We start from the raw sequence: 115,343 nt of genomic DNA, 5'->3' as shown, positions 1-115,343 counted from the left end.
TAATTAGGGAGGGATTAAAATGGGATATAATTGTGTTGGGGGCGTTCAAGAACAAAAAAAGGCTCCAGTTTGTATTAATCCTTGGACATCAACGGGTACGATTCTTGTACTTTACATTCTTCTCGTCATTATCCTTAAAACTTGTTGGATCTAGAATTATGTAAATCGACGCCCCGAAGTTTTTTTCTTCGGGGCGTTTCTGTGTTTTCTTTAGTTAGATAATTGACAACGTTAAGGATTCTGGATTATTTTTACGGTGGTTAATGTTGTCATGAATATTCATATAGAAGACTTAACGGGAATAATCGGGTTGTGTCATAGAAATGGGCTGAGGATTGGCAAGTACCCATTGCACCGCCAGCTCGCATAATCTGGCTGGTTGCTCATTGCCAGCAATGTTGCGGAACCGCTTGGCGAGTGCAGCTGCCTCTTGAAGAAGGGCGGGCGTTAAAGGCGTGCCCGTGCTAAAATGCCGTATCAGTGCATCCAGCATTTTACGGTAATCGGCATCCCAGTTTCCTCCGCCATTATTAAGTATTTCATGAGACACCCGCCCTGTGATGCGGATAACCTCACCCTGCACCGTTGTCGCATGTCCTGAAGCAGGGACAAGAAAATCCCACAGCTCTTGGTGCTGTGCGGGCCATGCGGCTGCCGTTACCTTGATGGGAGAAATTCCGTCATGTCTCTCCAGTTTCGTTATAGGCTCGACATCAAATTGCCGGTACAGCTCCAGGAGAGCATTTGCAGTTTCATCCAGTCGATCTTTATTGTAATTTGTTCTGACGAATTCAAAATCCTTGCCGATACGCCGCACGGATTCCTTCATCTCCGGCGTAATTGCTGCACCTGCATCCAGCATAATTCGCGAGATTTCTGCCATGTGAACTATATCGATATTCCGGCATTGTAATAATCCTTTGGCGAGAGGTGTGTTTTTTCGCTTATTTTCTGCATGGACATTTGCACCGCGTTCCACCAGATCCCGCACTACTTTTGTTTTGTAAGAAGCTGCTGCTGAGTGCAGCGGTGTCTCATTCTGGTAATCCAGAGCTTCCATATCTGCACCTAGCTCAAGGAGTAAGGGGACATTTCCGGACCAGGTTGCAGCCTGAGCATGAAGAGGGGTACGCTTATAGTTGTCGGCAGCGTTGATGTCAGCACCCTGCTCCACAAGCCAGGAAACCATTTCATCCGGTATTTGCCGGAAGCTGAGGGCGGTACCTTTGCTGTAACCCCCGCGGGCATCCCATTCGCATAGCTCAAATACCTCTTTTAAGGCAGATATATCATTCGTTTTAACCAGCTCGGCAAAATTGGCGGGTAATGTTTTTTTCTTTTTGCCCATATTATTTTTCCGCTCCTTTATTAATAGATAAATAGCAGATAACTTCTTGCAAGTTTATCATATAGGAGAATTGAACACTAATTCATGCAGAATGAAAAGGTTGAAGATATAGACGTAACATTATTGGAAAAAAGAATGGAATATCGTTTATATGGCGATCCCGAAATCATAGACTATTAGAAAATGAAAACATTAAGCTTGTGTCTTGGAAATAAATTCGAGATTTACGAAGGACATCGAAATTACGCTAACGGAGAACGATAGCTCAATAAACACGATTTGGCAGTCAGCCAAAGCGATCGACTCGATTGGAGCAACTACTGTCTCGGTTGGGATTATTGGTGAGCCTGTTCTTGCCATTGTCCTTGCATACCTATTATTAGGGGAAACTATGTCATTATTCCAGCTTTTAGGCGGCATAATAACCTTACTCGGTATGGGAATGTATTTTTGGTCGAAATCTTTAAAGTACAACATTCAAAATAAGTAAATGAGTAGTCGGAAATATGTATAGGGGGATGGACAATGGTAACTATTGATGATTTTTTGAAACTTGATGTTCGTGTTGGAACGATTATTAAAGCGGAGTTTTTTGCAAAAGCAAAAATACCTGCGATTAAACTCCAAATTGATTTTGGACCAGATATCGGAAGCAAAACATCAAGTGCACAGATTACTAAACGATATAGGCCTGAAGAGATTGTAGGGCAACAAATCATTGGGGTAGTTAACTTCCCTGCTCGAAATATAGCGGGTTTCCTATCAGAAGTATTAGTTCTTGGAGGAATACCGGATAAAGGGGATGTGGTTCTCTTGAAGCCAGATATTAAATTACCTAATGGGACACCTATTGGGTAATATAGGGTAATTGTTGTATTAAACTAACTAACAGTGGGTCTATTTTAAGATGTACACAAAATTGATAGTAATCGGAGAGAAGACCATGGAAGAATTAACAAGCTTAGTATCTGAAAGTATTGAGGCAAGTAAAACGGCGCTAGTCGTGATCGACCTGCAACAAGGAATTGTCCTCAGTCCAAAGCAGGGGCCGCATACAAGTGCTCAGGTGGTTGAGAATGCCTGCAAATTAGCTCAATCCTTTACGGAGAAAGGAGGATTTGTTGTTCTAGTGAGGGTGTCATGGCTAGATGGGCAAGATATGCTTAAACCTAAAACTGATTTACAAATGAATTCTGTCACCTATCCAGAAGGTTGGGACAACATCGTGCCAGAATTAGCGAATATCAAAAATGCACATCTGATTACCAAACGGCAGTGGGGGGCATTTTTCGGTACAGATCTTGATTTGCAGTTACGGCGCCGCGGAATAGATACGATCGTATTATGTGGTATTTCTACCTCGATTGGTGTGGATACTACTGCAAGAGAAGCTTATCAGCTTGGTTATCATCAAGTTTTTGTAGAAGACGCTATGACCGCGATGGTAAAAGAAGAGCATGATTATGTATGCAAAACTATCTTCCCTCGTATAGGTAAGATCCGGTCGAGCGATGAAGTAATATCCATGTTGAAATAGTATAAAAAAACCTCAGGCTCTCTCTGTAATTTCAGAGATTGTCATGAGGTTTTTTAATTGAAGTTATGTCTTACATAAAGATGAGGAGAAGTATCCCAGCTAAGAAGCAGTAATAAGAGAAATACTTCAAATTACCTTTAGCCATAATCCCCATAAACCAGCGCATGGAGAAATAAGTAACGATAAGTGTAGTAATAAATGCAATCAAGTATGGAATTGCTAGCTGCGAGCGGTTAGGATCGTGGGCAATATCAGATGCACCCATAACAAGTCCGCCCAAACTGACAGGAATATAAAGCATAAAAGAAAAGCGTAAAGCAGTTTCTTGCTTCATTCCCACAGCGATGGAAGAGATGACAGTTGCACCAGAGCGGCTTATCCCAGGAATAAGGGCGACTGCTTGGGCAAGTCCGACTATAACTGCATCCTTCGCTTTTAAGTCACCATCTTGTTTACGGCCGCGAAGGTTACGGATCAACCATAAAGCTACCCCTGTAACCAGCAAGGCGATGGATACGGTATGAACTGACGAGAAGATATCCTCAATCTGATCCTTGAAGAGTAAAGCAACGATTACAGCAGGCAAGGTACCGATGATGATGTACAAAGAGAACAGGAAATCTGACTTATATTCCTCTTTGCGGGTCAGAATAAATTGAACGAATCCAGTGATCAATCTTCCGATATCTTTACGGAAAATAAAACAAATCGCGATTAGTGAAGCCGTATTTGTTAAGATTTCAAATGATAGCCCATTTTGTTTTAAGCCTAGCAATTTCTGTGCGATGATCAAATGGCCGCTCGAAGAGACGGGGATTGGCTCAGTTGCCCCTTGAACAAACCCTAGAAACAAGTATTTAAGCCACAGTATAATATCTTCCATTTTACCTCCCAGTATTTTTGTAATCTTTTCAATCATATCGTATTCAATAAAGAAATGACAATAGAACCATCGTGCCATATTCAATTGGACGAGTTATACTAATTCGTAAGACTATTAAATGAGGTGGAACTATTTGTAGTACATTACTAAAAATTCAGCAGCATGATATTCCGAGAGCAGCCAGTGTTCTGGCCGAAGCATTTGCTAAAAATGATCCGTTATATCAGCATATCTTGCCTGATGAATCAACCCGATTACGCGTGTTGAATATTTTTTTCCATCGTTACATTGAGATGTTGTATCCATATTCGGATTTACTAACGACTTCTACTAACTTTGAAGCAGTGGCTTTAGTGTTCCATTCCGAGCGTCAGACAGGGACATTGATTTCGAACGTCAGGTATATGAAACAGATAGTCCTTGCGATCATCAAGTCATTACCGATCTGCCGAATCATTGGGGTGCGAGGATTTATACGTGGTTTATCTATTTTGCGTAGTATGAGTTCTTTATGGTTATCAATGTTTGGGGATCAGAAGTATAAACATTTGGATATGCTTGCAGTGCAAGAACAATATCGAGGCCAAGGATATGTATCAAAAATCATGACACCGCTGCTCGCGGAATGTCGTGTGAACAATACATTATGCACGTTAGAGACACAGACGCCGAGCAACTTGCCCATTTATGAGCATTATCATTTCCGTACGGTTAAAGTCATTCCTCTACCTAATAGCCCACTTGAGCAGTATTGTATGGCGTTTACGCAAGGAGTTGCTGAGTAGTTAATAAAAAAGGGCCGTCTCATTCAGCCAATTCATGGTTTATGGGGCAGCCTTTTTTTGCTTAGTCCAAAAAGGGTTAATGAAGCTTCAAGAGAACAATCAGGGGATTTCTCCCTGTAATTCCGCGATCTTTTGTCATCCGGCTAGAATCTATTATTTTAACAAAAATAGCATAAGCTTCGAAGGGTTGTTATAATAGAAACATATATTCCCGTGTTTCAGAACCCTATACAGGATGTATAGGGGTTTTATTTCTTTTATTGAGGGTGATCGAGAATAAGTATGGCGTTGTCCGTACAGGGAGAAGAGGACCGGAGAGTTCCGCAGGAAATTCTAAATTATGAAGTGATGGCGAGGTTAGCAGAAAGATGAATTGGTCGGATTTTGGCGAACGAAACAAACGATTGAATCCCCTGTGGAATTTGGGGGCTGGCATGAACCTTGGCGAAATCCAACCTTACAAAGAAATGGTATCTTTAAGCGTTCTGCTGCAAGTCTATTATCTGGAGCTAGAATCGAATGAGAGAAGATCCAAAGAGGATATTATTGAGCTTACTTGGACTGCGCTGGAACGTTTTAATATCGCCAATCTTGGGACTACCGAATCCGTAGAGCGTCTCGTGGACGGTTTATTATGGAGCGGGAATGGTGGGGATTTCGAATCCTTTTTCTATGATGATGTGACCCGGCAAATGTCCGTGCAGAAATATAAGTATTTCACGGTGGACGAGGATGCGACCCGCAGCAGTTGGGAAGAGAATGGCAGAACCATCTATCGTCTCTCCGAATATGCAATGGAGCTCATTTTTATGAGCCATGAGATTATTGATGAATTTCAGATCAGCATCAAACTGCTCGAGATTCAAATGCATATTAAACATGGGCGCGTAACTCGGGCTCTTCAGGATGTTAATGAACTGATCTCCCGTGTCCGTAAGATGACCCAGCAACAGCAAGAATACCGCAATGCGTTACGCCGCAATCCGAAGCATATTTTTAGTGAATTCGGAGTGGCTCGGCATCAGCGACTCGAAGAGATTCATCATCAGTTCGAGGAGGAACGCAAACATTTTGACAGTATTCACCGTTCTCTGGCCCGGCTGGCCAATGATGAGAAAGACGTAATCGACTTCAATGAGATCCGTATTCTCTCTGAACGAGTCGAGCTTTCTAGGCGTGTGCACGATGAGCTGGCTGAGGTAGTATTGAATATTTTTGAGATGGAGACCAATTTAAGATTGAACTTTCCTGAATTATTCTGGGGAGCAGCCGGGTTTAACTTCCGTACTCACGTATGGGAGGAATGGGTGAAAGAAGAGGGTCTGCCAAGCGGTGACAGTCTTGAACTGCTGCTCAGCGGATTATTCGCTCCGAATCAGGACTTCGTTTATCCGCTTCCTTGGGCTTGGGAGGAACAAGAGGTAGGCTTTATCCCCGACTTAGTGATGGATGATTTCGAAGATGAGGTGGACGCAGAGCCTGTTCAATATATTCCTAAAGGTATCCCATGGGCAAAAGTAGTGGATCTGTGGAAGCCGGTTTTTACTGCCTTGGCTGAGCAGGGAAGCTTTACCTTTACTGCAGAGGCTTTTTCCGCCGAAGAACTAACAGGGTGGGCAAATACACCGGATGCTGTTGATCTGTGGGTGCAGTTTTTTCATACAGAGATTTTAGTGCAGGAACAGGCACCAGAAGGTGGTGGCGGCGTTTCTGATGAATGCCAACAGCTAATCCAATATGTACTTGCAGAAGATCTTCTGTTTGAGAGTTTACGCGGCAAAATGCTGCGGACGAGCATTGCTCCAGAGCCAGCCTCAAGGGTACGGTGTCCTGGTCTGGATATGAGTCCATATATGATTACGATCGTGGAGAGGTGAGAAGTTACTAACATGAGTTATACATTAGAACAGGTACAGCAAGCTTCGCGGCTATTTTTTGAATTGCTCCGTAAAAAAGTAATTCCTCTCGATGACCCTGCAACGGCAGAATGCCTTCAGGATGCAGGAACTTATGATGCGCTTCAGTATGTTGCTAAAGAAGGGGGCTGTCGGGTGATGAATTCGGGGCACCGTCTCCATCTGCTGGTTAATCCACTGGGGTCAGTGTTTGCAACCAATTTCACCCAGTTAAAGAACAAATATTCACGTGTTGAGCGTAAAACTCACTTACATATTATCAATATTATTATTCTGGTTTTTCTGGCCGAAATGGATCAGGATGAGACTCATTTTAAGTCGGGGCAGGACAGTATGTCCTATATTCAAATTGCTGATCAGGTGTCCTCGCTCTTTCAGACGTGGATTCAGATGGATGAGGATGGGCGATTTAGCCAGCAGTGGCAGCTTGATATCCAAGCGATGTCTAAGGTATGGACCAGTCTGTACATGCAGACTAAGAGTCAGGAAGAAAGCGATCTTCTGACCAGAGGCGCAGGCTCACGAATTGGACTGATCCATGAAGGCATGAAACTTCTGGAAGAGGAGAAGCTCGTATTCATCTCTGAGACAGAGAAGCGTATCTTTCCTCGGGAAGAGCTGTATGAGAGAATGCGTTATTTATATCATGATGTCGATCGATACCAGGAATTAAAGAGCCTCATTGGAAGAACTTTAGCTGAGAAAGACGGTGCTACCTATGCCGCGGATTGAACGCATACGAATTACAGGACTTAAATACGAGAAGATGCTCAAGAAATACGACGATATGATTCTGGACCTCTGCAACGAAGAGGGACCCGCTAATACGCTTATTACGCTCATGAATGGCGGTGGAAAGGGAGTACTGCTGCAATCCATTTTTCAGCTGTTAATGCCCAAAACACCATGGGGCAAAGACAGTGAGAACCAGGTTGAGGCTTTTTTTCATAATCATAAAAAACAACTTAAACCGTACACTTTTCACGTAGCTATCGAATGGCATCTCGACAACAATGAGCGCAATGAGTATATGACTACGGGAATTGCTATGACGGCACATAATTCGCTTGATCAGCAGGATATCAAAGTGGATTACTTGCTGTACGCACTTACAGATTACGGTGAAGCGGCTGAACTTACGCTATCAACGTTGCCGTTATTTGACGAAGTGACTGCTGAACCTACGAGTTTTGAAACGATCCAGCAATTTGTACGCGATCGGCGGGGAGAGATTGTACCTTTTGGCAGCCATAGCTCGGATTTGAAAAGATATTATGACTTCCTGGCTATCCGGGATATCCATATCGCCGAGTGGCGTAATATGCGGCGGATCAATGGTGAAGAGGGCGGTATCAAAGGTTATTTTAAAAAGAATGATGCCTTCACCAATCATAACTTGTTCGAAAAGCTGATTATTCCTGAAATCGGATCTAGTCTGAATGAAGGATTAAAGGAAGACGACAATACGCTGCAGCGGATGTTTATCGATACAGCAACAGTGGCTCAGCGCTTGCCGATGCTTGAACAGCGGGAGCAGGTCTATTCAGAGTTTCTTGGTATGGCTGCACCGCTTTATGAGCTGGTGAAACTTGGCGTGGAGGCGGAAAACGTAGTACAAGAAACTGAACTACGTGGACGCCAAATCTATACGGTTATCTATGAAGAGCAGAGAAATGCAGAAGTTGAGCGAAGTAAGATTGCTGATGAACTGGCTGGACGTTATCAGGATGCGAAGCAACTGCGCTTTGAGACAGACAATCTTAAATACTTACGCAGCAAGGAAGAAACGGAACTGAAGCAAGAAGAGTTTAAGAAGCTCAGTGATGATCAGAGCCGTGCGCGTGGTCGGTTGGAGGATTCCAAAGCGCAAGAGAAGAAGCTTGAAGTAGCTTATTTTCTGGCTAAACGTTTGCTCCATACCCGGCAAATTGAGCAGTGGCAAAAAGAAATTCAAGCTATCGAAGGTTCTCTGGAGATGAAAGAACGGCAAGAGGTCATTCAGGCAGCCAAGGAACAGCTGCGGAAACAGTGGGATGTGGTGTTTAATCTCTGGCAGCAAACGATTAGAGAGTTTGAGACAGCGCGGCAAGACCTGACGGCGGAAGAAAGGGAATTGCGCAAGGAAAGGGAAAGTTTCTTGGTAGAGCTGGCGGGGCTGGATAATCAGATCAATGAATTGACCTTATCTATTCGGCAATATACGGAAGAACTCGGAGCATTCGCAGCCCAATATGGGCAGGATGCCGCCCATTCTCCGGCAGCAGCGCTGCAGCGTACGTTCTCAGCGGTCAAAACGATTCTTCAAGACATTGGAGAATTGGAAGAACAGCATAAGCAGGAAGAGATTCGGAAGCTGGCACTGCATAAGAGTCATGCTGAGCTGAGTGAGAAACGGCGTTCTTATGAGCGTGAAGCGGACGAGCTTGGGGTTCTGCTTGAGTCACAGACTCAGAAAGAATCCCAATTATGGTCACAGCTCGTTGTACTGCTGGAAATGTATGAAGAGCATAATCGTTTAGGAGCTACTGGCCTTTTTGAAGAACAAGATGTTATCCCGGCACGTTTTATCCGAAAAATAGATGAAGTAGAGCAACAGACTAAACGTTCCAGAAGGGATTACTATAATCAGCTCATGGATGTGGAACTTCAGAACCAATCCTACTGGCTACCCAATTCAGATATTCTGACGGTCAAAGATACACTCGATTCGTTAAAGATTCAATCAACGCTAGGTAGTTCCTACTTAAATGACCGTCCGTATCTTGAACGTGAGGAAGAACTGGAGCAATATCCGTTACTTCCATATAGTTTGATTTTGACCCGGCGCGAAGCTGATAAAATTCAGCCGGAACTGATGAAGGACACCTTGCTGAAATCAGCGGTGCCGATCTTTATTCGTGAAGAGATGGCAGCTTCGCATCAAGCATCCTTCATGCTTTTTGCGAATCAAGGGCCGCAAATGGTCTTGCAGCCGGATCGTTTCCAGGATTGGAAGAGCAGTATTCAGGGGAAGCTCAAGGAACAGGAGCAGATCCTTCAGGACTCTGAAGCCTATTTATCTAAGTTGAAATCGGTGCGTCAGGAGTATGAACGTTTATTCCAAAACGAGAATACCATGACGCTTACAACCAAGCATGAGGCCCTTATTAAACTGCAGGCTGAACTTCAGCAGAGCATTATCAATCTGAGCAATGAGATGGATGAGAATGAGGGGACGCTTACCCGGATCGGACGAGAGCTCGCTGAGAACAAAGTTCTAAGTGTGGAACATGAGCAGAGAGCGGGGGTTCTGCAAGCTTGGATTGAACGGACGAAGAAACAGGAACAAGATTATAAGGAAAAACAAAAAATAATCGAACGAAAGAATCTGGTGAGCAAAGAGTTAGCAGGTAAAGATCAGCAGCTTGAACACCTAAAGGTGCAAATGGAAAGCTTGAGCGGACAACGCAATAAATGGACGAGAGAAACCGAATACGCGATGTTCCCTAGACTGCAACGATGGTTTCCTGAGATTGTTTTCCCCACAGATCGCCAGCTTTCTGATGAAGGAGAAGTCCTACCTGTAGATCCTGTAGAGCAGAATCTTCTATTGCAGCAGCTCAGTACCGTTGAAAGCCTGCAGCAATCACTTACCGAAAATGAGCTGGAAGTTCGGACAAGAGCTGCACAGATTAAGGCAGCAAGCGAGAATCTGGCTGAGCTTGAATCCAGCCTGAATCAAGTGGATGTGAATTGGCGGAAGGCGACTGAACCTACGGAAACGGCCGAGTCTATAATGGCTGCAAGAAATCGCCAAAAGACGGATACTACTTCATTGGAGGAAGACTATCAGATTGTTCACGACGGTTACATCCGCTGCCAGACTGAATTGGAGAACTTGCAGAAAGAGTTGCGCAAAGTAGAGAAGGGTATCAAGGAGAAACATGAACGTGCCGTGGAGCTTTGGAATGAGGCGCTAGAGGATAAGGAGACAGAAATTCAGGAGCGCTGCCAAGCGAATGAGCTTATGCTTAACCAGTGTAAAAGATCCTTGGATCGAATGGATGTCCTCATCCAGACTTTATCCAATCAAATCAAAATAATGAATGCGCATATTGAGGATCGCGTCAACCTACGGAGTGTACCAGAAGAAATAACGCTGAGGGTTAGAGAAAGCTGCGAGCCTCTAGTAGCCGACTGGCTTCTCCGCATCAAGGATAGCCGGATTAGACAGGATGAAATCTCCAAAAAGGTGAAGGAAGAGAAAAATTCATTAACCGAAAAACTTGCGAAAAATGAACGGAACTCCGAACTGGAGACCAAGATTCTAGATCGATTGAATACGGTCCATTGGGATAATTTCGCTATTGCACTGCAAGTCCTAGATTCCATGCTACGCAGTTCGCGTGATCAGATCGAGAGCATTCAAAGCGATAAGGAAGGCATGGATCTCTCCCGCAAGATGTGGGTAGGCCGGGCTTCTCTACGAGTGGTACAAATCATTGATATTATGAAGCGAATGGAACGCCGGATGATTATTCATAACGAGAATAATTATGCCTTCCCGCTGGTACGTCTGAATTACAAGAATATCAATGTGCCAAGAACAAGCGATGAGGTAGAGCCGATGGTGAGTGACTACTTCAATCAATGTATCAATGAATTGCTCAAAAAGTATCCAAAGATAGAACAAGTGCCGGCACTGGTAATCAAAGAGGTTATTAATGACGGACGAATTGTCTATGCGGCGCTGCAGAACCGCTTTCCAGTTCTTCAGGTGTATAAACCGGTAACGGAGAATTATTTCCTCTACGCCGCACCGGAAGATTATCATTATTCGGACTGGGAGATTATTAATCGCGGCGCACTGGATGAAGCTGTCGGCAGTGGGGGGCAACGTCAATCTGTACAGCTGCTGGTCGCAATGATGATCATGACGCATAAACGGGTGAATCGTGAGAATAAAGGGTGGACGGTCTTTTTATATGACAATCCTTTCGGAGAAATGGTCTCCAATAACGTGCTTGACCCCGTCTTCGAAATTTCCAAGGCACTCAAATTCCAATGGCTGATTGTTACGCCGCCGGAGCTTGTCAAGAATGATGTCAGCGTGCGTTTTGGCGTGTATTGGCAGCTTTATTTTGGAGGCGTCAAAGGGGACATGCTGGAATCAACCCTGATCAAGGGAGGAAGAAAGCTTATTCCTGTCTCGTTGTTCTGAGTATGGAATGAAACTTAAAGAAGCTCCAGTATGCATCACGCTGCTGGGGCTTCTTTTTATTAAATGTTAAAGATATTTTGTTTATTTAGGTTTGCGTTCGGAAATATAAGAACCGATAAGCGTTAAAAAAGTTCCCGTTAGGATTGCCCAGGTGATCTTTTCATTCAGAACAAGGGCGGAAGCTGCCACTGTAATTACAGGAACAATATAGATATATACACTTGTTTTTACAGCCCCTAGAATCCCTACAGCTTTATTCCAAGTCAAAAAACACAGTGCCGAGGCACCCAGACCTAAGAAAAGCAGGTGAGCTACATTTGAAATTTCTTTAAATCTACTCGGACCTAGCTGAAAATCAAACAGAAACAGAGTAGGCAGCATAAACAGCAGACCATAGAAAAATACTCTGCGGGTAGCCCCTATAGTATGAACCTTAAGTAGGCTTATTTTTCGCATCAACACTGAATATATTGCCCAAACCACAGGTGCCAGCAATGCCAGCAAGTCACCGATGGGGTTCAGCTGCAGAAGAAAACTCCCGTTCAGCCCAATTAATATAATTCCTGCCAAGGCTATCAAAAATCCTATAATAAACTGCCTATGAAATTTCTCTTCTTCTAAAAAGAAATGAGCGATCACCGCCGTGAAAAATGGAGCGATGGAGACAATCACACCTACATTGGATGCAAGGGTATAGATTAGGGCAATATTTTCTATAAGAAAATATAACGTGACCCCACAAAGACCTGCTGAGATAAAGAGTAATTCCTCTTTAAAAGATGTAGTTCGGATTGGACGTGAATAGATCAGTAACAGTACAAAGTACCCAATAAGAAAACGGAAGAACAGAATTTCCACAGGCGTAAAGTCTTTTAACAGTATTTTAGTGGAGATAAAGGTGGTTCCCCAGATTAAAATCGTAAGTAATGCCAGCAGATGTCCTGTGTTAATCTTGCGTTGATTTATCATTTCGTAAGTTCCATTGATGACTTTACTCCCGTTTGCTGAACAAATATACGCATATATTGCTTAGGGGTTAAGCCTATGAGTCTTTTGAAAAAATTTGTGAAATGGCTCTGATCACTGAATCCGGTTAAAGAGGCCACTTCTATTGGCAATATTCCTTGTTCTAAAAGCTTTTTGGCGTGGTTGATGCGAATAGTTTCCAAGTAACGGTAAGGTGATATTCCTTTCTGTCTGGTAAATAAACGCAGCAAGTGATATTTACTTAAGCCGCTCAATTCACTTAGCTGGTTCAGCGTAATGTTCTGCGCATAATGTAACTCTATGTATTCGCAAATGATTTTAATTTCAGAAGTAGGCTCTTGAGCGGGACAGAGGGTTTCTGTCTCCGTGTATTCTCTCAAAAGCTGCTCAAGGAGAAATAGAAACAACTCTTCTTTTTGAAAATCGGATTGATCCTCTAATATCATTTGGTGCAGGTCGTGTAAAGGGCTCGACAGTTCACTTTGGTAGAGAACATTGCGTGTGAACCGCGGTAAGTAGCCTATGCCGGTAATTTCTAGCACATACTCACGCATGACTTCCGGCTGAATATTGATGCAGCGATAGTCAAGCGTTCTCCCGTCTATCTGTTCACAGGCATGGGGATCCGCCGGATTAAAGATGACCACATCTCCGCTGTTAAGAATATGCTCTTCTTGGTTACAGAGCAGATGTCTCTTTCCTTGTTCAATAAAACCTATGACATAATGGTCATGAAAATGGTTGGGAAACTTCTGCATAATACCTTCGAATCGATACGCCTCAAATTTTAAGTCATGATCGAAAACTACAGTTCGAACTTCACGAGTCATTGCTGCACCTTCTTTTCCAATAATGTATAACCATTATAATGTGAAAATTAGGGGCATTCTTGCATGATGTTGCGATACCACATCTTCTACATGATAGGTTCCTCAGGTGTAATGATCGTTGGAATACTCACAGTAAAAGTTGTTCCTTGCTCCAGAGTACTTTCTACAGAGATCGCTCCGCCATGATTATGTATAATATTTTGTGTGATCATATAACCTAAGCCTGTTCCTGTTTCTTTGGTCGTATAAAATGGTTTGCCGAGGGCATTGATCTGTTCCTCTGTCATCCCACAGCCTTCATCCTGCACACTGATTCGGGCTTCTCTGTCATAGGTTTGCACATGAATATAGATGTTTCCCCCATGATTCATTGCTTCCATCGCATTTTTAAGTAAGTTAATAAATACCTGCTTCATCTGATAAGCCTCACCATTAATCCAAATGGATTGATCAGTACAGACAGGGAGGATCTTGAGATTTTTTAGGGCAGCTTGTCCATTCATTAGTGTGGTGACTTGTTCCAGCAAAGACAATAAATCCACTGGTTTACTAATATGAGTGGTTTGGGGTTTAGATAAGACAAGCAGTTCGTTGACGATGAACTCGATGCGTTTCAATTCTGACTCAATAATGGAAATATATTTATCATTCATCCGCTCGGAAGAGCGCAGTAGCTTCATAAAGCCATTAATGGCTGTAAGAGGATTCCGTATTTCATGAGCGATTCCAGCGGCTAACTGTCCTGCTGTAGATAATTTCTCGGACTGTATCAGTCGTTCATCTTCCAATACTTGCTCGGATATATCTTTGAATATGCCAATGTACGCTTCGTTTCCCTCATAAATGATTGGCAATGTAATCCCATCCACATATTTCTGCTGGTTATTTAAACAATTAATCAGGTAGCAGACAGAACCTGTTGTTCTATCAGTGTTGAATTTCTTTCTTCGTTCTGAGAGAATTTCATAATTAGAGTAGTCTACAATATCCATAGTCGATAGACCAAGTACTTGATCTAGGCTTTCTGCATGGATTAATTGTAAACCTGCCGAATTTGCATATAGAACAATCCCTCCCCTAGTGATAAGCACGGGCTGAGGCAGTTCCTCCAGCAGCTGTAGAAAAGAGCTCTCTTTTTCAAGTAGATGGGTCTTCACAACCTGAAGCTGAGTCTCCATTTCCCTGATCAGGGTCTTATTCTCGAATTGAGTAAAATAAAATATAGGTTTACCAATGTCATCCGAAAGGATAGATAAGGAGACGTTTAAAGATAACCGGTGTCCGGTTGGATGGAAATAATCTAATTCGAGTCTCTGCGGATCAGTACTCGTAGATGGAAGAGAGCTTCCTAATGAAATGAATTTATGAATCTGATCTAGAAGGGTACGGACGGTTGGAGAGGGTGTCGTTAACTCGTTTTCATCATACCCCAAGAGGTCGCATAATGCTGAATTCAGTTTTAGGAACGTTCCATCAAGCGAAATAAGGGCCATACCCATCACGGCTTGGGTAAAAACAAAGTCAAAACCTTGAAAATCATTTGTCCGCACAGCAGGTTACCTCTCTTCTTTATAGGGGAGTGAGTGTTATCTCAAAATGCAATATATCCAACAGTCATAGTATAAAACATATAACTCAATAAAACATATAAAATTTCTGGGTTATTAGATATTCATACAACAGTTAAATAAAATCAGGTAGAATGGGAAGATACGTTGCATTTTAAGACAAGTGGAGGCGTTGTATCATGTTATCAGTTGTTGGTGAAATTCAAGGAATTAATCGTTACCCGGTCAAGTCATTTGCGGGTGAGAATTTAGAAAGCTGTATGATTGAACCGTATGGAATGCTTGGTGACCGTTTTTGCTCCTTTTACGATGAGTCAAAAGAGGGCTGGCGAAAATATATCACCGCTAGAAATATTCCGAATATGCTTACCTATCAAGCGCAATTTATAGATGGACAAATCCATGTAACGGCATCAGACGGGCGAACCTTTGGATGGGATGATATTCTATTGGAAGAAATCCAAAGCCAAACCAAAACTCCAATCACTATGTCTGGTCTAAAAGCTGTACATCCTCAGCCAGAACATCCGCAGCTCCTATCCGTGGATGGCGCTAGTATTCTACTCATTACGGATGCCAGCTTAAAAAAACTGGAGGCAACCTGGGGGCATTCCTTGGATCAACGGCGTTTTCGCGGGAATTTTGTTATTGCGCTGAATGATGATTCTCTTTTTGAAGGAGATTGGATTGGACGCCGGCTCAACATTGGGGATGCACAGCTACAGGTAGATAGTTTTTGCGAGAGATGTGTTGTGATTACGATGGACCCGGATAGTCTCCAGAAGGACCCAGTACTTTTGAAAAAACTGCATAAAGAGTTTGATTTGCATTTTGGAGTTTATGCTTCAGTAATCAAAACTGGGCAAATTCGAATCGGAGATAAAGTAGAATTAGTAGATTAGATACATGGTCCCAAAATTGCAAACTTCCTTTACATTACTCCATGGATAAATTATCCTTTAAAGGATGACGATTTCATATCGGGAGGTTATGTATGAAGAAGAATTTGGCATCCCTATTAGTTGCATTGCTTCTACTGGTAATGTATGTCCCTACGAGTGCATTAGCAGCAGATAGCGGCAAAGGGCAAACGTATGTGAACACTCAGAAGGTGGCAGCAGAGAAGGCAGCATTCTTAACGGAAAAGCTGGGAACGACTAGTCTCCAATATGCTCTTATTGATGGCGATAATATCGTTGTGAGCGGTCAATCTGGATATAGTCATGTGGAGAGTAAGACAGCACCAAGCGCTACAACGATGTATGGAATTGGCTCAACGAGTAAAATGTATACAACAGCTTCTATTATGAAGCTTGTTGAGCAAGGGAAAGTAGACTTGGACGGTTCAGTCGTATCTTATTTGAATAATTTTACGATGGAAGATCCTCGTTATAAGCAAATCACTGTACGGATGCTGTTGAATCATTCCTCAGGTCTTGCTGGCTCGAACTTATCCAATTCTTTCTTATTTAATGATTCTGATCCTATTGCAAAAGATAGTTTACTAGAAACGTTGTCAACACAACGTCTGAAGGCCGATCCAGGTGCCTACTCAGTATATTGTAATGATGGATTTACGCTGGCTGAGTTGATTGTTGAAAAGGTCAGCGGCACGGACTTTACCACATTCATTCATCAAAATTTCACAGAACCTCTAGGGCTTGAACATACGAAAACGCCTGTAGATTCTGTAGCTTCTTCTCAGCTGGCTAGTGTCTACAATGCTACCTACTCAGCAGCTTTACCCAAAGAAACCATTAATGTGATTGGAACAGGTGGTATCTATTCCACTGCAGAGGACTTGGTGCGCTTTGCAACTATTTTTACGGGCCAATCGACTGGCATTTTGTCAGAAAAGTCTGTGAAAGCGATGGAACAAGAGGAATATAAGCGTGGAATATGGCCTAAGGGAACAGATAATTCGTTAGCTTATGGATTAGGCTGGGACAGTGTGAACTTATATCCATTTAACCAGTACGAAATCAAGGCTTTGACAAAGGGGGGAGATACGGGTCTGTATCATACCTCATTAGTTGTATTGCCCGAACAACGGATGGCAGCAGCAGTAATATCTTCTGGCGGAGCAAGTACAACGGACCAGATGCTTGCCAACGAAATTTTACTCAGTGCCTTACAGGAAAAGGGAGTTATTAAGGAACTGAAAGCTACACCTACCTTTAAAGCTTCGAACAAAGAGGATATGCCGCAAGAATTGGTAAACTATGCGGGTGTCTATGGTGATTCTACGCAACTAATGAAGATAGAAGTTAGTAAAGCTGGGGAATTGAGTATATCTTCGATTATAGCTCCTACAATGCCAGCGCAGAAATTTTCATATAATTCGAACGGTGAATTTTTAGATGCCGAGGGTACAAGTAAAGTTAGCTTTGTGAAGGAGAGCAATGGCCGTATCTATCTTTGGAGTCAAGGGTATGGGGTAATTCCAGGACTTGGTGAAACTGCCGTTACCCAATATGCAGCTGAGAAGCTTGAACCTAATGCCCTATCTCAAGAGGTCATTACTGCATGGCAGCAGCGTCAAGGGAAATTGTATTTTGATGTCAGCGAGAAGTACAGCTCCCAATATTACATGAGTATGCCGGTAGCTGGAATCGCTATGTTCCCTGACGCACCTGGTTATATGGGCTCGAATAAAATAACTGGACCTAATAAAGCAGAAATGACCGTGCAAATCCCAACCATCGCTGGGCGCGATCTTGCGGATCTTATTTTTGAAAATAAAAATGGTGTGGAGTATTTAAAGATTGGCAATCAATTGTTTATACATCAAGATGCGGTTAAACCGATTTATGCAGGCCCGCAATCTATGGTAACGATCCAATCAGATGGATATGCTAGATGGTATGGAGTTCCTGAAACGGCAACAGGTAAGATAATGACAGTAGAGCTGCCAACCAAGAGTTCCTTTGCCGTCTATGATGAGAATGGTGTATGTGTGAATTACTTTACCATTAGCGGTCTTAAGCAAGTCAAACTTCCTAGCAACGGCAAAATTGTATTTGTAGGTGATGTCGGTGCGAAGTTTGAAGTGACCCTCAAGGCGCAATAAACGTATATAAAAAAAGAATCCTGTTATCAAGATTTTCGTCTTGGTAACAGGATTTTTTATTTGAAATTTTGTGAGAATTCTTTTATTTTATCTACCAATATCCCTTTGAGCTGATCAGTACCTTCCTTTGGAGCCTTATAGGCCTTATAACCTCCAAAAGATTCAATACAAATCGCAGCTTCTTTCAGATCATCAGGGAAATTTTTCTCTATTAATTCTTCGGTTTTCTTGGGTTTCTCGTTGCAAATGTAGTAGCCCATCTTCTTAGTCAGTAACTCATCTTTATTTTTTTTGATAAAGTCACGAATGGCTTTATATATTTTTTCATCTCTTACTCCTGCCCCTAAAATAATGCTATCAAATGCCTCGATATCTGGCTTTTCTAGTTCGATATTGCAAATTTTGCTCTGAGGTAGCTCTTCTGATAATACTTTTGCACATTGTTCTGTTGCTCCAGATTTTGTAGCGTATAGAATAAGTACTGCCATTGTGTTCCCTCTTTTCAGTTAAGATTAATCGCGTTCCCGCATGGAAAAAATCTCGTAAATCAATTATCTTGATTATCAAGATATAATATATTTTATCGAATATATTGATCATTTGTCAAGCCAACGGCAAGCACCTGAGTGTTAAATAGATATCCTTATTATGGTATCATGGGAATAATATTAATCTAATGCTAACTATATCTTTAATGAAATATACAAAAAAAGAGGAGTGAACGTAAATTGGGGATCATCGTAATGCTAATCATCTATTTGTTGCTTGGAATATTTGTGATTAAAGTAGGCATCGATAACTCTAAAAGTACGCAACTAACAAAAGAAATATTAAATGAGTTAAAAGAAATCAAAGAACTAATGATCAGAAATAAATACGAATGAATTCTATATAAGGGTGGAGGTGAACGAAAGTGAAAATTGGACTTATACTTATAATACTTGCTTTTTCTAATCTATTTCTAAGGATATGGATTGTTGGCCCGGACAAAGAAAAACTTCCTGAAGACGGTTATGAGCTTAATATAAAAGGGAAGCTTATACTTGCACTTGTGGGATTAATTACGGGGATTGTGATAATAATTGCCGATGGCCCAGAGGGTACGGTTATAAAATGGTTTTGGATTGTAGTTATAGTAGTAGCAATAGGGTTTCAGTCGTTCATCGACTGGAAATTTCTAAAACATACGAAACAGCACATAGTTTCACTTATTCTGTTAGTCCTGGGTGTGGTATTAGTTTATTTTATATTCTGATCTAGTTTCATTCGTACCGGCTTCGGACCCAGATGACGTTAATTGCTGAATAATCGCCTTTTGAGCAGCGTTTCGGACTCCAGTGCAGCTATTCGTTAGAAAGTGACTTATATTAGGTGTTTTTTATGCCAATAGTGGCCATGGAGTCCGATGGAATTCTTAAAGTGGAAATATACTGCTGTTAGTGTCAATGGAGTCCGTTAGTGACTTTGTAACTGCTGATGGCATCGAATCATACGAAGAAAAGAGGTGTTTCGGCAGCCAGCTTATGGCTTGTTGGGCACCTCCTTTTTGTGTTCACATTATACTTCTGCTTTCGTAGCCACGAGTGGACAGAATCCTGGGTTCGTTATACATAATTCTTGAGCGAATTTCGGTTGGAGCTTGGAGAGCTCGGCGAAATAGCTGCTGATTACGTGATTACCACTTGTAGATCCATTTTGGAAAGACAGTGAGTTAAAAGTGTGGACATGATTGTAATAATACTTTTTTTCCCGTTTGGGGAGCTTATAGACATGTGGAGGTGCGTAGGTTACAACATCAAAAAGATTGGCATACCGGTAACTCTTCCGCACATATTGTTTGAAAATATTAACGAAGTCCGGATCGCCTACCCGTGGGGAACCATAAGTATAGAGGTTAGGTGTGGTGTAAGAGGTATTTGCCGCAATATCTAAGGTACATAAGGTGGCGAGCGCTGCACCGAGGCTGTGGCCCGTAATGTATAAGGTCTTGTCGGGAGATAGCTTGGAGAGCGTAGAGAAGATGCCATCCCGAGCTGAAGAATAAATGTTGGTGAAGCCACGATGGGTGAGAGAGTCTTCTTTAAGATATTTGAACCGTTCCTGTGAAGCGAGGACGTTGGATATCCAATTGGTCGTCGTACTGGTTCCCCGAAAGGCAATAATAATCTCTTGTGGAGACTCCAAAATAAAGCCGAAACGTTCCCATACATTATTGAAGGATTGTGCTTCAATGGGATGACATAGCTGATAATCTAATGGAATGACGAAAACTCCATCTATATTTGAAAATTGTGTATAGGTCTGCCCGCAGACTGCAGCTAGAAAGATCGCCCTTTGCTCTTGCTCATTCCTCTTACTCACGTGCATCCCGCCTTTCTTTCCTACACTATATTAGGGGGATGAAGGAGTGATTCCTAAGAAAAAGGATTCCCTGAAACTTCTCTCTGAGTTACTATATATAAATAACTCCAACAGGAGAGAGAAGGGGGAAATGCATACATGAGCAACTTATTGGAAATTTTACACAAGGAAGTCGTACCGGCAGAAGGCTGTACGGAGCCGATTGCAGTTGCGTATGCCGTCTCCTTGGCGGCAGAGCTTCTCGAGGAAGAAATTACGGGGATTCAGCTGCATCTCAGCGGTAATATTATCAAAAATGCAATGGGAGTGGGCATTCCCGGGACAGGCCAGACAGGCCTGCCCATCGCAGCAGCCCTTGGAGCGGTGGTCGGCCGTTCTCACAAGGAACTGGAAATTCTGTCAGGCCTGACGCAGGCTGAGTTGAAGATGGCAAATGACCTGCTGGATAGAAAGCTGCTAAAAGTGGAGATAAAGGACACTCCTGAGAAATTATATATTGAAGCCCAGTTGTTTACGCAGAACCATACGGCGACTGCCATTATTGCCAGAGAGCACACCCATATAGAATATTTGGCTCTGGACGGGGAGAAAATAACACCCCGGAATTCAAAAGCCGACTGTGGCAAGCCTAGTCTTTCCGACACGGAAGAGTATGCGGGCTCAGTAGACCAGATATTCGAGTTTATCTGTAACGCTCCTTTTTCAGAGCTTAGCTTTCTCTTGGAAGGGGCACGGATGAACAAAGCGATCTCCGATGAGGGATTGCGAGGCGATTATGGCTTGCAGGTAGGTAAGAAAATGAATCAGCAATCTGCGGTGAATCTGTTCGGCAATGATGTAGCGAACAGAATTATCGCGGCCACTGCAGCGGCTTCAGATGCTCGAATGGATGGCAGTGCAATGCCTGTGATGACAACTGCGGGCAGCGGTAATCAAGGCATCGCCTGTACACTACCCGTTATAGCTCTGGCGGAATTGCTGGGCAAAGATGAAGAAATGCTAGCTCGGGCGCTTGCACTGAGCAATCTGGTCACTGTGCACATCAAACATTATATCGGGCGTTTGTCCCCATTATGTGGTTCAGGGATTGCAGGGGGAGTAGGAGCAAATAGCGGGATCATTTATCTCATGGGCGGCAGTCTTGAGCAGATCAAGCATGGGATACAGAATACGATTGCTTCTTTGTCAGGTATGATCTGTGACGGTGCGAATTCTACCTGTGCGCTGAAGATTTCCACCTCCACCAATACGGCGATCCAGGCAGCCACACTAGCTATGAACAACATTGCTCCTACAACCAAGGATGGTGTGATTTTCGAAGAGGTGGAAGATACCATCCGCAACATGGAGCGTTTGGTTCAGGAAGGGCTGGCGGATACTGACAAGACCATTCTCAATATTATGCTCTCCAAAGGCGGAGCGAATTAGCTTCCAAATAAGTTGAAAACAAGATAGAACATCATAATTAAGACCGCCCGGTTTCCTGCATAAAATGGCAGGAAGCCGGGCGGTCTTTGTAACACTTCGGCAAAACATAGGTCTGCGAGAAGATTTGCATTAAATTTTAACATAACTTATTCTGAGTTAATAAAGGCATAGAGACTGAGGGTATAAAAAGGAGATAATATGACAGAGAAAATAGATATAGGCTGGAATTTTGCGAATAGTTATATTCATCTGCCGGAATCAATGTTTACAAGAATTAAGCCAACGCCTGTGCGTAAACCGGAACTGATTATTTTTAATGAACCATTGGCTGCTACTCTAGGGCTGAATAGCACAGCACTACAGAGCAAGGAGGGTCTTGGAATTCTTGCCGGCAACGAAGTTCCTGAAGGTACCGTGTCGCTTGCGCAAGCTTATGCTGGACATCAATTCGGACATTTTACCATGTTGGGAGACGGTCGAGCAGTGCTGCTGGGCGAACAGATCACCCCTCAAGGTGATCGTGTAGATATTCAGTTGAAGGGTGCGGGAAGAACCCCATACTCTCGTGGTGGCGATGGCCGGGCAGCGCTTGGACCGATGTTACGCGAATATATCATCAGTGAAGCTATGCATGGACTCGGGATTCCTACGACTCGCAGCTTGGCGGTGGTAGCTACAGGGGAGTCGCTAATCCGGGAAACGGAACAGCCGGGGGCTGTTTTGACCCGGATCGCGGCGAGTCATTTGCGTGTTGGAACTTTCCAATATGCTGCTGCATGGGGGACTGTGGAGGATCTGCGTATTCTGGCTGATTACACATTGCAAAGACATTATCCAGAAGCTCCTGTGGAAGATAATCCATATCTTGTTCTGCTTCGGGAAGTAATGGAACGTCAAGCAGCGCTAATTGCCAAATGGCAGCTTGTAGGTTTTATTCACGGAGTGATGAATACCGATAATATGGCCCTTAGCGGAGAAACGATTGATTATGGTCCATGTGCCTTCATGGATGTGTACAATCCTGAGACAGTATTTAGTTCCATAGACCAGCAAGGTCGTTATGCCTACCATAATCAGCCCGGGATTGGCGCATGGAATCTCGCCAGATTTGCCGAGACTCTCTTGCCATTGCTGGCTGACGATCAGGCACAGGCGATTAAGCTGGCTGAGGAGGCAATTTCAGATTTTTCGGAGCGGTCCTATCAATATTGGCTAACGGGAATGAGAGCGAAGCTGGGAATCTTTAACGAAGAGTTAGAGGATGTTGCTCTGATTGATACCCTCCTTGAACTGATGCAAAAATATCGGTCTGACTACACTAATACATTTCGGTCTTTAACTTTAGGCGTAATGGAAGATGCTGATCTGTTTGGCACTCCTGAATTTAAGCAATGGAATGAGCTGTGGCAGGCGCGCCTTAGCAGGCAGCAGGAATCACAATCCTTTTCACAGGAGCTGATGCGTACCAGTAATCCTGCGATTATTCCGCGGAATCATCGTGTGGAAGAAGCGCTTGAGGCGGCGGTAGAGCGGAAAGATTACGATGTGATGGAGAGGTTACTTCAAGCATTGTCTAACCCATACGCCTACTCCCCTGAACAAGAGGAATACTCGGCACTTCCTGAGGAATCCGCATGTCCATATCGTACATTCTGCGGTACTTAAATTGCTTATAATCTATCTGGAAAATGGGGGAAGGAAGAATGTTTCATGCTTATGATGTTCTAACCAACCAGTTGCTGGCCAATGCAAATGATCCGAGTTGGTATGTGCCCTTTGAAGTGGCGGTTAAAGACTTAAGTGAAGAAGAAGCTTTTTGGAAGGTAACGGAAGAAAGCAATAGTATTGCTGAGATTGTGCAGCATCTGCTTTACTGGAATGAAACTTGGCAAACAAGGTATAAAGAAGCCAGTGTTCATGCGGTTCCTTCAGTGGATAATAATAATACCTTTGTCGTTGCAGAAGAGAAAACGTTCGAAGCGTTGCAAAAACAACTTTTAGAGGTTCTTTTACATTGGCAGGAATTGATTAAGAAAGAACAATTGGAAGCTGATGTTCAAGGATTCCCAGACAGTAAATGGTGGGAAGTACTCGGAAATGTAACAACCCATAATGCTTATCATGTGGGCCAGATTGTTTTTATTCGAAAAATACAAAAAAGCTGGAACCGCAATGTGAAGTGACATTGTGAAGTAAATCCTAAAAAAATAAAATTAAAAAGGCGTTAGCGGATGCACATTCATCTGGCTTTCGTCTTTTTTTACGTATTAATACTTACATATGCTTAATCATATACTCATAAACGCTTGTAAATACTTATTAAATGACTTATGATGACTTTAGGAGGTGGATTACCTTATGTATCAAGAGGAACGATTATTAAAAATACTCGAATATTTGAAACAACACCAAGCAATGAGTGTTCAAGATATCTGTACGCAATTTGAAGTCTCAAGAGATACTGCCCGACGGGATATTGTTAGGTTAGTACAAGAGGGCGTCGTTGTTCGGACGCATGGCGGTCTAGCGTTACCAGAATTACAAAAAGAATTATTATCTTACCAGGATCGTTTGATCGATGAATCCGAGAGTAAGCAGAGAATAGGGAAGATCGGAGCCGCGCTTATCCAAGATCGTGAGACTGTGATTTTAGACGTATCGACCACTGTACAGTTTGTTGCTGAACAAATTAGTGCACAGGATATTACGGTTGTCACGCATTCAATAGATAATGTAGGGATTTTATCCCATCGTGAGGATCTGCAAATTTATGTACTTGGTGGTTACTTGAATGTGAAAAACCGCTTGTTATATGGTTCTTCCATTATCGATAAACTTAGTGAAATTCGTGCGGATAAAGCCTTTATTGGAGCGTCGGCGATCTGTGCTGATGGGCTCTATTATCCTTATGAAGAAGATGCGCGGGTAAAAAGAGAAATGGCTCGAAGATCTGATCAAGTGATTTTAGTAGCCGATCACACCAAATTTAATGCCAAATCCTTTTATCGGCTAGACTTTGACTTCATTGATATTTTAATTACAAATCGAGAGCTTCCAATCGAGATCAGAGAAGTTCTAGATCAGAAGAACATCACAGTTATTGAGTGTCAAGATGAAGCTGAAGAGGTTCGAAATCAAGAGTGATAACGAAATGGAGGAGAACGTTTATGACTTATATTTTGCAAAATGTACAAGTAGTGCTTCAGAATAGTATAGTTTCAGCGGCCAATGTATGGATTTCTGAAGGAAAAGTGATGAGGATAGACTCAGGAGATACCTCTATCCCAGAGGGTGAGTATGAACGGATTGATGGCGGAGGGCATTTGTTAGTGCCCGGAATGATAGATGTGCATATTCATGGTGCTAACGGGTTTGATATGATGGACGGTACTGAAGAGAGTATTCAAGAAGTATCGAAGGCTTGCGCAGCATCTGGTTGCACCTCATTTCTGGCTACCTCTGTGAGTTCTACGATGGAAGATCTTTTAGAGATGATTCGTAGTGTCAAACGTGTAATTGGGCATGAAGTGGGAGCAAAGATCGCAGGCATTCACTTAGAGGGACCTTATCTAAACCCCAAGAGAAAAGGAATGCAAAATGAAAAGTATCTGCGGCATCCTAACTTAGAGGAAATGAAGCTCATTTTCCAAGAAGCTGGATCACTCATTAAAATGGTTACGATTGCTCCTGAGCTGCCGGGAGGCATGGAGCTTCTTTCCTTTTTGAAGGAACGGGGAGTGGTGATAGCAATTGCTCATTCGGATGCCACATATGAGGAAGCCAAACAAGCTTTTGCCGCTGGGGCAAGTCATGTTACGCATTGTTTTAATGGCATGCGGCCGATCCATCATCGCGATCCGGGGATTGTGGTTGCCGCTTTCGAAGAGAAACATGTAAGCCTGCAAGCTATTGTGGATAATGTCCATCTGCATCCTGCAATTATCCGATTGATGCATACCATGAAAGGACCAGAAGGAATGGTCTTGATCACAGATGCGTTACAAGCAATGGGGTTAGGGGATGGGAACTATATGTTTGGAGGACATCAGGTTACGGTATCTGGGGGCATAGCGCGATTGGAAGATGGCACGCTGGCCTCCAGTACAGTTACCATGAATGAAGCCTTACGTTATACTGTCGAAACTGGAATTTCGCTGACAGATGCCGTACAAATGGCTTCAACTACACCTGCTAATATTCTTGAACTTCAACAAAAGGGGACGATAACCACTGGCTTAGATGCTGACCTGGTCCTCTTGGATGATGAATTTAAAGTGCTCTGGACAATGGTAGGAGGGCAAATCTTACAGCTGTGACCGATATTCATGTGCCGTTATTCCGAACACGCTCTTAAAATGCCTGTTCAGATGAGTTAGATCCACAAATCCGCAATCTACAACAGCTGCATAGATATCCTTGGTTCTCTCAATGGACTGCTTGGCACGCTCTACCTTGCAATTTAAGAAAAATTGATAGGGCGATATTCCTGTATGTGTCTTAAACTCGCGAATAAACTGATATTTGGACAGACCAAATTCTGTGCAGAGATCGTCCAGCTTCAGCACATGGTCTAAACTGCAGTACATCATTTCCTTTGCTTTTTTGAGAAATTTATTATTCGTTCTACGATCGGTAACTATTTCAGTATTAGATACTAAATGAAGCAGAGTGAATAACAGTTCACTGCACAAAGACTCCTCTTTGCCATTCTGGATGGCATGGTTTAGGGCTAATATGCACTGCGCCAATTTGTCATCGTATAAGATAGGAGTGGCGAAGCGGAGTTCTTTTTTATCTAGTATCTCTCGCATTAGGGTTGGCTTAATATAAAGCATGACATAATCAATGCCACCTTTATCATACGCATTGCCATCATGCGTTTGTTCTGGATTAAACAACATTACGCCATTTTTATGAGAGGATTGCAAACTACCGTCAAGATTATATTGCTGAATGCCACGAAGGGTCACACCGAGTGCATATTCCTCATGGCAATGTTTTTTATAGGTGAAATCAGTAAGGCTGGCGGATAAGGACAGGATCTCTGCTGACTTTTTATAGTTAAATCTCTCCACGTTCTTAACCTCCGCGACTTTATAGGATTCCCGATATCATAATGGCTGAGTATACTAAAAACAGTGCCATCACGGTATTTAGAACTTTTTGATGATTTTTCATAAATGTTCTGAAGATTGTCCCAAATACAACCCATGTCGTAAATGCAAAAAATCCGATCACAGTTATAATTATAACAAACATAAACAAGGCAAGCGAAGAGGTATAGAATGGCATTACGTAGTTGGGAATGACCGTTAGTGTAAATACTAGCACTTTAGGATTCACAAGCTGCATAAGCACGCCTGAGCGGAAATTGGCATTGGGGTCAGGCTGGTCTTCCATTGAACCCATTTTAAAGATTTTATAAGCAAGGTAGAGCATATATAAACTCCCAATGACTTGCATAATGATCAGGATATTTGGGATGATTTCTACTAGAACACGGTTCAGCAGAGTAGAAAGGATAAGTAATAAGCCAAAAGCCAGCGTGGATCCGTATACATACCCCATTGATTTTTTAGCCCCGGAATGTTGCACGGAAGAAAGAATAACAATATTGGTAGGACCGGGTGTAAATGTAGCGACAACGCAATAGATCAGAAAGGACAATATATTCATGATGACCTCCAGTAAAGTAGTTCTATGAATATAAACCTTTCAGTCTGAATGCTGATAGTATATTATTGCAGGATTTTTAAGAATTCCGGCAGGGAATAGAAGAGGTGTACGAATCAATGAATAAGAGTAATCAAATGGCCATAAGCACACTTTCTCCAGCTGATTTTGAATCCACATGCTCTGTTTTTGAAATTTCAATCCCAGATGCTTTTGAAAAAGAAGGGCTTGATCATTTACAAGACGATATCCAAAGTGAAATAGATCATAAAAAGCAAATGTTGATGACTTCACTGGATACTACAACTGCGGAGCCTTACTTCCTTCTTGCAAAAATAGAAGAGCAGGTGGTCGGTACGATTTCCTTTGGAGCTTGTGGCGAAGATATTCAAACCTGCACGGATCATCAGTTAGATGAAATAGGGGAATTGGGCAGTCTATACATTATGCCAAGTTATCAGGGTCAAGGTGTGGGTTCAGCCTTAATTAAGGAAATGGTGATATTTCTAAAAAAGCAAGGGGTAGAGCGGTTTTGTCTGGACAGCGGTTATAAACGTGCACAAGTCAGGTGGCAACGTAAATTTGGGAAACCTTATAAAGTAGTGGAAGACTATTGGGGACCTGATTCCGTCCATATGGTTTGGTTGTGTAATGTGAGTGATCATTTAAGCTAGAGATATATTTTTCATAAAAATAACAGTCCCTTTGCTGCGCGCAGAGGGATTTTTTGTTTTGTTGGATAAAACGGGTGTAATGTCGTTTGACAGATGATCTTTTGCCGGGTAATATGAATCTTAGATTTATTAAATTAGTAATTTAGTAAATGAGTAAATTAGTGAATCATAAAATGGAGAGTGACTAATCATGAAAATTCCAACAACTCTAAAACATAAACCTGTAATCGTGTCAGAAAATTACGAGCAGGTTGATGGCCGCTACGCCGGGGACACAGATGCAAAAGGTCTGTCCCTAGGATTAGCACAATGGAACGATAGAGGAAAAGTCGACATCTCAGCAAAGGTATGGAGACATACAGGGGACAAATGGTCGAGACAGTCCGAAGAGCTGCCAATGCACAGAGTGCTTGACCTGGCAATTTTGATTTGCAGAAGTAGTTTGTATTTTCAAGAGGCCTATCGTTTTCCAAAAATGTATGATCCCGAGAGCCCTATGATTGATCGTGTTGGGCTGCAAGGAGATGCAATGAGTGTATCTGTCTGTGCAGACAATCCTATGATTGATAATGATATTAAGCTGTTCGCCCAGGCGCTTAGTGATGATGGTGAAATGATTGGAGAACGACTTTCGGTATTGTCCCGTTTATTAAAAGAAATGGGGTACTGAAATTTAGCAGAATTGTTTGTGGAAGGAGAATCATGAATCATAATGGACAAAAGCAAACGTAAAGAACTTCAGGAGCAATATAAGCAGCTCAAGACTTACATGGGTGCTATTCAAATTACAAACAAAATAAGCGGAAAAATATTCGTTGACAGCTATCCCAACCTGAAGAATAAATGGATGACTATACAGATGCAATTAGATATGGGCAGATTTGCGAATGCAGAGCTGCAAAAGGACTGGAAGGAACTTGGAGCAGAAGCTTTCAGCTATGAGGTATTAGAGCAGAAGGAGTCAGAAGACTTAACCGACGTGCGCTGGGAGCTTAAACTATTGAAAAAGAAGTGGTTCGAGAAATTGCAACCCTTTGATGACAAAGGATATAATAAGCCACTTACCCATTAAGCCAAGTATAAAGAAACCTTTAGCTTTCATAGCAAGGGTTTCTTTTTTTTGGATCGTATTTCACTCCGGATTTTATGTGTCGTAATATTATATATGTTTTGTCGCATTTTCCTACTAAAAAAGCTGTTTATTATGTGTTATTTTTATAGCAGATGTCAGAATAACATATATACGGGAGGCACAAGTAAATGACCATTAGAATTGGTAAGCTCAGCTATTGGCATGTGCATGCATGGGATTATACCAAGCAAGCTCAGGAGCATGAAGATACCGTATTAGCTGCAGTTTGGGACGAAAACGTAGAGCGTGGGAACAAAGCTGCGGAAAGCTTGAATATTCCTTTTTTTGAATCACTGGATGATCTGCTTGCGCAAGAGGATATAGATGCCGTTATCGTGGATGCACCAACGAATATGCATAGAGACGTAATCGTGGCTGCAGCCAAGGCGGGCAAACATATTTTCACAGAAAAAGTTATTGCCCCAACGTTAAAAGAAGTTAACGCAATTATCGCAGAAGTTAACGAGAACAAAGTGAAGCTAACGGTCTCCTTGCCTCGTTTAAATGACGGCTATACACTAACTATTCAAGAGATTCTAAGTCAGGAACTGCTCGGCAAGATTACTTACGTTAGAGTTCGCTTATCCCATAACGGAGCAACGGAAAGCTGGCTTCCTGATCATTTCTTTAGCTTGGAGCAATGTGGAGGCGGAGCTTTGATTGATCTTGGCTGTCATCCCATGTATTTGGCGAAGCTTTTCTTAGATCAAGATGTGACTGGGGTAAGTGCTAATTTTGGTTATGTAACCGGTAAAGAAGTGGAAGATAATGCCGTAGTGACACTATTTACGGATTCAGGAGCAATTGGTGTGGTGGAGGCTGGTTTCGTGAATAGTCATTCGCCGTTTACTATCGAGGTGCATGGAACTGAAGGAACGCTGCTTTACGGAACACCAGAGAATAAGCTTCTTCTTAGAACGAACAAATCCACGGATAAAGAAGAAGGCTGGAAAGAAGTAGCCCTGCAAAGCAATCGTGAAAGCGCCTTCCATCAATGGGTTGATCATATTCAAAATAATACACTTGGCACTCAAAATGTTGAAATGGCAGTTGAGCTTACCAGATTAATGGAGGCGGCGAACCGCTCGGCTAAAGAAGGCTGTGTAATTCCGATTGGGAGGACTTAACGTTGAGCAGCTTTCCCTATGAGATGATGTTTGAGAAGCAGGACATGCTTGAAAGATTGGATATCACGATTCTATGGGGACATTACGAGATTACAGTGTTTAGATTTCATTTGACATCTTTTCCACCGGGCAGAGTAGTCGAGTTCCATAATCATTCTGAATTTGAATTTCATTTCATTCCGCGCGGGAAGGGAGAAGTCATTCTTGGGGATCAAAAATATCCTCTTTCAGAAGGAATGTTCTATCTAACCGGACCAGGTGTTATGCATCGTCAAGAGGCAGATGCTGATGAATCCATGGAAGAGCTATGTCTGCATGTTGACATCAAGAAGAGGATCAGGGATGATGCTGATCTTTGGGAGGTTGCGGAAGCTGAGACCTGTGTGGAGAAGCTGAAGTGTTTACCCTTGGTTCCAGCACAAGACTATCACGGGGCTATGAAGTGTTTTCGAGAAGCGTACGAAGCATGCGATGGGAAGTTGACCGGATATTATACTTCAATTAAGCATCTTGTGATCAGTATTTTACTAAAAGCCGTTAGAGCGTATGATTCAGGCGGGATCCGCACGGAGGCGCCGGTTAGAGATATGCTGACTTACCGGTATCAATACGCAATGCAATATATGGAAGCGAATTATTCAGGAACGGTTACCTTAGAAAATGTTGCGGAAAAGCTAAATATTAGTTCAAGGCAGCTGCAGCGGGTGTTTAAGCAAGTAAATGCAGAACAATCATTCAGTAGGGCGCTTGAGGATATTCGATTGCAAGCGGTCTGCCGCAAGCTTGAAGAAAGCAATTATCCGATAGAACAAATCGCACAGTCGGAAGGGTTTACCAATGCTACCTATTTGCATATTGTCTTCCGCAAGCGGTTAGGTATGACACCGGCAACTTATCGAAACAGCAAACAAATCCATTAGAGGTGAGGGTGAAGGATATGAGTAAGGTTTTTCTTGTAGGGATTATTGGATGTGGTGGTATTGCGAATGGCAAACATCTTCCAAGCTTGAGCAGACAAAGTAAGGTTGAGATCGTGGCTTTCTGTGACATTATTAAAGAACGTGCTGATGAGGCAGCGGAGAAATACGGAAATAATGAAGCTACTGTCTATACGGATTACACTGAACTATTAAAAGATCAATCCATTGATATTATTCATGTGCTTACGCCTAATGATGTCCATGCGGAAATATCAATCGCTGCTCTAGAAGCCGGAAAACATGTGATGTGCGAAAAACCAATGGCTAAGACGGCGGCAGATGCCAAACGAATGGTTGAAGCAGCGAAACGTACAGGCAAGAAGCTGACCATTGGATATGACAACCGGTACAGAGAAGACAGCTTATATTTGAAAAAAGCTTGTGAGTCCGGAGAGCTTGGTCATATTTATTTTGCAAAAGCACATGCCATCAGACGGAGAGCCGTACCGACCTGGGGAGTATTTCTTGATGAAGAGAAACAAGGCGGCGGTCCGCTTATCGATATCGGAACCCATGCGCTGGATCTAACCCTTTGGATGATGGATAACTATAAACCAAAAGTTGTGCTGGGCACTAAATATCATGAACTTTCACAAAAAGAAGAAGCCGCCAACGCCTGGGGACCGTGGGACCCTAAAAAGTTCACCGTAGAGGATTCAGCCTTTGGAATGGTCGTAATGGAGAATGGTGCAACAATCATGCTGGAAGCGAGCTGGGCTCTGAATTCACTAGACGTACATGAAGCGAAATGCAGCTTAAGTGGGACGGAAGCAGGTGCAGATATGAAGGACGGACTTAGAATTAACGGAGAGAAATTCAGCAAGCTGTACACCAATAAAATTGAGCTTGGGGCAGGCGGTGTTGCCTATTATGAAGGAAAAGCTGAAAGTGCTCCGGATATAGAATTAAGAAAGTGGATTGAAGCGATTGAACAGGATAAAGACCCGGTTGTAACTCCTGAACAGGCTTTTGTCGTTTCGCAAATATTGGAAGCTATTTATGAATCGGCGCAGACCGGCAAGGCTGTGTATCTGGATTAGATTTTTGACAACTATAGCGATTTAGAGTAATATCCACTTGTGATTTAATTATAGGGATCCGAGACAAGACTCTCTCTTTACCGGGAGAGTTTTTTTGTTTTTTTACTTGTTTAGACTCTGGGTAATAGGGGTGGAAATCGTGGATACTGTTGATCGCAATCATGTGCTTATTGTGGAAGATGACGATAATATTAGACGTTTTATATCTATAAATTTAACGAATAATGGGTTTGTGGTTAGTGAAGCTGCTTGTGGAGAAGAAGCATTGCAGAGCTTTGAGGTGAGCCGTCCAGATGTTATGGTTCTGGATATCATGTTGCCTGATTCTAATGGGTTCGAAATATGCCGAAAGCTAAGAGAGAAAGACGCTGGGGTCATCATCATTTTCTTAACCGCACGTGGACAGGATTTGGACAAAATCAATGGCCTTGAAATGGGTGCTGACGATTACATTGTTAAACCTTTTAATCCATTAGAATTGGTAGCACGTATTAAAGCTATTTTGCGCCGTACAGAATCCGCTCTAAAGCCGCAAAAAACGATACTTCAAGCTGGACCGATCCGGCTGGATTTGAACGCGAACAAAATGTTTAAGCAGGATGACAGCATTGAATTAACTCCGAAGGAATTTCAGTTGATGAAAACCTTTCTGGAGCATCCGGATACAGCACTCTCTAGAAATGAATTAATGAATCTTGTCTGGGGAGAGGATTATATTGGAGATCCCAAAACGGTGGATGTTCATGTGCGTAAGTTAAGAGAGAAAATTGAGGTTGATGCTTCTAATCCGCATTGGCTTGAGACGGTATGGGGGCTCGGTTACCGCTTTAGAAAGGATGGTTGAAGAATGGGGATTCAGAAAAGATTAGTAGGAAGCTATTTTATACTCATTTGTCTTACTGTGCTCATTCTTGAAATCATTCTTAATGTATCTGTGCGATATTATTATTTTCATAACATAGAGGAAACCTTGATGAATCAAGCAGAGCTATCGGCTTCTTTTTTTCAGCAATACTTTGGGGACCAGGATCTGGAGGAACAATCGGATAGGTTACTGAAGGGTTTTGCGAGTCATTCTGATGCACAGGTGCAGATTATTAATGTTGAAGGCTGGCTGTTGCAGGACTCAAATGGACTTCAAGGCGATCAAACTATGACTGAGTACATAGATGTACAAGCAGCAATAAAAGGGCAGCCCGGCAGTTGGAAAGGTGCGGACCCTAACACAGAGGAAGCAATTTACGCGGTATCTTATCCCTTGCAGGCTAATGGAAACATCGTGGGGGGAGTCAGATTTATCACGTCCTTAACGGAAACTATACATACAGTTAAACATATTACGGTTTTACTGATCGGGGTGGGGATAATCGTTATTGGCATTGTCACCTTACTTGGATTATTGCTGTCTTGGACCATAACCAGATCAATTAAAGATCTGAAGCAGGCAGCAGACCAGATGACCGAAGGAGATTTCAGCATCAGAGTGCATAAGCGCTATCAAGATGAGCTTGGTTCATTGGCGGATACGTTAAATATGATGGCAAGCCGAATCTCCAAGAGTGAACAGCTTAAGAATGATTTTATTGCTTCCGTATCCCATGAACTGCGAACACCCTTGACCTCGATCAAAGGTTGGGCAATTACCTTAAAGGCGAGTGAGGTGAGTAATCAACCTCTGTTTTATGATGGGCTTGATATTATTGAATCCGAAAGTGACAGGTTAACTCATATGGTGGATGAATTGTTGGATTTCTCTAAGTTGGATAACGGAAGAATCGCCGTTCACTTCACATCAGTGGATCTAACAGAACTGCTGCAGCATATCGGCAGACAACTTACCCCTAGAGCGACCCGACAAGGCATCTCACTAGAAGTGAAAATAGAAGAACATCTGCCAGTAATTCAAGCTGACGAGAATCGTTTGAAGCAAGTCATGATTAATCTCATTGATAATTCAATCAAATTTACTGGTTCATCAGATCGGATTTTAATCAGCGCCCAAACGGTTCCAGGGAAAGTCGTGATTTCTGTAGAGGATACAGGCTCAGGTATCGCAGAGACGGATTTAGAGAATGTGCGGCAAAAATTTTACAAAGGGGATCAACAGGCTTCGGGCAGCGGCTTGGGATTATCCATCTCGGAACAGATCATTAAATTGCATCATGGAGAGCTGCGAATAAGCAGCACTTTAGGCAAAGGAACGATTGTCCAATTTGACTTACCGATAGAATAAGAATTCAAATTTAACTATTTCATAACCACTTTCATCTCTTTCACAGATAAAATACTATATATGCGGACAAGCGAGGAGTCGATGATCCAAATGCCGGGCAAATTCATAAAAATTGGTACCCTGTTTACAACTTTATTTTTGCTCGGAGGATGCGGAGTCCCGGCAACACCCGGAGAGCTGATTAAACCTCCATCATCAGAAGCAAGCCTGGAGCGAGACAAAACGAGCCAGGAATTTATTAAGTGGCTTCCAGACAAAGCTCAATTGATAACTCCGATGAAGGGACAAGAGGATAATGCCATCTCTTTTGGCGATATGGATGGAGACGGAATTGACGAAGCCGTAGTTGTGTATGAGTACAGTAAAAACAAAGGATATACTATAAAAGCAATGTTGTTGAGGCAGGAAAATGAAGCTTGGCAGAAGATTTCCGAGGTTGAGGGGTTTGGGTATGGTCTAGATTATGCCGGATTCTTTGATGTTGATGAAGATGGCCATAAGGAGCTCGCGCTGGGCTGGTCATTGGGTGAGGCTGGGAATGGTCTGGATATCTATACGCTAAGTGAAGATAAACTGAAGCTGTTATCGAAGAAAGCGTATCAGGGCAAATTTGATCTGAGGTAATCATTCAATCTAGTCATCCGTAGCGCTTCAATGTGAAAAAAAGAAGTAAAAGTGCTCAGCACAACAAGAAAACTACAGAAATTAAATAGAGGTTGTTTTATGCTCATCTCTACCAAAATTGCAAAGCTGGACAGATCCGTACTTTTTCTCACCACCTGCTTAGTTGGCGTGGGTACTGTTGCTATTTATGAAGCGACTACGGATACGCGGTTAGACGGTCTTTACATAAGTTATTTGTATTTATTTGCTTTATTTTGCCTACCCATGTTATTCATTGCTTTGGTAGATTATAAGATTCTATTAGGCAGGTTAGCGTATCTCTTTTATGGCGTGGGCATAGGTTTACTCGTACTAGTCAAGCTGGTTGGAGAAAATCTCAATGGTGCCGTGCGTTGGTTAAGCATTGGGAGCTTTCAGCTTCAGCCCTCCGAGCTGGCTAAAATAAGTACGGTGCTGCTCATTGCTCATCTATTAGGTACACGAGAGGGCCAGCAGCTGCGGTTTTTTCAAGATTTAGTACCGGTTTGTTTCGTTTTTTTAATTCCTTTCATTTTAATAATGGATCAGCCCGATTTGGGTACAGCGCTCGTTTTTGCTGGCATATTACTTAGTATGCTGTGGATTGGTAACATCCGTGCTCTATATATGATTCTGATCCTTGGTGTTGTGATTATTTCGATCGGCACGATACTATGGCTGTATTATGCCAACTTCGACTTGTTATCCAAGATTGTCGAACCCCATCAATTGTCACGAATCCAAGCTTTTTTGGACCCGCAAAGCGATCCTGATAAATCTTGGCATGTAAAAAACGCAATGATAGCCATTGGCTCCGGAGGATTATCGGGCAGTGAAGGTATTTTTTTGCGAAAAGGATATATTCCATATGCGTATTCCGATTCGATCTATGTAGTCATCGGGGGGAAATACGGTTTTATAGGTTCATCCGTGCTGCTGATGCTTTATTTACTGCTCGTGTACCGAATGATCTTTATTGCGCTGGATAGTAGGGACCGTGCGGGTACCTATATTGTCACCGGGTTTATCGCCATGTTCATCTTTCAAGTTTCCGTTAATCTTGGGATGCATATTGGGTTGCTGCCCCTGACGGGGATTTCATTGCCTTTTATTAGTTATGGAGGCAGCTCATTGCTAACTAATATGATTGCGATTGGCATGGTGTTAAGTGTTAAAGTTCATAAGGATGAAAGCACTGATTGAATTAGCTATTGGAACTGAGTGGAGGAAATTATGTCTAACAAACGCAAGTGGACAACAACCCGTAAAATTCTGACGAGCATTGGTCTTGTCTTAGGCGCAGCTATTATAGGGATTGGAGTATATGCAGGGTATTTATATAAAAAGACGGATGATGCGATACAGCGTATGGCAGCTCCAGTCACCATCCAGCCCACAGCTGTTCCAGAGGAAAAAAAGGAGACGGTATCGGTTGAACCTATGATTTTTCTGCTAGCCGGGGTAGATAGCCGGGATGGCGGTGGTGGAGTAATGAATACCGATGTTCTGATGCTTGTCAGCTTCAATCCGGACACGAAGTCGACGAGTTTCTTATCTTTACCACGGGATTTGTTGCTAAAACCTAAATCGTTGCCTTCCCGCAAAGCCAATTATTATTATGCTTATCATTACATAAAAGACAAAACAGAGGCTATTCCAAATACAAAAGAGTTCTTCAGTAATTTGCTCGGTCTGCCGATTGAGCACATGGTTGTGGTGAATTTTGATGTGTTGCAGAAGACCGTGGATTTGCTTGGCGGACTGACTATAGATGTCGATATGGATATGAAATATACCGATACGGCAGATGGTACACACATCGATTTAAAGAAAGGCTTGCAGAAGCTGGATGGCAAACAAGTTCTTGATTTTGTACGGTACCGTAAATCGAATCAAGGAACGGCTGAATCCTCCGATTTCCAGCGCAATGATCGGCAGCAGCAAGTAATCAAGCAGATTCTGGATAAGCTAGGAAATTTCCAAGGCGTGTCCCAATGGGGAAATGTATTGGATATCATTGGTGAAAATGTGAAGACGGATATTCCTCAAGCAGATCTGCAGCAGTGGTTATTCAACTTCCCTAAACTTAAACCAGAGCATATTAATTCCTTACATGTGGAATCTCTTTGGAAGAGTCCGTATGTCTATGTGAATAAAGAGGATCTAAAACAAGCACTTACTACTCTGAGTACGGAAGCAGGCGTCAGCTCCGAAAGCTCATTACACTTGGAGAATGTTGGGACTGTGGATTAACATCAACAAACTGCTCTTAGGAGCAGTTTTTTTGTAGCTTTCTGCCGGCTGTGAGTTTATGTAGAAAATAAGGTGAAAGAGTTTTTTACCTCGTATTGAGCTTCCAATTAATAGTATAATAAGAACTCGTAGGAGTTATTTCAATATGTTGTAGAGAGCTTATCCACAATAACTTTATGCGAATACATACTCATATTTTTTTGAGGAATAAGGAGATGAGAGCATGACTGTAAAAACTACAGCGGAACAAATCCGCATTATCGAATACGATTCTTCTTATGCTGGGGCGGTCGCAGAAATGTGGAACCGCAGCAACGAAAGCTGGGGCGGAGGCACTAATCAGAGAACTGAGGACAGTGTGCGCCGTGAGATGGAGATCTCGTCCAATCTTAATGCCTTTCTTGCCGTTGATGGCAAAGAGGTAGTCGGCTTCTGCAGCTTCGCCCACTACCGTCAAGATGAAGGGGCATTGTATGTCCCGCTATTGAATGTACGGCCCGATTATCACGGATACAAGGTTGGCCGCAATCTGATTCTGAACGCTGTTCGCCAAACAATAGAAGCGGGCTGGCCACGTCTTGATCTGTTCACTTGGGCAGGTAATACGAAAGCCGTACCGATGTATAAGAAATGCGGATTTTTTTGGGAGAAAAATGAAGATTACGTCCATCTGATGAACTTCATTCCAACTGTATTGCAAACGGAAGCACTTGCTCCTTATTTTGAAGAACTGGATTGGTATGCAGACAGTACCCGTGAACTTCCCATCCAGCCAGATGGCCGCCAGGAGCGTGGCTTTGATTTCTTTGATTATACTTGGCAAAAGGGAGAACTCTCCTTGCGGACGGAATTCGAGAAGACTGGCCGCGGTCTGACCGCTCTTGATACACCAGACTATGAAATCTCCACGGAGATTGATGATCATGATCTTGTGTTCGGTTCGACCTACAAGATTCGCTATCGCATCAAGAATCGTTCGGCGTCTGAGCTGGCCATTGAGATCGAAGGCCAGAACGATAAAAATATCCGTTTTGCTCTATCTGCTGCGCGAACACTAGCACCAGGTGAAACGGTTATCGTGGAAGGTGATTTTGAGCTTGATTCGGTTCGGGAAGAGCAGAACGATAAGAAGACACACCCCGTTGTTTTGAGCAAGTGGATCATCGGTGGCAAGCGTGCTGAATTCCGCATTGGCGTTGCTCCTAAATTCCCACTCAAAATGAAGATAGCGCTGCCACACCGGGAACTATATCTGGGTCTTCCTTCGGAACTGTACCTTAATGTGGAGAATAATTTTGCTGCAGAAGCAGAATTTTCTTTTGATTTGCCCGAAGACGAATTCCTGATGTGGGCGGACCGTACAGTAAACTTTACTGTTCCAGCTAAGAGTAAGGCTTCTATTCAAGTACCCTTTACCCTAAAGTCATACGGTCTTTATTCACAGGCTATTGAGGTAACGGCCGTTCCGGTTGGAGAGAAGGCAGTCACCTTTATCAGCAAGCTATCCGTTCTAATGAAGGGAACGCATGGCCGCTTTGGCGGGGAAAACGGGGATCAGTGGGTGGCTGTAAATGGCGCCTACTCCATTCATCTTAATAATACCGACAATGGAATGTGGATTGAATATCCCGGCTCGAGCCATAATTTCTGGTTGACCCATCCGAAGTTAGGCAAGCCATTCGCAGAAGAATTCTCTAAGAAACAGGCCAAAGAAGTAAAGATCTATTCTGAAGGGGAGAGTCAGGTGCTCGAAGCCCTTTACGAGTCGGAAGAATTTCCGGGTCTTGAGATAAAAAGAGTGGCTAAGCTATTTGCTAACGGAATCGCTGAGTTTTATAGCGAGGTCTGCAATACCAATAGTGACATCCTGGAAGAAGACATGTATCTGTTGACGAATTTCGGCTTTTTCGGTAAACAGCTTATCTTGCCATATCAGGGCCAATACGTGGACATGGGCGATGCTTACTCAGGCGATCCAAGTCTTTGGGACAGTGCACAAATTACGGAGAACTGGTTGTTCTGCAAGGAAGAGAACGTCACATGCGGAATCTGCTGGGATCCTTCGCTAAAATTACTTCGCCCGGAATACCCGCTTGGGCTGGAGCATAATCTTGGCCGAATCTCCGCTGGAGATGTCGTACGGACAAAAACTATGATGTTTGCTCTTAACACCTTCCTTAAGTGGTCGGAATTTCGCGCCTTTGCCCTAAAACAGCAGAATTCGGTCATACCGGTGTTGGATGACCATCTTGAGCTAACGCTCGGCGGTGGAAATCCGTTTGCGGCAGGGGCACTTCATGCCGAGCTAATCGAACGAAAGATGACACCGCTTGATGGAAGCCTTGAATTGTATGTACAGGCTGATGGAGAAGAGGAGCGAAGTGTCGCTGAGATGGAGTTGCAAAGAGGACAAAATTTGCACTCCGCAGGTTTTGAACTCTCTACTGAGGATACAGAATCACCAGAACACAACGAATCTGGCCGTAAGGTCCGGGTCGTCTATCGCGGTGAGGACCGCATTCAAGAGCGAACAGGCCTCTGGTTTCCACAAACGGAAACAAGCGTTGTTTGTGGGATAGAAGAAGGACCTGCGGGTCCCATTTACACAGTGAGCAACGGAGTTCTATCTATTGCAGCTGCTCCTGATTTCGGCAGCGTTGTGCATTCCTTGAAGCACCAAGGAGAAGAGTGGCTGGACAGCACCTTTCCGAAAGCAGAACCACGCTCCTGGTGGAATCCTTGGCATGGTGGACTCGGTGTGGGTATTTCTGGAATAGGCGGATTTAGCCGGTTGCAGGAGCCAAGAAGCGCAGCTTGGACGGAGCAGATGGATGATCACGGCAACGTCTGGAAGGGTTTGAGACTGACCACTTCGATGGAGAAGCAGGAAGCAAACCGGGGGATCACGATCAATCAGCATTACCTCATGCTGCCCGGAGTTCCTGTGCTCTGTGTGTTGATTTCAGTAACCAATGAAAGTGGAATGACGCTGCCGCATTATTCGCTATCCGAGGATAGTTACTTTAAGCCTTCACCAATCTATTCGGAAGGCTGGATGGAGCTCCCAGAGGAAGGCAACTTCCCTATCGGGAAGGTCGAAGCCCATCTGGAATCCAAGGGGCTTATCCGAATCGGTGCAACTTCGCGTAAAGACATGCTGCATGTGGTGCATAGTTATCCTAATCAGAGAGCTATGTCTTACGTGAACAATAAGGTATTCACATATGGTGTGAATCACCATCTACTACTTCTGAACGGAGAAACCGCTTGGACACAACCGACCTTCATGATCATGGGAGAGCTCGCTCTGGATCCAGAGGTAGTTCGTAATCTTATGAAGGTGACCTTTGCTAGTGCTTCTGACAAAAAGGAGACTATAAATGCCAATCATTGATATTCACATTCATCTGTCGGACATCGATAGCTTTCATCAGACAGCACAGGACCTCTCCAAAGTTGATTACACAGCTGCTGGGCTCAAAGCGGAGTTTGACAAGAACGACGTTGTTCTCGGCATTGGAATGGGGGTCACGGAGCAGACGAAGGGTGCCTTTCCTGACTCTGCCTCTCCCAATCCGATGAGTCTCGACTTGGAAGATAGTGTGCCGCCATTCTTAATGGAATGCGTGGGCATTAATCCGAATATGCTCGGAGGAAAGGATGCTTTGGATGAGCTGGACCGAATTGAGGCACGGCTGCAAGCTCCTGAGGTAGCTGGTATTAAGCTTTATGCCGGGTACTATCATCATTACGTTTATGACAAAATCTACACGCCGATCTATGAGCTAGCGGCCAAGTACGGCACGCCTGTGGTTATTCATACCGGTGATACGTATTCGATGAATGGATTGCTTAAGTATGCGCATCCGCTTACTGTGGACGAACTAGCGTTCCAACGGCGCGACGTGAACTTTATGATCTGCCATTTAGGCGATCCATGGGTGATGGATGCTGCCGAAGTGGTCGCCAAGAATCCGAACGTCTATGCCGATTTGTCCGGTCTCGTTGTTGGTGATCGGCCTCATTTTGAGCGGTTCATGAATGAACCCCTGTTTATGGATCATTTTCGCCGGGCGCTGGTATACTCTGATCACTATGAGAAAATGCTGTTCGGTACCGATTGGCCACTCGCGCCTATTGACCTGTATGCGGAGTTCGTCCGCCGACTTGTGCCTGAGCAGCACCACGAGAAAGTATTTTATGAGAATGCCTTTGCATTATTCCCACGCATCCAGCAGAGAATTGCAGCGCTCTGAGCGGAGCGGGACAGTATATTTTAAGCGCAGGAAAATAATATAATTACGAACAAGCCATCCTTAGTTAGTACTAAAGGATGGCTTGTTTTTACATTTGTATGATGACCATGCCTATTTTTAGATTGAGTTTCCAAATTTTAATCTTCCTTTTCTTTACTTAACAGATCAGCTAGCTCAACCGAATTCTTATTTCTTAAATCCAGCATCTTTTCGCTATTGCTAGCTTTAATCAGGAAACCATCTTTCGTTTTAAAATCCATATAAAGGCTGAATCCGGCCACCTTTGAATTAGCGTAAGTAACAGTCATTCGATAAGTCGGTTCACCCACATCAACAGACCCGCGTACTTTTTTTACAGTTCTTATAGCATCTTCGAAGATTTGAAGGCTTTCACGGTCAGTATAAGTAATTTCTGTTGTTTCGGATGCAAGATTGACACCTACGATCTTTTGCGTGGGTCTGACTAATACAAATAATAAAATTAGTAAAATTATCAGTGAAAATGATAGAATACTAAATTTTTTCATAACCTACCTCCTTACTTAAGAATAATGCAGACCAATCACTTAGTTTCCAAAATAGTTATAAATTTCAGCTGAGTGTGTGTTGGTTATCATTGTTGGAATCTTATAAAAATTCCTAGGGTTCTATTTATTATTTGCTACTGGACTTGTGAAACCTTTATTAAAACAATAAACGTCTAAGAATGTATACATATTTTAGAAATAATGTGCTTGCTTTTTAATTACACGTTTGTATAATGAATGTATTACACAAATGTATAACAAGGAGAAATAGGGATGAATAACAAAATCAAACGCTTGCCAGATGCTGAACTGGAAATTATGCTGGTGATTTGGAGAGCCGAGAGTTGGGTTAGCTCCTCTTATATTTTGAATCAACTGGGGGATAAACGTAAGTGGGCGCTTGCTACTTTGATGACAGTGCTGTCACGGCTGGTTGAAAAAGGCTTTCTATCTTGCGAAAAAGAAGGGCGGAGCAACCGTTATCTCGCTGCAATTTCTGAGACAGATTATAAAGAGAGCGAAGGGAAGTCTACGCTTGAAAAGCTGTTTGGCAACTCTGTGCAGGATATGGTGATGTCCTTATACAACGGGAAGGCGATTGATAAAAGCGATCTTGCTGAGTTGCGGGAACTGCTCGATAGAGTAGATAAGGAGGAATCCTGATGATAACAGGTCTTTTTACAGATTTTCTGGTTATCTCTGTGACCATAAGTTTAGTTATTATCGGCTTAATCACATTAACTCCCTTGTTAAGAAAACATTATTCGGCTAAGTTGAGCTATTGGATATGGTTGATCCTAACCCTGCGATTATTGTTGCCATTCAACTTTTCCTTTACCAATCCTCCTGTGGCGATTCAGCTACCCGAAGGTCAGGCCATAGCAACTGTCTTTCAAAGCTCAGTGTCCCAGAATTTGCAGGCGGATACGTCAGTAATCTCTCAGCCGGTCCAGACAGGGGATGTAAGCCATATCCCTTCTATAACTAATATCTTAGCGTACATCTGGGTTACTGGAGCTGTGCTTTTTTTAGGGTATCATTTGCTTAGTTATTTCTTTTTCAGAAAACAGGTATTACGTTGGAGCAGCCCTCTTCAGAGAGAGGATATGTTCTCCAAGCTCAAACAAGTCGCTAAAGAAATGCATGTAACACCCGCCATTCCGGTTCTGATAAGCAGTAAAGTTCCGAATCCGATGCTAATGGGTTTTTACAAGCCAACACTATTCTTGCCGCATGATCAATATAGTGAGGAAGAGCTGGAGTTTATCTTAAAACATGAGCTGGTCCATTACAAAAGGCATGACATCATATATAAGCTGTTGCTACTGATTGTGCAGGCAGTGCATTGGTTTAATCCATTGGTTTGGTTCATGGCACGCGAAGCTGTCCGCGAAATTGAAATTTATTGTGATGACACCGTTGTACGTAAGCAAAATGCAGCATATCGAAAGAAATACTGCGAAGCTATTTTATCGGTTATGCAAAGTAATGCTACTCGGCATGTAGCTTTATCAACGAATTTTGCAGGAGGAAAACACTCGATGAAGCAGCGATTCGGCAGTATTTTAAATATGAAAGAAAAACGAAATGGAGTAGGCGCATTTCTTGCGGTCTTAATAGTGGTTGGTGTAACAGCAGTGCTAGCAGCCTGTACGAACCTAACCGGACAATCTACAGATACGGCGCTCAAACCAGGTACTATTTATTCCTACAGCTCTAGTGGAGAACAAGTTGTTGTGCATGACGCTGGGAATGCGTATTCCATGGACGAGGATGGTAATGTCTCTGTCTCCTATCGGAAAGGGGAGATCCAAGCGCCAACACCTTTAAAACTTGATACGACTGGAACAGAAATGGGGATGGGGAGAGCGGATACCGGATTTTATATCTCCGAGGACAAAACTGCAATTGTATATGGATTTGCGAATGGTAAAGAATCCCCTCTACATGTATTAATCAGCGATGACATGGGGAAATCGTGGAATAACTACAACATTGAAGGTGCTAAGGGGTATGATGCCAAGTTCATCGGGTTTACTGACAAGCAAAATGGTTGGATCGTCTCCGGAGGTTCTGCAGGCGTGGGACGTTCGCTAAATTATGTATACCAGACCTCTGACGGCGGGAAGACATGGACGGAGCTTGGAAATCCTAACGATTTATACGCGGAAAGTTTAGCCGGGGCAGGGTTTTCTAACAAGGATATCGGATTCTTGGGGTTCAGATATCATGAAGATAATGGGCCTGTTATTTATTGGACCAAAGATAAGGGTAAGTCATGGGAAAAGCTCGTGGTATCCCTACCGGAAACCTTTAATGAATATCAAAAAACGCCGCTTTCACCTATTTTTAATGGAAAAGAAGGATTGTATCCTATTCTGCTCAGCAAAGAGGGCAAAACTGTAGGTACCATCTATCTGTCGAGTAAGGACAACGGCCTGAAGTGGACGTATGATTCAGCATATGATCAATTGGGCGATTCTAAATAAGAGCAAGTGGAGCAGGGGGTGGTCTACAAAGATCCCGCCCCTTTTTTATATGGAGGGCTGACGATTTTAATATGTAGTGGCTTTTAATTGTATTTCGTACAGCTATTTTCGCTCGAAAAACTCGCTCCTGAAGATAGTTGTATTTTGTACACCTATTTTTTAGTTTTTTGCCGCTAAAGCTGATAACTGTGATTTTTAATTGTATAGAATACAGTTAAAGTGAGAAGTTAGCCTTTTACAGACGAAATAAGTGTATAGAGTGCAGTTATCTCATAGGTTGCATAAAGTTAGAGCGATTTTTCTCCGAGGGTTGCCCAAAGGAGACCTTAAAGTCGGATAGCTACGATTTATCATTATCTGCTTAAACTTCCGCTACAAACCAAAAACACCAGGCAGAGCTTCTCCAATAATCGGATAGTCAATGCCTGGTTGTCTTTTTACTATTTTTTTAATAACGAGACTTTATTTGAATCTATCATCATCTGCTTTAGTATAACGCCTCGTCACCGATAAAAGAGGAATAAATTACTTTTTCCAGCCTCCACCGCTATGTGAGGAGGACTCTACATAGTCTACGTTGATTTTGCCAGTGCTCGTTCCTACCTCAGTGTTGAAATTATATTGTCGCAGGTTCCAATCATCGAAGGTTCCCTGCCAGTCATTATCTACGATGAAGGTGTAACGTGTTGTGGCGGAATTAGTGCCTCGAATATGAGAGCAGACTGCTCGTGATCCGTAGATACCCATTTTATAGCCTTTGGAATTTTTAGTACTGCTGTCTAGCACTGATTTTATGCCTTGAAAATAAGGTACTATATTGTTTGTGATTTCGGTAGAGGTCATATCGCGGTCTATGGCAAAATAAATCGGAGTGCTGCTGGTTTGTCCCAAATCACTTGCTAAGCCTACAGCCGTTTCAGCATCTTTAACACCATTGGCTTTCGTAAAATGATCGAGCGATTTGCTGATTTGATAAAGGGATATGATATATAATCCCCCATCTGAAATCCGTGTAATCTCAGCTGAGGTGAGACCATCCTGGTATCCTTCCACGCGATTTAAATAGCGGCAAACGAATGTGAATTTATTATTTTTAAGTGTAGTTAATCTTGCTGCTGTTACATTTGTAGCTGTATCACAACCTAAAGCCATTGTAATTGCCTTCTTTCAATTATTTTGTTTAAGGTTTGGCGCCAACCTCCCTATCAATATATGAGAAAACTTTCACAGATTCTTGGGGGAACCACGAAATGAGAGAAAAAGAGGCAGATTGAGAGGATTAATAGAAGGAGAGACTTTGATCGCTTATTTTACTTTCATTATGGATGGAGGCGGGAAAGGTACGAGCGCTGCACTAGTAAAGGATGGGATTACTTATGTTTCAGCCAGTCACTGGGAAGCGGCAGGGTTGAAGGTTGTATGGGATAAATCGCATCAAAGAGCGGAGTTTACTGGATGGGGAAAAAAGATAGCCGTTCGTATTGGAAGTAAACAGGGAGTTTATATCTAACAGATTCCGCAGGACAAACTCGCTTGCTAACGAACCTTGGTTCGCAGTTATTCGATGCTGTTCAGTTCGATTTTCAGAAGACGCCGAAAGGTCTAATCTATCTAACCGTAACAGATGTTTACGGAGAACCACATATCAATAATAAATGGTATACCATGATTATTAAGGATGAAATGGTCATTCGCCAGGAATGGACAAGGATTTTCTGCTGATTCGGTCCAATCAACAAGGTTTCCTCATGATGATAGATCGCAAAACAAGTGCCAAAACATTGTTGTACAAGGCACTTCTTGACGTAGAGCAGCAAAAATATGCCGAAACAAACGACCTTCCTTTTTTTGGAGATAACCTGAAGTTCCTGAAAAGAGAAGGGGATGCCCTGCTTTTTAATAATGAATATGTACAAGATGGTAAGGTTTATAAGTTTATGCTGGACGGTTCATAATGGGGAGGCTGAGTGGCGTCTCCGCAGGTTATCATAGTAAGATTTGATCCCAAGGTTTAAGAACCTTGGTTTTTTTGCTAACTAGAATAGTATAAGATCATGCTTAAACGGGTCAATGATTCTCCTAGATTATAATATACATGGGGTTTGTCTGCGTTAAACGTGATAGAATCACCAGATTTTAATAGATATTCATTATCATTGACACGCAAAGACAATTCACCATCAAATACAGTGATTAATTCTTCAGTTCCTTCCATATGTGGATTGGCATCAAGGTATCCACCTTCGTCTATCTCGACTGTATAACCCTCAAATCGTTTGCTTTCATCAAATGGGAAAGATGGATACACCCGATATTTTCCGTTGTCTTCAAGCAGTGGTTGAATCTCATTTCTTAATGTTATTCTTGTGTCAGGTTTTGGGTAATCTATCAGCGCAGAAAATGAAGTTTTTAATCCATTGGCGATCTTCCAAATGGTTGTAATGGTAGGTGTTGATTCGCCTCTTTCGATTTGACCAATCATTGTTTTGCTTACTCCTGTTAATTCTGCCACCTTTTCCATGCTTAAATCTTTACTTCTTCTAATCTTTTTTATATTCTCCGCAATGATTTGATTTATCTCTTCCACGGTAATTCTCCACTCCCTATTTACTTTATAACGATCAGGATATACAATAAAACGCACATAAGGACGTTATAGCGTCTGATAAATACATTATAACATACAACGAGGTGTAATTCAGTGATTGTTTCTTTGTTTTTATATGCATTTGTGGCTAGCTTTACTCCGGGACCCAATAACATTATGGCAATGACTTTTGCAAACCAGTTTGGTTTACGAAAAACAATGAAATTCTGTTTAGGAGTGGGCACAGGTTTTTTCGTGATCATATTGTTATGTTGCTATTTTAATATACTTCTGATTAATCTTATCCCAAAGATTGAATCTATTATGGCTGTGATAGGCGGAGTCTACATGTTTTATTTAGCATTTAAAATTATTACAAGTAAACATCAAGAAAATGATGGAAGTGGCGATAAACACAACAGCTTTATTGCGGGTATGCTTTTACAATTTATTAATCCAAAAGGGATATTATATGGAATCACAGTTACATCTACATTTATTCTTACCTCTCATTCTTCCTATTTTAGTTTATTGAGTTACTCTATAGTCTTAGCTCTCATAGGTTTTATGGGCACTTTTAGTTGGTGTTTATGTGGTTCTCTTTTCAAAAAAATGATATCTAAATATAGAAGTCAATTTAATATACTGATGGGATTGTTGTTAGTGTATTGTGGAGTTTCGATAGTGATAGGATGAATAAATGAAGCCTCATGTCAATAACGCCATAACATTGAACCGGCTTGATAACCTGATCCCAATGTCCAAAATAACAAGTTATCGCCACGTTTGATCAAACCATGTTCAATTGCACAATATAAGGCCAGAAAGGGACTGCTTGTGCCAGTATAGCCATATTCGTCGGCTACATAAATAATTTTATGCTGATCCAGGTTCAGCTTAGCCTGAAGTAATTTAATATTAGCCAATGTAAATTGTGAAAAGCAAAAAACTTGTATATCCTCGAATGTTAGGTGATGTTTGTTCAATAATTCAACAATAGATGTTTCCGCAAATCGTACACTGTCTATTCCGCTGAATCTCCCCCAGTGTAAGTAGCGGTGTTCAGCCCCATCACGCAAAGACTTAGCCAATCCTTGAGCGGGGTACACAATTTCTTCTGTAAAACGGCTGTCCGAAAGATACCTTACGTCAATTAATCCACTCTCTGAATGGTCTTTTTCTAAAATGAGGGCTACGGCGGCATCGCCAAAAATTGAATATGTTATTGGATGTGAAGGATCAGCCCATAAATTTAAAAAATCCGAACCGATAACCAACGCTCTATCTCTATCAGGATCATCGTATAAAGTACGAGCAGCCTGTTCAACTGCAATAAACATTCCTATACAATTCCCATTCAAGTCATAGCAAAGCGTATCATCTTTACCTTTGATAGCTTTGTGAATAAGCAATGAATTCGTTGGTGATAGATATTCCGGAGTTGAGCTGGAAAAAAGAATCAGGTCTATATCTGTGGATTTCAATGAAGCAGTATCAATTGCTTGTTGAGCGGCATTAATCGCCATCGTCAACGAGTTCTCCTTCGTTCCTTCAATAACATGGCGTTTTTTTCTGCCTGTCTTTTTAAGAATCCGCTTAATATCTATGCCTTGCTTTTGAAAATGGTCAATAAAATATTGGTTGTTAATCACTCTTTCAGGACAATAAATGGAGACTTGTTTTATCGAGATACCTTCTAACATAGCATGATCACCCCTTGTAATAATTTTGCAATCACATTACATTAAGTAATCTAAAAGTATCTATTTACCTAACAACGCCCGCTCATTTCTATAAGCTTGTTTGTCCAAAAAAATTTGTGATGTTATAGTTTATTATCTTAATAAAGCATAACACTAATTAGTAAAAAATTCTATAAATTCCTAAAAGTGTAACAAAATCAACGAATCTAATATATCCACTAAGATTAAGTCCACAGCAACCATGTTGCGGGTGGACTTTTTTGCTTTTTATATTTTTGAATTAGGGATGAATAAATCAGTGGTACTTTACAAAAACTTTATTCGATTAAGTCACTACTTTGCCAAATCAGGAGGGGTTCTTATTAAACCATTTATCGTTATAGTAGCGCTATTACTCGTTACTGCTTGTTCGGGTAATAACTCGGCCAACAACCAAATGACTACTCAACAAACGAAGGTTGACAATCATGCTCGTAAAACTACCTCAACGTCAACTTTAACGCAAGCATCTTCCATTTCCACGGAGAATGCAGGGAATTCAACAATTAAGACTAAACAAGTTCCTGGCGATGTAACGAAATGGCTGGATGGGTTCATCCGCACCAATCCACCTACAGGAGGCACAACAGACCAAACAACGTATCCGCAGCAGTCGGCCAAACCACAATATTCTGCAAATCCGCAACATTCTGCTGTCCCGCAGAAGTCTGCAAATCCACAACCATCCGCCAATACATCCCAATCAGTACAGCAAGTATTGGATCTTGTGAATAAAGAAAGAACGAATGCAGGCTTGAAGCCCCTTAGTTTAAATAGCGAACTTTCGAAAATGGCTTTGGCTAAAGCGCAGGATATGTATGACAACAATTATTTTGACCATCAGTCTCCTACGTATGGATCTCCGTTTGATATGATGAAAGCCTTCGGGATCTCATACAATTCAGCAGGGGAAAACATCGCCAAAGGTCAGTCGAGTGCAGAAGAAGTAATGAACCAATGGATGAACAGTCCTGGCCATCGTGCCAACATCCTGAATAGCAGCTTCACAGAAATTGGAATAGGTTACTATAACAGCGAGTGGGTTCAAGAATTTATTGGTTAGTGCGATTAAAGTAATAAACTTAACAGGGGTGTCCTAATAAGCTAAAAGTGGCTGTAGGGCATCCCTACTTTTCTGAAGTCTGCAAAATGAGATAGGGGATATTGAATCCGTATAGAACGGGTTATTTTTTGTGTTTTTTTATATGATAACGAATGAAAGTGACCAATAGAATCAGAAGAAATGGCAGGGTGTAAGCTAGGTTAGTGATCAAGGGCCATGTAATATTCACGATTTCCTCAAGCTCAGACTCTTGTGTGTAAGTCGTTACAGATAACAGCAGGCAAACAAAAGCAAGAGGGAAAACAATTAAACGTTCATCCTTCAATCTCAGAAGCTCCTTTAGTACTTTAATAAGAATAAGCAGCAGGATAGAAGCCTTGAAATAGAAGCCGATAATGAGTGAAAAACCAATCACGGATTCGATTCTTTCAATGGTTTCCTGAAAATAAATGAGTCTCGCCAACTGATATAATGAATATTTTAAGCTGCCGGACAGTGGTCCCAGTACCATAATACTGCTAATGACAGAAGCAATTAACGTCAGGGCATTGATGATGAGTGCAAGATACATTTGTTTTCCCAGTTTAGAATTGTCTTCTTTACGCACGAACGGTAAAATCATCGAAAAAACGATAAGCTCGGAATAGGGAAAGCCATAGACTACATATGCAGCGCTTAGGATAGGCCTAAATCCATCAGGCATGATGGGCAGTAGGTATTCGGGATGATATAACCCTGCTACGAGTATCCAGACTAAGATGATAAATCCGAACATTAGTGACATTAGGACGGCTGCCATGCGGGCAATCACTTCGATTCCAGCTAGAGCCGTCATCGCAATCGTTATAAAAAACATGGTATTTACCGCGTAAGTGGGCGTTTCTTTTAACATCGTACTTTTGAAAAAGGTTCCGATCTCAATTACAATTCCAGCGACATTCCAAAACAGTACACAAGTGAAAGGAATCAGGAGGACGAGGGTCAGTCCGTTTCCAAGTACGGAGCGGCTTTGTTCCACAAGCGAAAGATCTGGCGCTCGTCGGTTCAAATATAGAATGCCGGAAAGCAGAAGCATTCCTATGGCCGAGGCGATTAAGAGGGATATCCAGGCTCCGTTGCCGGCAAAGTTAGTTAATGATGCAGGGACGATGACGATTGAGGAACCGGTCATAAAGAAGAGAAACAGCATGGACATTTGGATCGAGCTAACACGTTCTTGCTTATTCATACGTTCCTCCTCATTCTTTAAGCTTATGAAATGGTTGGGTTGATCCAATGGACGATGTGCTCAGCTGGAGCCGTAAGTAAATTGAAGATGGAGTCTAAATTGGGCCATGGCTTAGCTGCAATAAAGATAAATCCGAGATATAGTACGGGTAGTAATAATACTCCATAAACTACTCGATCGCGGATGGAGGCTTGCCTAAACCTTGGGATGTCATGGGCTAGCATAGCGGAAGCTAATAAGAGAAAGCAGATTATTTTTCCCACCATAGCTACTTCTCCTTTGTTCCGAATATTGTACCTGAGTTCATTCCAGTGCTTAACACTTTGACATCAACGTTGATATCGAACTGAGTCTGGGCGAATGTATCCTTCCATTGAGGCTCTAGTTGTTTCCACAGCTGCGGATTTTTCCGGTAAATCTGATTGCCAATTCCGAGTGCGTCGATCTTTTTTGTTTTCAAAAACTTGGTTGCATGCTCAACCTGTTGTTCAACCTGAGTTATGACACGCTGCTCAAAAAGCTTCATGTCCTTATCGTTTTTTAAATGTGAGCAACGTAATTCTCCGATCATCCCTTCAATAGCAATTTTTACACCGACGGATACAGAACCATTTTTCACGGTTGGAGTAAGCGTACTGTTGAAGGTAAGCACTTCAAGCGTTTCTTTTTTTCGCAGCGGTTCTTCGGTCTCATCCGGGCAAGGAAATTCTAGTACTCCATAAATATATCTATCCGTCAGCATCATGAATGCTTCTGTATCTTTCTCCTTTAGAATGTCAATCATTTTCCCGTCATGGATTACAGCCAGCCCAGATATCAATGGTTTATGATCCAAACTGGTCTTATGCAGGTAAGGGATGATGGAAGTATTGGAGGGGCTACACATTTGTATAGCCAGCTCATAGAGAGGAATCTTGGAAGTTTTTGCGGCATATAGAGCACCGCTCGTCTCCATTCTCTTATACTGTTGACCAATGGTCTGCTCGATAAACGGGTTGATATCTAAAAATGGTGCCGCAGATTGCTCAGCGATGAGAGGAAGAACGGTACCACGCGGTTCTTGATCCCTGGAGAAAAAATCAAGCACCTCCCGGATGTTCGAGGTTCTGGCTAGTTGCTCCCCGATTAATATGACACGCATATGATCCCATTTGGCTTTTCGACCAAATTTTGCCGGGATCTCCCTTATTGCTTCAAAAAAGGTTTCTCCACTTGTAACAATATTAATTCCCTTCGACGCTGGATCCCCTGCTTGTCCCATTTCTATTTTGGTGGAAGGATTATAGAAATGTGTCGTGATCACAATCCGATTGTCTTCGCTTTGGTCAATGGCGACCGCCTGCACATACCCATACTCGTCCAATTCTTTATTATCCCAGCATCCGCTAGTTAGAGTGAGTAAAAGAAGGGAAATTAGTATGGTAGTAAGTCGCTTCACTATATCTACTTCCTTCCTGAAGTCTTTTTATATAGGTGTCGATTCCGTGGTGAATGAAGCAGCAGTCTTCTCGGAAGTAGAAAAATAGAATCACGTACTCTTTTGAGATCTAGCGGAGCTAACGAGTCTAAATACGGTTCTCCTAAAGAGCGCAAGGTAGCCAGATGGAGGTAAATTAGAATAAAACCGACCATGATGCCAAGTCCTCCGAACGTTGCCGCGAGAATCATTAAGGGAAACCGTAAAATCCGCAGCGCAATTGCCATATTGTATTGAGGTAGCGCAAATGAGGCAATGCCCGTCAAAGCGACGACAATGACCATGACCGGAGAGGCAATCTGCGATTGAATAGCCGCTTGTCCAATGACCAATGCCCCAACGATACTGACGGCCGATCCAATCGGTCTGGGTAAGCGTATGCCCGCCTCTCTCAAAAGCTCAAAGAAAAACTCCATGATCAAAGCTTCAACCATAGCCGGAAAGGGGATTCCTTCGCGTGTGTTTAGAATGGCAAGCAGCAGAACCGTGGGAATTAGTTCGGAATGGAAGTTGGATAAGGCAATATAGGTACTGGGTAACAGCAGGGCGATGATGAAGGCAGCGACCCTAATCAATCTTATCAATGATGAAAAAATGGTTCGGTAGTAATAATCTTCGCTATTCGTAAAAAACTCCATGAAATTCCCGGGACAGATCAGAATGGAAGGACTTCCGTTAACCATAGCAATAATCTTCCCGTCTAGCAGAGCTGTTATAGCTGTATCCGGTCGTTCTGTGTAGCGGACTTGTGGAAATGGTGAGTAGAGAGAATCACCGATCCACTCTTCGAGATAGGAGACGTCAAGAATTTCTTCCTGATCAATACTTGCTATACGTTGTTTGAATTGATTTAATGCTTCTGGTTTCACCACTCCATCCAGATAACCATAGGACAACGTTCTTTGAACCTGCTTACCAGAGGTAAAGAACTCGAACTTAAGATTAGTAGATTTTAGCAAACTACGAATAACACCTATATTACGCTCTAAGCTTTCTATAAAGCTGACGTGGGGACCTTGAACAGTAGGCTCTGAAATGGGCTCAGAGGTTTGGCGCTGTTCTACATCAAAGGCATAATAGGCAACGGCTTTTTGCCAACCTGTAAAGAAAAGGACAACTTTCCCATCAAGAATCCCCTTAATGGCTTGACCGATATTGTCCATTAATTCAAGCAGCGGTGATGAAACACCATTTTTTTCAAAATATGAGATGACATCTTCAACGGTTACGTCCAAGGTGGGCCCCAGCTCATGCGGAACTATATTTTGCAAGACATCTTTAAAATAATTTGTAGGGTCAGACTTAGTAAGTGTATTGAAATAGACGGATGAGGCTTCATACTTAAGATCCGGGCCATAATGCCATGGAATAACCTTTAGGTCTGAGCAATTGGCAAAACAGTCATTAATAATCTGCAAGTTGTCTTCGAGAGACGCAGAGATAGCATGGGAAAAAAGATCCTTCATTGAAAGCTCATTTTCGGCTTCGATTTGAGGGGGCACCTTAGGATTAGACGGAGGCGTCTTGGCGTTAAAAAATTTCCGCATGCAATTCTCCTTAAATAAATTAGATGTTAAGTGTGATTTTTATCTTCTCCCTTATTTAGGAATTTATTCGGAAGATAGAGATAGATCAAATTCTTCGCAAAATGAACAATTGGAACTGGCTCATGGAGGAGTTGCGATGTTATAATGAACATAATTTTTTCAGGAGGTGCTCCTTGTGACCCATTCCATTCGTTTATGGTAGTCCGTGGTGCAAGACAAGTGGACTCATTCATTTTTTTGAGATAAGGAAATGAGTTTATTTGTGATGTGCCTGTTTCAGTGTGCCTATGCTCATGGAATGAGTTTATTTAAGTTTTTAATCAAAGGAGATGACCTTATGCAAATACAATGGAAAAAAGCCTTCGCCCTTATTTTTAGCGGACAGATTTTCTCGATTCTCACGAGTTCGATGGTTCAATTCGCGGTGATCTGGCACTTGACGGAATCGACAGGGTCAGCGGCAGTTCTGATGATTGCTGGGTTGGCAGCGTTTTTGCCGCAAGCGGTCTTGGGTCCTTTCGTAGGGGTTTGGCTGGACCGTTGGAATCGTAAAATAACAATGATTATTGCTGATAGCGCAATAGCGCTTTTCAGTCTGATATTAGGTATTTATTTCATGTGGGGGGAACCGGGACTTGGTTTTGTGTATGTCATTCTGAGCTTGCGTTCAGCGGCTTCGGCCTTTCATGCCCCGGCTTTTCAGGCGGCTGTTCCGTTGATTGCACCTGAAGAAGAATTGACAAGAGTCGCGGGCTGGCAGCAGATGGTGTTCTCTTTCTCGAATGTAATTGGTCCTGCACTTGGGATAGCGGTTTACTCGGCAACTTCGCTTGGGGCGGTATTGCTACTCGATGTGGCCGGGGCTTTGATTGCGAATCTGATGCTGTTCATGGTGAAGATCCATCAGCCTAAAGTGCAGGCTACAGCTGCGCCGTCTTTCGTTCAAGAATTCCGTTTGGGTTGGAACGCACTCATTCAAGCGAAACCCATTGTGTTGATTACGGGGGCTACTGCGGTGTTTAGTATCGCATTTATGCCGCTGGCGACACTGTTTCCTTATATGACTTTGTCTCATTTTGGCCGTGGAGGATACAGTGCCAGCCTGGTGGAAGCGGTGTTCAGCATCGGGATGATTTTAGGTGGTCTGCTATTGTCGATGTTCTCATCAAAATGGAGCGACATTAGCTATATGAGCGTAGGTCTGCTAGTCATCGGTCTTACCTGTGTGATCAGTGGTTTGATTGGTCCGAATGCATTTGTGATCTTTGCCATTCTCTCGTTCTTCATGGGCAGTGCGGCACCCTTCTTCAATGGTCCCTTCATGGCGATGATCCAGCGTTCTTTTGAACCCGAGATGCTTGGGCGTGTCATTTCACTTGTGACCAGCATTATGATGTTGTCTTCGCCAATTGGACTGCTGTTGGCAGGACCTGTAGTGGATCGATACGGAGTGCAGCTATGGTTCCTCGGTTCAGGAATTGTGGTGATGCTGACCGCTCTGTTTATTTTCATCCAGTTTCGGCGGCTGGCGTCCGCGATTCCGATGAATTGATTAGGGCAAAAACTTTCCTATGAAAAGAGTTTATTGGCCGGTCCGAGAGGATCGGCTTTTTGGCGTTTCTTCATATTTTTCCAAATTATAATATGATAGAATTACGTTCACTTGGAGGGATACATAATATGAATCTTAACATTGCTATCTGTGACGATCAGAGGCAAGATGCCTCGCGGTTGGAAGAATTACTCAAGAAGCAGATGACTAGCCTGCAAGGGATGACCGCCTCTATTGAGATTTATGAATCAGGCCAAACCCTGCTTCAGACAATGACGTCTACCGCATACGATATAGTTTATCTGGATATGGAGATGCCCGAGTATAACGGTATAGAAGTCGCAGAGAAGATCCGGCTCAAAGATGCCAGGGTATTAATTATTTATGTCACCAGCCATACAAGTTATATGAGAAGAAGCTTTGCGGTTCATCCCTTTCGCTATTTGCTGAAACCTATTGATGAACATGAACTGCAGACCGCCACAGTCAAAGCCATTCAGCAATGCTTGCAAAGAAACAATGTGCTGACATTCTCAATCCATCATATGAGCTATAATTTAAGGGTAGATGATATTATGTATATCACGGTAGAACGAGGTAAAAAGTTGGTCCTTTATACTGAACAAGAGACTTACTCGTATTATGGCAAACTGGGAGATTTGGAAGGACAGCTGGGATCACATGATTTCTGTCGCGTACATACGGGATTCCTAGTAAATTGGGTGCATGTTCGTTCTTTAAGCAAGGAACTTATTCAGCTGAAGAACGGGGTGGAACTTCCAGTCAGCCGCAGTAAAAGCTCTGATTCTTTACGGTCATACCATGCCTTTATAGAAAAGAGGCTCTTAAGATAAATGTCTTTCATCCGGGAGATTAGTCCTTACTTTTTTGGTGTATTTATGCTCATCCTTATATATGTTCCGCAAGGGGTCACATTTTATATTTTTCTCAAGAAATTTCTAATCCTGAACAGGAGCAAAAAGTCATTTATAGGCTGTCTTATTATCTTTTATATGGTTAAATCGCTTACTGCTGCTAGCTTATCTCTAGTTGACTCGGTCATCCTTCACCTGATTGTGTATAGTCTGATTACAATTGTTTATTTCCGCGGCAGTGTGCTACAAAAGCTGTTCTTTAGCAGTTTCTATACAGTGTTTACGGTTGTTATTGAAATGTTGGTATGGTATGGGATTCAGCATATCCCGCTCAATACCGGTGGAATAAATGAAGCTAATTTTTGGTGGTTATCTTTTTCTTTCCTATTTGTTATCTTGCTAAGCATCATGTTATGTCTGCTATTGTTGCGGTTATTCAAAGTGGACACCACTACGTTATTGTCGAATCAGGATTGGGCTGTGTTGAATCTTGTTTCGGCGGGTTCTTTGCTTATTATTATTGTGAATCTGAGACATTCCAGTGATAAACCTTTTAATATTCCGCTTGATTTTGTATTCATCCTGCTTGGGATTCTTGTAATTAATGTGGCTGTAATGTTTATATATCAAAAGTTAATGAAACGGATGCAGATCGAATTCCATAATCATGTGCTTCAGCAGCAAGTGAAGGATTACACGAGTAAACTGAAAGATAATCAGGAAGCACAGCGTTTGCGGCATGATCTGAATCATGTGCTGATCCTTATTCATTCTCTGCTGGATGAAGGCGCTTTAGAAGAAGCCAAGCGATATATTGCAGAGGTTGCTTCGACACAGGAGGCGGGAGAAAAGTTTATTTCTTCTGGAAATATTGCTATTGATGCCATTTATAATGAGAAATTCGCAAAAGCTGAGCTACATCAAGTTACAATGCAATCTCATTTTCGCATCCCGCAGGACCTGTCACTTGCAGGCAAAGAGGTTGATATTGCAATTATTCTAGGCAATGCATTAGATAATGCAATTGAAGGGGTTCAGAGATTACCAGAGTCAGAGCAGAATGTTATTGAGCTGGAAGTAATTTATACCGAAGGGTTATTGGTGATTTCTTTAAAGAATCCTGCATCTCTGCTTACAGAGGACGGGCAGGGCTCTTTTTTGTCCAGCAAGCGGAACTTTGGGAGTAGAGGGTTCGGAATCGAAAGCATTGAGTATGCGGTTCAACAGCTTCAAGGAAGCGTCAGTTTCAGATATGAGAATGGGCAGTTCATGATGTTGGCGGTATTACCACTGCCTGAGTAGCAATCCGAAACCAACTACTCCACCTAACCTGCAAGTTACGGTCTCTTCCCGCGGGCAAGCAGCGGTCCATGATATATTGAGGCTGTTCTTATTAAAGGGAGGGTATTCCGTTGACATTGTCATTGCTCATCAGTGCAGTCCTTCAGCTCATCTTATTCAGCATCATTCCCTATACATACTGGTTTTTTACAAGCAGAACAACATCATCCTTTGCCATGTGGATTGGCTGGAAGAAACCCCAATTGATTTCTAGGAAGCAGTTCATACTATGTTTTATACTTACGATGACTATATTCACCAGTCTGGGAATGCTTACAGCAATCTACATGCTGGATAGGAATACTTTGGCCAGCTCACAGTTTTATGGTACAGGTCTTAAAGGTTTGATTCCGGCATTGATTTATTCTTGGTTGCAGACTAGCTTGTCCGAAGAGATTCTGTTCCGCGGCTTCATTGGAAAACGGTTAAGTTCGAAATTCGGATTCGGAATTGGAAACTGTGCTCAAGCTTTATTATTTGGTGTCGTACATGCTGTGCTGTTATACAGTAGTGCCGGATTTTTGAATTCTGCTGTTGTAATGCTTCTTACGGGTCTTGTGGGTTGGAGTATCGGAATATTGGATGAGAAGTTATCCGGCGGTTCGATCATTCCAGGTTGGGTCCTGCACGGGCTGACTAATCTGATTTCCTCCATTTTTATGATGTATCAATGGATGTAGCGATCAAAGTTTTTAGAGAGTACATTTTAAAAATATGGTAAACTAAAAAAGTCTTAAATTATAAGATTAAAGTTTATATACCATTTTTATTGGGAGGTAGATATTATGAAAAACAATGTCAGCTTGCAAAATTATATGGGGAAAACGTTTAACTGATCAAGCGTGTTAGCATTCCCCACCATTCGAAAGGGGAAAATCATTTGAATCAGGTATTATTAATCATCGATGCACAACAAGAATTAATGGATGGAAACGAAAAGGAAAGTGCGGTATTCAATAAAGAGCAGCTTATCCGGAATATTAATAAAGTGATTGAACAAGCAAAAGAAGCCAATGTCGAAGTTGTGTTTGTTAGGGATCTTGATGTCGCTGAAGGAACAGGTGCAGGCTTTCAAGTGCACAATGAAATCAATAGGTCTGCAAATGCCAAAATCTTTGATAAGCTGGCAACGAATTCTTTTCACGGAACTGAACTGCTACAATATCTGAAAGATCAGCAGATTGAGCATGTGGTCATTATGGGATGTAAAACTCAACACTGCATCGATACTGCGGTTCGGACGGCTACGGTTAGCGGCATGGATGTTACATTGGTCGGTGATGGTCATTCTACAACGGACAATGATGGTTTAAGTGCAGAACAAATTATCAAGCATCACAATAAAACATTACATGGGCACTACAATGTCGAACATTTTTCTATGGTCAGAAGTTCCGAAGAAGATTTGTTTCGCCCAACGCATGACTCTTATAGATAATAATTCAGAGGCGGCACTTAAATGTGCCGCTTTTTGCTGTTTTGCATTACCTCTGATTTTCCTCACCTATTCTGATAGACATATTCGCCTAAACCATTTCCATCCCATCTTTATGGGATTGTTCTTGCAAGGGATCTACTTATAATTGTTAGTAATTCTTAAACAATATGAGTAGGGACGGGATCAACATGATAGCAGCAAAAGATATAGAGTTTAAAAGCAGACACGGGCAGCGGCTGGGGATGATGGCGGCTATTTGTATGGGGGCGTTTATTTCCCATTTTACAGCTGGAATTGTGAATGTGTCGCTTCCTTTTATTGTGGATTATTTTCAGACAGAGCTTGGGAAGGGATTATGGATCACAACAGGGTATCTGCTAGTGATTACGGCACTTCTTCCTGTTATGGGGAAACTGGGCGACCGTTATGGTTTTCGCCGGATTCACAATCTTGGATTTGTGATTTTTACTGTGGGTTCCATCCTGGTCGCTTTTTCACCTAATTTACCAATATTGCTAACGCTCAGAGTTATACAGGGAGTAGGAGCTGCGATGTTCCAAGCAACTAATATTGCGCTCATCACCATTCATATGCCGAAAGAGCAAAGAGGACGTGCACTCGGAATTTTAAGTACAGCTGTCGCACTGGGCGGGATGACGGGACCTATAGCGGGAGGTTTGATTGCAGAGTGGCTGAGCTGGAAATGGTTATTTTTAATCCATGTTCCTGTGGCGATTGTGGCTACAATTATGGCATATCGGTACATACCCAACCGTGTGCAAGAGCGCAAACCGGGTGCTATCAGCTTCGTGGGGGCCAGCTTGTTTATGGCATTCATCACCTTGGTTCTTCTCGTAATAACAAATGGGAGCAAATGGGGCTGGGTGTCCGTGTGGACGATGACAAGTTTGGTGGGGGGGTTCTTGTTACTGATTACTTTTCTATTCTGGGAACGGAAGCAAAAGAATCCTTTTCTACCCTTACAAGCTTTGAAAATTCCAACTTTAGCGGGAGGCTTGATCGTTAGCTGTGCCTCTTTTATTCTGTCTAATACATTGCTTGTCCTTATTCCATTTTATTTGATGGGGGCGGCGGCTCCGTTCTCGTCATCTACGACAGGATATATTATGGCGGCTTATCCCATTGCCTTGGCGTTTGCAGGTCCTCTCGCAGGCTACTGTTCCGACCGTTATGGCTCTCATCGTCTGATGCTTATGGGACTGAGCTGTATGGGAAGCGGGTTTATCTTGTTGCTGGTGTATTTAGACCATATACCGGTTTATGGAATCGCGGCGATTCTATCTCTTATAGGCCTTGGTATGGGGCTCATTGCCTCTCCTAATAATAGCTTCATTATGCAGCAGACACCTCGGGAATACGTGGGTTCGATTGGCGGATTAATTGCTTTAACAAGAAATGCGGGGATGGTCTTTGGCTCAGCACTTGGACTTGGTGTGATGAGTGGAGAGACAGGACAAGGGAGTCAGTTGCAGGCGTTCAAATTGGTTTTTGAGATTAATATTTTCATTTGCTTAAGCGTTATTGTATTAATGGTTGTTATAAATAGAAGGTCATTTAAATCTGCTTGATCTAAAAAAATGTGTGTGTAATCACAACTCAAGGTTTGGTGTTCTGTTACGTTGGAAGTAACGAATGATTATCTAGATATGGAGGATAACGATATGTTTTGTTACCAATGTGAACAGACACCGAATGGCGGATGCACCGTTGTAGGGGTATGTGGCAAAAATGAAACCATTGCGAGTTTACAAGATACGATGATTTTTGCATTAAAAGGAATTGCAGCTTATGCGACACATGCCCGGCAGCTAGGATATAGCGACCCCGAGGTGGATCGTATCACCCACGAAGCTTTGTATATGACGTTGACCAATTCCAACTTTAATACGCAGGAACATTTGGAGATGGCGATGAAGGTCGGAGATGCGGCGGTGCGCATCATGGATGTACTGGATCGTGCGCATACGGACCGCTTTGGCATTCCGCAACCAATCACAGTCAGTCAGAACAAAATTGAAGGTCAATGTATTGTTGTGACTGGACATAATTTATATGCGTTGGAGGAATTACTGCGGCAGACAGAGGGGAAAGGCATCAACATTTATACTCACTCAGAAATGCTGCCTGCGCATGGATATCCTGCACTCAAAAAGTATAAGCATCTTAAAGGCAACATCGGCAAAGCGTGGTATGATCAGCGTAGATTGTTTGAGCAGTTTCCCGGTGCAATTCTTGCTACCACAAACTGTGTAATGCCGATTAAAGGCACTTATGCAGACCGCTTTTTCTCATATGAAGTAGCGGGGCTGGAAGGTGTAGAGAAAATAACGGGCGACGACTTCTCCCCACTAATTAATCGAGCGTTGTCCCTACCTGCGGCTGATGTAGAGTCAGATCTGGTACTCACGACCGGATATCATCATGAAACTGTAATCGGGTTAGCACCAGAGATCATTCAAGCAGTCAAAGACGGGCATATCCGCCGGTTTTTCGTCATTGCAGGCTGTGATGCGCCAGGTACGGGCGGGAATTACTACCGTGAGTTGGCGACTTCCTTACCGAACGATACCGTCATTTTAACTACTTCTTGCGGAAAGTTCCGCTTTAATGACGTAGATTATGGCACCGTTGGAGACACCGGTATTCCGCGTTACATTGACCTTGGGCAATGTAATAATTCCGGTTCTACAGTGAAGATTGCCATGGCTCTGGCTGAGGCATTTGAGTGTACGGTGAACGAGCTGCCTGTCAGCATCGTGCTGTCTTGGTTTGAGCAAAAAGCAGTGGCCATTCTGCTAGGCTTGTTCAGTCTCGGCATTCAGGACATCCGCATCGGACCAAAGCCACCCGAGTTCATCTCGCCAGGTGTACTGGATGTGTTGGTAGAGCTTTTTGGGTTGAAGCTAATTACTACTGCTGAGGAAGATATGAACGCGATGTTGGCGTTGTCGTAGAGTAAAAATCAAAGGTTGCCGCCCATAAGGGATTGGCAGCCTTTTTTTGATAGGGGATTTAGGAGATACATCATTGTCGAAGCACGGCGATCCGTAAAGGATGATCATGCTTCTTAACTTGCCATTACGAGATGAACTTATCGCGTGCTCGCCACATAATTATAGAGGGTATCTCTCAACTCGAACTCGTACGTCAAACCATTAACAATCCCCACAACATGATCGTTGTCATACAGATCAAGCATGAATACAGCCATTTCCTTCGCGGTATGATATTTCGGCACAGTCCCATGATATTCGAATTCGGGGACATCGAAAGAAAGCTTCGCGAATTCTGTTTCTGTTGCGGCAGGTGCCAGCACTTTAGCCTGCATAAGTGCACCTTGACTCTTCAACTCATGAGAGAGTCCTTCAGTAAAGGCACTCACATAGAACTTAGTCGCACAGTACGTAATGGCATTTCCCACAATCGTATAGCCGCCACCGGATGAAACGTTGATTAATTGTGTTCCTTCAACATTGGAGTAATCACGAACGAATAGAGAGGAAAGGATCGTCAACGATTCAATGTTCAGATGCAGCATTGCAGAAATTTTATCTAAATCTTGCTTGGCCACTGAAGCGAAATTTCCAAATCCCGCATTGTTGATCCAAGTTTCGATTTCGAACCCTTGTAGATCCTCATAAAGCTTATAAGCATTACTAGAAACGGATAAGTCAGTCACTCGAATAACGACAACTACATCGGGGTAGTTATGATTGATTTCAGATTTTAGCTCCTCCAGTTGCTCCCTTCTGCGGGCTGTAACAATTAAGTTTTTACCGCGAGCCGCAAAGGCTAGAGCGGTTTCATAACCTATACCTGAACTGGCGCCTGTAACTACAGTATATTTCATGTGAATTCCTCCGTTTTTACAAGAATATTTAGTGTTTCAACAACGATGTAATCATAAAGCTTAGAGTTTACTCTAAGTCAAATGTTTTTTATAATTATGGGGACTCTTAAAATCAACATAGATTCGGGGGCTTGTATGTATACGATCAGCGATGTAGCCAAATTACTAGGGATTACCGCATATACACTGAGATATTATGAAAAGGAAAAGATTATTGCTCCGATACGGAATGCGAATGGAGAAAGAATATATGATGACTCCAATCTTGCTTGGCTGCGATTTGTGATGAGGTTGAAACAAACCCAAATGCCGATCTCACAAATTAGAGAATATGCGCAGTTATATTTAGAAGGAGAGCATACGGCCCAAGCCCGCTTGAACCTTCTTGAGAATCATAGTAACTCTATACAGAGCCAAATCAGAAACTTAACAGCCACAGAGAAGATGTTGAAAGACAAAATTGCAGCCTACAAAAATTCCCTTACGAAAGAGACAGGCATTCACTAAGCAGGCAACATAAAAGTATGCTAATGATTAAGATAATTGAGAGTTCAAAGAAAGGGCCCTCACGATTCATTGATAGACGCTAGTTCCGCACGTATGTTTGCGGAACTAGCGTCTTTTGCTTTTGGGCTAGACTCCGGCAAAATAGCCGTATGCCTAGCTATTCGCATCCTCGTCTCATTCGGCAATACCTTATTGACAGCGCTAGATGTATTCGTTATTGTGTTTAGAAACATGATTCAATTGAGAATGATTATCTCTTGAGAATTTAAAGGGAGTTTGCGAATCAGCTATGGACGTTCTGAAACTTATACAAATATGGAACCAGGTGATTATGAGTGTGCTGGACGTAAGGCTAAAGCAGGCCGGAACCGAGAACGATTTGAATCAATACCGTTTGCCAGCAAGCGCATTTATATTCGCTTTCCAAGGACAAGGCGAGTTGTGGGTTGATGATGAGGTGTGGCTGTGCGATCGTTTTCATGTACTGAACGCCGGGAAAGGCTCTTTGGTGACGGTTCGGAGCCGAGAAGCGCTGAATGTATATATCGTACTCTACAAAGCGTCTCTCCCCGCTTCGGCCTCGCGCGAATTTCATATGATGATGGAGGAATCCGACCCGTTTCTGGAAAGCTGGGGGTTCCCGCCTGGCGAACCGCTGGCCATGCTCGAGCTGCTTCAAACGATACGCGACGGTTGGCTTAATTCTGACGACGGATTGACCCGGCTGTCGGCCAAGGGAGACTTTATCCGCTTCGTTCACGCTGTCCTGAGGGAGCGTCTGTTCGGAGCCGGTGAGCCATCTTTATCGGAGCAAGTTATTCGGCATTTGTCCAGGAATTACCGCCAGCCGATCTCGTTTGAGGAGCTTGCTCGGCAATTGAATTACAGCCAACAATACATTTCGCGAAAATTTAAAGAACAGACGGGGCTCAGTCCGCTGGACTACGTCATTCGTTTCCGAATGGAAGATGCGAAGGCTCTGCTGGCCGGCACGATAGCAACGCAACAGGAAATAGCATCACATGTCGGTTATCCGGACCTCATTTATTTCAGCCGCATGTTCAAAAAGTATGCCGGCATGACGCCAGGCCAATATCGTAAACGATACGGCCAGTTCGTTTCAGATTATGCAAGGAATATGTCACAATCGTCCGTTGTTCTAAGCCGGTCATTAAGCTATCCTTTTTATGTGAGTGATATTGATTATCAATTTCAACAGGATGGGGCGAATAAAATGACTAGAGCAACCAGAAGTTTTTATGCAGTGATGCTGTTATGTTTGACCGTGATGTTAACAGCTTGTGGTGGGGCGGTGAACAACGGAGGCGCAACGAACAGCCAGGTTGCCGTCAGCGCTTCTCCAACCATGGTCACCCAAGAGTCAGAGGTTTTGACATCTTCGGAGATCAAGGTAGTTAAGACTGCTTTCGGCGATGTCGAGGTTCCTGCACATCCTCAGCGCGTAGCGGCAATTTCTTATCTCGGCACCGTACTTGCGCTGGAAGTCCAGCCGATCGCAGCCGAATCGTTCTTGATGTCGAGTCCTTATCTTGAGGGAATGCTGGACGTCGTGACGGATGTTGGTGACTCATTAGAGAAGCTGCTGGAGCTCAATCCGGATTTAATCATAACGCATAATCCACAGCCTGAGGTAGTCGATAAATATCAGATGATCGCACCTACGGTATCTGTTCCTTACAATCAGTTTGCATCCATTCAGGAGGAAATGATGTATTTCGGCGACTTGCTGGATAAACGCGAGGAAGCGGAGAAATGGAACGAACAATTCGAGAAGGACATTGCAGACATTCGGGAGAAAGTCCAACAAGCCGTTCCCGAAGGAGAGACGCTTTCAATTATGCAAGAGTACGATGGAAACGTGAGCCTTTTTGGTCCGAAGTCGGGACGAGGCGGCCGGCTAATGTATGAAATAATGGGGCTGAAACCGCCGACGACGGTTCCAGAATTTATGCTGAAAGAATCCTATTATGAATTTTCGCTGGAGAAACTTTCGGAGTACATGGGTGATTATTTGATTCTGACGACAGAAGCCAGCTTGGAATCGCTGCAGGCTGATCCGATCTGGGGGACGCTCGAGCCGATTCGCAACAATCGGGTATTTTTATGGACGGAGAACCAATCCTGGTACCGCGACCCAATCGCCGTGAAAAGACAAATCAACGAATTGACCGACTGGATCATCGAGGCAGCGAGTCGGTAACTGCCCAAAGTATGGATTGATCGAACAACGGTAAGTTAAAATCAGAACTTGCCGTTACAGCCAGCGCGCTGATCCGTACCATTAGTGACGACAGGAAATTTTTGAGCGGAAAGTTGGAGAGTGCTGTAATAAGGATGTGGAATAGTTCGACAGAGGGTGTCCCAAACGTCATAAATTGACGTAGGGATACCCTCCTTTTTTAATGAGTGAGCGAAGCGAGAAGGAGGGAAGGAGCTAGAGATTGTGCTGAACGGTCAAGATTATATCTCTTTCTATGCGAAGGTTATTTCCAAAATTCAGGTGAAAAGTAGGTAGACTCAGGACAAGCGATCACTATAATGGAAATATGAGACATTCATAGAGCCGATCAATAGGATATAAATAGAATCCGGCTGAGTAAAAAAAGCGATTAGAGGAGGCCATCTCGTGGGAAGATCATTCGCAAATTTGCATATCAAGTCGAACAACCTTGAGAAGACTGTCGAAGCATTAAGAGAGCTAAGCGAAGGGCATGCCAAAGTATTAGGCAAGTCCAATCATGAGGCTACAGAGAGCAAAGTTGTCATGTACGTAAGCAAAAGCAACGAGAACTGGATCAGCGTGCTCCACGATTACTTTGTATGGGGTACGGTGAAGGAGGCCGGCAAAACGTTGTCCCAGCTTATCGGGGAGCCAGTGATGACCGCCGGATATATGAATGAGGAAATATTCGAGTTGTCGTTGTTCGAGAATGGAGACATTCAAGCCGAAAAGATCTTTTGTGAACAGTGGACGAGGGATGAATATGAACAACTCCGGGAAGAGCGTCTCAATGATGACTACCTGCGAAAAGCGTTGGATATCCGTAATGAGGATTTTGACGGCTTCATTGACATAACGAGTCCGGGACAAGCCGTAGATAAGCTGTCAGAACTCGTAAGTATGTCTTTATGGAGTGATTGGGAGTGGATCCCGTACGAAGAAACTCTCAGAAAACGATTTGTGAAATATGAATTTTGAAAATACACGAGCAAATGGCTAAGGACAGCTGAGATGACATTTTAGTACATGGCGGTGAGCGAAAAGAAATGGATAGATTAAAGAACAGCGGATTTTATAAGCTTAGATTCTTCATAAGGCCGGAAGAGTTTGAAAGCGTTTTGAAGCTTTTTGAACATAAGCAAGCGCAATTTCATCTAACCAATTATGCCCAGACAGAGCATGATCTGAATCAGGTGTATGAGGCGTATAAGACCTTTTATCATTATTTTACGGCAGAAGAAAAAAGGAATGAGGGTCTCCCTTTCTTTGTTTATTCTATTTCTGTTGCGTCTGATAATGGAAGCTCTGGATTTTTCGCGAGAAATGAAGGTGTCTATTTTCCATATTACGGACAATGGGCAGAGGATGAACTGCCGTGTATCTTGCTATCATTTCCTAAAGGCTTTCAAATAGATTTGGAAGATGAAAAAGGGAAGTATTATATCTATGAGGATATTCGGGACCATAAGCCATTAACATATACGTTTTTCGATGAAATAACGGGTACTATTAAAAAAATGACAAGGCCGCTTCGCTTCTCGGCGCATGATGCAGATGCTATGAAGGAGCAAAAGCCTTCTGTGCGTATAAGCCATGGTGCGATGCAAGATTTGAGCAAATCGTGGATTTTCAATAAATATGGGCTTGTGATGGGTGGAAAATAGTTCAGGGCAAATGACACCGAAGCACTGGCCAAGCTGGAGAATTCAAAAATTGGGGATTGATATGTTGCACTCTCTAAAATTTCAGTATTATCTTGGATAAAAAAGCTCCTCAACCTGCAATATTTTAAAGAATTCTCTTATTTGGAAGAGTTGCATGTTGGGGGCAGCAGGAGGAGTATTTATGTACATCGTATCTCGGCCAAAACCGCTGTCTGATGACCAAAACCAAGCACTTGCGAAGGAAGATGCCGCTGTTTATCCACCGGGCTACCTCCGGTTTTTGCGGCGATTCGGCGAAGGAACTTACAGAGGGTGGTTGAATGTTCAGCTTCCGGATGCGGAGGTGCTCAAACCTTTTGCAGAGTACGGATTATGGGAGCATGACGAAAACAGCCCCATTACTGAGCAACAGATCGGGGAGTGTATCGTTATAGGTACAACGGTTGACGGTGATTTTCTGGCAGTGTATCCACAGACAGCTGGGCTGCTCTGGCTACCTCGGCATGCGGAGCACGTGAAGGCGATTTTCCTGCAGGTACCGGAGCAGGAAGACGAGGGGATGTACGCTTTGGTGCTGGACGAAATATATCGTCAGGTGTATGGAATCATTCAAGGGGAGAACGTCTATTATGAACCGTGGACGGGCACTCGCAGCCATCGCTTTTTGCGTTTGCCACAAGGGCAGGACCAGCTTACGCTACCCGAACTGGCTGGATTGTGCCAACATGAATTTCCGCCGGATTTGTTTAATGAGAATGCCTATGCTTGTTTCCTGTTCTACCGGCAGCTGGGAGGCTATGTACGATTGAATTATGCCTACCAGCAAGAGGTGGCCGTCTTCTATGAACAGGATACGGGGCAGGCGTTTGCCGATATGGAGCAGTGGCTCTTGTCGAAAGGCTGCGAAGCGATTTCAGAAAATAACAGCTGATCTGGGTGCTCCTTACGTATGGGAGAGGGAGGTAGGCATGAAACTAGTTTTTACTTTGGATACACATGGAACGTGTGTGGGTCAATTTGTCAGAGTCAGTTGCTAAATATAATAAGCATGCAGATAAGAAAACCCAAAATCAACTACTGGACCTAGTGAAAAAATGGATGCTCGAAAATAATTGGCTAAATGGAAAGTTAAATCAAGCACGGAAACTACTTTCGCAAGACATGGGTCTTTATGAAGTCAGCCAGAAATTGCAGATGCCATTAGAAGAGATTGAGTATATCCTTCTCCGTATGAATGACTATGAGCCAACTGATATTCATCCTGATAACCTTGTAGTAGAAAAAGCGCCGCCATATCATTTGTAGAAGGCTGGAGCTAATAGAAGACATCCTGCCTGAGCGGATCCACTAACGGAAAGGAGGAAGCCGATGCAAGAAATAGAGACGCTGGCGATAGAGATCGCCGATGCTGCTAGAACGTCTTTTCGCACTCTTTTTGAAAATGGCGAACGTTACTATTACTGTACTCTATACACTACTGGCGAGGGACATGCGCCAAGTATCTCCGCCTGGTCGTGGGAAGCTTTGGAGATGGAAGCAGCCAGGCAAGGAGTCGAAAGTGACACACCGGCATCGACGATTGCGGAACTTATCAAATGGTCTTATGCGGATTCGCCCTATTGTTGTTTCGGCGATGAGAACTTCGATAACGTTAAACAACGATTTACCGAGCGTCCTTTCATTGCGGATCTTGAGAATGACGAAGGGAATCGTGAGTTTGATTTGAGGCTGAAGGCCATGGAGCTGGCGATGAAAATGCTCGATGATGAAGGTGTGTTTGCCTTGAATCAACTGCGAGAGTCAGTATGCGTCCTTGTCGAAGTCATGCCGCCGGATGAGATCAATACTGAGATCGCCCTCCGTTTGAATCGGGCAGAATCTTCGGCTATGCAAGTATGGTTGGCGGAAGCGGCGGAGTAGAAGCCTCCGCTTTCGGGAACCGTCTACTATATTCGGATTTAATAAAATGGTCGAGATTAAGCAGGGCGTAAGCCTTGGGGCATGTGAGGAAATAATGGAAATTTCAAAATGAAGGGAAAATAATGTATGAGCAATCTTTTCCGATTCATTCCTATTAGCCAGCTAGCAGATAAATTTCCCGAAGGATCTTGGTGGGCGAAGTTTTACCAAGATTTTAGTGACGAGCAACTTGCCGCTTACTATGAAGGGGATTTGACGCTGCCTTCTCTTAATCTAGATTGGGAGCAACCTTTCCCGCAACAAAAAGAGGTAATCATCATTTTTATAGAAGGAAATTTTACTGTAGACAATCTTTATAATAAAGAAACTGATGGCGCCATAGGGCTTTTGGTGACCGGTAATTTGAGTGCAAAAAATATAGCTGTAGGAGGTCAGGAAATTTATGTTTCGGGCAACCTGATGATTGAGGAAATATTATGCGGCTCCTACAATCATGGGGAAACGATTGTTAAAGGTGATCTCAGCGCTGCGGTTTTAGTTCAGGATGACGAGTACAGTTTCAAAGTGGACGGCCATAAATCGATCGCCTGCTTAGTAAATGTGTGGGAGGGGGACGGCGTATTTCAGGAGCTTCCGGTGGACATTCATGAGGTGTTGATTGATGAAGTTTTTTTGGATATGGATGAGGATGAGGAGGACTTTTCCTTTGCCACACTGGTGAACGTAATTAAAGAAGGCCGTTCTGCTCTAAAAAAAATAAATGAATCCCCCACTAGCAAGAACGCAGTTCATTTATATTTCACCCATAACACGATCAATGAAGAAAATATATTGAAGTTGACGCAGTGTATTTTAATGCCAAGTGACAAGCCTTCTTTTAATTTTCGCGAGCAAGACGTTTTTTTCAAAGTTCAACTGGAGCATATTGATGCTGACGGGGATGAGCGGGATCTTAGCGTTTATATGAATGATAACCGGCATCACTATTATATTTGGCTGGAGCAAGATCATTCTGTCGGTTTGTTGAAGAGAACCATAGAAGAAGGGTCTGAGTGGGAGGACATTACAGAAGAGTCTCAGGAACAACTAGCAGAGATTAGCGATTGCTGGACGATGTTGCTGACCTGCATTAATATGGCTGAGCTTTATTTACCAAACATTGAGGTACAGTATGTGCAAGACATTTTGCAACACACTTTAATTCAGGAATTATATTCGGAAGTGGAGGAGAATGGCGGGTTCTGGGACGGCTCCAAATGTTACAGCTTCCGTCAAACGCATACGGACGAGGACGGAGACCTCCTACATGGTCGGATTGAAATCAGGACTCCAGATGAAGCGTATTATTTTTATACACTGGACAATGGAACTTATGTTTCCCGGCATTATCAGCCGCCCGATCAATATGGTAAGCAGGACATGCCCTATTTGGATCTTAGGCGCTGGGAAGCATCAGAGCGGTATTTTACAAGATTCAAACAATTTATTACTGAGAAGATAGAGTCAGGTGTGAATAGTTAGATCTTGATATGCTTTAGAGGAAAGGATGATAGAAATGCCAAATGATAGCCAAGCTGGTCCTTCAGCTGGTTCTGTTAGAGAAGTTGGTAGTTATCCTATCAACCTGACAGGTCCACGTAGTCATACTCTTGTCCTTAGGCCCGGTGTGGGCAGTCTATCCATGGGTCCGTCGCAATTGGGGAAAAAGGTTGACCTTCATGTCGCGTCTGATGCGCCTATCGATTGGACCGTATTCGATGTCTTTGCCACACCGGCCGGCTCTCCCTGGCCGCGATTTCTGCATTATACAGGCAGTGATTTAGGCTTCTTTGACTGGGCACAGAAGCGTCCCATTGAAGAGATGACATGGACTCCGATCCTGTCTGCAGACACGGTGGTGGACGCCAGTCAGTCCAATTTGCATGGCTTGCATGTCGAGTCGGAACCATCCGGGAGGTCCCTTAGCCTAATACTTCCGAAGCAGCCTTTCCGCCTAAGTGTGACTGGCGATCTATCACGCTTCTCGGCCACAGGTGATATGCCATCTTCTCTTACACTAGCACCGCGCACCGGCCGACGTAAGAATGATTCCCCTTTTTTGCTGCCCGATATGGGGGAGCTGCACCAGGTAACGAGCTTGACGCTACATAACGCACCGCTGGGACAGCCCATCTCGCTAGAGTGTCTAAACCGGTACCCAAACCTTAAATCACTGAGTTTGTGGGGAAACTTCTGCGATTTGAATCTATTGGCTCATCATACCGAGTTAACGAATCTGGAGCTGCGCTTCATGCCTGATCTGGAGGATTTGCCGACCTTGAACGCGTGGCCGTTGCTTGACAGATTTATCGCCTACAATGTGGAAGAGAGCGCTGGCAAGCATCTAAAAAAGCAAATGAAAACTCGCGCTGAAACCCGTCCTTGGACCGACCATGCTTCAGTGAGCCAATTACGAAAGCCAGAGTGGTGGACGACCGAGTTTGGCCGCCCATTCTCCTCCTGGACTAAACGTCTAGCCAAGCTGGCTAATGAAGCTTACAACGTTGCACAGGTAACCTTGTCCGAGGCCCATAGCTTTGCTGAAGCAGAGGCCGCCATTACCGCTTTCACCGTGCGCTTCAACAATCTTAAGGGCATCGAAACCACCGAACGAGAAGATCTTGGTGAAGCGGTATGGCAACTTAGCCAGTCTGACCACTTGATTGGCCAGCCTATCACAGAGGAGATGGCTCAACACTGGTTCGATGCAGCGCGCGATTACTAAATGAATTGAATGTCACACCCCTAGAATAGAAATCGGATTGACCCAGGGGTTTATCCAATGTCTATTCTAAGGGGTGCACTTTACTATACTGGCGGGGTTTTGTTATACGATCATCCCCATTTCTCGGAGTCTATCTTTAATTTTCTTTAAACGAGCTTCTTTTTCGCTGTCTTCAGTTAATACCTCTACAGATGTTTCGTTATACTTCTTAATGATCCTCTTTAAAGTTAATTCTTTCATCTCCTTTTTACTGTGGATGGTAACAGGAGGGACAGTTGTATAGTTTTCTATGGTCTTGGGATCTGCAGAAATTCGTTCTAGTAAACTAAGTAGAAGCACCAGTCTTTGCTGGCCCAACCTCGGAACTTGGTATAGTTTTTTCCATGTGGAATTTAATAGATGATCAAGGTCTGTATATCCCTTTGAGTATAAAGCGTTTATGAGGCCTGTTAAATTTGGCCCCCGTTCTTCTGCATGAGCCACAGCAACAATACAAGCAATATTCTTAGAATAAAGATGCGCCGGAAGTGGAAAAAAATGTATTAATGCCGCATTTCCGTCGATGATGTCAATCATGATGATATACCTCCATTAAAATATGTGTTCACTATACATGTTTAGTATTCTGGCAAGATTATGAGTCAGTAGGGTGAATTTCTCTGACTTGGTACAATAGATTAATACACTCTGCATTATTAAACCCCAAGCTACTGATCATTTTCTGAACACCAGCAAAACCCATTACATAAGCTCTTAGAATATGTAGCAGATATGATTCGTTGCGCTTCATAATCATTGCTAAGTAATGATATGATATAGGCATCAATTTTGTGGGGTGCACTGATATGGATTTCCGAATCAAAGAACTAGTTAATGCTACACAGCAAACCTATGGATTGGACAACTACTACTTACATACAAATGAAATTTATCGCGAAGTTACGATGCTGGGAGAAACCGACTATTTGCTTAGTATGGAATGGTTTCCTTCTCACATTAAGGAATGGAAGGAGGATTATAATCCGGAAGGAACTGCAGTCATTACGCTTGACTTACTATCCCGCAACTATAAAAGTGTTATTTTTGTTGGAGGGAAATCTTATGCAAATCGAACACCATTCCAAAACATTGAAATAAACGGCGTTATTCAGTGGATGGAAGCTGAAGTAGGGCTTGAATATGGTAAACAATTCTACCTATTGAAGGAAGAAAGAGGAGAATATCATTTTGCCGAATGTATAGACGGTATCCCCATCTCCCCCGGCGGGCGAATGGAGTTACGCTTCGATGCGGAAGGTAGGATTATTTTTTATAGTGTATATGGCCAGTTTCCTTCTAGCTCCCTTGTGCACAAAGAGCATTATTCTCTCACGCTTCAAGCGGTAGAGCCACTGGCGAAAAAACAACTACAGCTTATCGAATATCCAGTGTACGAGATGAAGCATCTCCTGCCGATCTATGGGATAGAAGAAATCTACATTACAAATGATGGAACAACCACATTCCATTTGAGATGATATCAGGTACGAGAGCACGACTGAATATTGATCAAGTAATACATTGGGAGCAAGTGGACACGGAACAGTTCGCAAGGACGGAGATCCGTCTGCAAGAAGTAGTTACAATCGAACAGGCAGTAGCACGTGAGCCGCATCCAGATTCATTTTCAATCACAGACGTAGAACAAGCCCAATGTATAGCCGCAGTCGAAGCTGGTTTAAGCCAGCTCTATCCGGATGAATCCGGACAATGGATACTGAAGACTTTACATCGGGAAAGAGGACATATTCAAGCGACATTGAGGAGGAATGCGCCAAGTAATCGTATTTTTCAGCGTAAGATCCTCCTGTTTATCGATACGAAAAATTATAAGGTTATAAATTATATGGATAACAAGTTAATGCTCGATACGTTTGATGAGTTCCAGAGCGAAGGGGAAATTGCTGTGAGCCATGACGAAGCTTATGACAAGCTCAGGGGATGGTTCGAATTAACACCCGTCTATGTGTATAATCCTGGGCAGACGAAGTATGTGCTGTGCGGGAAGCTGGATTGTGATTATGCCGTGAAGGCTACTAGCGGAGATGTGGTAGAGTTGGGTAGCTTGGAATGATAGTGAAACCAGATTGATTTAGTCAAAAAGATAACATCCGAAACTCATGTCCAAGAGACATGGGTTTTTCTTTATGTAGTTGGATGCCAAAAATTTAGACTTATGAAAATAATTGTATGGAAATTTGATTTACACGCAGAGAAATTCTGGTGTATAGCGTCAAATATAAGTAGACGTTAGAAAAAAAGAAAGTTCCGTTAGGTACAATGGATGAAATGAGAGACAATAACCGTTTAAAGGATGGTGAATGAGTTGGGTTTCAAAATACGTAAAAACACGGTGCAGTCCGTCTGGATGATGTGGGAAAAAGCTTTTGCGTTGCTTTCACATTTTCGCGGATCGCATAAGTCACGCTTTGGAATATGTACCGTGATGCTAAAAAAGCACCGGGGACAGCCTATTGTATGCCAAGACGCCACGGTCATCAATCAGGGAGAGTGGGTGGGAGAACTCCACCTCGACAATGAAAGAATCCTGAAGTTGATCCGGTCCGAAGGATCGGATCGTGCCGCACTGCAAACGGCTCGCATGCTGCGCAAATCAATGCACCAAATCAATGAAGCCTTCGAATCGCAGTCCGAGTTCAGGCAGGTCAAGGCTTTATTGGGGATTACACTGCTCCATCGGGGATTAACACACGGTCTTGGTTTTGAACAACAAAATATAAAGTCCGGCGTTTTCGAACGCATCACCACCATCTATCTTCGATTGCTGCTGTCTGCCATGCATCCGGAAGGGAGACAAAGAATCAATCGGCGAACAGAGCAACTGGTCCCGATGTTACTGATCCATTCACGCGCCTCACTGAAAAATCGATTCTCACCCGGACAGAACTACTCTGGATAGGACTTAGGCTTGTTATAAGGAGGTGTAATCATACTTACATATCTGATAGGAGGAATACTATGTGCCGCTACTCTTTACATGTTTATTCCAAGTTTGATTACGCGAGTGAGCGGCTTTGGTGTCTTTCGCAAAGGAACGGTAAAAAAACAGGTGGCATTCACTTTTGATGATGGGCCACATCCGAAATATACGCCGGAATTGCTGGATTTATTGAAGTTACATCAAGTGAAGGCTACTTTTTTCGTGCTTGGATCGCGAGCGGAGCAGTATCCAGATCTGATCAGAAGAATGGATCGGGAAGGCCATCAGATTGGCATCCATAATTATTGCCATACATCTAACTGGCTGATGCTGCCCAGTACTGTTAGGCGAGAACATCTGGACCGCTCCGCTGATATTATAGAGTCTATTGTCGGAATCAGACCCAATCATTACCGTCCACCCTGGGGATTAATCAATCTATTTGATTTCTTTCGGCACAAGCAGTATCGAATTGTTTTATGGTCCCTGAAGGCGGGCGACTGGAACATCCGGGCCTGTCAAACCCGGATGCAGGCCATTCTATTAGGTGGAATCACCGATGGCTCCGTTGTTTTACTTCACGACAGCGGTGAGACTGCGGGCGCGGACCGGCATGCTCCTTATTTTATGCTGCAAGCTCTAGAAGAAGTGCTAAACCAACTGCAGGCAAGAAACCTGCAATTTGTTCGGCTTGACGAAATGTCTTGACGTTGCTATTTAGACTTAAATTGTTTGCGGAAGCAGAGCGGCGAGATGCCCATTATTAATTTGAAGGTTCGTCCAAAATGGGAGGTGTTATCAAACCCAACCATTCCCGCAATTTCAGTAACATTAAACGAAGAGCCAACCAGCAAATCACGCGCTTTTTTGATGCGGATATTATTGATATATTCAATGAAGCTGAACCCGGTGGATTCTTTAAAAGTTCGGCAAAGGTAGGAGGAGCTTATGTCGAATTGCCGTGAAATCTCACAGAGCTTAAGCGGTTCCATATAATGTTGATTTACATAATTAACGATGTCCAGGACTTTCTTATGTGTACGATTGGATTCCACAAATGAAGCTGTGCGGCTGTCAAATAGTTTACGATTAAGATAGAGGAGCAGCTCCACCAATAATATTTGTTGGTACTGTTCATATCCGCGGGCTTGCTTCTTCCCCTCCTGGATCATTTTCTGAAAAAGCTGTTCGATGAAATATTGATCCATCCCGGTCATCTTCAAAGCGCGGTAATCACTTTTGAACAATTCGAGCAGTTCCTCACATTGACTGCCGGTGCAGAAATGCTGCAGGAATTCTTTTTTAAACAGGAGTGTTACCCGCTCATACATATTGCAGCCTGAATTGACCAGTTTGTGCATTTCGTGAATATCCATAAATAGCAGCGTTCCGCCCGCAACCTGATAGGTTCTGTCCCCTATAAAATAATAAAAATCCCCGGATATTAAATACAGAATCTCATATGCATCATGATAGTGTCTTGCAGGCATGCTGGTGTATACCTGTTTCTTGCGGCTGATGTCAAAAAGAGTAGACTCATAAAATACCGGCTTCATTCAGCACCTCCTAAGAGGATTGTAGACTTAATCTATGGTTTGTAGCAACATATGTATAAAAATTAATAAATACAAGAAAATACGTGCTGTTTGGACAAACTTTTTGAGATAAGCTTGAACTGAATTACCAAGTGTTGGTAAAAGGAGGGCTGTCATGCTCAGATAGGTTAGGGATAAGGTTCACTGCCACTAAAAGTTAAAGCGCTTAAACTATTCAATTAAAGGAGAGATTGCGGTGCTAAATTCAACGAAGAGTAAGGTTTCCAAGAAAATGAAATTTTCATTGTTGATCGTGCTCAGTTTTTCAATGATTTTTTCTTATGGCTGTCTGTCCAAAACATCTCAACAGAAAAGTTATGCGGCAGGGAACCCTGATTCTAATTTTTCACCGGCAACACTTCAATTCTTGCGTGACAACACAGGACTGGATGGTGAGCAGTGGAACAATATTATGATGCTTGTCAACAAACCGGAGCAGGACGATCTGAACTGGATCGATTTTTACGGATATTGTGAAGATATTGATGATGACCGCGGGTATACGATTGGAATATTTGGTGCAACTACAGGCGGCTCAAATGATACCGGTCCTGACGGTCCGGATCTGTTCAAGGCATATGACGCTGCTAAAGGCGCGAGTAATCCTTCGGTTAAAGGTGCATTGGCCCGGATCGGTGTTAAGGGTTCGATGAAAGGGAAGATCCTCGAGATCAATGAAAGCGAAGAGAGCTTCTGTAGAAAAATCGGCAATTTGCAAGATGATCCCGAGTGGAGAGAGGCTATGTGGAAAACGTTCTACAATATCTATATTAAATACAGTGTGGAGCAGGCCCGCAAACGCGGTTTTAACTCGGCATTAACTATTGGTTCCTTCGTGGATGCAGCGCTGAACCATGGAGCTACCGGCGGCTCCGAGACCCTTCAAGGGCTTTTGGGTAAATCCGGAAGTAGCACTGATGAGAAGACTTTCATGACCAAATTTTATAAAGAACGGACCAAGATTGTGGATACTAATGAGTACAACTCTCCGCCTAACGGCAAGAACCGTGTGAAGCAGTGGAGTAATTTGCTGAACATGGGAGAGACAGACCTGAAAGGTGCAGATTCGGCAATTCTTCAAGTCACCGACTGGGAACTCCAATAACAGGAATGTAAGGGCAGTAGAACCACCGTTCTTCTCGGTGACTGCGGTTCGATGATAAGTGAGATTAAGGAAGAGGGAGATGGGCTGAATGGATAACAACCAATCTTATCTCAAAAATAGATTTTACAAGGTAATCAGTCTAATGGTTATAGGTTTGCTGCTTGCCATGGAGTTGACCGGGTTTGTCTCAGCAGGAAGAGAGGGAAATGAGGAAGATCTTGCAAGCGAAGCAACTGCAGTTCAGGAAACGATTGCCCAGTGGATTTTTAAAGACAAAGGCGAGAACGGTGTATTTCCGGCTACAGGCGGGGTATATCAGACGGCTTCATCCATTCGTGATGTAGGAACTAATACGAATGCGTACACCTATGAGTCAGGTGAGAACAGCGTACGCAACCAGGGGTGGCATGAAGGAACGGGCCTGAAATACTGGCTTGCCACGCTTTCTACCAAAGGTTTCGAAGGTATCTTCCTCTCTTCACAGCAAACTTCTTCAAGTACAGGACCCAGGGATTTTAAGGTGCAATACAGTATAGATCAACAGGAATGGACAGATGTTACGGGCGGCAACCTTGTTTTAGCCCAGAACAATTTTAATTGTTCCAATAATTCCTGCAAATTAACTAACCTCGCTTTGCCTGCGGGAACAAACAATCAAGATGTACTCTATATCCGCTGGGTGGTAAACTCTGCGAAAAGTGTAAGCGGGGGAACGGTGTCCAGCTCAGGCTCAAGCAGAATCAAAGATGTGATAATTAAAGGAACACGCAGCAGCGGCGAACCTGGGGACACTCCCACACTTGAGGTAAGCAAAACTCCCGCTTCAGGGGCTGCAGATGTTTCCCTTAACGCAGAGATCACAGTGAAGTTTAACAAAGCGATCAGTCTCGACAGTGGTTATCAAGTTGTAATCACGGAAAACAATCTCCCTCTTAATAACATTTCTGCTTCGCTCCTCGGTCAAGACACAGTCAGAGTCAGCCACCCTAATTTTACTGCCGGCAAAACTTACAACGTGACCGTCCCTAAAGAGCTTGTTAAGGGGACTGCGGATGGCCGGACACCTGAGAACGATATTACCTGGAGCTTTAAGACAAAGTCTCCGGATACCGGCATCAAAACACCAACGCTGCTGAACATGACTTTTAACGGGGACCCAAAGACAAGTATCGCCTTTGACTGGTATACAGCCGAAACCGTCAGAGGTACAGTAGTGCAAGTAGTGGAGGCCTCCAATGCGGGAGGAAGCGAGTTTCCGGAACAACTGGCAGCTTCTTATGAGGGCAGCTCAACAGTTATTGAAACCTTAATGACATCAGGAGACAGAAGTTCTAAAAAGTATAAAAAGTTCGCCAGCCACAAGGTTATTGCAAGCGGTCTTAAGCCTGGAACCCAATATATCTACCGGGCCGGTAACGGTGATGCGGACGGCTGGAGCGAGGCGGGTTCTTTTACCACGGACAAGGCGGATAATCAGGATTTCCATTTCCTCTATGTAACCGACACCCAAGGCTCAAGTAAATCGAATTTTGATCTGTGGCAGGATACTTTTAAGAGAGCTATTGAGAAAACGGTAGATCCCAAGTTTGTTCTTCTTACAGGGGATCTAACGGATGACGGTGATCTGGAGCAGCTGTGGCAGTGGTTCTTGGGTGTGCCGAAAAAGGAATTTGCCAATGTGCCATTTGCACCGATTATCGGCAACCATGAGATAGAAGATTATCCGAATAACAACTTCTATAACCATTTTAATCTTCCAAAAGATGTCGGGACGGGTGCTCATGACGGTTCGGTATATGCTTTCGAATACGGCGATGCCCTGTTTATGCAGATCAATTCCCAGTACGAAGGGGAGGTCAAGCCATACAAAGCGGATATTCAGTTCACCAAACAATTGGAATGGATGCGGAATCAGGTGGCAAAGACCGATAAAAAGTGGAAATTCGTCTCGATGCATAAGGGAGCGTATTCTTCAGGGGATAATGCTTCGGCAGAAAGCGACCGGGTAGAATTTTACCGGAAATATCTGATTCCTGTATTTGATGAGCTGGGTGTGGATATGGTTTTTGAAGGTCATGACCATATGTATATGAGGTCTTTTCAAATGCTGAACAACGTTCCGATTAAGAATGTCATTACCGATGAGCAAGGAAATGTGCTGAATCCCAAAGGGACCGTATATCTAATGGGCAACTCGGCAGCTTCGAAATTCTATGCTATTAATCCAGATGCAGACACTTTTTTTGCAGCAAAAAACGATCAGCCCAACAAGAAAATGTTCGTGGATGTTTCCATTACAAGCGACGTGCTGAAATTCACATCCTACACAGCAGTTAAAGATAAACCCCTTGCCGTCTATGATGCTTACAGTATTAAACGGACTGATGTCAAACCCGGCATTGTCCAAAATCCAAGCGCAGTAAGACAGTCAGGGAACCGTGCAGTTCTTTCTTGGAAAGCGCCAGCAAATAGTTCTGAGCCGGTGCGAGGTTACCGGATTTACGAGAAAAATGATAAAGTCAGCACAAACTGGAGCGTGTATGTACCGACGGTAAGCGGTCAGACGAGTTACAGCTATACATTAAACGGCATAGATTCTGCTAAAGCCTACAATTTCGTTATTAAAGCAGTGGGGACAAGAAATAACTCGCTTCCAGCAGAGGCAGGAATACAATGAAAGGATAGAGGAAGCGTTGACGGAGCTTAGGCATCCGTTAACGCCTTTTTTTAGTTGTTGAAGCTGTCCATTCCTCCTACGGTAACTCCTCAGAAAGATAGCCTCACTTTTTACCAGATCATGATTCATTGCGCATTGGCGTGACTTTTGTTCCTTTTAACGGCATAACCTCTGCATTGGTACCTTCAAAATATAACGGCAGTCCTTCTGCCAGGATAGTCAAGAGGGTTTGGGTTGGGTCCTACGAAACCTAGAATGGGGATGATAAATTTAAGTGCCATCCATTCATAGACACCAGGTAAGCCGTGAATCAAAAATACGCAGATCCATGACAGTAAAGCTGCAGCCAAAATTGTACTACCTAAATACCCGAATGCTTGAATTATTCTTTTCATATTCGCACCTAACGTATAAGAAAGTGTCTAATAGTTAGAAGAATATAACTGTAAAAATCACTTCAATTGCTAACATATCCGAGGCTCGATACGGTTATTTGGATAATACCACCATAGGGAAATCTGAAAAACAAACATTTGTACAACTGTATTTGTCTTGTACCGTTCTTTGAAGTTAGTAATAAACTATATCAATCTCAGAAAAGGAGTTGATTTAGTTGGCTAACAGTGATATACGTCTTACTCTTTGGTCGGGTACTAATTTTACCAATCGTCGGATTCGATTCAGACGTGGAGGAGTTGCGGTTCGTGATCTTGGAGCGTTTCGGTTTAACAACGTTCTCTCGAGTTTCCGTCTCAGAAATGTTGTGGAAAGCTCTCAAGTAACGCTTGTGCTTTTTTCGCGAATTAACTTTCAGGGATCGTTCCGTGTGTTCCGTGGCAGCCAAAACGTAGCGAACTTGAATAATTTTAACTTTAACAATGTCACATCTTCGTTGATATTGGTAGGACGTATCCTTACAAGCTCCGAAATTTCCCAAATTCAAAGTACCGGTAGAGCGCCTCGAGATGTCCTCGTAATAAGACAATAATAATGCAAAGGGGGCCCCTAGGGCGCCCCTTTTTTACAAATATCAGTAGCACAGGTCAAGACAAAATATGCATAGAATTTAATATAAAATAAGAGAATAGGTGCTGCTCCCGCAAACAATCCTCCTTTAAACTAGTAACGTACTTAACAAAATCTGCTAGAGGAGGATTCAAATGCGCAAAAAGGTTATCGGGAGAATTTGCAGTACAGTTATGATTTGCAGTCTGCTTGCAGCAGGCAACGGAACGACCTACGCCGATGGCGCCAATAACTCTGATGCTCCTACCAACAAATCGGTCAAAAACGTAATCCTGTTTATTACGGATGGGATGAGCTTATCCGATGTGAACTTGGCCAGATGGTATCAGGGAGGGCAGGCGCTTGCGATGGATAAGTATTTCAGCGGGCTGGTGAGAACATATTCTACGGATTCACTGACCACAGATTCCGCTGCGGGAGCTACGGCTTATGCTACAGGCCATAAGGTTAAGAGTGAGACGGTATCCATACTTCCAGACCGAATAACGATGCCTTTCATAAGCGCAGTTAAGCCAGAGGACGTGAACAAACCTCTGCCTACCCTTATGGATGCAGCGAGAATGGCAGGGAAAAGTACAGGAACGGTATTCACTTGTGAATTAACGGATGCGACGCCGGCTACATTTTTAAGTCATGCATACACGCGTGACAATGCGCAGTCTATTGCAGAACAGATGGTCTATAGTGGTGTAGATGTTCTACTTGGGGGTGGTTCCGGGTATTTGGTACCCGGCAAAGAAGACATTAACCGCAAGGACGGAGAAGATTTAACCAAAGTTCTGAAATCAAATGGGTATGAATACGTAACGGATAAAGCAGGGTTAATGAATTCTAAAACGAATAAAATCTGGGGTCTCTTCAACCCCGAAGCACTGGATGCTGATTTTGACCTGAACCCGCAAAAGCAACCGAGCCTTGCTGAAATGACCAAAGTAGCGATAGAGAAGTTGTCGCAGAACGAGAACGGTTTTATTCTGATGGTCGAAGCAAGCCAGATTGACTGGTATGGTCATGATAACGATCCAGTGGGTATTATGAGTGAGACCTTAGCGTTTGATAAAGCCTTTAAAGCCGCTGTTGACTTTGCAGAAAAAGATGGCAATACAGCAGTCTTATCGGTTTCGGATCATGCTACCGGCGGACTCAATATGACGAACTATGATTCTACCAAAGACCTAATCTCCGTGCTGAAGAAAGCGAAGCATACCAGTTATTACATTGAAGGCAGTATTAATGAGAGCAATTTCAAAAAGGTCCTTGCAGATCATTATGGACTTAGTGATCTAACCAAAGAAGAAGCAGATCAAGTCAGATTGGGAATGCAGGATAACCTTTCGCCGGTCATCGGTAAAATTTTGGGGGATAAAATAGGTGTAACCTTCTCTACGGATGATCACACATCGGAAGAAGTTGGCTTATTCGCGTACCATCCGGCTAATTTTAAACCGACTGATTTCGTGAACAGCGGTGTAATCCAGAATACGGATGTGAATAAGTATATTCAAGAAGTGACCGGACTCAATCTGGCGCAGCTTCAGGATACACTGTACGTATCCAGTGATAAATTCAAGGCCAAAGGAGCTACGATTACCCTAGATAAGACCGATAAGAATAATCCGGTGGTTGTAGTGAAAAAAGCAGGCCAAGTTCTCAAGCTGCCTATAGATAAAAATATCGCCATACAGGATGGCAAAACAACGAAACTAAATGTGCTGACGGTAATGATTAAAGATAAAGTGTGGATTTCGCAGGATGCTTTGGACTTGATTCTCTGATTCTTAATGTTCATGTTGTGATCTGTCGGCTAAAAGTTAAAGCGCTTAAACTTGAGAACCCCTTTTTATAAGGGGTTTTTGGGTTGGAAAAATAAATTCCGACTTGCATTAAGAGGAGGAAAGTGAAGTTTTTATCGTTTTGTTGCAGGCTTTTTTCCATAGGTCATCAAGCGCCAAAGCTTTTCTAAGGGTCCCATGGAAAAGAACTTGAACCAGATGGTACTAAAAATGATTTGAATAAAATAAATCAGAACGGCGATGTAGAGAATATCTTTCGGTGAAACGACTTCGAGACCTATCATTGAAATGATTGCCGTCCCTATAATGCTTTGTGCTACATAATTTGTAAACGCCATTTGACCCACCCGTGATATGGGTTTCAGGAATTTCACCATTTGTTTATTTTCTAATAGTAGAAATAATGTTGTTAAGTAGAACAAAGTGGTTGGGAGAGATCCTAAGCCCGTAACTGAATCTACATTGCTGCTCCCACTTTGAGAAGCGTTCCAAATCCATAGTGAAAAACCAATGAACAACAGAAATGATACCATTTGAATTCCTCTAATTGGTTTAGACAATTCTTGTATGTGTGTCAGCCAACCTGACTTTGCGGTTAAAAAACCAGCTAAAAACATAATAAAGATTTGTATAGCGTCATTAGAAAAAATATCAAGGATAGATGATATAACCCCTAGAGTGGGTAGAAATATTTTTGCCACCAAGGAAATGATGTAAATGGATGTCATACCTATCAGCCATTTTTTAAGTGTAGAAACCGTTGAGTGATAAAAAGGGATCAGAAACAATCCGATAATGGCGTATGCGGGCAGAATGGTTCCCCAAAAGATAAATACATGAATGATTCCCAGCAGCAAAAGGATTAGTAAACGTCTAGCCATACGCCATCTGGGTTTATCTCCCCGGCTTTCGGCTCTTGAGGCGAAAATGTATAGACCTACACCAAATAGAAAGGAAAAAATAGAAAAGAACTTTTTTTGTACGAAGATGATTATCAAGCTATGGATGATTCCATTAATGCCACTATAGTCTGGTAAGGGATCTCCTTCCATAATAACTTTAAAGGCTCCAACATTTATAAGCAGAATGCCGAAAAGAGCAAGTCCGCGAATGATGTCGAGTGAAATGATTCTTTCTTTTTGCGAAATGGAGGGATTCATTAATAGTGCTCCTTTGAAAATATTTTTATTTGCTTAGGAGTTAGTATAAGTTGCGAACCTTACATTAAATTGATGCCAACATTACAGGATCCTTAAATTTGATAAAATGTTCCAACTCCAGTTGAATTAGAATCAGTTTTATGGTTAATATGAATACTAAATCATTTTGGGGTGTGAACTAGAAATGTCAGCATATACTCAACCGATCTTTGTGGCAGCGATCTTTTTTGTGGTTTTAGCATTTGCCTTATTTATCCCATGGCTCATTTATACCTATAGAAAATATAATTACCTTCCCTTTTCTACCACGTTAATTTCGTCTTCGTTTATCTTTTACTTTCTAGCAGCGTTATTTTTAGTATTGTTGCCGTTGCCGGAAATACGTAATACTTGTTCTCTTCAAAAACCGGGCACACAACATTATTCACTTATGCCATTTCAATTTATAGTGGGCACCTTTGGCAATAGTGGCATCGTGTTATCACAGCCAGCTACTTATAGACTGTTATTTAGCCAACCCTCATTCTATCAAGCTTTTTTTAATTTCTTGCTATTATTACCTTTTGGTGTTTATCTGCGTTACTTTTTTCATGATAAAAAATATTGGAAGAAAGCTCTAGGCTTCACGTTCCTATTAACTTTATTTTATGAGATAACACAGGTAACCGGTATTTACGGGATTTATAATTGCCCTTATCGTATTTTTGATGTGGATGATTTATTGTTAAATACTTCTGGCGGAGTACTGGGGTTCTTTATTGCTCCAGCCGTGTTGGCGTTATTCCCATCAAAAAAGAAAATTAAGGAGAAAGCAGAAAGATTATTAGCTCTTGATGAAGTAAGAGGGATGTCTGTGTTACTGGCTGTTATTATTGATCTATTTATCAGCAACCTAGTAGTTAAAGTTGTGTTGAGTATGACCAACGTTAATATGGTTAGTGAATTTATTGCGAGCACAATTACACTTTCTGTAACCTTTTTTATTATTCCGATAATTTGGAATGGATCGACAATCGGTACGAAAATAATGCGTTATCGCTATGACAGTAAAATAAGTCGAGTGGAAACTAACAAGCGATTATTTAAACGCTTTGGTGCCATTTACGCGATGTACTTCATAACAGTCATTGCGAATATTTTGAATAATGTGGAACTATCAATGGATTCTCCATTTTATAAGGCATCTATATTCTTAACGCTAGGTGCTGGATTGACCTCCATTATTTTAACGATCGTGTTGTTCATCCATATTGTCTTAGTCGTGTTTGGCAAACAAAAACGCCGCTTTTACTTTGATGAAGCTTCTGATTTATATACAACCAGAAAAAAATGAATGCTATTCAATAGCAAAGGGATACTCCGTAGTCTTAAATGGCTACAGGGTATCCCTTTTTTTGTAGATTTAAGCTTGTTGTAAGGTTGGCATGAATTTGCTGTAAGGTTCGGTGCCTATAGTATAAGTATCAGCAAATTATGAGGTGAAATGAATGGAACCATTATTAAAAGTAGAAAACGTAAAAAAAGTGTACGGGAAGTTAAGTGCTGCTTACACAGCGTTGGAAAACGTGTCTTTTGACATTCATGAAGGTGAGTTTGTAGGGATTATGGGACCTTCCGGAGCGGGAAAATCAACCTTGCTACATTTGTTAGCAACCATAGATTCTCCAACAGAAGGAAAGATATATATGGAGAACAAGAGTATTCATGATCTGAAGGAAGCAGCTTTGTCAGACTTCCGGCGTGAACATCTCGGGTTCATCTTTCAAGATTACAATTTACTCGATTCCTTGACGGTAAAGGAGAACATATTGCTTCCCCTGGCGATTGCTAAAATTCCAGCGAAGAAAATTAATCACCTCGTGACTCAGATCTCTAAAGTATTTGGGATTGAAGATTTACTGGGGAAATATCCTTACCAAATCTCTGGGGGTCAAAAGCAAAGAACCGCTGCGGCTAGAGCGCTCGTGACAGAGCCAGCACTGATTTTGGCTGATGAACCAACAGGTGCACTTGACTCCAAATCAGCAACAGATTTATTGGAAAGCTTAAGTACTTTAAATGAAAATAACAATTCGACCATTATGATGGTGACCCATGATGCCTTTGCCGCAAGCTTCTGCCGCCGGATTATTTTCATCAAGGATGGTTCATTTTCAACAGAAATCTATCGTCGTGATCAGACACGCAAAGCCTTCTTCCAAGAGATCTTAGATGTTCATGCGGCCATTGGGGGTGAGGTAGATGACGTTATTTAGTCTAGCAAGAAAAAATATAGCCAGAAACTTCTCGCAATATTTTTTATACATTGCATCGATGGTGTTTAGTATCATCATTTACTTTACATTTGTGACCTTAAAATATAGTGATACGATAGCAGAACAGACGGCTTCATCCCAAAAACTGGGTTCCCTAATGAGTGGCGCGGCAGTCATTCTTATCTTTTTCGTGTTCATATTTATAGCTTATTCCAATTCATTTTTTATGAAAAAACGTAAAAAAGAAGTCGCACTGTATGCGTTGCTGGGGGTACGTAATCGTCAAATCGGTTTTATGCTCTTTTTTGAAAATTTATTATTAGGATTATTCTCTTTAATAGTAGGGATTGTATTTGGCTTCCTTTGTTCAAAAGGATTTATGACGATTTTGATTCATTTAATGGGTTATGACGTTGTAGCACCCTTTACTTTTTCAATGGCGGCTGCGATGAACACGGCTATCGTATTTCTGGTTATTTTCTTAGTGACATCATTTCAAGGCTACCGCTTGATCTATCAATTTAAGCTGATTGATTTATTTCATGCTTCCAAAAAGGGAGAAGTGGCGCCTAAACCATCTATGATAGTAGCTGTTCTTGGAGTGTTACTTATTGTCTTGGGCTATTGGCTTGCAATGCAGGACCTTTTCACTTCTAAGGTATGGGCAAAAATCGGATTTCTCATGACCGTATTAATTATTTTAACAACGGTAATTGTGGGTACATTTTTATTGTTCCACAGTGTGACTGGCTTTGTGTTAGCAATGATTAAGAAAAATGAAAAGTGGCTGTGGAAAGGCCTTCATGTAATAACCATATCGCAGCTGCTCTATCGTATCCGTGGGAATGCACGTACATTAACTGTGATTGCTGTGTTGAGTGCTACAACAGTAACTGCCGGTGGAGCGGTCTATAGCCTGTATTACAATACGAATGACTCGGCAAAAACGATTAATCCGAATACCTTTATGTATCAATCAACAGATGCAGAAATGGATAAACAAGTAAATGCTGTACTGCCAGCTACAAAATACGATGAAAATATCGATGCGCTATCCATTACGTTTCATACGAAAGAATTAAACACACCATCCTCGTTCGATAGCTCTGATAAAAGAGGGTATACAGTTATCGATGAAAAAACATACAACAACTTAGCAAATGTACAGCATAAAGAAAAATTAAATGTAAAGGATGGTTACGCGGTTATTTTAGATATCGGATATGACAAAAGGTTCTCACCTATGTATACAGGAAAAACTATAACAACAGGCAACGGCCATCCACTCATATTCCAAAGCTTTAAAACACAAACCGTATTGAATGCAGGCACAGCAGGTATAACAGTTGTAGTCTCGGATGAACAGTATAAAGGATTACGGAATGATGGATAAGTGCTACGCTATCGTGTTCTTGGGGTAGAGGATGCCTCTGTGGATTTATCTGCAAAAATTGCAAACCAATTGCCTGAAGAAGCGCCATTTTCTAGTAGGCCTCAAGATTACCAAACAAGCTTGGAAAGTGTGGGTTCTCTACTTTTTATAGGCAGTTTCCTTGGGCTCGTATTTCTGGCTGCAACAGGCAGTATCATTTACTTTAAAGTTTTAACTGAGGCAGAAGAGGATAAAGCACAGTACAATATGCTGCATAAAATGGGTGTCAGTGCAAAAGAAATGCAGAAATCCATTGCGTCACAGGTATTCGTTATCTTTGTTGTACCGCTTATAGTAGGGTTATTGCATAGTGTAGTGGCTTTAAAAGCATTCTCTAGTCTACTGATGATAGATTTAGCAAAGCCAGTGTTGCTCTGGATGATTGCTTATACCGTAATTTACGGGTTGTATTATTTCTTAACCGTAGCTTCATACAATCGTATTATCACACTAAATAATAGAACAGAAGGATGATTGAGATGAAAAAATTTCTAATTACTATGGGTATTTTGTTTGTTATTGGGGTTGTAGGTGTCTTTGCTCTAGCAAAGATTGATTTCAATCGCATGAATGCTGAAAATTACTATTTACAAATTACAGAGGATGGGGAACCCCATGAATATAAACTGAGTGATGGTACAGTGATGACTTCCTATTCGTATACACTAGAGGCTACAAATGCTAAAGGGAATACAATTCCACTGGAATTTAATGCACAAAAAAATCTTCGTAAAGGCGCCTACTTAAAAATGTATGTAAAAAAAGGTGATCAAGTCTCCTCATATGATGAAGTGAAAGTAGAGGATATTCCGCTAAAAGCAATAAAAAACTAATAAATTGAAGAAGGGCTGTCTCCAATAAAGGTAATGGAGCACAGCCCTTTTCTCTGCCTAATGAGTAAGTAAGGCATTTGCATTATAAAAGTATAGTAATGGTTGTTCCAATATTTTCAGCGCTCGTAATATCGAGTTTCCCCTCATGAGCCCAAATAATGTCTCTTGCGATGGCCATTCCTAAACCAGTACCATGCTTGCTGGTTGTATTTGTACCCCGATAGTAGCGTTCGAAAACCTGTTCCAGATCTTTAGTTGGAATACCCTGGCCATTATCAGAAATCGAAATTTGGGTATGAGATTCTGGACCTGTATCCACTCGAATCTTCACCACGACATTTTCATCGTTATGCACCAGCGCGTTGTAGATCAAGTTAAGGGTCGCTCGTTTTAGTAACTTTTTATCTACTTTATGCATTGCTTTAGCCACATTCGCCTCAAACTCTATCTGCCGTTCACCAAAGGTCGGGTCATTTAAAAGTTCAATCGTCATTTCTCGTAGAAACATAACGAGATTCACCTCTTCAAATTGCAGGGATAGCTGGTGATTACGTAAACGTGTTGTTAAATTGAGGTCATCTAACAGATCTTTCATATACATCGATTTACTTTTGATAATTGACGTGTATTCCTGTAATTCTTGGGCTGTTAAATCTGTGGCACTGTCGTTAATAAATTCTGCATAACCTTGAATAGAAGCAAGTGGTGTTTTCATGTCATGTGAAACATTGCTAATCCATTCCTCACGCATTTGATCGAGACGTTTACGCTCCTCTTCATGCCGATCGAGCTTTTCAGATAGTTCATTCATATTACGAAAAACATCTTCATAAACACCTTTGGGAGTAGGCATTTTCTTAAAACGTCGTTCCCTGAGCTGTTGAATACCCTCTATTAATGTATGAAGGGGTGCAGTTAACTTTTTCCCAAATAGAAATCCAATGATGATTACAATAAGCACATCAACGATTAAAAAAATGGAAAGAAAAACATTAACATCTTTGAAAATTTTAGCGTAGTCATAGGTCATTACGTAGCGGCCTATTTTAGGATTATTAATCCCTAAAAAGTAACTGAAATTTTGGGCTTCGCTGACAAAAACCGTCGTGCGTGCATCTAATTCTTTATATTTATACATTTGGACAATTTCAATAGGAGAATACTCTGTTTTCAATTCTTCAGGGGTATAAAAGGCTGCTGCTTGCTCCCCTTGGTCATTCAAGAATTGTACCCAGGCGCTCATTTCTTGTAGTTTTTTGAGACCTTCTTCGTTCACAACAGGTTTGCCAGCCTGTAGTTCTACGTATTGTGAAAAGGTTCGGCTAAAGGTTTCTGCAGATGCTTCTTCAGTGCCAAAGTTATTATTATTTACCTTTATAAAGAATAGGGAAAGGAACAAAATCGCGTTTACAATACCAACGATCACAACAATAGTCATAACCGATCTTAAAAAGCGGAGTGTCAATTTCCATTTCAACTAGGCTCACTCCTTGGTATGTAATTTATAACCTAACCCTTTAACCGTCAAAATAAAGGAAGGATTTGAAGGGTCGGCCTCAATTTTTTCACGTAATCGCCGAATATGTACCATCACTGTATTATCGGAACCAAAAAAATCTTCACCCCACACCTGTCCAAACAAGGTTTCTTTGCTTAGAATCTGATTGGGATGATGCATAAAACAGCTCATTAAACCGACTTCTTTGGCGGTTAACACGAGGACCTCGCCATTCTTTTTTAATTCTGTCTCATTGGCACTAAGTTCAAAGGGACCAGCTTGTAAGCTTTTCGGAGCCTTTTTTTCTTCTGTAAAGCCAGCTCTTCTCAGTTGTGCCTTTACCCGATAAGCGACTTCTTTCGGACTGAACGGTTTAGTAATATAATCATCGCCACCTATCGCCAGTCCTAACAGCTTATTAATTTCCTCGTCTTTTGCAGACATAAATAAGATGGGTGCATTTGATGTTTCCCGAATTTTTCTGCATAAGTCATATCCTTCTCCATCTGGGAGCATAATATCTAGCAATATAAGCTCAGGATTATACTCCTGGAACTTGTCCCAACCCTCTGCAACGGTCCCGGCAGTTACAACGTCTGGAACACCTTCTTTATGTAAAACAGCCTTCATTAGACGCGCTAAATCATCTTCATCGTCTATGATTAATACCCATTTACGACTTGCCATTTATTTCCCTCCAAATCCGTCTTTATGTACATTATTACATTATAAAGGACTCTTTATTTCTTGCGCAAAAAATTGCAAAAGAAAGGCTTGCATGAAGATGGGTATTACTTAGACGAACATAGCAAAGCAATATTTGGTGATTTATTAAAATTCATTCTATATATATCCAAATCAGGTAAGGAGTAGAAATTGTTAGGCCCCCTGTCTTCCATGGTATTGATCTGCACTGTATATGGCCCTTTGAAGATGTTCGCTAAAATGATGGAAGGAGGTGAGTTACTGTATTCGTTTGAGCTCGAAGAAGAACTTGAAGACAGCTTTTGGAATGCCGTTAGATGACAGCGAATTGCAAGGAGTGCAAGCAGCCTTAACAGGAACAACTGCAACCAATGCTGATTTGCAGAATATTTCACAGGATGACTTTGTACGTACAGCCGTGATTATGCTGGTCGGAATCATAATTGTGCTAATAGTCATTACGCGCTCTGTGTCCAACTCTCTGTTCATTATTGCTTCCTTGTTGCTAGAGTACTTACTTCTCTTGCAGTGAAATCTTGAGCTGGATCGTTCCATTTTTCAGCTTCATTATGATTGCAGCCCTGGGCGTTGATTAAAGCATATTCCTGATGATGCGGTATAACGAACTTGAAGGGGATGTTGGATCACCTGTACCGCGTTGATTCCTTCGGGCGTAATGACACTTATACAGGTAGCATTCGTATTAATCATTGCACTATTATTACTAAGTGTAGCGGCCATGCCGGTGTTCTTGACTGCATTAAAGCAGCTTGCTAGCAAATTAAATGGTTCAAGCAACGGTGCTACATCAAAGAATGTAGTTGACAAATCGAGTCATATTTAGACGGCAGTAAAATTTAAAAATACATGCGTATTACGTATGCTGAGAACAATAGAAAGAATCTTCGGGGACCTTTGTGGGCCCTTGTTTCACCATATCAGAATGTATATAATTATCGACTATACCTTACAACTTTATTACGCTATAATCAACGTAAAGTCACCAGATGACCTAAGAGTAGGATGATTTTAATAGATTAATTAATATTAGCTTTTGATATGCCGAAACGTATTTTGTTATTGAAATAGGTTGTTTATATTGTTTATGATATTATTAAAGGTGTTAATTAAATCTAGAGTAGGTAGATTATGAGTCTAAATGACAACGTATTAATTAAAATTCGTGATATGCGAGAGAGTTATACACCAGTTGAACGATTGGTCGGAGATTACATTTTAGAAAATACGGAAGAGATCCCTCATTTGTCGATTAAGGAATTGGCTCAATCGAGTAAGACAAGCGATGCATCTGTCCTTCGTTTCTGTAAGACGATGGGTTACAGCGGATACCGCAATTTTATTGTGAGTATATCGGCATCTTTGGGTTCTCGTGATGAGGATTCAAAGGCTCAATATACAGATATTCAGCCAGGTGATGATCTCTCGACAATTATATCAAATATTTCATTGAATAATTGCAAGTCCATTGAGGATACGCTTAGTGTTATTGATCGAAAAGAAATTACAAGAGCTGTAGAATTACTATGTCATAGTAAGCGAATTGTTTTCTTTGGAATAGGTGCTTCGGGACTCGTTTGTATGGACGGGGAACAGAAGTTCTCGCGAATTAATAAGATGTGTCATGCCTATACAGATGGTCATAGTCAGCTCACGGCAGCAACTTTACTTGAGAAAGATGATGTTGCCATTTTCATTTCTAACTCTGGAGCAACTAGTGATATTATTGATGCACTGGAAATTGCCCAAAAGAATAGAGCGAAATGTATTGCGATTACGAAGTACAATAAAAGTGAGCTTGCGGAGCGGGCGGATATTGTATTGAGCATATCCACACCTGAAATAACAATCCGCAGTGGGGCTATGGGCTCGCGTATTGCGATGCTTACGATCATCGACATATTATTTGCTGGTGTCGCAAGTGCTGAATATGAAGAAGTAAAAACCTACTTAACAAAAACGCATAATATATTAAAGAAAAAACTTAGAAATTAGGTTCTGATAGAATGAATGTGGAGGAAAGCATTGATCATGGATCAATGCTTTCTTTTTTTGTAGTTCATTCACTTATTCGTGTACTAAAATGTACTACTTATCAATCCATGTCAGATTATCTACATGATGAATACGTTGATCTAATGAATATAATAAGTAGTTTAATTCAATAATTAATAGCTTGGCACACAATTATGAGGAAGAAAATGAATGGAATTGAAGACGAAACATCATCCGGTTGAACACGGATGATGTAACTTTATGTTTCGTTTGGAGCGATAATCAGCAAATAATACATTTTTTTAAATCGCTTTAACCTTAGAGCCATAGCGATCAAAGCAATTGTTAAAAATTTAAATTGCATCTTGTAAGCGCTTTATAAATGTGGTATAACATAGTATGTAAGGAATGAAATAAAACATCAGAATTTAATTTCTTCATGAAATTATATTTCAAAATCTATTGACGAAGCGATGGTGTTGTATTAGTATAAGAACATAATAATTGTAAGTTAATCTAACACGTTTTGTTAATTAAATGACAGATTAAGGCTGGGAAGAAGGAGGATGGCTATGAATGACTACCTTGCGGGATTGACAACAGAGGCTGTGAATCCAGACACATTAATGATTGATGAATGTACTACGGAAGAAATGATCCAGTTAATGAATCAACAAGATGCACTGGTCCCCAGAGCTATAGCTGAGGAGATTCCGCAGATTGCAAAGGCGGTAGATATTCTACATCATAGGTTGTCTAATGGTGGAAGAATGTTTTACATAGGAGCTGGCTCATCAGGAAGATTAGGTGTTCTGGATGCTTCCGAATGTCCTCCTACCTTTGGTACAGATCCTTCCTTGGTGCAGGGCTATATTGCTGGTGGTGATATTGCTTTGCGTACTGCGGTTGAAGGCTGTGAAGACGATATGGATGAAGGGATCGCATTAATCGAAAGCATTGGTGTAACAAACAAAGATGTACTTATTGGGATTTCGGCAAGCGGTAGTGCAAACTACGTTATTGCAGCTTTAGCGAAAGCAAAGGAACTTGGAGCAGCCACTATCGGTGTTTGTAACAACAGAGGCTCAAAGTTCGAACCCATTGTAGATGTTTGTATAACACCTGTTGTAGGACCTGAGGTCATTAGCGGTTCGACTCGATTAAAGGCAGGAACTGCTCAGAAGTTGGTGCTTAATATGCTGACAACATGCACAATGGTCAAGTTAGGAAAAACGTACAACAACTTGATGGTTGATCTGAAGGCTAGTAATTTTAAGCTCGTAGATCGCTCGATTCGTATCATCATGAACACGACTGGTGTAGATACATCAACCGCCGCAGAAACACTTGAAAAAGCATCTATGAACTGTAAGCTGGCAATTATGATGATTAAATCGGGGTTAGATGCAAAAGAAGCAGAACAAGTACTTAACGCAAACGGAGGACGCTTGAAACAGGCAATCGCATCATTGGTTTAGGTGTGAAAAGTGGAATAACAGGATGGATGCTATTAATAATTGAGGAGGCTGTTTTCGATGAAAAAAAGATCACGTGGATTAACTCTGTTTTTGTCAGGAATCATGATGGTATCACTATTATCGGCTTGCGGAGGAAACGGAAATAACGCACCAGCTTCTACAGATTCCGGTAACACAGGAACTAGTAACGGTGGTTCTGAGCCTAAAAAGGATACGATTACAGCACTTTTACCTCCGATATCAGCGAACTATCAAACACGTTTTGCTGATATGGAAAAAGAATTTAATACACTACATCCTAACTTGACTTTGAAAATCGAGCCAGCGAGCTGGGAAGATATGACGCAAAAACTTGATACTCAAGTAAATGCAGGTTCTCCTCCAGATATTGCTTTTATCGGTGCTTCAGGAATTTCGAAATATGCAGCACTTAATGTACTAATCGACCTTAACGGTGCCCTTTCTGATGAAGCCAAGGCAGATTATGACGAAGTTCCATTGAAATATTTCCAACTAGGTGACGCTCAATACGGCCTACCAGCGTATATGGAAATCCACACTATCGGTGGTAACAAACAATTCCTTGAAGAAGCCGGAATTGATTGGAAAAGCATTCAACAAAACGGTTGGACTTATGAAGAGTTCCGTAATGCAATTTCTAAAGGCGTAGTGAAAAATGATAAAGGTGAAACTACTCGTTATGGTTTCGTGTTCGCAACATCTGGTGTAGCATCTAAAGACTATCTAGCTATTCTTGCTAAAACTGCTGGTTTACCAGATTACTTCGATAAAGATCTTAAATATACGTATACAAGCAAAAACTTCTTGGGGCTACTTACATCTATTCGCGAAATGATCAACGATGGTTCTATGCCTAAAGAGCTAAGCTCTATCGATGCTGGTAAACGGTGGAACATGTTCCTAACGGGTCAAACGATGATCACAGGTAAAGGTTTATCTGCATTTGAAAACTCTGCTCGTCTAAACAATGAGAAGATTAAAGCGAACGATGGTTCAGCTGTTGCAGATTCTATTGAAGTTGATTATATTTCACTTCCAGTCCCAACATTCAACGGTGCCGATTATGTCCCTACTTCAATCGTTGATGGTTATATCGCACTTCGTGGTAAAAAAGCTCCATCTGAAGAGCACATCAAAAATATTGCCCTAGCAACGAATTTCTTGTCTTCTGGTTCAATTGCTGCTAACTACAGTAATGAGCTGTTCTTATCACCAATTACTGAATCTGCACGTAATGCAGAAGTACTTGAAAAATTCCCTCGTAACGAAGATAACGTTGCTGCAGGTAAAGCTATGATGGCAAAAGCGCTTCCGGCTCGTACAGATATTCCTACTGATCTGGCTGCTGAAGCATTAAAAATTGAAACAGAAGTTATTATTCCTAAACTACAAGCCTTACTTGCAAATGAGATTGCTCCACAAGAAATGTATGATGCAGTTAAAGCAGCTGCAATTAAATCTTTCGGTAAAGATGGTATTGTAGTTGACTAGTCTGTCGTAGGCTGACATGTGAAAGCTGTGCGTAGCTAGAACGTACAGCTTTCCTTCTAAATTAGCTAGAGCTTGTACTGTTTTTAGAAGAGAGGTGCGACCCAATGAATCAAACGTTGACTAAAAGAAAAAAATTGAAACTCGAAAGTGACTCAGGTTGGGGATACGCGTTTATCGCAGTAGCACTTATTGCGTTTTCTTTATTTACCGCATATCCAGTCATCAATGCTTTTATTATCAGCTTACAAAAATATGGTCCATTAGGATCCACTTTTGTCGGCGTGGATAACTTCGTTAACTCTTTTTCAGATGAACTTTTCTGGAAAGCGCTGAAAAATACGTTAGTATATACGCTATTAACTGTTCCGTTTAATATTCTTCTATCATTTTTAATTTCAATTTTGATTATTCCTTTCAAGAAAAAAACACAAACGATCTTTAAAGCACTATATTACTTGCCAGCCGTAGCATCTGGTGTAGCGCTTTCTGTTGTGTGGCTGTGGATCTTCGATCCGTTAAAATCAGGTATTGCCAATAAGCTCGTGAGTTTTTTAGGTATTGAAAATCAAAACTGGCTTGGTTCCAGTGCAACTGCAATGTTCTCACTTGTATTAATGTCATGGTTATCAAGTCATGGTACAGCAATTATTATTTATATAGCCGCATTACTCGCTATTGATAACAGCTATTATGAAGCAGCTGAAATTGATGGCGCGTCTTTCCTGCAAAAGCTTTGGTTTATCGTTGTCCCTTTCCTTAAGCCAACAACGCTATTCCTACTTGTTACTGGTGTTATCGGTTCCTTCCAAGTATTCCAAAACGCTTATCTTATGACAGGCGGTGGACCAGACCATGCAACAACAATGGTAGGTTTGTTAATCTTTAACAATGCGTTCACATATTTTGAGTTTGGTGAGGCAGCGGCACAATCATTAGTTCTAGCAGCGATTATCGGATTTATCTCATTCCTTCAATTCAAGTTTATAGGTAAAGATGTAGAATACTAGGAAAAGGAGCAGAATACTATGGGTTTGTACAACAATAGCTTAAGAAGCAAAGGGTATCTGTTTATACGTAATGGTGCAAACATTACGTTCCTTATCCTATTTGCCGCAGCTACCATATTCCCGATATACTTTATGGTCATCTCCTCGTTCGGTGATCCGGTAGAAGCTGGTGCAATGAGCTATTCTATCCTACCATCGAAGATTTCATTTGAATCTTATAAATTCTTCTTTAACTTCAGCCCACATACATGGGACTGGTTATTGAACTCCTTTATAGTGGCAGCGTGTATCACGGTATCTAACGTATTTTTTGCTACACTTGCTGGATATGCTTTTGCAAAAATGAAATTTAAAGGGAAAAACATTTTGTTCGCTATTTTGCTGGGATCTATGATGATTCCTGTTCAAGTCACTCAGGTTCCACTATATATTTTGATCGTAAACATTTTTGAATTACAAAATACGTACACAGCGTTGATTATGCCGAGCATAGTAACGGTATACAATATCTTCTTGGTTAAGCAGTTCATGTCCTCCATTCCAGGTGAAATTATTGAATCTGCTAAAATCGAAGGTTGTTCCCAGCCTAAAATCTTCTGGTATATCATTATGCCTCTATCTAAAACAATTATGGCAGTACTAGCAATCCTAACGTTCATGGCGGCATGGAATGACTTTTTCTGGCCGTTCCTAGTAACGAATACGATGGATATGCAAACCATTCAGGTCGGCTTGAAAAACTTTCGCTTTGCGAATACAACTTACTTTGCACCGATGATGGCGGGGGCAACCATTTCAGCAGTTCCAATGTTTATTTTGTTCTTCAGTTTACAAAAATACTTCCTTGAAGGGGTAACAGTTGGAGCGGTGAAAGGTTAATGGACAAACAATCAAAAGTTGATGCAACATACTTAGTTGGCTTGATGTCAGGTACATCAGTAGATGGTATTGATGCAGCAGTAGTTAAGCTTTTCCCATCAGCCGAAAAAGAGCATGGAGTAGAGATTGAATTACTGGCTTTTGAAAACACACCTTTTGAGGTGCAAGTTAGAAACTCCATATTTGAGCTTTTTGATCCCGCTAAAGCTACGATTGATAAGGTTGGCGCAATGAATATGTGGCTTGGCGAATTATACGCCCAAGCCACATTATCCGTTATAGGGAAATGCGGCCTTTCGCCTTCGCAAATATTCGCAGTAGGATCACATGGTCAAACAATCTATCATGCTCCGGAAGAGAATGTTATGGGCGGCTATAATCTGCATTGTACTGTTCAGATTGGGGATGGTGCAGTTATCGCCAATCGCACAGGAATTCCTTGCGTATCAGACTTTCGAGTTGCTGACATGGCAATGGGTGGACAAGGAGCTCCGTTAGTACCATTTACCGAATACTTATTGTTTAACAATCCAGAGAAAACAATTCTGATGCAAAATATTGGCGGAATAGGCAATGTGACTGTTTTGCCTGTAAATGCCTCACCGGATGAGGTATTTGCTTTTGATACGGGTCCTGGAAATATGATTATCGATGGCCTTGTATCGCAATTATTTGCACCAATGACCATGGATGTTGATGGCGAAATTGGTGCGGGCGGTCAAGTGATTGATGAGCTATTGAAATGGATGCAGCAGGATAAATATTATACGATGCCGTTACCAAAATCGACAGGCAGAGAACGGTTTGGCCAACAATACGTGGCACAAATTATTGAAATGATGAAGGTTAATAACTGGAAAGCGGAAGATGTTGTTGCAACAGCTACGTACTTAACTGCCTGGAGCATCGTCGATAGCTATGAACGGTATATTGCACCGCAGCATCAGGCTGAGCAATTGTTAATTGGCGGCGGTGGAAGCTATAACAAGACGCTTTTGCGTGATTTACAACACTTATTTGCACCGCATAACGTGCAGGTGCTGACGCAGGAGGATATCGGTGGTAATAGTGATGCTAAGGAAGCAATTGCTTTTGCTCTGCTAGCGTATTACACGATGGAGCGCTTACCAAACAATATCCCGCTAGTAACTGGAGCTTCACAGCCAGTAGTAATGGGCAAAATTTCCTGGCCCTATATTGGACGTTCACAGGAGGCTTAAATGATGCAAATCAGAACCTTTTCAATTGAAGATCACTCTGCAGTTGTAGAGCTTTGGAATCGTGAGGCTACAAAATATGATTATAAGCCATTTACAGAGCGAGAGTTTCAAGATACATTCATCGACCATCCTTATTTTGACGCTGACTGTATATGGGTAGGCTGTGACGAAAAAGGGATTGTTGGTTTTGCAGCTGGCTGCTGCGGTGACGATCTCCCTCTTGGAGATGTGGCGGGTTATATTACGAGTGTTATTATAGATACCCATGTGGCTTCTCTGGAGCTTTACGATGCTTTTCTATTGCGTTTAGAAAAAAGATTCCAAGAACTTGGGAAAAGACAAGCGGATGTATTGTTTTTCAACCCTGTTAAGCTGAAGTGGAGTATACCAAGTGCACCTCAGCATGAGCATAATAATGCCCCGGGCATCAGTAAGGACCAGCCATTATATGAAGCTTTAATTGCTAGAGGCTACGAAGATCGAGCGAGGCAATGCGGCATGTATTTAAGACTCGGAAGCTTTATAGTTCCCGAAGATATTTTAGATAAGGAAACCAATGCAAATAGCAAGGACTATTACATTACTTCCTATGTCCCTGATTTACATACAGGGCTTGAAGCAACGCTTGCTGCCCTGCAAAATCCGCAGTGGAAGAAGGATGTTGTTACTTATGTGAAGGTTGGCGCACCACTTGTAGTAGCTGTGTACGGCAACGAGGTTGTGGGCTTTGCGGGTCCAATTATTTCGCAGCCTGATGGAAGAGCATTTTTTTGCGGTATCGGAGTGCACCCAGAGCATGAGGGTCATGGCCTTGGCAGTGTATTATTTTTCAGAATGGTTGAAGCTTTTCAAAATGTGGGCTGTCAATATATCTCTCTATTCACTGGAAATAATAATCCGGCTCTTCGAATCTATCAAAAAGCGGGCTTTACTATTGAAAAACAATTTTCTATATTGCGGAGGGAACTTTAAAGATGAGCGAAAAATTCACAGTATTAGCAATTGGAGCACATGTTGGTGATGTGGAGCTAGCTTCTGGTGGTGTACTCGCTAGTCATAGTTTAAAGGGAGATCGCATTGTGACACTAGCGTTAACTGCGGGTGAACGAGGGGTCCCGGCAGGACAGGATATAAAGGAATATCGTCAGCAAAAAGTGAAAGAGGCACAGGTTTTTGCGGATATGCTAGGCGGTGAAGCCATTGTATTCGATGATTATTGTGACGGAGAGTTGCCTGACAATCAAGAAATTCGTATGGAGGTTTGTGATGTAATTCGTCGCGTGAAGCCTAACATTATTATTACACACTGGAAAAACAGTATGCATAAGGACCATGCGCTAACGCATCATATCGTAAATGATGCCCGTTTCTTCGCAAGTCTATCATCCTTTGAACGAGCGCTCCCCGCGCACTTTGCAGCAAGATTATATTACTCCGAAAACTGGGAGGATGCGGTTGATTATGTCCCTTACGTATATGTGGATTTCGATCAAGCGGCATTTGATCTATGGATAGATGCTTTAAGCAAGCATTGGTTTGTGACGAATAGCAAATCTTTCAAATACATGGATTATTATAAAGCACTAGCAGTTGTTCGCGGCTGTGAAGCAAGAAAGACATATGCAGAAGCATTTATGGTGCCAGCTGAAACGGTGAAGGTTAGGCAGTCTAGTCTTTGGTAACTATTCAACTAGCTAAGAGGGAGTGTTTCTATGTATAGCAGGAAACATTCCCTTGTTCTATCCATTTATGCGAAAAAGCAGCTAGGAGGCAGCTTCATATGGTGTTAAATGGGATTGATTCTATAACGAATTATCGTTATTTGTTCGAAGGTAAGCGCGTAGGATTGATTACAGCGCCGACAGGTCTTACGAAGGATTTTGCATCAACGATTACTATATTACATGAAAATTTTAATCTTGCTGCGATGTTTTCACCTGAGCATGGCGTTCGCGGAGATTTGGATGCAGGGGCAGTAGTAGACACTTACATGGATCCTTTTACGAATGTTCCAGTCTATAGCTTGTACCGTAAAGACTCCAAGCGTTTAACAAAAGAAATGCTGAATGAAGTAGACATCATTGTATACGATATTCAAGATGTTGGTGTACGCTATTACACATTTATTTATACGATGCTATATGCACTTGAAGATTGTGCAAATGCAGGTGTGGAATTTGTTGTTCTTGATCGTGTTAATCCGCTTAACGGGGTAACGGTAGAAGGGAATGTCTTGAAGCCCGGCTTCAAATCATTTGTTGGAAATTACGAGCTAGCCGTGCGATACGGCTTAACAGCAGGTGAGGTAGCAACGATGGCAAATGATCAAATGAATTGGAATGCATCGCTGCATGTCGTTCGTTTGGAAGGCTGGGAACGGAGCATGTCCTTCCCGGATACAGGATTAACTTGGGTTCATCCTTCACTTGGAATGCCACGATATGAAACAGCGTTATTATATACAGGAACATGTTTATTTGAAGGCACGAACTGCTCGGAAGGACGAGGCACAACGTTCCCGTTTGAAATGATTGGTGCTCCGTTCATTCAAGCGCAGCAATTGGCAGATGAGATGAATGCAAAAGGTATCCCGGGTGTGCTTTTTCGTCCAGTTTATTTCAAGCCAACGTCATCTAAACATTGTGGCGAGCTATGCGGCGGGGTACAAATTTACATTACAGATCTCCAAGTGCTGAGGCCTTTAGAAGTTGGGGTAACCTTATTATTTACGATAAGAGATTTGTACGAGCAATTTTCATTCCTGCCTCCTGTGAAGGAGGGCTCTCGCCCATTTATCGATTTGCTGGGGGGAGACAGCATGTATCGTACGGAAAATATGCAAGCTAAGCAGCTGCTTGAACAGTTTGCAGCGGAAAGCAAGCAATTTGCAGAAATAACACAGCAGTATCATTTATATCGCTAGAGGAAGGTGAATAATTGATGAGAACAATAGAACATATGAGCTTGCGCGAAAAGATTGGACAAATGTTCGTAACAGGCTTCCCTTCAACCGAGATCACTCCTGAGCTGAAGGAAGTTATTGAGCATTATAAAGTGGGCAATATTATTTTATTCTCACATAATATCGACAATAAATATCAATTAGGCCAGCTTGTTACTGAGCTGCAGCAATGGTACACGACACATACTGGTATCCCGGGTTTTATTACGATCGACCAAGAAGGCGGTCGAGTCACTCGTATGCCTAAAGACGCGACCAATGTTGCTGGAGCCATGGCAATTGCTTCTTCAGGACGACCTGAAAATGCGTATGCAGCAGGCAGAATGACTGCCAGAGAATTGAAAGCATTAGGTATTAATTTTAATCTAGCTCCAGTTATGGACGTTAACAATAGTGCATTGAATCCAGTCATAAATGTTCGTTCATATGGTGATTCTGTTGCAACAGTATCCCAGTATGGAATTCAAATGATGAAGGGTTTGCTCGATGGAGGCGTCATGTCCTCACTTAAGCATTTTCCAGGTCATGGTGATACAAATGTCGATTCACATATTGGCTTGCCTAGCATTGAAAAAACACTTGAGGAATTAGAGCAGCTTGAGCTGCTGCCGTTTAAGGCAGCAATTGAGCAAGGAGCTCAAGCGATTATGAGTGCACATATTTTATTTCCGAAAATTGAAAAATCCGGTGTGCCCGGAACTATGTCTCATACCATTATTACAGAGATATTAAAAGGAAAATTAGGATATAGAGGGTTAGTTGTATCGGATTGTTTAGAAATGGATGCGATCAAACGATACTATGGTACGGCAAAAGGAGCGTTAGGAGCTGTTAAAGCAGGTATTGATTTGGTATTCATTAGTCATACTCCTGAGACAGTGAAGGAAGCGATTCATTTGATCGAAGAAGCTGTAGCCACCGGTGATTTGGATGAAGCGCTAATTGATGCAGCTGTTACAAAAATTTTAGCTTATAAAGCACAATATGCGACGATTGAGGAGCTAGATTATGAACTAGTTGGCTGCGATGTACATCGCCGAGCAAATGAGCTAATGCGTACGGAAACGATCTGCCTCATTAAAGGTGAGCTCCAGCCCATTCATACCGGTGACGAGCAAGTGTTATTTATGGGTTCCTATTCATACCGCACCGATCTTGCGTCCAGCAGCTTGAATCAAGCTCTTAGCTTTCCGCAATATATGGGGGAGCATTTTAATACAGCTTATGAGATTATCGACATTGACCCGAGCGAGGAGCAAATCAACGCTGCGCTTCCAAAGGTACAAGGCTACAAGCATATTGTTATCGGCTTGTTTAATGCGCGTGAAAACAAAGGTCAGCTTGCGCTTGTTCAGAAGCTGCTGGCAGCAGGCTGCAAAGTAACGGCCATTACATTAGGTCGCCCGTATGATTTACCGTTAATCGAAGGCGAGTTCTGCGGAATTGCGGCATTTGAGTATACACTTGATGCATTCAAATCACTCCTTCCAATCCTAAATGGTGAGGTTGTACCCACCGCCAAGATTACGATACAGATGTAGATAAAAAGTACAACAAGGGGACATAGGTATGGCATTTATCGTTGGAATTGATGGGGGTGGCACGAAAACAGCTGTCACCATTACGCATGACCAGGAAGACTCTTTATTCACCTTTACTGTAGGGCCTATTAATTATAACGGTGGTGATGCTGATGCTATTGCCGCTTCCTTTGAGAAAATTTTTAGTCAAATGAAGCTCTACTGCAGTAATTTACAAGAAGTTGCTCATATATGTATAGGTGCGGCAGGAATAAGTAATCCGCTGGTCATCAATTTTTTGGAACAGCATGTGAGAAATAACGGTTATATCGGGCCATTAACGATTACTGGCGATCAAGAAACCGCATTATACGGGGCACAAAATGCAATGCAAGGCATCATTCTCATTGCCGGTACAGGATCGATTTGCTTTGGGGTCAATGAAAAAGGAGAGCAGCATCGCACAGGAGGTTTTGGTCATCTGATTGATGACGAGGGAAGCGGTTATAGTATTGGGCGCGATCTATTATCCGGATTAGTTCAAGTGGAGGACGGAAGAATAACCGATACGGTCATCCCAGCGATGGTATATGAGCAGCTTGGATTAAGCACTGTGAAAGAGATTATTGGCTTTGTTTATGATAAAAATACGACGAAAAAAGATATTGCGCAGCTCGCACCGATTATGACGACCGCATGCGAGAAGGGCGATGCACATGCAATAGCGTTAGCGGAGAAATGTGCAGCCAATCTATATGAGCTTGTTGTGCCTGTTATTGAACGGCTTAAGCTATATGAAAGTCCGATTGCGATTGCAGGAAGTGTGCTGCAAAAGTCTCGCTTTGTGAAAGAAGCCTTGGAGCGAAAGCTCGCACAGAGCTACCCGCAAACAAAGTTGATTTTGCCGATTAAGGATGCAGCCTACGGTGCTGTCCTGTTAGGAAGATCAAAAAAGAACAACGACTAGTTTTTGTCGCTATGGAAAAATAAGGGTGTGTCATAAGTCCGAGCAGTTGGACTTGCGACACACCCTTATTTTAAAATGGTAGGAATCAAAAATGGCTTAAAATTTATCAGTCAAATAAAACACGGCTTGTTGTTTCGGAAATAGAGCTTGAAGGATGTTAGCGTGCTCAGTACTGTCCTTTGCTGCGCCTGCTTCATTATAGCCGAACATGATATAAGTCATTAGCTCGCGTTCATCTACTTCTATTGAAGTATAGGGATTGGTATGATTACTAGCATCGGAAACAGAAAGCTGCTTTTGCTTATAATCCAAGTAGATACAGTCCTCATTACTGCGAAGTGCAATATGCAGCTCCTGGTCTGCAATTATGTTGCTACGGTTTAGGCGATCTTCTAATTCAGGTTGAAGCTTATGGAAAGTTGAACTGAGATTGATCATTTTCCACATCGCCATATTGATTTGAATTGAATTAGCTTGATGCTGTTGGTAATAGGAATATAGCTTATGGTCCTCTGGGAGCATCGCTAATATTTGCTTTGCATTTTGACGCAGCTGACATAAGGCATGAAACAAAGCTTCAACGCCGTTTTCGGCTTCGTTCAAATACAATAATTCATTAATAAATACTTGTTCAGTATCTTTCTTTTCAATGATGCCATAAGCGACGATTTTTCCATTTCTGCGAAGGAGCAAGCAGTCAACTTTCTTCCATTCCGGCCAGGTCAATAAATCATTCCAATACGTTCTACTTCGGATCACGGTGTAGGTACGATTCTTATTGAATTGTTCATAGATGAAACGGATATCATCAAGATAACAGGCTTCAAAAGGAATGATTTCATCACTGTTTTGCTGCTGCTCCAAACTTGCTGGTTTTTCAATTGCGAAAGCAGTCTCCGGAATAAGTCTCCAGCCAGCCTTTTCATAAAACGCATGCTTGCTAGCCAAAAGCAAGCTTATATCATAATCGGTTTCTTTCATATAGTTGGTCTGCGCATGAAGAATTTTGTGTGCAAGCCCCAGCCCGCGGTAATTTAGATCTGTACCGACACTCCCCATTGCACCTGTTTTCAAGATCGCTTGACCGACTCTGATATGAAACGGGAAAATTTGTACATTGGATGCAATCTTACCGTCTACCATCGCAAACCATGTTGTATCTGGATCATATGTGGTGTCGAGGTCTAATCTTTCTTGGAAAAAAGCTCGGCCTACGGAAAAGCATTCATCTAAAATATCGTAAATCTTTTCAAGCTGCTCTCTAGTTGGATGGTTCATTACGATGATGTTTGGTGTCGTCGTCATCTTTCATTTCCTCCTGCGCCGTAATGTTGGGATAAATTTAATAAATGAAAAAAAACGGTTTTTTTTGAAATTTAATTTCTTAACTTATAGTTTAATGTTGAAAAAAAAATTCGTCAATAATGGAACGTGTGGAATCATAGATAAACCGTTCAAGAACTTTTTGTGAAAAATCGGAAATATTTTCATACCAATGATTCCTGCATTTGTTGGAGCGGGTTTAATTGCGGGGAAGTATGATTTCGCAAATTGAGCTAGACTTAAATGAATTGCCAGAATCAGAGAAAAAGTAGCGGAGTACATTCTTGCAAATGCTAAAGAAGTGCTGCATATGACCATACATGAGTTAGCGACAAAAGCGGAGGCAAGCAGTGCGGCGGTTGTTCGTTTTTGCAGGTCGCTAGGAATAGATGGTTTCCCTGCACTGAAAATCCGATTATCAGCGGAAGTAGAAAATACGCCGTATGTTGGCTATTTTGATGTTGAATCGAATGAAACGGTGCATTCTATCATTGATAGTGGATGAAATGAAGCGTCCGATTTATCGAGCGATTGTAGAGAAATATCTTAATGGAACAAACCTGAGCAAGTACTATATTAAGCATGGAAGGACTTATTTATACTCTGACGAAGTAATCCGCACCATTGCAGATACGAGGCGAGTCCTTTACCTACACAGAATTTCAAACAGATGTACTTGCCATAATTCAGTTGTCAGATGAGTAGCTCTGCGTAGCAAAAAAACTGGATAAATTGTTAATTTCACCCCTATATTCACTAAAATCGATTATAATAAAATTTATGTTCAAGCCGATTACCTATCCTAAGTTAATAGGATAATCATACGCAAAAAGGCATAGTGATGAATCGCCTATGCTATAAGGGTTATAGAGTTTTCAAATACACACTTATGTATAAGAGGAGGCGAATGATATGACGATAATGCCTGTTATAGTAATGATCTTAGTATTTGTACCTGCCATTGTACTCATGGTAAGCATGCCTTATTTAACAAGAGAGACGATTAGTTTTGGGGTCACCGTCAGCCCTGTACAATTCCATAGTGAGCCTCTGCGCCAGATGCGGAAGTCATATGCTAGGATTAGTGCTACCTTACATACCATCCTATTCATTATTTGTATCCTCTGTCTAATATACGGTGATGAACATTCCAAGCAACCAAGTTGGATCATTGTCACTTATTCACTCGCCATGGTCGTAATCTCCCTAGTCATAAACATTAGCTATTATTTCAAAATGAAAAGTTTACTACCTATGCTGCCTATTGCTCTGGAACCATCGATCATGGCAGTGGACACTGGATTTCGGAAAAGAAACATTGGCTTGTCTAATAAATGGTTCCTCATTCATGTTTTAATTATTGTTGTTACTATTGTAAATGTGCTACGCAACTACGATCTGATTCCTGATCAGATTCCGATCCATTACAACAGCAGTTGGAACGTAGACGGCTATGCAGCTAAATCTTATAGTTCTGTGTTTATGCCTACGATCATGCAAGTGTTCATAACACTTTTGTTCATATTTGAGAATTGGAGTATTCGCAGAGTGAAGCAGCAGGTTCAACCCAATGATCCTAACCGTTCCATCAGACAAGACGCAACTTACCGCCGTACTTGGTCATATTTTATGCTTACAGCAAGCTTCTTAATAGTTATCCTGTTTTCCGTCGTGCAACTAAATATGATATCTCAGCTTAACATGAATTTCGCTATCCCTATTATCCTAATCATAATAGCCCTTATCATCCTATACGCCTTGGCCTTAACGTTCTGGGCTGGTCAGGGTGAAAGCCGCTTGGAGCGATCTGCCGATAGCTCCAATGTCAGACCTGTCCATGATGATGAAAAATGGCTATTAGGTATGATTTATTTCAATAGCAAAGATCCAAACCTAATCGTCAAGAAAAGGCTCGGAGTCGGCTGGGGATTAAATTTCGGTCACCCAGTAAGCTGGCTGTTTTGGCTCGGAATTATTGTACTGTTAGTTGTGGTGCGGTAACAAAGCTTGGAGGTTAATACTCACCGGAGTATAGACGAAGTTAGAGTTTCGAAACAGAATATTTACCGAAAAAAACGCCTAAAGGGTGTTTTTTTATTATCTTTAAGTGTCTCAGTAATATCTATTTTGAATTAAACTGCATATTAAAGAGTATTTCTCGTATTAATATCTCTTTGTTACAATCAGATTGTTATCTAAAGGAGGGTATAAAATGAACTATCGCAAATTAGGAACTAGTGGCTTACATCTAAGTGAGATTGCTTATGGTAATTGGATTACACATGGTGCTCAAGTGGACAATGATACTGCCCATGCTTGTGTTCGCGCTGCATTGGATGTAGGGATCACAACATTTGATACTGCAGATGTATATTCCGATACGAAAGCTGAGATGGTGCTGGGCCAAGCATTAAAAGGAGTGCACAGAGCTGATATCGAATTGTGTACCAAGGTGTGCCATCCCACAGGGACGGGACGTAACGCAAGAGGTCTGTCTCGCAAGCATATTATGGAGGCGTGCCATGCTTCACTGAACAGATTACAGACCGATTATATTGATATCTATTATGCGCATCGCTTTGACGCAACAGTATCCCTTGAAGAGACCTTTTTGGCTTTTTCGGATCTGGTGCGTCAAGGTAAGGTTCTCTATGTCGGGATAAGTGAGTGGACGGCGGATCAGATAGCAGAAGGTGCTATTTTGGCGAGGGAATTGAAGGTGCCATTGGTGGCTAGTCAACCTCAATATTCGATGTTATGGCGCGTGATGGAGACGGAGGTAGTTCAAGCTTGTGAGCGGGAAGGGATTGGACAGGTGGTCTGGTCACCGCTTGCTCAAGGGATTCTTTCAGGTAAATATATGCCAGGGCAACCATTGCCAGAGGGTTCTCGTGCTTCAACCGCTGCGGGCTCACCATTTATGAATAAATTGGCGGGTCAGTGGCTTCGGACTGAGGTGCTTGAGGCGGTCTCGAATCTCTCTTCCATCGCCAGTGAAGTTGGGTTGACGCTTCCGCAGTTGGCTATAGCATGGGTGTTGCAAAATACACAAGTCTCCTCTGCAATTATTGGGGCATCCAAGCCTGAGCAGGTTATAGAAAATGCCAAAGCTGCGGGAGTTCGTCTGGATAGGGAAGTGATGTTGGAAATCGATAGGGTGCTAGAAGGACTCGTTGAACGTGATCCTAGAAAAACGGGCTGAATATTATATTATTCACCATTAATAGCTTCTGAACTCATTTGTCCTATGATCTCTAGTAACGCGGATAAGGAGGCACGATCGCAATCGGTTCTCCAAGCGGCATAAAGGGGAATCGATGGTGTGCTTTCTTCAAAGGGACGAAATGCGACACCTTCACGCTGAAAAATAGCAACTGAAGAGGGCACAATGGAAACTCCAAGATTAGCAGCTACCAAATTTACAATGGTGTACATCTGAATGGCTTCCTGTACAACATTCGGATACATGTCGTGTTGGGCGCAGAAGCTCATAATGAGGTCATGAAAAGGAGCTCCTAAATGACGCGGGAACGATATAAACGGCTCTAAAGCTAAAGAGCGAATGGATAACACCGGTAATTGAGATAGGTGATGCTGCTCTGGCAAAACGGCAATAAGCGATTCATTGACTAAGGGACGATGGTCGATATGTTTGCCCGACTCTGTATAACGTACAAATCCAATGTGAATCGTTCCTTCATGTAAAGCCTGCCACTGCTGAGCAGACGTCATCTCATGTAATCTGAGTTGTACTTGTGGATAACGTTCCCGAAACATTTTTAACATATTAACCAATACTCCACCAGCTGCAGAATCTATAAATCCAATGTTCAAATGTCCGATAATTCCTTGATCGACTAATTGTGTTGTTTTAATAGAGCGTTCCAGTTGAGATAAAATGGATTTAGCCTCTTCTAGAAATACCGCCCCCGCTGGCGTGAGACGAACTTGTCTTTTGTTCCGTTCTAATAGTTTCACACCAATTTCATTCTCCAGAGCTTGAATTTGCTGGCTTAAGGGAGGCTGTGTCATATTTAGCTTCTCTGCTGCACGGTTAAAATGCAGTTCCTCTGCTACTGCGATAAAGTATTGCAATTTTTTTATGTCCATACTTTTCATTCTCCCTTGAAATGCTTCTTCAAGCAAGTATAAGGATCTTTGAAGAAAAATGAAAGGAATGACATGTCCTTTGAGGTGTTTTATTCGAGTGCCAAATGCGCTAGACTTGGAATGGGTACCCAGAACAATGATGTACTGTTTGATTGGTCATAAAGGGGGAGATCTACGATGATAAGAGGATTAACAACAGCAGGTTTGGGTGAGATTAGTTCCAATGAAGAATACATCAGACTTGCGAGCCAATTCGGGTTTCGGTCCATAGACGTCAATCCATTAGAGTTGGTACAGCAATATGGCAAGGATGGGGCAGTTCAATTGTTGGAAAGTCATGGCGTCATGCTAGGATCTTTTGGTTTAGAGGTAGATTGGCGCACGACAGAGGATAGCTTTAGGGAGAGTCTGAAATCGCTTACCCAGATGGCTGAGGCCGCTGCTGACTTAAAGTGCACCACATGCTGCACATATATTTTACCTTCGACTGATCTTCCGGTCGCACCGTTTATGATTGCAGCCACTAGACGTTTAAGACTATGTGCAGAAATATTAGGCGCTTATGGTATTTCGCTAGCCTTAGAGTTCGTTGGCCCTCATCACTTACGTACACAATGGGCAAATCCGCTGATCTGGACGATGCATGATACGTTGAACTGGATAGACACCATTCAAGTGAGAAATATCGGCTTGTTGCTGGATTCCTATCATTGGCATACAAATGGATTAACAAGTGAGGATCTGCTGAAATTACAACCGCATCAAATCGCGTATGTCCATATCAATGATGCTAAACCTCTGCCCATAGAAGAATTGCTTGATTTTGATCGATTGTATCCAGGGGAAGGGGCTATTGATCTTACAGGCTTCCTGGGAAGCCTTACAAAGATCGGGTATACCGGCGTTATCGCCCAAGAAGTGCTGGCACCAGCCTCCGCACACAGTTCATCTGAATTATTTTCCCGTTCCAAAGCAGGTTTCGATAAAGTATTCTCATTGCTAGAAATCTAAACACATCGAACTCTACATTAGAAGAAGCGTTAAGGAAGGAATCAACTATCTGCTCTATGGGATAGTTGATTTTTTTCCTCTAAACATAGGATTACATACGTCTATAGGCCTCTTAATATAGTATAATCATACTGTATTGCTCAAAGTTGGAGATAGGGATATAGCACTATTAAATACTATTGACGAATGAGGAGTCTATGAGAACTTCGGAGAATAAAATTAAGTTAAGTCATATGTTGTACATAGTAGTATTCATCTGCCTGCTGATTGCAATACGCTGGAGCTGGTACAATCATTTTACTTTATCCAATGCCCCGGTAGTGGAGCAAGGTGTGCTCGATTTGCGGGGAGTAGACCTTGAATCACTAAGCTCTTTTCCATTGGATGGAGAATGGGAGTTTTATCCTCAACAATGGGTGAATGCCGCCAATGTGGATAGCGTTTTAAAAGGCCAAATGCTTCAGGTGCCGGGTAACTGGAGTACCGCATTTAATCCTTCAGAGCAAAAAAAGGCATATGGATACGGAACTTATCATATGCGTATTTTGCTAGATCAACCCTTGTCTGAGCCGCTAAGCTTTTGGTTCCAGTCCATCTATACTTCTTCTGAAGTGGAGATCAATGGAACAGTGCTCGCACGGTTTGGTGTGTTATCTGACGAGAAGGAAGAGCATGTTTATGTGACGAAAGCATTCTTAATCAGTTATACACCTACAGATCAGAAGCATCTGGATCTGTTTGTTCGGACGTCAAACTATGAGTCTCCACTAAAAGGGGGCATAATTCGGTCCGTGGAGTTTGGCATTCAACATGGGGTAGACACTATATACTGGAATTCCATTGGCTTGCAGCTAGTCGTAGGGGTCATGCTTCTTCTACATGGGTTGTATTTATTGATTATCTATCTGATGGATGTACGAAAAACAGAGCTGATTATTTTTTTCCTAATGATGGTCGCTGCGGCTGTATCCATTGGGGTTGAACATAATGGACTGTTGTTCAGGTTTCTTCATGTTGATTTTGCCTGGATGCTGAGGTTAAAGGTTCTTTCGTATATAGGGTTTTGTTTATTCCTTTTATTGATGGGAAGAGAACTATTGGGGAATCGACGGAAAGGCAAGGCGTTTTATAGTTACATCCTGTCAGTTCTCATTTTTACTTTATTTATTATTGTAGGTCCTGAAGAGGCAGTGTTATATATCATCGGAAAAGGGTATTACATGATCCTGTATTACGTTCCAGTGTGTTGGACGGTATATTATTTTTGGAAGATGGTAGCCTTACGAGCTGAAGGTGCTCTATTTTTATTGTTTTCAGTGTTAGCAGTACTAAATAATATGTTGTGGGGGGCTGTCTACTATGCCGGTAGCTCACAATTTATGTTTTATCCCGTAGATTTAATTGCTGCCCTTGCCGCATTTTCCGCCTATTGGTTTAGGAGATATTTTCATCAATCCCATCAAAATGTGTTACTGAACGCTCAATTGGCGGAATCCAATAAATTAAAGGACCGTTTTCTAGCCAATACGTCACATGAGCTGCGCACTCCACTGCATGGGATTATGAATATTGCCCAAAGTGTGTTAACAAGAAAAAAACATGTGCTGGATGAAGAGAGCCAGCGTGACATGGAATTGCTAATTATGGTCAGTCGCCGGATGTCGCTTATGCTGAATGACTTGCTTGATGTTGTGCGATTGCAGGATAAGCGGATTGTGATGAATATAAAGGCGCTGCAAGTGAGGTCATTGGCTGAAGGTGTACTGGATATGTTACGTTTCTTAACCGGTGGGACGAAGGTGGAGCTTCGAATGTCTATAGATGAGAATCTGCCGCGTGTTTATGCTGATGAGGAGCGATTGGTGCAGATTCTGATTAATTTGGTTCATAACGCACTAAAGTACACCGAACAGGGAAGTGTTGAACTGGCCGCAGAACAAGTGGGTGGGGATGTATGGATACATGTTACGGATACAGGAGTAGGTATGGATGAAGCTTTGAAAAAGCGTGTTTTTATGCGCTATGAACAAGGGGCTTACGGTCAAGGCGGCATTGGGTTGGGGCTTAGTATCTGTAAGGAGCTGGTCGAACTGCATGGCAGTGAATTATTGCTGCAATCGCAGCCGGGTCAGGGAAGTAAGTTCAGCTTCAAATTACCTGTAGCTAAAGGGAGCCTGAAGTCATCTATTCCAGATGTTCATACAGAAAAAGATTCGGATCCATTGTCACCATTCAGTACGTGGATAACTGCGGAGAAATCAGCTATGGTGGCTGCCACCTATAACACAAAGGAAGTAGAGGCACTCTCGAAGCTCGATACAGACGCTGACATCATACATGTGCTAGCGGTTGATGATGATTCGGTCAATTTAAAAGTTCTGCAAAATATTTTATCAGATGGAGCCTATCGGATTGATACAACGACTTCAGCCCGTGAGGCGCTGGATATGTTGCATCATGAGCAGTTCGATTTGGTTATCGCTGATGTGATGATGCCGGGCATGTCTGGATATGAATTGACAAGATTGATACGCGAGCGGTTCACGATGTATGAACTTCCTATTATTCTATTGACCGCTCGCAGTGAGCAGGAGGATGTTTACGCAGGTTTCTTGGCTGGCGCTAATGACTATGTAACCAAGCCAGTAGATGCCATGGAATTGAAGTATCGTGCTTCGTCGCTCACTTCTATGAAGCAAGCAGTCAATGATCGTTTGAGAATGGAGGCTGCTTATTTACAAGCGCAGATCCATCCACATTTTCTCTTTAATACATTAAATTCGATTATGTCCTTGAGTGATTTTGACACTGTCAAAATGAAAGATCTTTCAGATGCATTCACTACTTATCTGCGGATCAGCTTTGACTTCTTAAATGCAGGCAAACTTGTTTCGCTGTCGCAAGAGCTGGAGCTGGTCGAGAATTATGTATATATCCAGCAGCAGCGTTTTGAGGAGAGGCTGCAGGTTGAATGGGAGGTAGACGCGAATCTACAGCTACTAATTCCTCCGCTGACCATTCAGCCACTGGTCGAGAACGCCGTCCGGCATGGGATCTTAAGTCGGGCAAAAGGTGGAACCTTGCGTATTCACATCGAGACACATGCGGAGGCTGTTCATTTTATCATTGCTGATACGGGGATTGGAATGGATGAAGCTCAAGTCAGTAAGTTATTGCAACCAAAAAGTCTTAAGGATCAAGGAATTGGGCTCCTTAATACAGATCGGAGATTAACACAATTATATGGACAAGGCTTGAAGATTCAAAGTATTCCTGGGGTGGGAACTACGGTGTCTTTCATTATTCCTGATTAGGAGGGTTGTAAAACCATCCTTTTCTGTCCAGCTGTAATTGAGTGGATGTGATTTGAATCATCAATTCTTCCACGGCGGATAAGGTTGCAACTATACAGACAATGGTTGTCCAAATGGTGGGGTTACTATGGGAAAGCCATATAGGAGTTACAAATAAGAGAAGCCCGGTGAGTTTATTGCCGTAGGTATGGATACTTGCGTAAGTTTTGAA

At 42.3% G+C, this 115,343-nt stretch carries 107 protein-coding genes and 1 pseudogene (1 of these 108 running past the window's edge); 82 read left to right on the top strand and 26 right to left on the bottom strand.

Annotated features, from left to right (window positions below; translation table 11 throughout):
• The first annotated feature begins 73 nt into the window (after positions 1-73).
• Positions 74-154, top strand: coding sequence for a YjcZ family sporulation protein (locus tag NSQ50_RS19465; protein WP_232061537.1), 81 nt, complete (start codon positions 74-76; stop codon positions 152-154).
• A 138-nt stretch (positions 155-292) separates the two neighbouring features.
• On the opposite strand, the gene NSQ50_RS19460 is transcribed toward NSQ50_RS19465, so the two are convergent.
• Positions 293-1,348 carry an ankyrin repeat domain-containing protein gene (locus NSQ50_RS19460; protein WP_076223109.1) on the bottom strand — a complete coding sequence of 352 codons (1,056 nt, stop codon included), beginning with the start codon at positions 1,346-1,348 and terminating at the stop codon, positions 293-295.
• A 205-nt stretch (positions 1,349-1,553) separates the two neighbouring features.
• Between NSQ50_RS19460 and NSQ50_RS19455 the strand changes: the two genes are divergently transcribed.
• From NSQ50_RS19455 to NSQ50_RS19445, 3 genes are all read left to right on the top strand, one after another.
• The gene (locus tag NSQ50_RS19455; RefSeq protein WP_339814665.1) at positions 1,554-1,838 is read left to right on the top strand and encodes an EamA family transporter; all 285 of its coding nucleotides are present in this window, start codon (positions 1,554-1,556) and stop codon (positions 1,836-1,838) included.
• Positions 1,839-1,873: 35 nt separating this feature from the next.
• Positions 1,874-2,206: a chaperone CsaA gene (gene csaA / locus NSQ50_RS19450; RefSeq protein WP_038572193.1), complete on the top strand. Its 333-nt coding sequence runs from the start codon at positions 1,874-1,876 to the stop codon at positions 2,204-2,206.
• Between the two features lie 85 nt (positions 2,207-2,291).
• Complete coding sequence (locus tag NSQ50_RS19445; protein WP_036688884.1) at positions 2,292-2,885, top strand: hydrolase; 594 nt, start codon at positions 2,292-2,294, stop codon at positions 2,883-2,885.
• A 70-nt stretch (positions 2,886-2,955) separates the two neighbouring features.
• On the opposite strand, the gene NSQ50_RS19440 is transcribed toward NSQ50_RS19445, so the two are convergent.
• Complete coding sequence (locus tag NSQ50_RS19440) at positions 2,956-3,768, bottom strand: undecaprenyl-diphosphate phosphatase (RefSeq protein ID WP_036688882.1); 813 nt, start codon at positions 3,766-3,768, stop codon at positions 2,956-2,958.
• 404 nt (positions 3,769-4,172) lie between these two features.
• Here NSQ50_RS19440 and NSQ50_RS19435 point away from each other — a divergent pair, with 404 nt between their 5' ends.
• The 4 genes from NSQ50_RS19435 to NSQ50_RS19420 all read left to right on the top strand — a co-directional run bounded on the left by NSQ50_RS19435 (position 4,173) and on the right by NSQ50_RS19420 (position 11,669).
• Positions 4,173-4,553, top strand: coding sequence for a GNAT family N-acetyltransferase (locus NSQ50_RS19435; RefSeq protein ID WP_235219572.1), 381 nt, complete (start codon positions 4,173-4,175; stop codon positions 4,551-4,553).
• 368 nt (positions 4,554-4,921) lie between these two features.
• Positions 4,922-6,430, top strand: a complete 1,509-nt coding sequence (locus tag NSQ50_RS19430; protein WP_141240267.1) for a hypothetical protein — start codon at positions 4,922-4,924, stop codon at positions 6,428-6,430.
• Positions 6,431-6,442: 12 nt separating this feature from the next.
• Positions 6,443-7,201, top strand: a complete 759-nt coding sequence (locus NSQ50_RS19425; RefSeq protein ID WP_076104978.1) for a DUF6063 family protein — start codon at positions 6,443-6,445, stop codon at positions 7,199-7,201.
• Complete coding sequence (locus NSQ50_RS19420; RefSeq protein ID WP_076223111.1) at positions 7,188-11,669, top strand: hypothetical protein; 4,482 nt, start codon at positions 7,188-7,190, stop codon at positions 11,667-11,669. Before NSQ50_RS19425 ends, NSQ50_RS19420 begins: the two co-directional genes overlap by 14 nt.
• Before the next feature lie 81 nt (positions 11,670-11,750).
• Here NSQ50_RS19420 and NSQ50_RS19415 read toward each other — a convergent pair whose 3' ends face one another.
• The 3 genes from NSQ50_RS19415 to NSQ50_RS19405 all read right to left on the bottom strand — a co-directional run bounded on the left by NSQ50_RS19415 (position 11,751) and on the right by NSQ50_RS19405 (position 15,036).
• Positions 11,751-12,635 carry a DMT family transporter gene (locus NSQ50_RS19415; protein ID WP_256717033.1) on the bottom strand — a complete coding sequence of 295 codons (885 nt, stop codon included), beginning with the start codon at positions 12,633-12,635 and terminating at the stop codon, positions 11,751-11,753.
• Positions 12,635-13,486: an AraC family ligand binding domain-containing protein gene (locus NSQ50_RS19410; protein WP_076223116.1), complete on the bottom strand. Its 852-nt coding sequence runs from the start codon at positions 13,484-13,486 to the stop codon at positions 12,635-12,637. The genes NSQ50_RS19415 and NSQ50_RS19410 overlap by 1 nt, the downstream gene beginning before the upstream one ends.
• 86 nt (positions 13,487-13,572) lie before the next feature.
• Complete coding sequence (locus NSQ50_RS19405) at positions 13,573-15,036, bottom strand: ATP-binding protein (protein WP_256715487.1); 1,464 nt, start codon at positions 15,034-15,036, stop codon at positions 13,573-13,575.
• A 197-nt stretch (positions 15,037-15,233) separates the two neighbouring features.
• Between NSQ50_RS19405 and NSQ50_RS19400 the strand changes: the two genes are divergently transcribed.
• Together NSQ50_RS19400 and NSQ50_RS19395 are read left to right on the top strand one after the other, a co-directional pair.
• Positions 15,234-15,956, top strand: coding sequence for an MOSC domain-containing protein (locus tag NSQ50_RS19400; protein WP_076223119.1), 723 nt, complete (start codon positions 15,234-15,236; stop codon positions 15,954-15,956).
• 92 nt (positions 15,957-16,048) lie between these two features.
• On the top strand, positions 16,049-18,124 hold the full coding sequence (locus NSQ50_RS19395; protein WP_076104973.1) for a serine hydrolase domain-containing protein: 2,076 nt from the start codon (positions 16,049-16,051) through the stop codon (positions 18,122-18,124).
• Positions 18,125-18,180: 56 nt separating this feature from the next.
• On the opposite strand, the gene NSQ50_RS19390 is transcribed toward NSQ50_RS19395, so the two are convergent.
• Entirely contained in the window at positions 18,181-18,612 is a 432-nt protein-coding gene (locus NSQ50_RS19390) for a flavodoxin domain-containing protein (RefSeq protein WP_076104972.1), read from the bottom strand.
• A 425-nt stretch (positions 18,613-19,037) separates the two neighbouring features.
• Here NSQ50_RS19390 and NSQ50_RS19385 point away from each other — a divergent pair, with 425 nt between their 5' ends.
• Entirely contained in the window at positions 19,038-19,379 is a 342-nt protein-coding gene (locus NSQ50_RS19385; protein WP_036688860.1) for a DUF4181 domain-containing protein, read from the top strand.
• A gap of 302 nt (positions 19,380-19,681) precedes the next feature.
• Here NSQ50_RS19385 and NSQ50_RS19380 read toward each other — a convergent pair whose 3' ends face one another.
• Complete coding sequence (locus NSQ50_RS19380; RefSeq protein ID WP_370510848.1) at positions 19,682-20,485, bottom strand: lipase family protein; 804 nt, start codon at positions 20,483-20,485, stop codon at positions 19,682-19,684.
• Positions 20,486-20,623: 138 nt separating this feature from the next.
• On the opposite strand from NSQ50_RS19380, the gene NSQ50_RS19375 reads away from it, so the two are divergent.
• The 5 genes from NSQ50_RS19375 to nagA all read left to right on the top strand — a co-directional run bounded on the left by NSQ50_RS19375 (position 20,624) and on the right by nagA (position 26,229).
• Entirely contained in the window at positions 20,624-21,913 is a 1,290-nt protein-coding gene (locus NSQ50_RS19375; protein WP_036688856.1) for an L-cysteine desulfidase family protein, read from the top strand.
• A 198-nt stretch (positions 21,914-22,111) separates the two neighbouring features.
• Positions 22,112-23,578 (top strand): protein adenylyltransferase SelO, encoded by a 1,467-nt coding sequence (locus NSQ50_RS19370; RefSeq protein ID WP_076143738.1) that lies wholly within the window; start codon positions 22,112-22,114, stop codon positions 23,576-23,578.
• Positions 23,579-23,616: 38 nt separating this feature from the next.
• Entirely contained in the window at positions 23,617-24,096 is a 480-nt protein-coding gene (locus tag NSQ50_RS19365) for a DinB family protein (protein WP_076143740.1), read from the top strand.
• Positions 24,097-24,271: 175 nt separating this feature from the next.
• Positions 24,272-25,057 carry a DeoR/GlpR family DNA-binding transcription regulator gene (locus NSQ50_RS19360; protein ID WP_038572168.1) on the top strand — a complete coding sequence of 262 codons (786 nt, stop codon included), beginning with the start codon at positions 24,272-24,274 and terminating at the stop codon, positions 25,055-25,057.
• Between the two features lie 23 nt (positions 25,058-25,080).
• On the top strand, positions 25,081-26,229 hold the full coding sequence (nagA, locus tag NSQ50_RS19355) for an N-acetylglucosamine-6-phosphate deacetylase (protein ID WP_076223121.1): 1,149 nt from the start codon (positions 25,081-25,083) through the stop codon (positions 26,227-26,229).
• Here nagA and NSQ50_RS19350 read toward each other — a convergent pair.
• A complete protein-coding gene (locus NSQ50_RS19350) occupies positions 26,218-26,988 on the bottom strand; it encodes an AraC family transcriptional regulator (protein ID WP_036688847.1) in 771 nt (256 codons plus the stop codon). The genes nagA and NSQ50_RS19350 overlap by 12 nt on opposite strands.
• Before the next feature lie 19 nt (positions 26,989-27,007).
• Entirely contained in the window at positions 27,008-27,589 is a 582-nt protein-coding gene (locus tag NSQ50_RS19345; protein ID WP_038572164.1) for a LysE family translocator, read from the bottom strand.
• A gap of 116 nt (positions 27,590-27,705) precedes the next feature.
• On the opposite strand from NSQ50_RS19345, the gene NSQ50_RS19340 reads away from it, so the two are divergent.
• The 13 genes from NSQ50_RS19340 (at position 27,706) to NSQ50_RS19280 (ending at position 41,923) form a co-directional block, all read left to right on the top strand.
• The gene (locus NSQ50_RS19340) at positions 27,706-28,260 is read left to right on the top strand and encodes a GNAT family N-acetyltransferase (protein ID WP_081386868.1); all 555 of its coding nucleotides are present in this window, start codon (positions 27,706-27,708) and stop codon (positions 28,258-28,260) included.
• Between the two features lie 190 nt (positions 28,261-28,450).
• Positions 28,451-28,930, top strand: a complete 480-nt coding sequence (locus tag NSQ50_RS19335) for a DUF6530 family protein (protein WP_036688841.1) — start codon at positions 28,451-28,453, stop codon at positions 28,928-28,930.
• Between the two features lie 42 nt (positions 28,931-28,972).
• Positions 28,973-29,332 (top strand): GIY-YIG nuclease family protein, encoded by a 360-nt coding sequence (locus NSQ50_RS19330; RefSeq protein WP_036688839.1) that lies wholly within the window; start codon positions 28,973-28,975, stop codon positions 29,330-29,332.
• A 188-nt stretch (positions 29,333-29,520) separates the two neighbouring features.
• Positions 29,521-30,519, top strand: a complete 999-nt coding sequence (locus NSQ50_RS19325) for a Gfo/Idh/MocA family protein (RefSeq protein ID WP_076143744.1) — start codon at positions 29,521-29,523, stop codon at positions 30,517-30,519.
• 2 nt (positions 30,520-30,521) lie between these two features.
• The gene (locus tag NSQ50_RS19320) at positions 30,522-31,439 is read left to right on the top strand and encodes an AraC family transcriptional regulator (RefSeq protein WP_235219571.1); all 918 of its coding nucleotides are present in this window, start codon (positions 30,522-30,524) and stop codon (positions 31,437-31,439) included.
• A gap of 17 nt (positions 31,440-31,456) precedes the next feature.
• Entirely contained in the window at positions 31,457-32,539 is a 1,083-nt protein-coding gene (locus NSQ50_RS19315) for a Gfo/Idh/MocA family protein (protein ID WP_076143746.1), read from the top strand.
• A gap of 139 nt (positions 32,540-32,678) precedes the next feature.
• Positions 32,679-33,383: a response regulator transcription factor gene (locus NSQ50_RS19310; RefSeq protein ID WP_038572150.1), complete on the top strand. Its 705-nt coding sequence runs from the start codon at positions 32,679-32,681 to the stop codon at positions 33,381-33,383.
• A gap of 3 nt (positions 33,384-33,386) precedes the next feature.
• Positions 33,387-34,772 carry a sensor histidine kinase gene (locus tag NSQ50_RS19305; protein ID WP_076143748.1) on the top strand — a complete coding sequence of 462 codons (1,386 nt, stop codon included), beginning with the start codon at positions 33,387-33,389 and terminating at the stop codon, positions 34,770-34,772.
• A 90-nt stretch (positions 34,773-34,862) separates the two neighbouring features.
• Complete coding sequence (locus NSQ50_RS19300; protein ID WP_038572145.1) at positions 34,863-35,396, top strand: hypothetical protein; 534 nt, start codon at positions 34,863-34,865, stop codon at positions 35,394-35,396.
• A 99-nt stretch (positions 35,397-35,495) separates the two neighbouring features.
• Positions 35,496-36,617, top strand: coding sequence for an FtsW/RodA/SpoVE family cell cycle protein (locus NSQ50_RS19295; RefSeq protein ID WP_038572142.1), 1,122 nt, complete (start codon positions 35,496-35,498; stop codon positions 36,615-36,617).
• Between the two features lie 30 nt (positions 36,618-36,647).
• Complete coding sequence (locus NSQ50_RS19290) at positions 36,648-37,667, top strand: LCP family protein (RefSeq protein WP_038572139.1); 1,020 nt, start codon at positions 36,648-36,650, stop codon at positions 37,665-37,667.
• Between the two features lie 223 nt (positions 37,668-37,890).
• The gene (locus NSQ50_RS19285; RefSeq protein ID WP_076143750.1) at positions 37,891-41,061 is read left to right on the top strand and encodes a GNAT family N-acetyltransferase; all 3,171 of its coding nucleotides are present in this window, start codon (positions 37,891-37,893) and stop codon (positions 41,059-41,061) included.
• On the top strand, positions 41,048-41,923 hold the full coding sequence (locus NSQ50_RS19280) for an amidohydrolase family protein (RefSeq protein ID WP_076143752.1): 876 nt from the start codon (positions 41,048-41,050) through the stop codon (positions 41,921-41,923). The genes NSQ50_RS19285 and NSQ50_RS19280 overlap by 14 nt, the downstream gene beginning before the upstream one ends.
• A gap of 137 nt (positions 41,924-42,060) precedes the next feature.
• On the opposite strand, the gene NSQ50_RS19275 is transcribed toward NSQ50_RS19280, so the two are convergent.
• Positions 42,061-42,450, bottom strand: coding sequence for a hypothetical protein (locus NSQ50_RS19275; protein WP_076143754.1), 390 nt, complete (start codon positions 42,448-42,450; stop codon positions 42,061-42,063).
• A gap of 273 nt (positions 42,451-42,723) precedes the next feature.
• Here NSQ50_RS19275 and NSQ50_RS19270 point away from each other — a divergent pair, with 273 nt between their 5' ends.
• Positions 42,724-43,113 carry a BlaI/MecI/CopY family transcriptional regulator gene (locus NSQ50_RS19270; RefSeq protein ID WP_076143756.1) on the top strand — a complete coding sequence of 130 codons (390 nt, stop codon included), beginning with the start codon at positions 42,724-42,726 and terminating at the stop codon, positions 43,111-43,113.
• Positions 43,113-44,939, top strand: a complete 1,827-nt coding sequence (locus NSQ50_RS19265; protein ID WP_076143758.1) for a M56 family metallopeptidase — start codon at positions 43,113-43,115, stop codon at positions 44,937-44,939. Before NSQ50_RS19270 ends, NSQ50_RS19265 begins: the two co-directional genes overlap by 1 nt.
• Before the next feature lie 525 nt (positions 44,940-45,464).
• Here NSQ50_RS19265 and NSQ50_RS19260 read toward each other — a convergent pair.
• Positions 45,465-46,091: a glycoside hydrolase domain-containing protein gene (locus NSQ50_RS19260; RefSeq protein ID WP_036688810.1), complete on the bottom strand. Its 627-nt coding sequence runs from the start codon at positions 46,089-46,091 to the stop codon at positions 45,465-45,467.
• 118 nt (positions 46,092-46,209) lie between these two features.
• On the opposite strand from NSQ50_RS19260, the gene NSQ50_RS19255 reads away from it, so the two are divergent.
• The 3 genes from NSQ50_RS19255 to NSQ50_RS19245 are packed head-to-tail and all read left to right on the top strand — an operon-like array spanning position 46,210 to position 46,894.
• Positions 46,210-46,449: a hypothetical protein gene (locus NSQ50_RS19255; protein ID WP_143760470.1), complete on the top strand. Its 240-nt coding sequence runs from the start codon at positions 46,210-46,212 to the stop codon at positions 46,447-46,449.
• Between the two features lie 23 nt (positions 46,450-46,472).
• Entirely contained in the window at positions 46,473-46,661 is a 189-nt protein-coding gene (locus NSQ50_RS19250; protein ID WP_143760471.1) for a hypothetical protein, read from the top strand.
• Positions 46,640-46,894 carry a hypothetical protein gene (locus NSQ50_RS19245; protein ID WP_076143763.1) on the top strand — a complete coding sequence of 85 codons (255 nt, stop codon included), beginning with the start codon at positions 46,640-46,642 and terminating at the stop codon, positions 46,892-46,894. Before NSQ50_RS19250 ends, NSQ50_RS19245 begins: the two co-directional genes overlap by 22 nt.
• Positions 46,895-46,971: 77 nt before the next feature.
• On the opposite strand, the gene NSQ50_RS19240 is transcribed toward NSQ50_RS19245, so the two are convergent.
• Positions 46,972-47,526, bottom strand: a complete 555-nt coding sequence (locus tag NSQ50_RS19240; RefSeq protein ID WP_076143765.1) for a helix-turn-helix domain-containing protein — start codon at positions 47,524-47,526, stop codon at positions 46,972-46,974.
• A gap of 114 nt (positions 47,527-47,640) precedes the next feature.
• On the opposite strand from NSQ50_RS19240, the gene NSQ50_RS19235 reads away from it, so the two are divergent.
• Positions 47,641-48,222 (top strand): LysE family transporter, encoded by a 582-nt coding sequence (locus NSQ50_RS19235; RefSeq protein ID WP_036688794.1) that lies wholly within the window; start codon positions 47,641-47,643, stop codon positions 48,220-48,222.
• Positions 48,223-48,239: 17 nt separating this feature from the next.
• Here the strand turns inward: NSQ50_RS19235 and NSQ50_RS19230 are convergent, their stop codons facing one another.
• The gene (locus tag NSQ50_RS19230) at positions 48,240-49,229 is read right to left on the bottom strand and encodes a ketoacyl-ACP synthase III (RefSeq protein WP_076223124.1); all 990 of its coding nucleotides are present in this window, start codon (positions 49,227-49,229) and stop codon (positions 48,240-48,242) included.
• 286 nt (positions 49,230-49,515) lie between these two features.
• Between NSQ50_RS19230 and NSQ50_RS19225 the strand changes: the two genes are divergently transcribed.
• Positions 49,516-50,331, top strand: a complete 816-nt coding sequence (locus tag NSQ50_RS19225) for a CAP domain-containing protein (protein ID WP_256717307.1) — start codon at positions 49,516-49,518, stop codon at positions 50,329-50,331.
• Positions 50,332-50,452: 121 nt separating this feature from the next.
• On the opposite strand, the gene NSQ50_RS19220 is transcribed toward NSQ50_RS19225, so the two are convergent.
• From NSQ50_RS19220 to NSQ50_RS19205, 4 genes are read right to left on the bottom strand one after another with little or no spacing between them, the layout of a single operon-like run.
• Entirely contained in the window at positions 50,453-51,559 is a 1,107-nt protein-coding gene (locus tag NSQ50_RS19220; protein WP_036688787.1) for a GerAB/ArcD/ProY family transporter, read from the bottom strand.
• A gap of 23 nt (positions 51,560-51,582) precedes the next feature.
• Positions 51,583-51,825 (bottom strand): hypothetical protein, encoded by a 243-nt coding sequence (locus tag NSQ50_RS19215; protein WP_076223127.1) that lies wholly within the window; start codon positions 51,823-51,825, stop codon positions 51,583-51,585.
• Between the two features lie 2 nt (positions 51,826-51,827).
• Positions 51,828-52,997, bottom strand: coding sequence for a Ger(x)C family spore germination protein (locus tag NSQ50_RS19210; protein ID WP_179087740.1), 1,170 nt, complete (start codon positions 52,995-52,997; stop codon positions 51,828-51,830).
• Between the two features lie 5 nt (positions 52,998-53,002).
• Positions 53,003-54,583 carry a spore germination protein gene (locus tag NSQ50_RS19205; RefSeq protein WP_235219569.1) on the bottom strand — a complete coding sequence of 527 codons (1,581 nt, stop codon included), beginning with the start codon at positions 54,581-54,583 and terminating at the stop codon, positions 53,003-53,005.
• 337 nt (positions 54,584-54,920) lie between these two features.
• Between NSQ50_RS19205 and NSQ50_RS19200 the strand changes: the two genes are divergently transcribed.
• The 7 genes from NSQ50_RS19200 (at position 54,921) to hcp (ending at position 62,764) form a co-directional block, all read left to right on the top strand.
• Positions 54,921-56,135 carry an MFS transporter gene (locus tag NSQ50_RS19200; protein ID WP_038572114.1) on the top strand — a complete coding sequence of 405 codons (1,215 nt, stop codon included), beginning with the start codon at positions 54,921-54,923 and terminating at the stop codon, positions 56,133-56,135.
• A 128-nt stretch (positions 56,136-56,263) separates the two neighbouring features.
• A complete protein-coding gene (locus NSQ50_RS19195) occupies positions 56,264-56,989 on the top strand; it encodes a LytR/AlgR family response regulator transcription factor (RefSeq protein ID WP_076223133.1) in 726 nt (241 codons plus the stop codon).
• Positions 56,990-58,312: a sensor histidine kinase gene (locus NSQ50_RS19190; RefSeq protein ID WP_076100280.1), complete on the top strand. Its 1,323-nt coding sequence runs from the start codon at positions 56,990-56,992 to the stop codon at positions 58,310-58,312.
• A 110-nt stretch (positions 58,313-58,422) separates the two neighbouring features.
• Complete coding sequence (locus NSQ50_RS19185; RefSeq protein WP_076223136.1) at positions 58,423-59,031, top strand: CPBP family intramembrane glutamic endopeptidase; 609 nt, start codon at positions 58,423-58,425, stop codon at positions 59,029-59,031.
• A gap of 200 nt (positions 59,032-59,231) precedes the next feature.
• Entirely contained in the window at positions 59,232-59,789 is a 558-nt protein-coding gene (locus tag NSQ50_RS19180) for a cysteine hydrolase family protein (RefSeq protein ID WP_076143773.1), read from the top strand.
• 188 nt (positions 59,790-59,977) lie between these two features.
• Complete coding sequence (locus tag NSQ50_RS19175; protein WP_143760473.1) at positions 59,978-61,378, top strand: MFS transporter; 1,401 nt, start codon at positions 59,978-59,980, stop codon at positions 61,376-61,378.
• Positions 61,379-61,471: 93 nt separating this feature from the next.
• Positions 61,472-62,764, top strand: a complete 1,293-nt coding sequence (hcp, locus tag NSQ50_RS19170; RefSeq protein ID WP_036688774.1) for a hydroxylamine reductase — start codon at positions 61,472-61,474, stop codon at positions 62,762-62,764.
• A gap of 137 nt (positions 62,765-62,901) precedes the next feature.
• Here hcp and NSQ50_RS19165 read toward each other — a convergent pair whose 3' ends face one another.
• Positions 62,902-63,660 carry an SDR family NAD(P)-dependent oxidoreductase gene (locus tag NSQ50_RS19165; protein ID WP_076100281.1) on the bottom strand — a complete coding sequence of 253 codons (759 nt, stop codon included), beginning with the start codon at positions 63,658-63,660 and terminating at the stop codon, positions 62,902-62,904.
• A 135-nt stretch (positions 63,661-63,795) separates the two neighbouring features.
• Between NSQ50_RS19165 and NSQ50_RS19160 the strand changes: the two genes are divergently transcribed.
• The 9 genes from NSQ50_RS19160 to NSQ50_RS19120 all read left to right on the top strand — a co-directional run bounded on the left by NSQ50_RS19160 (position 63,796) and on the right by NSQ50_RS19120 (position 72,757).
• On the top strand, positions 63,796-64,167 hold the full coding sequence (locus tag NSQ50_RS19160) for a MerR family transcriptional regulator (protein ID WP_038572105.1): 372 nt from the start codon (positions 63,796-63,798) through the stop codon (positions 64,165-64,167).
• A 289-nt stretch (positions 64,168-64,456) separates the two neighbouring features.
• Positions 64,457-66,388 (top strand): AraC family transcriptional regulator, encoded by a 1,932-nt coding sequence (locus NSQ50_RS19155; RefSeq protein ID WP_076223139.1) that lies wholly within the window; start codon positions 64,457-64,459, stop codon positions 66,386-66,388.
• Between the two features lie 426 nt (positions 66,389-66,814).
• Complete coding sequence (locus NSQ50_RS19150; protein WP_076223142.1) at positions 66,815-67,387, top strand: hypothetical protein; 573 nt, start codon at positions 66,815-66,817, stop codon at positions 67,385-67,387.
• A 68-nt stretch (positions 67,388-67,455) separates the two neighbouring features.
• Positions 67,456-68,073: a hypothetical protein gene (locus tag NSQ50_RS19145; RefSeq protein ID WP_076223143.1), complete on the top strand. Its 618-nt coding sequence runs from the start codon at positions 67,456-67,458 to the stop codon at positions 68,071-68,073.
• Between the two features lie 181 nt (positions 68,074-68,254).
• Positions 68,255-69,004: a hypothetical protein gene (locus tag NSQ50_RS19140; RefSeq protein WP_076143776.1), complete on the top strand. Its 750-nt coding sequence runs from the start codon at positions 68,255-68,257 to the stop codon at positions 69,002-69,004.
• A 65-nt stretch (positions 69,005-69,069) separates the two neighbouring features.
• Positions 69,070-69,378, top strand: coding sequence for a hypothetical protein (locus tag NSQ50_RS19135; RefSeq protein WP_256717308.1), 309 nt, complete (start codon positions 69,070-69,072; stop codon positions 69,376-69,378).
• Positions 69,379-69,441: 63 nt separating this feature from the next.
• A complete protein-coding gene (locus tag NSQ50_RS19130) occupies positions 69,442-69,993 on the top strand; it encodes a DUF4303 domain-containing protein (RefSeq protein ID WP_038572095.1) in 552 nt (183 codons plus the stop codon).
• Positions 69,994-70,119: 126 nt separating this feature from the next.
• Complete coding sequence (locus NSQ50_RS19125) at positions 70,120-71,514, top strand: hypothetical protein (RefSeq protein ID WP_076223146.1); 1,395 nt, start codon at positions 70,120-70,122, stop codon at positions 71,512-71,514.
• A 34-nt stretch (positions 71,515-71,548) separates the two neighbouring features.
• The gene (locus NSQ50_RS19120; RefSeq protein ID WP_076223204.1) at positions 71,549-72,757 is read left to right on the top strand and encodes a hypothetical protein; all 1,209 of its coding nucleotides are present in this window, start codon (positions 71,549-71,551) and stop codon (positions 72,755-72,757) included.
• Between the two features lie 102 nt (positions 72,758-72,859).
• Here the strand turns inward: NSQ50_RS19120 and NSQ50_RS19115 are convergent, their stop codons facing one another.
• Positions 72,860-73,333 carry a hypothetical protein gene (locus NSQ50_RS19115; protein WP_076223148.1) on the bottom strand — a complete coding sequence of 158 codons (474 nt, stop codon included), beginning with the start codon at positions 73,331-73,333 and terminating at the stop codon, positions 72,860-72,862.
• Positions 73,334-73,602: 269 nt separating this feature from the next.
• Here NSQ50_RS19115 and NSQ50_RS19110 point away from each other — a divergent pair, with 269 nt between their 5' ends.
• The 4 genes from NSQ50_RS19110 (at position 73,603) to NSQ50_RS19095 (ending at position 76,445) form a co-directional block, all read left to right on the top strand.
• Positions 73,603-74,274 carry a hypothetical protein gene (locus NSQ50_RS19110; protein WP_256717020.1) on the top strand — a complete coding sequence of 224 codons (672 nt, stop codon included), beginning with the start codon at positions 73,603-73,605 and terminating at the stop codon, positions 74,272-74,274.
• Positions 74,271-74,870, top strand: a complete 600-nt coding sequence (locus NSQ50_RS19105) for a hypothetical protein (protein ID WP_340949671.1) — start codon at positions 74,271-74,273, stop codon at positions 74,868-74,870. The genes NSQ50_RS19110 and NSQ50_RS19105 overlap by 4 nt, the downstream gene beginning before the upstream one ends.
• 240 nt (positions 74,871-75,110) lie before the next feature.
• Positions 75,111-75,716, top strand: a complete 606-nt coding sequence (locus tag NSQ50_RS19100) for a YkoP family protein (protein WP_036688755.1) — start codon at positions 75,111-75,113, stop codon at positions 75,714-75,716.
• A gap of 78 nt (positions 75,717-75,794) precedes the next feature.
• On the top strand, positions 75,795-76,445 hold the full coding sequence (locus NSQ50_RS19095; protein WP_235219567.1) for a polysaccharide deacetylase family protein: 651 nt from the start codon (positions 75,795-75,797) through the stop codon (positions 76,443-76,445).
• 5 nt (positions 76,446-76,450) lie between these two features.
• Here the strand turns inward: NSQ50_RS19095 and NSQ50_RS19090 are convergent, their stop codons facing one another.
• A complete protein-coding gene (locus tag NSQ50_RS19090) occupies positions 76,451-77,293 on the bottom strand; it encodes an AraC family transcriptional regulator (RefSeq protein WP_036688751.1) in 843 nt (280 codons plus the stop codon).
• Between the two features lie 235 nt (positions 77,294-77,528).
• Between NSQ50_RS19090 and NSQ50_RS19085 the strand changes: the two genes are divergently transcribed.
• From NSQ50_RS19085 to NSQ50_RS19075, 3 genes are all read left to right on the top strand, one after another.
• Positions 77,529-78,437: a chitosanase gene (locus tag NSQ50_RS19085; protein WP_235219566.1), complete on the top strand. Its 909-nt coding sequence runs from the start codon at positions 77,529-77,531 to the stop codon at positions 78,435-78,437.
• A gap of 88 nt (positions 78,438-78,525) precedes the next feature.
• Entirely contained in the window at positions 78,526-81,114 is a 2,589-nt protein-coding gene (locus NSQ50_RS19080) for a metallophosphoesterase (protein WP_036688748.1), read from the top strand.
• Positions 81,115-82,274: 1,160 nt separating this feature from the next.
• Positions 82,275-83,915 carry an alkaline phosphatase gene (locus tag NSQ50_RS19075; RefSeq protein ID WP_036688747.1) on the top strand — a complete coding sequence of 547 codons (1,641 nt, stop codon included), beginning with the start codon at positions 82,275-82,277 and terminating at the stop codon, positions 83,913-83,915.
• Positions 83,916-84,046: 131 nt separating this feature from the next.
• Here the strand turns inward: NSQ50_RS19075 and NSQ50_RS19070 are convergent, their stop codons facing one another.
• Positions 84,047-85,093: a DUF418 domain-containing protein gene (locus tag NSQ50_RS19070; RefSeq protein WP_036688745.1), complete on the bottom strand. Its 1,047-nt coding sequence runs from the start codon at positions 85,091-85,093 to the stop codon at positions 84,047-84,049.
• A 184-nt stretch (positions 85,094-85,277) separates the two neighbouring features.
• Here NSQ50_RS19070 and NSQ50_RS19065 point away from each other — a divergent pair, with 184 nt between their 5' ends.
• From NSQ50_RS19065 to NSQ50_RS19045, 5 genes are all read left to right on the top strand, one after another.
• A complete protein-coding gene (locus NSQ50_RS19065) occupies positions 85,278-86,426 on the top strand; it encodes a VanZ family protein (RefSeq protein WP_036688743.1) in 1,149 nt (382 codons plus the stop codon).
• 154 nt (positions 86,427-86,580) lie between these two features.
• Positions 86,581-87,348: an ABC transporter ATP-binding protein gene (locus NSQ50_RS19060; RefSeq protein WP_036688742.1), complete on the top strand. Its 768-nt coding sequence runs from the start codon at positions 86,581-86,583 to the stop codon at positions 87,346-87,348.
• Complete coding sequence (locus tag NSQ50_RS19055) at positions 87,335-88,741, top strand: FtsX-like permease family protein (RefSeq protein ID WP_306068374.1); 1,407 nt, start codon at positions 87,335-87,337, stop codon at positions 88,739-88,741. The genes NSQ50_RS19060 and NSQ50_RS19055 overlap by 14 nt, the downstream gene beginning before the upstream one ends.
• Before the next feature lie 39 nt (positions 88,742-88,780).
• On the top strand, positions 88,781-89,254 hold the full coding sequence (locus tag NSQ50_RS19050; RefSeq protein ID WP_306068375.1) for an FtsX-like permease family protein: 474 nt from the start codon (positions 88,781-88,783) through the stop codon (positions 89,252-89,254).
• A 5-nt stretch (positions 89,255-89,259) separates the two neighbouring features.
• Positions 89,260-89,613, top strand: coding sequence for a YxeA family protein (locus NSQ50_RS19045; protein WP_036688737.1), 354 nt, complete (start codon positions 89,260-89,262; stop codon positions 89,611-89,613).
• Between the two features lie 82 nt (positions 89,614-89,695).
• Here NSQ50_RS19045 and NSQ50_RS19040 read toward each other — a convergent pair whose 3' ends face one another.
• Together NSQ50_RS19040 and NSQ50_RS19035 are read right to left on the bottom strand one after the other, a co-directional pair.
• Entirely contained in the window at positions 89,696-91,090 is a 1,395-nt protein-coding gene (locus tag NSQ50_RS19040) for a sensor histidine kinase (protein WP_036688735.1), read from the bottom strand.
• Positions 91,091-91,096: 6 nt separating this feature from the next.
• The gene (locus NSQ50_RS19035; protein WP_036688733.1) at positions 91,097-91,798 is read right to left on the bottom strand and encodes a response regulator transcription factor; all 702 of its coding nucleotides are present in this window, start codon (positions 91,796-91,798) and stop codon (positions 91,097-91,099) included.
• 210 nt (positions 91,799-92,008) lie between these two features.
• Between NSQ50_RS19035 and NSQ50_RS31620 the strand changes: the two genes are divergently transcribed.
• From NSQ50_RS31620 to NSQ50_RS18975, 13 genes and pseudogenes are all read left to right on the top strand, one after another.
• Positions 92,009-92,137: a hypothetical protein gene (locus NSQ50_RS31620; RefSeq protein ID WP_081383801.1), complete on the top strand. Its 129-nt coding sequence runs from the start codon at positions 92,009-92,011 to the stop codon at positions 92,135-92,137.
• A pseudogene (locus tag NSQ50_RS19030) lies at positions 92,130-92,660 on the top strand (MMPL family transporter); the annotation flags it as partial. The gene NSQ50_RS31620 and the pseudogene NSQ50_RS19030, both read left to right, overlap by 8 nt.
• A gap of 305 nt (positions 92,661-92,965) precedes the next feature.
• Positions 92,966-93,829 (top strand): MurR/RpiR family transcriptional regulator, encoded by an 864-nt coding sequence (locus NSQ50_RS19025; RefSeq protein WP_036688728.1) that lies wholly within the window; start codon positions 92,966-92,968, stop codon positions 93,827-93,829.
• A gap of 572 nt (positions 93,830-94,401) precedes the next feature.
• Entirely contained in the window at positions 94,402-95,307 is a 906-nt protein-coding gene (murQ, locus tag NSQ50_RS19020; protein WP_036688725.1) for an N-acetylmuramic acid 6-phosphate etherase, read from the top strand.
• A 57-nt stretch (positions 95,308-95,364) separates the two neighbouring features.
• On the top strand, positions 95,365-96,819 hold the full coding sequence (locus tag NSQ50_RS19015; RefSeq protein ID WP_036688723.1) for an ABC transporter substrate-binding protein: 1,455 nt from the start codon (positions 95,365-95,367) through the stop codon (positions 96,817-96,819).
• Positions 96,820-96,923: 104 nt separating this feature from the next.
• A complete protein-coding gene (locus tag NSQ50_RS19010) occupies positions 96,924-97,826 on the top strand; it encodes a carbohydrate ABC transporter permease (protein ID WP_036688721.1) in 903 nt (300 codons plus the stop codon).
• An 18-nt stretch (positions 97,827-97,844) separates the two neighbouring features.
• Positions 97,845-98,705 (top strand): carbohydrate ABC transporter permease, encoded by an 861-nt coding sequence (locus tag NSQ50_RS19005; RefSeq protein ID WP_036688719.1) that lies wholly within the window; start codon positions 97,845-97,847, stop codon positions 98,703-98,705.
• Positions 98,705-99,925, top strand: a complete 1,221-nt coding sequence (locus NSQ50_RS19000) for an anhydro-N-acetylmuramic acid kinase (protein WP_076100307.1) — start codon at positions 98,705-98,707, stop codon at positions 99,923-99,925. Before NSQ50_RS19005 ends, NSQ50_RS19000 begins: the two co-directional genes overlap by 1 nt.
• Positions 99,926-100,897, top strand: a complete 972-nt coding sequence (locus NSQ50_RS18995) for a GNAT family N-acetyltransferase (protein WP_256717022.1) — start codon at positions 99,926-99,928, stop codon at positions 100,895-100,897.
• Positions 100,898-100,899: 2 nt separating this feature from the next.
• The gene (locus NSQ50_RS18990) at positions 100,900-101,607 is read left to right on the top strand and encodes a PIG-L deacetylase family protein (protein WP_076100309.1); all 708 of its coding nucleotides are present in this window, start codon (positions 100,900-100,902) and stop codon (positions 101,605-101,607) included.
• Between the two features lie 98 nt (positions 101,608-101,705).
• Complete coding sequence (locus NSQ50_RS18985) at positions 101,706-102,848, top strand: exo-beta-N-acetylmuramidase NamZ family protein (protein WP_076100310.1); 1,143 nt, start codon at positions 101,706-101,708, stop codon at positions 102,846-102,848.
• A 17-nt stretch (positions 102,849-102,865) separates the two neighbouring features.
• Positions 102,866-104,428: a glycoside hydrolase family 3 protein gene (locus NSQ50_RS18980; RefSeq protein WP_076100312.1), complete on the top strand. Its 1,563-nt coding sequence runs from the start codon at positions 102,866-102,868 to the stop codon at positions 104,426-104,428.
• 28 nt (positions 104,429-104,456) lie between these two features.
• Positions 104,457-105,374 (top strand): N-acetylglucosamine kinase, encoded by a 918-nt coding sequence (locus tag NSQ50_RS18975; RefSeq protein WP_076100313.1) that lies wholly within the window; start codon positions 104,457-104,459, stop codon positions 105,372-105,374.
• A 96-nt stretch (positions 105,375-105,470) separates the two neighbouring features.
• Here NSQ50_RS18975 and NSQ50_RS18970 read toward each other — a convergent pair whose 3' ends face one another.
• Positions 105,471-106,679, bottom strand: coding sequence for a GNAT family N-acetyltransferase (locus tag NSQ50_RS18970; RefSeq protein ID WP_076100315.1), 1,209 nt, complete (start codon positions 106,677-106,679; stop codon positions 105,471-105,473).
• A gap of 328 nt (positions 106,680-107,007) precedes the next feature.
• Between NSQ50_RS18970 and NSQ50_RS18965 the strand changes: the two genes are divergently transcribed.
• The 3 genes from NSQ50_RS18965 (at position 107,008) to NSQ50_RS18955 (ending at position 109,899) form a co-directional block, all read left to right on the top strand.
• Complete coding sequence (locus tag NSQ50_RS18965) at positions 107,008-107,202, top strand: hypothetical protein (RefSeq protein ID WP_249267671.1); 195 nt, start codon at positions 107,008-107,010, stop codon at positions 107,200-107,202.
• A gap of 407 nt (positions 107,203-107,609) precedes the next feature.
• Positions 107,610-108,698, top strand: coding sequence for a DUF1648 domain-containing protein (locus tag NSQ50_RS18960; RefSeq protein ID WP_038572069.1), 1,089 nt, complete (start codon positions 107,610-107,612; stop codon positions 108,696-108,698).
• A 211-nt stretch (positions 108,699-108,909) separates the two neighbouring features.
• On the top strand, positions 108,910-109,899 hold the full coding sequence (locus NSQ50_RS18955) for an aldo/keto reductase family protein (protein ID WP_038572067.1): 990 nt from the start codon (positions 108,910-108,912) through the stop codon (positions 109,897-109,899).
• An 8-nt stretch (positions 109,900-109,907) separates the two neighbouring features.
• Here NSQ50_RS18955 and NSQ50_RS18950 read toward each other — a convergent pair whose 3' ends face one another.
• Positions 109,908-110,807 carry a LysR family transcriptional regulator gene (locus tag NSQ50_RS18950; RefSeq protein ID WP_038572065.1) on the bottom strand — a complete coding sequence of 300 codons (900 nt, stop codon included), beginning with the start codon at positions 110,805-110,807 and terminating at the stop codon, positions 109,908-109,910.
• 177 nt (positions 110,808-110,984) lie between these two features.
• Here NSQ50_RS18950 and NSQ50_RS18945 point away from each other — a divergent pair, with 177 nt between their 5' ends.
• Both NSQ50_RS18945 and NSQ50_RS18940 read left to right on the top strand, forming a co-directional pair.
• A complete protein-coding gene (locus NSQ50_RS18945) occupies positions 110,985-111,818 on the top strand; it encodes a sugar phosphate isomerase/epimerase family protein (RefSeq protein ID WP_038572064.1) in 834 nt (277 codons plus the stop codon).
• Between the two features lie 197 nt (positions 111,819-112,015).
• On the top strand, positions 112,016-115,132 hold the full coding sequence (locus tag NSQ50_RS18940; protein ID WP_076223151.1) for an ATP-binding response regulator: 3,117 nt from the start codon (positions 112,016-112,018) through the stop codon (positions 115,130-115,132).
• Here NSQ50_RS18940 and NSQ50_RS18935 read toward each other — a convergent pair.
• Positions 115,119-115,343, bottom strand: the 3' end of a protein-coding gene (locus NSQ50_RS18935) for a CDP-alcohol phosphatidyltransferase family protein (RefSeq protein WP_076223154.1). 321 nt of this gene lie beyond the right edge of the window; 225 of the gene's 546 nt are visible here — the last part of the coding sequence; its start codon lies beyond the right edge, outside the window; its stop codon occupies positions 115,119-115,121. The two genes, NSQ50_RS18940 and NSQ50_RS18935, sit on opposite strands and share 14 nt — an antisense overlap.

This window comes from Paenibacillus sp. FSL R10-2788, from assembly GCF_038003885.1.
Taxonomy (GTDB): Bacteria; Bacillota; Bacilli; order Paenibacillales; family Paenibacillaceae; genus Paenibacillus_AQ; species Paenibacillus_AQ odorifer.
The sequence above is the reverse complement of the archived record's forward strand: the minus strand, read 5'-3'. Positions and strand labels throughout refer to the sequence as shown.

Excerpts from the sequence above, each read along its gene's own strand:
- NSQ50_RS19025 (WP_036688728.1), top strand. The coding sequence starts at position 92,966 with ATGAGTCTAAATGACAACGTATTAATTAAAATTCGTGATATGCGAGAG.
- NSQ50_RS18940 (WP_076223151.1), top strand. The coding sequence starts at position 112,016 with ATGAGAACTTCGGAGAATAAAATTAAGTTAAGTCATATGTTGTACATA.
- NSQ50_RS19365 (WP_076143740.1), top strand. The coding sequence starts at position 23,617 with ATGTTTCATGCTTATGATGTTCTAACCAACCAGTTGCTGGCCAATGCA.
- NSQ50_RS19105 (WP_340949671.1), top strand. The coding sequence starts at position 74,271 with ATGATATCAGGTACGAGAGCACGACTGAATATTGATCAAGTAATACAT.
- NSQ50_RS19420 (WP_076223111.1), top strand. The coding sequence starts at position 7,188 with ATGCCGCGGATTGAACGCATACGAATTACAGGACTTAAATACGAGAAG.
- NSQ50_RS19155 (WP_076223139.1), top strand. The coding sequence starts at position 64,457 with ATGGACGTTCTGAAACTTATACAAATATGGAACCAGGTGATTATGAGT.
- NSQ50_RS19290 (WP_038572139.1), top strand. The coding sequence starts at position 36,648 with ATGTCTAACAAACGCAAGTGGACAACAACCCGTAAAATTCTGACGAGC.
- NSQ50_RS19090 (WP_036688751.1), bottom strand. The coding sequence starts at position 77,293 with ATGAAGCCGGTATTTTATGAGTCTACTCTTTTTGACATCAGCCGCAAG.
- NSQ50_RS19095 (WP_235219567.1), top strand. The coding sequence starts at position 75,795 with ATGTTTATTCCAAGTTTGATTACGCGAGTGAGCGGCTTTGGTGTCTTT.
- NSQ50_RS19280 (WP_076143752.1), top strand. The coding sequence starts at position 41,048 with ATGCCAATCATTGATATTCACATTCATCTGTCGGACATCGATAGCTTT.
- NSQ50_RS19135 (WP_256717308.1), top strand. The coding sequence starts at position 69,070 with ATGGAACGTGTGTGGGTCAATTTGTCAGAGTCAGTTGCTAAATATAAT.
- NSQ50_RS19295 (WP_038572142.1), top strand. The coding sequence starts at position 35,496 with ATGCTCATCTCTACCAAAATTGCAAAGCTGGACAGATCCGTACTTTTT.
- NSQ50_RS18950 (WP_038572065.1), bottom strand. The coding sequence starts at position 110,807 with ATGGACATAAAAAAATTGCAATACTTTATCGCAGTAGCAGAGGAACTG.
- NSQ50_RS18970 (WP_076100315.1), bottom strand. The coding sequence starts at position 106,679 with ATGACGACGACACCAAACATCATCGTAATGAACCATCCAACTAGAGAG.
- NSQ50_RS19230 (WP_076223124.1), bottom strand. The coding sequence starts at position 49,229 with ATGTTAGAAGGTATCTCGATAAAACAAGTCTCCATTTATTGTCCTGAA.
- NSQ50_RS19340 (WP_081386868.1), top strand. The coding sequence starts at position 27,706 with ATGAATAAGAGTAATCAAATGGCCATAAGCACACTTTCTCCAGCTGAT.
- csaA (WP_038572193.1), top strand. The coding sequence starts at position 1,874 with ATGGTAACTATTGATGATTTTTTGAAACTTGATGTTCGTGTTGGAACG.
- nagA (WP_076223121.1), top strand. The coding sequence starts at position 25,081 with ATGACTTATATTTTGCAAAATGTACAAGTAGTGCTTCAGAATAGTATA.
- NSQ50_RS19130 (WP_038572095.1), top strand. The coding sequence starts at position 69,442 with ATGCAAGAAATAGAGACGCTGGCGATAGAGATCGCCGATGCTGCTAGA.
- NSQ50_RS19395 (WP_076104973.1), top strand. The coding sequence starts at position 16,049 with ATGAAGAAGAATTTGGCATCCCTATTAGTTGCATTGCTTCTACTGGTA.
- NSQ50_RS18955 (WP_038572067.1), top strand. The coding sequence starts at position 108,910 with ATGAACTATCGCAAATTAGGAACTAGTGGCTTACATCTAAGTGAGATT.
- NSQ50_RS18965 (WP_249267671.1), top strand. The coding sequence starts at position 107,008 with ATGACCATACATGAGTTAGCGACAAAAGCGGAGGCAAGCAGTGCGGCG.
- NSQ50_RS19035 (WP_036688733.1), bottom strand. The coding sequence starts at position 91,798 with ATGGCAAGTCGTAAATGGGTATTAATCATAGACGATGAAGATGATTTA.
- NSQ50_RS19215 (WP_076223127.1), bottom strand. The coding sequence starts at position 51,825 with ATGGTGGGAAAAATAATCTGCTTTCTCTTATTAGCTTCCGCTATGCTA.
- NSQ50_RS19265 (WP_076143758.1), top strand. The coding sequence starts at position 43,113 with ATGATAACAGGTCTTTTTACAGATTTTCTGGTTATCTCTGTGACCATA.
- hcp (WP_036688774.1), top strand. The coding sequence starts at position 61,472 with ATGTTTTGTTACCAATGTGAACAGACACCGAATGGCGGATGCACCGTT.
- NSQ50_RS19375 (WP_036688856.1), top strand. The coding sequence starts at position 20,624 with ATGAGCAACTTATTGGAAATTTTACACAAGGAAGTCGTACCGGCAGAA.
- NSQ50_RS19275 (WP_076143754.1), bottom strand. The coding sequence starts at position 42,450 with ATGAAAAAATTTAGTATTCTATCATTTTCACTGATAATTTTACTAATT.
- NSQ50_RS19005 (WP_036688719.1), top strand. The coding sequence starts at position 97,845 with ATGGGTTTGTACAACAATAGCTTAAGAAGCAAAGGGTATCTGTTTATA.
- NSQ50_RS19370 (WP_076143738.1), top strand. The coding sequence starts at position 22,112 with ATGACAGAGAAAATAGATATAGGCTGGAATTTTGCGAATAGTTATATT.
- NSQ50_RS18985 (WP_076100310.1), top strand. The coding sequence starts at position 101,706 with ATGGTGTTAAATGGGATTGATTCTATAACGAATTATCGTTATTTGTTC.
- NSQ50_RS18960 (WP_038572069.1), top strand. The coding sequence starts at position 107,610 with ATGACGATAATGCCTGTTATAGTAATGATCTTAGTATTTGTACCTGCC.
- NSQ50_RS19205 (WP_235219569.1), bottom strand. The coding sequence starts at position 54,583 with ATGCGGAAATTTTTTAACGCCAAGACGCCTCCGTCTAATCCTAAGGTG.
- NSQ50_RS19140 (WP_076143776.1), top strand. The coding sequence starts at position 68,255 with ATGTACATCGTATCTCGGCCAAAACCGCTGTCTGATGACCAAAACCAA.
- NSQ50_RS19000 (WP_076100307.1), top strand. The coding sequence starts at position 98,705 with ATGGACAAACAATCAAAAGTTGATGCAACATACTTAGTTGGCTTGATG.
- NSQ50_RS19425 (WP_076104978.1), top strand. The coding sequence starts at position 6,443 with ATGAGTTATACATTAGAACAGGTACAGCAAGCTTCGCGGCTATTTTTT.
- NSQ50_RS19315 (WP_076143746.1), top strand. The coding sequence starts at position 31,457 with ATGAGTAAGGTTTTTCTTGTAGGGATTATTGGATGTGGTGGTATTGCG.
- NSQ50_RS19080 (WP_036688748.1), top strand. The coding sequence starts at position 78,526 with ATGGATAACAACCAATCTTATCTCAAAAATAGATTTTACAAGGTAATC.
- NSQ50_RS19390 (WP_076104972.1), bottom strand. The coding sequence starts at position 18,612 with ATGGCAGTACTTATTCTATACGCTACAAAATCTGGAGCAACAGAACAA.
- NSQ50_RS19045 (WP_036688737.1), top strand. The coding sequence starts at position 89,260 with ATGAAAAAATTTCTAATTACTATGGGTATTTTGTTTGTTATTGGGGTT.
- NSQ50_RS19245 (WP_076143763.1), top strand. The coding sequence starts at position 46,640 with ATGGACAAGGATTTTCTGCTGATTCGGTCCAATCAACAAGGTTTCCTC.
- NSQ50_RS18980 (WP_076100312.1), top strand. The coding sequence starts at position 102,866 with ATGAGAACAATAGAACATATGAGCTTGCGCGAAAAGATTGGACAAATG.
- NSQ50_RS19120 (WP_076223204.1), top strand. The coding sequence starts at position 71,549 with ATGCCAAATGATAGCCAAGCTGGTCCTTCAGCTGGTTCTGTTAGAGAA.
- NSQ50_RS19200 (WP_038572114.1), top strand. The coding sequence starts at position 54,921 with ATGCAAATACAATGGAAAAAAGCCTTCGCCCTTATTTTTAGCGGACAG.
- NSQ50_RS19300 (WP_038572145.1), top strand. The coding sequence starts at position 34,863 with ATGCCGGGCAAATTCATAAAAATTGGTACCCTGTTTACAACTTTATTT.
- NSQ50_RS19160 (WP_038572105.1), top strand. The coding sequence starts at position 63,796 with ATGTATACGATCAGCGATGTAGCCAAATTACTAGGGATTACCGCATAT.
- NSQ50_RS19190 (WP_076100280.1), top strand. The coding sequence starts at position 56,990 with ATGTCTTTCATCCGGGAGATTAGTCCTTACTTTTTTGGTGTATTTATG.
- NSQ50_RS19145 (WP_076223143.1), top strand. The coding sequence starts at position 67,456 with ATGGATAGATTAAAGAACAGCGGATTTTATAAGCTTAGATTCTTCATA.
- NSQ50_RS19430 (WP_141240267.1), top strand. The coding sequence starts at position 4,922 with ATGAATTGGTCGGATTTTGGCGAACGAAACAAACGATTGAATCCCCTG.
- NSQ50_RS19195 (WP_076223133.1), top strand. The coding sequence starts at position 56,264 with ATGAATCTTAACATTGCTATCTGTGACGATCAGAGGCAAGATGCCTCG.
- NSQ50_RS19070 (WP_036688745.1), bottom strand. The coding sequence starts at position 85,093 with ATGAATCCCTCCATTTCGCAAAAAGAAAGAATCATTTCACTCGACATC.
- NSQ50_RS19115 (WP_076223148.1), bottom strand. The coding sequence starts at position 73,333 with ATGATTGACATCATCGACGGAAATGCGGCATTAATACATTTTTTTCCA.
- NSQ50_RS19410 (WP_076223116.1), bottom strand. The coding sequence starts at position 13,486 with ATGACTCGTGAAGTTCGAACTGTAGTTTTCGATCATGACTTAAAATTT.
- NSQ50_RS19055 (WP_306068374.1), top strand. The coding sequence starts at position 87,335 with ATGACGTTATTTAGTCTAGCAAGAAAAAATATAGCCAGAAACTTCTCG.
- NSQ50_RS19015 (WP_036688723.1), top strand. The coding sequence starts at position 95,365 with ATGAAAAAAAGATCACGTGGATTAACTCTGTTTTTGTCAGGAATCATG.
- NSQ50_RS19175 (WP_143760473.1), top strand. The coding sequence starts at position 59,978 with ATGATAGCAGCAAAAGATATAGAGTTTAAAAGCAGACACGGGCAGCGG.
- NSQ50_RS19225 (WP_256717307.1), top strand. The coding sequence starts at position 49,516 with ATGAATAAATCAGTGGTACTTTACAAAAACTTTATTCGATTAAGTCAC.
- murQ (WP_036688725.1), top strand. The coding sequence starts at position 94,402 with ATGAATGACTACCTTGCGGGATTGACAACAGAGGCTGTGAATCCAGAC.
- NSQ50_RS19345 (WP_038572164.1), bottom strand. The coding sequence starts at position 27,589 with ATGAATATATTGTCCTTTCTGATCTATTGCGTTGTCGCTACATTTACA.
- NSQ50_RS19460 (WP_076223109.1), bottom strand. The coding sequence starts at position 1,348 with ATGGGCAAAAAGAAAAAAACATTACCCGCCAATTTTGCCGAGCTGGTT.
- NSQ50_RS18975 (WP_076100313.1), top strand. The coding sequence starts at position 104,457 with ATGGCATTTATCGTTGGAATTGATGGGGGTGGCACGAAAACAGCTGTC.
- NSQ50_RS19010 (WP_036688721.1), top strand. The coding sequence starts at position 96,924 with ATGAATCAAACGTTGACTAAAAGAAAAAAATTGAAACTCGAAAGTGAC.
- NSQ50_RS19435 (WP_235219572.1), top strand. The coding sequence starts at position 4,173 with ATGAAACAGATAGTCCTTGCGATCATCAAGTCATTACCGATCTGCCGA.
- NSQ50_RS19445 (WP_036688884.1), top strand. The coding sequence starts at position 2,292 with ATGGAAGAATTAACAAGCTTAGTATCTGAAAGTATTGAGGCAAGTAAA.
- NSQ50_RS18990 (WP_076100309.1), top strand. The coding sequence starts at position 100,900 with ATGAGCGAAAAATTCACAGTATTAGCAATTGGAGCACATGTTGGTGAT.
- NSQ50_RS19400 (WP_076223119.1), top strand. The coding sequence starts at position 15,234 with ATGTTATCAGTTGTTGGTGAAATTCAAGGAATTAATCGTTACCCGGTC.
- NSQ50_RS18995 (WP_256717022.1), top strand. The coding sequence starts at position 99,926 with ATGATGCAAATCAGAACCTTTTCAATTGAAGATCACTCTGCAGTTGTA.
- NSQ50_RS19360 (WP_038572168.1), top strand. The coding sequence starts at position 24,272 with ATGTATCAAGAGGAACGATTATTAAAAATACTCGAATATTTGAAACAA.
- NSQ50_RS19220 (WP_036688787.1), bottom strand. The coding sequence starts at position 51,559 with ATGAATAAGCAAGAACGTGTTAGCTCGATCCAAATGTCCATGCTGTTT.
- NSQ50_RS19335 (WP_036688841.1), top strand. The coding sequence starts at position 28,451 with ATGAAAATTCCAACAACTCTAAAACATAAACCTGTAATCGTGTCAGAA.
- NSQ50_RS19165 (WP_076100281.1), bottom strand. The coding sequence starts at position 63,660 with ATGAAATATACTGTAGTTACAGGCGCCAGTTCAGGTATAGGTTATGAA.
- NSQ50_RS19440 (WP_036688882.1), bottom strand. The coding sequence starts at position 3,768 with ATGGAAGATATTATACTGTGGCTTAAATACTTGTTTCTAGGGTTTGTT.
- NSQ50_RS18945 (WP_038572064.1), top strand. The coding sequence starts at position 110,985 with ATGATAAGAGGATTAACAACAGCAGGTTTGGGTGAGATTAGTTCCAAT.
- NSQ50_RS19100 (WP_036688755.1), top strand. The coding sequence starts at position 75,111 with ATGGTGAATGAGTTGGGTTTCAAAATACGTAAAAACACGGTGCAGTCC.
- NSQ50_RS19260 (WP_036688810.1), bottom strand. The coding sequence starts at position 46,091 with ATGGCTTTAGGTTGTGATACAGCTACAAATGTAACAGCAGCAAGATTA.
- NSQ50_RS19065 (WP_036688743.1), top strand. The coding sequence starts at position 85,278 with ATGTCAGCATATACTCAACCGATCTTTGTGGCAGCGATCTTTTTTGTG.
- NSQ50_RS19285 (WP_076143750.1), top strand. The coding sequence starts at position 37,891 with ATGACTGTAAAAACTACAGCGGAACAAATCCGCATTATCGAATACGAT.
- NSQ50_RS19110 (WP_256717020.1), top strand. The coding sequence starts at position 73,603 with ATGGATTTCCGAATCAAAGAACTAGTTAATGCTACACAGCAAACCTAT.
- NSQ50_RS19325 (WP_076143744.1), top strand. The coding sequence starts at position 29,521 with ATGACCATTAGAATTGGTAAGCTCAGCTATTGGCATGTGCATGCATGG.
- NSQ50_RS31620 (WP_081383801.1), top strand. The coding sequence starts at position 92,009 with ATGGTATTGATCTGCACTGTATATGGCCCTTTGAAGATGTTCGCTAAA.
- NSQ50_RS19075 (WP_036688747.1), top strand. The coding sequence starts at position 82,275 with ATGCGCAAAAAGGTTATCGGGAGAATTTGCAGTACAGTTATGATTTGC.
- NSQ50_RS19060 (WP_036688742.1), top strand. The coding sequence starts at position 86,581 with ATGGAACCATTATTAAAAGTAGAAAACGTAAAAAAAGTGTACGGGAAG.
- NSQ50_RS19125 (WP_076223146.1), top strand. The coding sequence starts at position 70,120 with ATGAGCAATCTTTTCCGATTCATTCCTATTAGCCAGCTAGCAGATAAA.
- NSQ50_RS19330 (WP_036688839.1), top strand. The coding sequence starts at position 28,973 with ATGGACAAAAGCAAACGTAAAGAACTTCAGGAGCAATATAAGCAGCTC.
- NSQ50_RS19305 (WP_076143748.1), top strand. The coding sequence starts at position 33,387 with ATGGGGATTCAGAAAAGATTAGTAGGAAGCTATTTTATACTCATTTGT.
- NSQ50_RS19270 (WP_076143756.1), top strand. The coding sequence starts at position 42,724 with ATGAATAACAAAATCAAACGCTTGCCAGATGCTGAACTGGAAATTATG.